This window comes from Steroidobacter sp., assembly GCF_036406195.1.
Taxonomy (GTDB): domain Bacteria; phylum Pseudomonadota; class Gammaproteobacteria; order Steroidobacterales; family Steroidobacteraceae; genus Steroidobacter.
The window spans coordinates 57672-173014 of sequence record NZ_DASWVW010000001.1; the positions used below are offsets into that span (position 1 = coordinate 57672).

Below are 115343 nucleotides of genomic sequence, written 5' to 3' on the forward strand. Positions count from 1 at the left end.
ATCTCCCCGGGCATCATCTGGACTCCGATGGGTCGCCACGAGGTCGAGCACGGCCAGGCCGCGAGCATCGTGCTCGAACAGACGGCGCTGGGTCGCTGGGGCACGTCGATGGATATCGCTCGGGCCGCCGCATTTCTGGCGTCCGAGGATGCTTCTTTTATCACCGGCACTGACCTGCGCATTGACGGGGGTATGGTCCCTGCTCGCCTCGGTGAGAGCTACTGAGTCTACCGTTCCGTCGCCGATGCGTCACTGCTTCTGCGCCGCTTCTTGTGTTTGCAGCACCTTCGCCGAAGAGATGACGTAAGCGCGAATCGACTCGGCCTGCTCGGAGGTCAGGCTGCCGGCGAAGGAGATCATGCCTCGCGATTCGAGCGCGCCGCCCAAAACAACCTTGGCAAAAGCATCCGGGTGACCCGCCATCGCCGAGCGCCTCAGGTCCGGCAAAATGCCCGATGACAGCAGCGACGCGCCGTGGCAACGGCTGCAGTACGACGTGTACAAACCCGCGCCCTCGTCAATTCGTTTTTGAGGCCATCGCTCTGCCGTCGGCATTGCCGGCGGTAGCGGAACAGGCGTGTACGCCGGTAGCCGGGCGCTGCCCTTGAGCTTGAAAGCAAGCACTCTGCCGTTGGGGGCAGCGAATGCAGGCTTCAGCGCTGGCAGCGCGAGCGGGACCGCGCCTCCATAGCCAGCCATGACGGCAACGTATTGTTCGCCGGCGACGCGATAGGTCACGGGCCCACCGACAACGCCTGTCTGCACGTCGTATTTCCAAAGACGCTCGCCGTTGCTGGCGCGGAAGGCTTGCAGTTGTTTGTCAGCCGTTCCTTGAAACACCAGATCGCCGGCCGTCGCGAGGACGCCGCCATTCCACGGCCCCGCATGCTCGACCACCCACGCCTCTTTCTGCGTCACCGGATTCCACGCGATCAAACGCCCTGTCAGCATCGTCGCAATCTGCGCGCGCTGCGCAGGATCGTCGGGCACGCCGAGCAGGCTGAAATCGATACCGGAGTTGAGCGCCTTCGGCCGCACCTGGAAGTCGGGATCATCTCGATATGCAAGCGGCAACTCTTGCGCCGGAATGTATGCGAGCCCGGTCGCGGGACTGTAGGCCATCGGATGCCAACTGTGCCCCCCTGCGCCGCCCGGCCGCGCAACGAAGATTCCCTTTTCGTAGCGAGCCTCGGCAGTCTCCTGCGGTCGACCGGTCGCGATGTCGATGCCGGTCGCCCAGTTCACTGGAACGAAGTTGCTGGCCGAGAGCAGCTTGCCGTTCTCACGATCGATCACATAAAAGAATCCGTTCTTCGGCGCCTGCATCAGCACTTTGCGCTTGCGCCCATCGAGCATCAGATCGGTGAGCGTGATGGTCTGATTCGCGTTGTAGTCCCAGGTCTCGCCGGGATTCACCTGGTAGTGCCACAGATACTCGCCGGTGTCCGGCTTCAGCGCGATGATCGAACAGAGAAACAGGTTGTCGCCCTTACCCTCCGAGCGAATGCGCCGGTTCCACGGCAGCCCGTTGCCTGTACCGACATAGAGCTGGTCGAGCTCCTGGTCGTACACGATCGAGTCCCAGGCGGTGCCGCCGCCGCCATATTCGTACCACTTGCCGAACCAGGTCGGCAGCGCTTTCTCGGCGAGCACCTTGTCCGAGGCCGCACCGTCCGGGCCCTTCGCCGGGTCTCCTGGCACCGTATAGAAACGCCACACAAGCTTGCCAGTCTCGGCGTCGTATGCACTGACGAAGCCGCGCACTTGATAGGTATCTGCACCGCCATTGCCGATGATGATCTTGCCCTTCACGACGCGGGGCGCGCCGGTAATCGTGTAGGACGCCTTGGGATCGGTGGTCTCGACCGACCACACGAGGTTGCCATTGGCGGCATCGAGCGCGATGAGCCGTCCATCGAGCGTGCCGACGAAAACCTTACCGCGATACACCGCGACGCCTCGATTCACGACGTCGCAACACGCCTTGATCGCCGTGCTGCCCGGCACCTGCGGATCATACGTCCACAGCATTTTTCCGCTCGCCGCATCGAGCGCCACGACCTTGCTCCACGCGGTCGAGGTGTACAGCACACTGTCGACGACGATCGGCGTAGCCTCCTGCCCGCGATTGGTATCGAGGTCGTGATACCACGCCAGTTCCAACTGCCCGACGTTATCGGCATTGATCTGCGCGAGCGGACTGAAGCGTTGTTCGCTGTAGGTCCGCCCGTAGCTCAGCCAATTGTCAGCATCGGACTGCGCACCAACGAGTCGCGCGTCATCGACGTTCGCGAAGGCTCGTGGCGTGGATGGAAGATCCGACGCCGATGGAAACTGCGGCTGGCACCCGCTGAGCAATGCCAGGAGACTCAACGCTGCGCCGCTGTGTGCGATTCTCATGGTGCAATCCGCTCGGTCAGCTGAAGGCGAACCCCGGATATCCCTGCTTGCGCTCCTGCTGGCAGCGCTCGTTGTAAGTGAGATAGCCGCCGACGTAAGCGAGAATCGCGCGCGGCTTGCCGGGAACATTGGCGCCGACGTACCAGCTGTTCGCCGTCTCCCACAGCGTGCCCTTCACTAGCTCGCCCACGTGGCGAGTCCACTGCTCCTGCGCATCGTGCGTCGCTTCACAACGCCGCAATCCCTTCGCCTCGCAATGCGAGATCAGCGCCGCAATCCATTCGACCTGCATCTCGTTCGTCATCACGACATTCGTCAGCACCGACGGGCTGCCCGGCCCGCCCACCATGTAGAGATTCGGGAAGCCGTGGATGCTGATGCCCAGATGTGTATGCGGACCCTGCGCCCAGCTCTCCTTCAGAGATTTCCCGCCGACACCGCGCAGCTCCATGTTGGTCAGCGCGCCGGTCAGCGCATCGAAACCGGAGGCCGAGATCAGCACGTCGAGCTTGATCAACCGGCCGCCGACGATGGCGCCCTCCTCCGTGAAGCGTTCGATCGGCTCCGACTTGATATCCACGAGCTCGACGTTGGCACGATTGAAGGTTTCATAAAAATCAGTGCCGACCGTGCACCGCTTCGTGCCGTAGTGGTAGCCACGCGGGGTCAGCTTCTCGGCGGTACGAGGATCCTTGACGATCGTGCCGATCTTGCTGCGCAGGAAGTCGGCCGCCTCCTCGTTCACCTCCGGATCGACCATCGCGTCACAGAAGGCCCAGCCGACCACGCCGCCGCCATTTGCATATCGTGCTTCGTAGATCTCGCGCCGGCGCTGCGGGGTGAACTCTCTGGCGCTCTTGAACATCGCATCGTTGATCTCGTCATCGAGCATGATGTCGCCGCCGCCCCAGCGCAGGCAGTTCTGCAATCGATGTCGCGTGAGCTCGCGGTTCTTCTCCCACCACTCGTAATCCGCCACCGTCAGCGGGCGGTTGCGTGCAGGCGCATAGAAGTTCGGCGTGCGCATGAACACCGTCAGACGCTCGCACTGCTCTGCGACGATGGGAATGGCCTGCACCGCCGATGAGCCGGTGCCGATGATGCCCACGCGCTTGCCCGTGAAGTCCGGCGACTCCTTGGGCCAACGCGCCGTGTGAATCACCTGTCCCTTGAAATCCTTCAGTCCCGGAATGTCCGGCATGATCGGCGTCGTGATCGGCCCGACTGCCGACAAGAAGTGTCGCGCACGGTAGGTGTCGCCGCTTTCCGTGCGGAACGTCCAGAGGTTCTCCAGCTCGTCGAACACGGCCGAGACCACCCGGGAGTTGAAGCGAATGTCGCGGCGCAAGTCGAGCTTGTCCGCCGCCCAGCTCAGGTACGCCTGAATTTCGTCGCGCTTCGCATAACGCTCGCTCCATTTCCAGCCTTGGTCGAGCAGCGGCGAGAAGGTATAGCAATAGACGAGGCTCTCGACGTCGCATCTCGCGCCGGGATAACGATTCCAGTACCACGCACCGCCCACGTCCGGAGCGGCCTCGAGCGCCAGCACCTTCATGCCGTTGCTTCGCAATCGGTACAAGGCGTGCAGTCCCGCGAAGCCGGCACCCAGCACGAGCGCATCCAGGACCGTTTCGGTCGATGACACTTCAGACATACGTTGTTCTCTCGAGGAAGTTCATACGTTGATGGGTTGGCCGGCCACTCAGCTCGACCAGACAGGTGCGCGACGCTCGACGAACGCCTTCGCGCCTTCGTGGTAGTCGCTCGCGGCCAGCACGTGTTGGACCGCATCGTCCTGGACGGCGCGCACATCGTCTTCACACAGATCGGACGCGTAGCGCGTCACGCGCAAGCTCTCGCGCACGGCAATCGGCGAATTCGCAGCAATGCGGCTCGCCATGGCCAACGCTTCGTCACGCTCCGCACCAGGCGCTGTAATGCGATTGATGAGACCGGCCTCGAACGCCCGCTTCGCGCCGAGCGGCTCGCCCGTCACGACCATCTCGACGGCAAGCGGCCGGGACAAATAACGTGCGATCCGATAGACACCGCCCGCGCCGGCGATGAGCCCGCGCTTGACTTCCGGAAGCGCGAAGCTCGCATTTTCACTGGCCACGATGAGGTCGCAGGACAACACGAGCTCCACGCCGCCACCGGCAGCCGGCCCCTGCACGGCCGCGATCCATGGCTTCGACTTCTTCGCGTACACGAACCCAGCGAACCCGCCATCCGGTCGCACGGTCTCCCACATCTTTCCAGCAGCGACGGCCTTGAGATCGAGGCCGGCGCAGAAGACATCTCCGCTCGCCGCGAGCACAGCAACGCGGATCGACTTGTCTGCTTCGACCTGTTTCGTGAAGGCCTCGAGCGCAATCGCGACAGCGCCATTCACCGCGTTGCGCGCGGACGGCCGATTCAACGTCACCACAGCGACATGCTCGCCGACGCGCTCGAACAGCACTTCATCTCCGACTGCGATGCTCATTCAACGGATCTCCAGACAACCAGCCCATCCAGCGCCTCGATCTCGTTACCACGTACCAGTAGCGGATTGACCTCGAGCGAATCGAGCGCGGGTCCGAGCGCGAGTGCGGCGTTGCCAATGTTCACGATGACATCGGCGAGTCGATCCAGATCGGTGGCCGCCGAGTTGCGAAAGCCCTGCAGGAGTTTTCGGCCACGCAGGCGGGACAACATGTCGAGCACGTCCGCGCGATCCACGGGCAGCGTCGCGATCGCCACATCCGCGAGCAGCTCGACCAACACGCCGCCGAAGCCAATGGTTATCGTGGGGCCCCAGGTCGGATCGTTCCTAACGCCCACGAGCAGTTCGACGCCGCCTTGTCGCATCGGCGAGGCGATCACTCCTTCGATATGCGCGTCGGGCCGATGCGAGCGCACAGTTGTCAGCAACTCATCGAGTGCCGCAGCCACATCCGACGCGGCAACGTTCAGGCGCACACCTCCGACCTCGGTCTTGTGTGTGATATCGGGCGAGAGGACTTTCAATACCAGCGGACCATCCAGGCGGAGCGACTGCGCCTCCGGGCGCGAACGAATGACTTGCGCGGGAATCACCGGCACGCCGTGATTCGCAAGAAAGTCGAGCACTGCCCGCTCGTTCGCGAGACTGGGCACAGCGCCTGTTCGTGACGTCGCAACGTTCGGCAATTGCAGCGGCTTCAACGGCGATGTGAGCCGTTGCGACCACCAGGCCGCTTTGGCGACGGCACGCAACATCGGATCGATGCCGCACACCACGTGCGGCAGCTGATGCTCCGCAATGAAGCGGCGTGTGACATCGGTGAGCGTCTTCACGGTCGTCAGCACCAGTAACGCAGGCTTGTCAATGGACTTCACCGCGCGACCGATCGCAGCCAGCCCCGCCGGCAGCGCCACGGCGCCTTCGACGGTCGGGATGCCCATATTGACACCGACGATGCCGATGCCAGGCGCAGCAGCCGCGACGGGAATCAGACGCTCCAGCAGCGATGGATCCCGAACCGCCGCTCCGGTGACATCCAACGGATTCATGGACGAAGCAAAGTCCGCGATCAGCGTTTTCAGGAGGTCGGTCGTTTCTTTCGGGAACGCCGGCACGCTGGTGCCAGCTGCTTCGGCGCCGTCTGCAACGAGCGTGCAGGCGCCGCCAGAGATCGAAATGAAGGCGAGTCCCGGCGCCGGCAACGGACCGGTCGCCGCCAGCAAGCCCGCGGTCACGATCAAATCCTCGACGGAGTTCACTCGGATCACGCCGAGGCGTGCGCAAACCGCATCGAAAACTTTGTCATTACCGGCAAGCGACCCCGTGTGCGCCTTCGCTACCTCGCCCGCCAACTCGCTGCGGCCAATCTTCAACATCACGATGGGTTTGTTTCGCTCGCGGCATCGCGCCGCTGCCGCTGCGAACATCGCTGGATTGCGGATCGATTCGGCGAACACCGCAATGGCGCGAGTGTCGGGATCATCGACCAGGTAGTCGACGACGTCCGCCAGGCTCAACTGTGCTTCATTGCCGGTCGCGGCGACAAAGCTCGTACCGATATTCTGGCTGTGCGCGAACTCATTCAGCTCGCTCGCGGTCGCGCCACTCTGGGAAACGATCGCAATACGAGGTGGCAACAGCGGCAACACCGCCGGCACGGATGACACGGGCGCGCGTGCACTGACATTGTTGTAGCCAAGTGAATTCGGGCCCCAGATGTTCATCTGAAGCTCGCGCGCCTTGTCGAGCAGTTGCTGCTGTAATGCAGCCCCCTGCTCGCCGGTCTCCGCATAGCCCGAGGTCAGGATCGCGGCGTTGCGAATACCGGCGGCTGCGGCGTCCTCGAGCGCCTCGATGACGGCCGGCTGCGGCACGAAAATGAAAGCAACATCGATGTCACGTCCGATATCACGGCAGGAGCGATAACCCTTCACGCCCATCACGTCCACGCCGTTGCGATTGACGGCGCACACATACCCGCCAAAGACGAAGTCGCGCAGGTTCTGCATGATGAAGCCGGTCCATGCGGATTTCTCCGTCGCGCCGACGAGCACGATGCTGCGCGGACGAAACAGCTTGCTCAGCGGATGCTCGCGCCTGCTAGCGTCATCGGTACCGCCGTTGTCACGAGAACTGTCGATGCTGGCATTCATGCTGGCCTCAACTCTCGATCGTCGCTGACAGGCGCTCCACTGCATCCGCGAACTCCTGCTGGAATTCGCGCACTACGGCAGTGGCGGAACGCACGGCATCGACAAGGCCGACGCCCTGACCCACCCAATAGCTCACGAGCTCCTTCGCGGCGGCATTGCCTGTATCCGCGGCTTTGTCGATGCGTGCGAACGTCGGGATGCTGATCATCGCCATGATGGGCATCGGCAACGCTCCCGGACTGTCGGGTCCGTCCCACGCATCGTGCCAGCTGGATTTCAATTGCCGGCTCGGCTTGCCGGTGCGCGACTTCGAGCGGATCGTGTCGCGCGAGCCGGCGGCGATCATTTTCTGCTTGAATGTTTCCGAGGTCTCCGCTTCGGCGGTGGCCAGCCACACCGAGCCCGTCCACGCGCCGGCGGCGCCCATCGCCATGCAGCCCGCCATCTGCGCGCCGTTCATGATGCCGCCGGCGGCCAGCACGGGAACGTCACGAATCGGTTTGATCGCCCGGATCACTTCGGGCACCAGTACGAGCGTCGAAACTTCACCGCAGTGGCCGCCCGCCTCGGAGCCCTGCGCAATCAGCAGATCCACACCGGCCTTCACCTGACGGACCGCATGTTCCTTCGCGCCGACCAGCGCGCCCACCGGAATACCATGGTGTCGCGCACGTTCGATCATCGATGGCGGCGCGATGCCCAACGCATTGACGATGAGACGAATCGGATGGCGGAACGCGACATCCATCAACGCTTCACCAACTTCCGGCAGCGTGGCCGGCGGCAGCTTGTCGACGACATCTTCGGCCGTCACCGTGATGCCGTGTTTGCGCAGCAACTCCACCGTGAAATCGATGTGCTTCTTTGGCACCTGCGCCGCCAGCGACGCGAAGTCCGTTGCAGATCCCAGCGACTGATGCTCGGGCACCAGGATGTCGATGCCGTAGGGCATGCCGTTCACGTGCTCATCGATCCATTTCAATTCTCGCTCGAGAGATTCCGGCGTGAAGCTGCTGCCGCCGAGCACGCCGAACCCACCAGCACGACTGACGGCGGCGACCACATCTCGGCAGTGACTGAATGCGAACAGCGGGAATTCCGCGCCTACCAGACTCTTGATGGGTTCCATCGTTGCGACTCTCTGCCTCGTTGATACTCAGCGGCCCAGCCCCAGGCCGCGCTGCGCGATTATGTTTCGCTGGATCTCGTTACTGCCGCCACCGACCACGTACATGATGGTCGAGCGCAGCAGCAGCTCGATGTCACCATCCGCAGGGACGTCATTGGCACTCTTGCCGAGCAGCGCCGGTGTGCCCAGTAGATCGAGCGCCGACTCGCAGATGTTCTGAGCGAGCTCGCTCGCGAAAACTTTAGCCATCGCCGCTTGGGCAAGCGGTGCGGCGCCAGACGGTGTAGGCTCGAGCGACTGCGCAACGAGCAAGCGGCTCGTGACCAGGTTTGCGGCGAGTTGACCAATACGATCGCGCGTCAACGATTCCAGCGCGAGCTGCTGCCGCTGCTGCACTGACCGCACGATGGCGCCGAGCAGTGACTGCACACGAATGGCGAGGCCACCCATCGCGATTCGCTCGCTCGCGAGCGCGCCGGCGAGAATCGCCCAACCCGCGTTTTCCTCGCCCAGGCGCCAATCGGCCGGGACACGAACATTGTCGAAAAAGATGCTGCAGAACTTCTGCCCATACATTGCTTGCATCTGGTGCACGGTAATGCCGGGAATGTTCATGGGCACGACGAACAAGCTGATACCCGCATGCCTCAGCTTTGGATCCGGATGCGTGCGCGCTGCGAGCAGCATGTGTGATGCGCGATGGCCGTCCGTGGTCCAGATCTTTTGCCCATTGACGACATACGTGTCGCCTTCGCGAACCGCGCGTGTTCGCAAGCTCGCCAGATCCGAGCCCGACTCCGGCTCGCTGTAGCCGAGACAACCTGTGACCTTGCCGGCACGTAAACCTGGCAGCAGCGCATCTTTCAGCCGCTGCGAACCGTGCGCGATGATCTCTGGCGCCATGATTCGGCAGCTGCTGATCACCGCATGATCGGTGGCCCCGGCCTTGATCAGTTCCTCGGCGTAAGCGAGTTGTTCGAGCGGCGTCGCGTCCATTCCATCGGCGGCCCTCGGCCAGCTCAACGTGGTCCAACCGTCGCGACCAAGGCGCTCGGCGAAGGTGAGATCCCAGGGGCGTTCCTCTTCAGGGCAGGCGCGCCGGGCTTCGCGCTCTTCGGCAGACCAATTCCGTGAAAGCCACTCACGAAAGCGCGCACGAAATGGCGCGACCGGATCGTCAGCACGACTGAAGAGCGAATCGATATTCTCCCCGTCTCCGGTCAGCAGAAACTCGGCGAGTTCCGCTCTCGCCTTCGTCACACCGCCCAGGCGTACCAGATCGGCGTGCACTCGTCGAAACAACGCGGGCGCTGGATGCTCCTCGGCGAAGCCCACAGCGCCAAAGCAGTGCTGAGTTTCCAGTGCGACCTTGCGCAGCGAACCGGCGGCGAACGCAGTCGCCGATGCAGCCAGCGCGCGCCAATTGGCAGCGCCCTCATCATGTGCACGAGCCGCGGCGCTCAGTTGCAAACGACAACCTTCGAGCGCCATGTGGCTGTTCGCCATCTTGTGCTGAATCGCTTGGAACGAACCGATGGCTTGCCCGAACTGTTTGCGCTCCTTGCCGTAGTTCAGGAACGCTTCGAAACCCTCCACCGCAGCGCCATAGGCGCGCGCCGCCCAGCCGAGCCGAACGATGGCAAGCAGCTCCTCACATTGCCTGGTCGTCAATGCACGCGACAGTGCAGGCGACCACAGATGCAGGTCTGCGAATCCCGGCGCGAGTGCGGGCGTCGGCTGCACCGTGACGCCCTCGGCGTCGCGCGCCACGACGCACAGATAACGATCGTCGGTGAGCACCAGCCACTCGTCGGCGTTTACCGCCTCTTCGACACAGCGCGCAGTTCCCAGCACTCGTTCCGGTTCGAACACCAGGCTGCAGGCATGTTCCTTCTTGCCGAACGTGCCGATCGCAACAGCCAGGCGCGCCCCGGCGCTCGCCAATCCAGGCGCATATCGATTTGCGATCGCAGCTTCAAGCACCGGCAGAGTCGACGCGCGACGACCCATCTGCGTCATCACCACGAGCAAATCTGCGAGCGAATCGGATTGTTCACCAGAGAAGAATCCCGTGAGTCCCTGTTCCACGACGTCGGACCAGTTCGCTCCGCGTGCCAGCATGCGACGAACGGAGTCCGCCAGCAGATCCGTGTGTGATTCTTCCTTCATCGCTGCCACCGCCAGTAGCGATAGCCGTCATCCGATCTGACACACTCGCCGCTCGATCCCACCGGCTCGGTCTCGCCGGACACGAGAAACTCCAGACCCGCCTGATTGTCCGGCGACACACGGGATACGAATCGCCGCCCGTCGGGAGACAGCGCGACGATGGTGCCGAAGCTCGGACGTCCGTCGCGCCCGTAGGGCACGGAATAAGCCTCGATACGTCCGGGGCCCACGTACTCTTCATCAAACACAGGTGCAGAATCCCGCAGACGCTCCGCGTCCGCGTCGAAATCGAAGTCTCTTGGCAACGTGGCCGCAGCTTCTTCAGGCGCGCGAGACAGCACGATCGAATGGTTGTGAGTAGCGAAGCCGCCGTTCGCAAAGATGAAACCGTGCGTACCGCGAGCGCGCAGCTTGCGAGTCATCATTACGATGGCGTGCATCATGCAGTTGCCGATGGGCCCGCCACCGAAACTGAGACCGCCGTAGACGCTGGGTGCGCGATCGAGCGGCCAGCCCAGTACGCGCCGCGCCATCTTCGCGACGCAGGGGAAACAGTTGTACAACTCCACGTAGTCGAGCTGATCGGCGCGCAAGCGATTGAGCTCCAGCGTCTTGAGGATCGAAACCTCCATCGCGCGGGAGCGCGCATAGGAATCACGCGCGAGGAAATCTTCGCTTTCGCTCGCCGCCGCACCCGCGCCCACGTAGATGATGCGATCCTCGCCGATGCCCATGCGCCGCGCTCGATCGAGGCTCGTGACCAGAACGGCAGCGCCCTGATTCACGGCGCTGTTCGCGACCATGAGCTTGGTATATGGAAACGTGATCATGCGATTGCGGTCGGAAACCGTCTCGATCTGCTCGGCCGTCACTGGCTCACGAATACACGCCGCATCGTTCTGCGCCGCGACACTCGAGTAGGCGGCCCACATGGTGGCCGTCTCACGTTGCGCCTCGGCGAAGCTCTGCCCCCATGCGGCCCGCGTAGCGGACTCGTAGAGCGGGTACACATCGGTCGGCGTGGTCAATCCATACTTGCGTAAGAACGGCTTGACGGTCGCATCCAGCAACTGGCGCATTGCATTTTGTGACTTGCCCGTCTCAGCAGCGCTACGACGCGCAGCCGTGCGCAGCGCTTCGCCACCAACCAACGCAGCGACTTCAACCTCTCCGGACGCCACCAGATTGGCTGCATGATTCAGCAGGAACACGGGCCCATCGCCGCTGGGCTGCGGCGTCAGCAGGCTCGACCTCGGCTCGAGTCCCGTGGCTTCGATCAAGTGCGGCAGAAAGGGTTCGGTGCCCGGCCACGGCGCGACGCTACCGCTCATGTGATTCTCGACCCCGAGGAAGTCGAGCTGCGCCAGCACACCGCCGCCGGCATCACGATCTGCGTTCGCCAGTGCGGCTTTCATCAGATCGATCACGTCGAGCGGCTGCGCGCTGGCGTCGCTCAGATCATTGATCTGACCGACGCCAACGATGACAGGAACATTTCTCGGTTGCATCGCTCGCCGGTCAGAACTTGAACGTGCCCTGGAACATCACCTGCCGGCTGCGGTTCGCAAGGCCCATCAGTTGCACGGTCGTGCCGGCTGTGACCGGCGCGCCGGGTTTCTCGGCGACATATGCGGTGTAGAACTCGTTCGAGAGGTTCTTGCCGATCAACGACAGCTGCCAGCGCTCATCGACCGGGGCGATGCTCAAGTTCGCATCGAACAGCCAGAAGGCCGATTGCACGCCGAACGGATTGCCATTGTCCGCAGCGATGTAGTCACCGCTGTAGCGCGCATTGCCGGCGATGGTGAGCGTGAAGCCGCCGCCGAGCGGCACCTTCGCATCGAAGCCGCCATTGGCCGTGAAGTCCGGTGCGCGAGATAGTGCCTGGCCCGATCGCTGCCAGGAGAACGAGCCATTGCTGTTCTGCACGTTACATCCCTGAGCCGCGGTCTGCCCGCCCCAGCATTGCGCGAGATAATTGTCGTAACGCGCCTCGTTGTACGCGGCGCCGCCGTTCAACGTCAGCCAGTCGAGCGGACGCGCGGAGATCTCGGCCTCGATGCCTCTGATCGTTGCGGAAGCCGCATTTGAAATGATGAAGCTGGTGGTCGCAGCGTTGAACGCAGTCACCTGCAGATCGGTGTAGTCATATGAGTAGACGTTGCTCGTCAACACCACACGGCCATCGGCCAGCCGCGACTTCACACCGCCCTCGAAGCCCTCGATCTCCTCGGACTTGAAACGAATCGAATCGACGGTGATCGTTGGCGGCAACAGATTCGTGCTGATGCCGAAGCCGCCGGACTTGTAGCCCGTCTTGTAACCGACGTAAGCGGTGAAATTGTCGGTGGGCCGCCAGGTCAAGGTCGCCTCCGGCGACAAGTTGTCGTCCTCGAATTTGTCCGTGAACACCTTGCCCTCGGGCGCGAGCACGGTGCCCGACAGCGGCGGATGCACCCAGGCGTTGGTCATCCACGAATCCTTCTCTTCATGCGTATATCGCACGCCGCCAGCCAATTCGATGTGCGGCGTGATATCCCAGATCAGCTGTCCGAAGGCGGAGATGGTTTGACCTTCCGTACTGCCCGGCTTCTCCCAGGTATGGTATTTCCCGGTCGCGGCATCACTCGGCAACGGGGCGATCAGCACGGTGTTGGTGAAGTCGAGTGTCGTGTCCTGATAGAACGCCCCGAGCATGAAGTTGACCGGCGAGTCGAACTTCGACAGCAATCGCAGCTCCTGGCTCAGCGACTTGAACTTCTCCTTTTCGGCCGCGTCGTACGCCATGTACACCGTAGCGTCGTAGTTGTCGAAATATTCGGTGTCGCTGTTGAAGTAGCCCGTGATCGAGGCGACACCGAAGCGGTCGCCGTCGTAGTTCACAGCGAGGCTGCCCAGTACCATCTTCGTATCGGTATACGGGAATTGCTCCGCGATCGGCCAGTTGTCCGCATAGCCGTTGGGCAGTCCGCCATTGGAGTACCTGCCGTCGAGCTTGCAATCGCCGAACGGATCGGCGGCGACGGTGGCAATGCCGCCATACACGACGACCGGTGTCGAGTAAGCGCCGCAGTTGACGACTTCCTGGCCGGCGGACGGACCGTCATCGCTGTGTTTCATGCCGGCGATCTTCAGCTCGGCGCTGAAGGGGCTGCCTTCCGGGCTCCACGCGAAGCTGACGCGACCCAGAAAGTTTTCATCGCCCGGCCGATCGGTGGCCGGCGCCTGCGGCAGATTGCTCGGCCCGGCAAACGGCGAGCTGGTCAGCTGCCCCGCCGTGTTCTTGAGCCAGCCGTCCATCTCGCTATAACGCAGTGCCACGCGAGCCGACAAAGAATCCGTCAACGGCCCGGAGATCACGCCTTCGGTGATGTATTCATCGGCCTCGAGCTCGTATCCCGCACGAACGTAACCTTCAAAGTCCCTGGTGGGAGACGCCGAGGTCATGCTGATCACGCCCGCCGGGCTGTTCTTGCCGAAGAACAGCGCCTGCGGCCCCTTCATCACCTCGACCTGCTTCAGATCGAGCATGCCGAAATCGATAATGCGTGCACGGCCGGTCTGCACGCCGTCGACGCTAACCGCGACGGCTTGATCGAATCCCGCGTTAGATGGCGAGGAGCCGATACCGCGCAGTACGATCACGCCGCCACCGCCGCTCGATGAGCGATCGATGGCCAGCGATGGTACGTTTCGCGCCAGATCGCGTGCATCTCTCGCGGCGAAGGTGGTGAGCTGTTCGGCGCCGATGGCCGTGACTGCGACGGGTGCTTCCAGCAGACTTTCCTGTCTTTGTCGTGCCGTCACGATGACTTCTTCCAGCAGCGACTCGGATGCGCCGGCTGTCCTTGATGTTTCCTGTGCGACGACTGACGGCGCGCCCAGCGCGCAGGCCACCGCCGAGGCCAGCAGCACGCCGGCGTGCTTTGGCCGCTTCAATCCAGGTTCATAGGCAGACTTGTTGTTGACGTTCACGACGACTTCCCCCTGATTTATCTATTGCTACAGCAGTGCCATCAGTCCGGCACACGCGCGATCGAGAATCTCCTGGGACGACGGAATGGCGAGCCTGAGCATCGCAATGCCGTGGATGTGGCCTGGCGCCTCGACGAAATGCACATTGACGCCGGCCTTCGAACAACTCGCCGCATAGTGACGGCCCTCATCTCGCAGCGGGTCGAAGCCGCACGCGAGCAGCGCAAGTGGCGCCAGATCTTCGAAGGACTCCGCGAGCAGCGGCGAACAGCGCCAGTCACTTCGTTGCGTATGATCGGGGACGTAGGCCTCGATGAAACATTCCATGTCCGCCGCTTCGAGCAGATAGCCCTCGGCGCATTCCGAATACGAGCTGCCGCGCCCGGCGACATCGAGAACTGGATACAGCAGCAATTGAGCGCGCACACCGGAATCACCACGCAGTTCATGAGCCACCGCCGCCGCGAGCCCGCCGCCTGCGCTGTCGCCGGCGAGGATCACGCCATCGGTCTTGGAAAAGATGGGATTGCGCGCTGAGAGCAACAGCCGAGTCGCGGCCAATGCATCCTCGTACGCCGCCGGGAATCTCGCTTCGGGGGCGAGCCGATAATCGACGCTGACGAGCCGCAATCTGGTGCGCGCTGCAATGGCTCGGCACACACTGTCGTAGGTATCCAAATCGCCCGTGATCCAGCCGCCGCCATGAAAATAGACAATGCTCGGGCCGGCTGCCGTCATTCCTTCGGGCACAAAGACGCGGGCACGCAACTGACGAGTGCCGTCGATGCGCAAAGAGACATCGTCGCTCTTGACTGAAGGATCGGGAGGCGAGTCGAGAAGAGCCGGCATCTGGCGGACGGCAGCGCGCGCATCGGCGATCGCCATCGAACGCAGCGGCGGCTGCCCCGCAGTAGCGTCGAGAAAGGAGCGCACGTCGGCGGCGGGAATCTTCGGTGTTTTCATCTGTGTCACGGTCGCTCGCTCAAGGGTTGCCGAGAGCGACGTACACGGCCTTCGACTCCAGAAATGCCTTGAATCCCTCGTCACCCATCTCGCGACCGATGCCGGATTCCTTGTAGCCGCCGAAGGGCATCGATGGATGTGTCACGCCATAGCAGTTGATCCACACATTGCCGGCCCGCAGCCGGCTGGCGAGCGTGTGTGCTTTGTCCAGGCTGGTCGTGAAGATCCCGGCGCCGAGCCCGTAGTTCGTGTCATTCGCCAGTGCCACGACTTCCTCGAAGTCATCGAACGGCGTTGCCACCACCACCGGCCCGAATATTTCTTCACGCGTGATTCGCGCACCGGCCGCGAGATTGGTGAACACGGTCGGCTCGATAAAGAATCCTTCGTCACCCACCCTCTTACCGCCGGCAACGATCTCACCGCCTTCGCGCTCACCGAGCGCGATGTAGTCGGTGACGCGCTTCAATTGCCTCGCGGAGACCAGCGGCCCGATCTGATTTGCGGCATCGAACCCGGAACCCACGTTCAACGACTTCGCGAAATTTGCCACACCTTCGACCACGCGCTCGAAGGAGCGACGCTGCACATACAGGCGCGAGCCTGCGAAACACACCTGTCCGGAATTCGCGAAGATCGCCATCGCGGCCCCAGGGATCGCCTTGTCCATGTCCGCATCGTCAAACACGACACATGGCGACTTGCCTCCGAGCTCCAGCGTCACTCGCTTGACGCTGTCGGCCGCCGACTTCAATACCTGCTTGCCGGTTGCCGTGGATCCGGTGAAAGAGATCTTGTCCACGCCCGGATGTGCGACGAGCGCCGCGCCGGCATCGCCATAGCCAGGGACTACGTTCAGTACACCCGGGGGAATGCCCGCCTCCAAAGCAAGCTCGCCAAGTCGTAGCGCGGTGAGAGGCGTGTCCTCGGCGGGCTTGACGATGCAAGTGCAGCCGGCCGCGAGCGCCGGTGCCGCTTTGATCATGAAAGTTGCGATCGGGCCGTTCCAGGGAATGACCAGGCCCACGACGCCGACGGGCTCGAGCGCGGTGTACGAATGAAATCTCGAACCGCTTTCGGACAACGCGGCCGAAGTGTTCTGGCCGATAGCGCGACTCGTCATGCCTGCGAAGTGACGCAGCCACGCGGCGGAGGCCGCGACGCCCCACTGAGCAAAGCCCTTCGGCATGCCGTTATCGAGCACTTCCAGATCGACCAGCTCGTCGATGTTCTGCTCGAGCAGGTCGGCGTACTCGAGGAGCAGTCGGGAACGCGACGCGGCCGACATGTCGCACCAGGCACCGCTTTCGAACGCAGCACGCGCAGCTCTAACAGCGCGATCAATGTCTTCGCTGCCAGCTCTCGCGACGTGAGCGATCACCTGAGCGTTTGCGGGATTGCGTGTCTCGAAGCGCTCACCACTCACGGCGGCGCAACGCGTACCCGCGATGAGCAAGTCGTGCTCGCGCTCAAGGAATCGACCTGCCGCCGAATGCAGCGGCTGTGCGACTGCTCGCGTGATCATCACCCCCCCTCTGTCGATCGTCGTCTTGTCGGCGGCAAACGAACCGCTCTGTCCTTGTACCGGCCTCGTCCGATCTGCGCGGGCGATGGCGTTATCCATGGGTGCTTCGACGGGTTCATTTCTAACTCATCTACATCGGGCTGGTCAAGAAAAGTATAACGCGTTGCAGTTTTGTAGCGACGCATGCGCCGCCAATGCGCGCACGCCCGGGCGTGCGTTCGATGCTCCTTCGAACGCTGCGCCGTGCTCAACAATGAAAATGTACGCGATACGAACCAAATGCTCGTTCCCAAGTTACGACGATTTGTTTATTTCAGCTTGCGCTCATCGAGCCCCAGGCTGCGGCCGATGATCTCTTTCATGATTTCCGAGCTGCCCGCAAAGATGCGGGACACGCGCGCCTCGGTGTACATCCTGCTGATGCGATACTCGTCCATGTATCCTGCGCCGCCGTGAAGCTGCACGCAGGCGTCGACCACGCGCCCTTCGACTTCGCTCGCCACCAACTTGGCGCCGGCGACCTCGTCAGCTGTCAGTCGATCCGCGTTGTATTCGAGCACGCATTGATCGACGAACGCCTGTGCCGCGTCGATCTCGGCGCGCAATCCGGCCATGACGAAGCGACTGTTCTGAAACATTCCCACCGGCCGGCCGAACGCGCGGCGGTTCTGAATGAACTCGAGTGTGATGTCGAAAGCGGTCTGCGCCGCGGCCATCGAGTCGATGGCCGCTATCAAGCGCTCGCCGACCAGAAATTGCTGCAGGAAAGCGAAGCCTCTGGCGGGATCGCCGAGCACGTTGCGCTTCGGCACGGCCACGTTGTCGAAGAACAACTCCGAGGTGTCCTGCGCTTTCAAGCCCATCTTCTGCAGACGATTGCCGCGCTTGAAGCCCGGCATGTCCGCCTCGACGACGAATAGTCCGATCCCGTAGCGCTGCTCGGGCACGGTGCGTGCGGCAACGATGATCAAGTCGGCCAGTTGTCCGTTGGAGATGTACGTCTTCGAGCCGTTGAGCAACCAGTGATCGGCCTGCTCGACTGCCGTCGCTTTCATGCCCGCCAGATCGCTGCCTGCGCCTGGTTCCGTCATGGCCACTGCAAGGATGAATTCTCCGCTGGCGCACTTTGGCAACCAGCGCAGCTTCTGCTCCTCGGTTCCCAGGCCATCGATGTAAGGCGCCACCAGCCCGGAATGCAGATTGATATAGAAGCCCGGCTCGCCGTGACGAATGTTCTCCTCGTAGACGATCTGCTCGTAGCGGAAATCCTCGACGCCGGCGCCGCCATATTTCTCATCGGCCCACATCAGCAGATAGCCCTGCTCGCCGGCCTTGGTATAAGCCCAGCGATCGACGTGTCCCTGCTCGCGCCAGCGCTCGGCGTGCGGGCCGATCTCGCTGCGAAAGAAACGACGGACCGTTTGCCGGAACTCGTCGTGCTCGGGCTCGAAGATCAGTCGCCGCATGATTCAAGCGGCAGCGGTGCGCGGTAACGCAGCTTCATAGAACGTCTCGCCCTGCTCGGCTCGTGCTCGCAGCCAGTCCGAAGGAGCGAAGCGGGCACCATACGCAGAGGCCATACGCTCTGCCTCGGCCACGAATCTCTCCAGACCTACCGTCTCGATGAGCGAGAGAGGGCCGCCGGTCCACGCCGGAAATCCCCATCCCAGCAGCGCGCCCACATCGGCATCGGCCGGATGAGTGATGACGCCTTCTTCCAGACAGCGCGCCGTCTCGATCGCCTGGATGTACAGCAACCTGTTGCCAATCTCTTCGGCTGCCGGTTGTTTGCGCGCCGGCGGAAACGCGGCCGACAGACCGGGCCACAAATGTTTCGCAGCGCCCGCCGGATACTCATAGAAGCCGCCGCCATGCTTCCGCCCCGGCCGCTTGATCTCATGGAGCATGCGTCTCATCACGTCGTAAGCACAGGGACGCACGAAGTCCGCACCGAGCGCGGCCTCGGCCTCTTGCACGATCTTCCAGGGCAGCTCGATGGTCACCTCGTCCAGTAGCGCCAGCGGCCCCACGGGAAATCCAGCAGCAATCGCGGCATTCTCGATGCGCGCAGGCTCGATGCCCTCCTCCAGCATCCTCATGCCTTCATGGATGAACGTCTGGAACACGCGGCTGGTATAGAAGCCGCGGCTGTCATTGACGACGATCGGCGTCATGCGCAGCTGAGCAACCAGATCGAGCGACTTCGCGATGGTTTCCTGGCTGGTGCGTGCCCCGACGATGACTTCCACCAGCGGCATGCGATCGACCGGCGAGAAGAAATGCAAACCGATGAACTGCGCCGGCCGGCTCGATGCCTCGGCCAGCCGCCCGATCGGCAACGTCGAAGTGTTGCTGGCGAGGATCGCCGAGTTGTCGAGCACAGCCTCGGCACGCTTGGTTACGTCCGCCTTCACCGCTACGTCCTCGAACACTGCCTCGATGATCAGCTCGCAACCGGCGAGATGCTCATAGCTGGTGGTCGGCTTGATCCGCGCGAGAATGGCATCGGCCGAGGCTCTGCTGCGCTTGCCTCGCTCAACCGCTTTGTCCAGCAGCTTCGCCGAGTACTGCTTGCCCTTCTCCGCAAGCTCGAGCGAGCTATCCAGCAACACCACCTCGATGCCGGCTCGTGCTGCCACATACGCGATCCCCGAGCCCATCATGCCGGCGCCCAGCACGCCCAGGCGAGTGACCGCCGACTTGGCAACATCGCGTGGCCGCCGCGCCAGCTTGCCCGCCTCGCCGCGATTGACGAACGAGGTGCGAATCAGATTTCTGGCCACCGGATCGCACAGCAGGCGCGCAAAATGTTTGGACTCGATCTGCAACGCCTTGTCGAAGGGCAACAGCATGCCCTGGAACAAACAATCCAGAATGGCGATCGGCGCAGGATAATTGCGACGCGTCTGGGCAGCGATTTGCGCCGGCCGCTCGCTCATCACCTTGACGACCGCGGGATTCAACAAACCGTTGCTGCTGCGATAGCCTTTGACGTCCCAGTCGCGTACAGCACCGGGTGCGCCTTGCAGCCAGCGACGAGCGGTAGCCAACAACTGCGACTCTGGTACGACTTGATCGACCATGCCCAGCTGCAAGGCTTCCGCTGGCGGCACACTGCGCCCATCCAGCAGCAGCGAGGCCGCCTTTTCCAAGCCGATCATGCGCGCCAGGCGCTGCGTGCCGCCGGAACCTGGCAGCAGACCCACGGTGACCTCGGGCAGGCCCACGACCGCCTTCGGATCGTCGACGATGACGCGATGATGACAGGCCAACGCCAGTTCATAGCCGCCGCCCAGCGCCAGCCCGTTGATCGCCGCGACGAACGGCTTGCCGCACGTTTCCAGCCGACGATGCATCTGCACCGAAGGCTTCTGGCTGAAGGCATAAGCCTGCTTGTGCGTGAGCGCGCCGCCTGCAATTCCAAGGATGTATTTGAGATCGGCACCGGCCATGAACGCGGGCTTGCCGGAGGTAATGATGGCCCCTTTGATGGTCGCATCCCCGGCGATGCGCTCGATGGCCGCGATCATCTCGTCGATGAATTGCGGCGACACCACGTTCATCGGCTTGTCGGCGGCATCCAGCGTAATCACGGCAATGCCGTCGGCATCGACTTCCAACCGCAACGTCTTCATCCGTCAAACCCTTTCGATGATCGTGGCGGTGCCGAGGCCGTTACCCGCGCACAAAGTGATCAAGGCAGTACCCAACCCACGCCGCTCCAACTCATCCAGCGCGATGCCCATGATGATGGCGCCGGTCGCACCCAACGGATGCCCCATGGCGATGGCACCGCCATTGACATTGACTTTCTGTGGGTCGAGGTCGAGCGCACGCATGTATCTCAACACGACGGCCGCGAACGCCTCGTTGATCTCGAACAGATCGATGTCTTTGAGCGACATGCCACAGCGCTTCAGCAACTTGTGAGTTACCGCCGACGGCGCGGTCAGCATGATGGTCGGCTCGCTGCCGATGGAAGTGAATGCCTTCACGCGCGCTCGCGGCTTCATGCCGGTGCGCTCGCCGAAACTCTCGTTGCCGACGAGCACGGCAGCGGCGCCGTCGACGATGCCGCTGGAATTGCCGCCGTGGTGTACGTGCCGAATGGACTCGATCTGCGGATAGCGTTGCGTGCCGACTGCATCGAACCCCATCTGCCCCAAGCCGACGAACGACGGCTTGAGCTTCGCCAATCCCTCACGCGTCGTGTCAGGGCGCATATGCTCGTCGCGATCCAGCAGCACCTCACCGATCAAATCGCGCACGGGCACGATGGCTTTGTTGAATCGTCCTTGTTGCCACGCCACTGCCGCGCGTCGCTGACTTTCCACCGCATAGTCGTCGACATCTTCGCGAGAGAACCCATCCAGCGTTGCGATCATGTCCGCGCCAATGCCTTGCGGCGCGAAGTAATTGTGATAAGCGACCCACGGATCGGCCGACCACGCGCCACTGTCCGCTCCCATGACAGTTCGCGACATCGACTCCACGCCGCCGCCAATGGCCGCGTCGGCCGCACCCGTCATTACTTGCGCGGCTGCTGAATTCACCGCTTCGAGCGCCGACGCGCAGAAGCGATGGACCTGCTGACCCGCGACACTTTGGTCATAGCCTGCCGCGAGCACGGCGGCCCGGCCGATGTTCCCGCCCTGCTCGCCCACGGGCTGGGCACAACCGAGCACGACGTCGTCGATCAAGGAAGTGTCGAGGTCGTTGCGCTCGGCCAGTGCCTGCAACACTTGCGCCGCCAACTGCACCGAGGCGATTTCGTGGAGCGAACCGTCAGGCCGTCCACGGCCACGGGGCGTTCGCGCATGATCGAATATAAATGCGTCTGTCATGATGCTTTAAAGGTCATAGCCGACATGCACGCCCCAGATGAGCGATGTGGGCTTTCTAATGGATACGAAACTAGGCCCTCCCTGCGACTGGCAAACCTACCCAAAGATAGGCCGGACTAGCCTACACGTCACGGCTGTGCTCCAACGCGCGACGGTAGTGCGGCTACAGCGCCGTGTGCGCGCATCAAGAAGGACGGCATCCACACCGGCAACGCGTAGAGCACGATGACGATCAACGCCATGCCCCCGGGTAGAAGCGCACATAGAATGCCCGCCCCAACGGCTGGAAACCTGACGCACCTTGCGCAGGGCGGGCGGACCGGGTCTTCTATCTTTAGATAGGCAACAGCGCAGGCTCGGCTTGGCATGGTGGCCGCGATGCCGCCGCAGCTGAAGATTCATTTTGCCGATGAGGTTCGCGAGTCCTTCCGGCCAATGATGCCTTCGGCGCCGCGGTGCTACAGTTCCTGAGATCCTCATGAGCAATCCAAACACTCCCGATCGACGCGCGGGCCAGCTTGCCATCGCCCGTCATGGCGCCGTCACGCTGCTGACCATCGACCGCGTCGAGAAACACAATGCGCTCACAGCGGAGTTCTGGGGAGATCTGCGGCGTGTGCTCGATGAGCTCGCCGGAGACGAGCAGACTCGCGCTATCGTGCTCACCGGTGCGGGTGACAAAGCATTCTGCGCCGGTGGCGACATCGCCGGTTTCGCCGCGCTGACGACGCTGGCAAGCAGGCGTTGCTATCAGATCGATGCAATGGAGGGCTTTGCGGCGTTGGAGAATTGCCCGGTGCCAGTGATCGCCGCGGTCAACGGCCTGGCGCTGGGTGGCGGCTGCGAGCTCACGCTGGCGTGCGATATCGTCCTCGCCTCCGATCACGCCACGTTCGGCATGCCCGAAGCTGCGTTGGGACTGGTGCCTGGCTACGGAGTGTTACGTGCGCCTCAGGTCATCGGGCGACAGATGACCAAGCTGATGGTGATGGCAGGCGAGACGCTCGATGCTCAGCAGGCTTTGCGGGCCGGACTGGTGCAACGAGTGGTGCCGCACGCCGATCTGCTGCCGAGCGCAATCGCGCTGGCGCAGAAAGTGGCGGCAAACTCCTCGCTCGCTCACGCCGTCGGCAAGCGTCTGATCAATCGAGGCATCGAGCGTACCGAGTTCGATTACTCGGTCGAAGCGCTCACGGTCTTGCAAAGCTCGGCGGAGACACGGCAGCGGGTCCGCAGTTTCATCGACCGCCGCAAGAAATGATCACACGTCGTGCGCGCTGCCAGCGCCTGTCATCGTCATGAACATCAGGCTCGCGCCGCCATCGCCCATCAGGTCACGCCGCTGATGAAGCTGGCGCGTGGCCCCAACCGCCAGCCCGATCCCGCTGCCACATCCGGTGATGATGACCCGCTTGTCATGCTCCAGCAGCCCGCAGTTGCTCGCGCAACTTGAACTTCTGGATCTTGGTCGCGGACATGGGCCACTCGGTCACGAAACGTACTTCGCGCGGCACTTTGAAACTCGCCAGCCGCCCCTTGCAGAAAGCGATCAGCTCGGCGGCATCAGCGTGCTTGCCCGGCAGCAGTTCGACGAATGCGACGGCGACTTCCCCATAGTATTCGTCCGGCTTGCCGACGACTTGGGTCATTTTTACGGCAGGATGCCGGCCGAGAAACGCTTCGATCTCCGCGGCCGCGACGTTTTCGCCACCCACCTTCAGCATGTCCTTGATACGACCGAGGAAGTACACGAATCCCTCGGCATCGAGCATGCCGCAATCTCCGGTCCGCACCCAGCCGCCTTCGAGAATGGTCGCTCGGGTCGCGGCTTCGTCCTTGTAATAAGAGTGGAACGAGTTCGGTCCACGAAACTGGATCTCGCCCTGGACTCCCGGCGGCGCCAGGTTGCCCTGCTCGTCGATGATGCGCACTTCGACGCCTTCGATCGGCGTTCCATTGGTGCGCAGCCGCTTCTCCTCGGGCGCATCGGCTCGCGTGAAGGACACGTAACCGCAGGCTTCCGTCATGCCGAACAGCTGCAACGTCAGGATATCCGGCGGCAGATACTCCTTCATCAGCATGTGGGTCTCATGCGGGGCGACCGCCACCATGCTGCGCGCGTTGGCGAACGCCGCCTCGTCATAGTCGGGCTCGCGCAGCACCGGCAGCATCAGCGTGAAGAATCCAGGATACAAATGCTCGATGCGATGATTGCGGATCAGGCGCAGCGCCGCCGCGGCCTCGTGATGAATGGACGTTGCGAAAGCGGCACCGCGCGAGACTGCCGTCGCCGTGAGCCCGATGCCGCCGACGTGAAAGCACGGCATGGGCACCCACACTTTCTCGCCCGGCTGCAAATTCACCGCATCCGGATAGGTGTTCACCCATGTTTGATAGATGCCCCGATGAGTGAGTTGACACGCTTTCGGCGCCGCTGTCGTTCCCGACGTGAACAACACCACCGCGATGTCGTCCAGCGTCGTCGAAGCCGCGCACTGTTCAAGCTCCGCATCGGACACATTGCCAGCTTGCGCGGTAAGCTGCGCCAACGATATGAACGGCGTGCGTTCGCTGCTGCCTACCAGGATGATGTTCTCCAGACGAGGCGCATCGGCGACATGCAGGCGACCTTCAGATTGACCGAGAGAGAGATCGGGCAGCGTCTGCCACAGCAAATCGCCGAAGTTCACGTGTTCATCGATGCGATCCGTGGTGAACAACAGGCGGATGTCCGAGAATCCCAGCGCGTACTTGAGCTCATGACTCTTGTAGCGCGCATTGATCGTGACAGTAATGGCGCCGAGCAACTGGATCGCGAAGTGCACCACAAAGAACTCGGTGCAGTTCGGCATGAACACGCCGATGCGATCGCCCTTGCGAATGCCGCAGGCATACATTCCGCGGGCCAATGCCCGGGCGCGGTTCAGCAGCTCCCCATAGGTCAGGCTCTCGTCATCGACAATGACACAAACGCGCTCGCCGTGGATCGCCGCCTGCTGACGAAGCAGCGCACCGTGCGGAGGAGAATTGACCGGCTTGCTCATGCTCACAACCCGCCATTCACATCGACTGTACTGCCAGTGACGTAACTGGCTTCATCACTGGAGAGAAACGCCACGACGTTCGCAATCTCGCGCGGGTGAGCGGCCCGTCTAAGCGGCGTGTTCTGCAGATACTTCTCCTTCACCGCCGCAGGCAGGACTTTGCCCATGCCGGCGTCGATCAACGCCGGCGCAACGGCATTGATTCGAATATTGTGTTCGGCGAGCAGTCGCCCGAGCGTTGCGGTCATGTTGATGACCGCCGCCTTGGATGCACCGTAGTCGATCTGCGAGCTGCCGGAGCGGCCGGCAATTGAAGCGATGTTGACGATGTTGCCGCCGCCGGTGTCCTTCATCTGCTTCGCAACCTGCTGGCACAGATACATCACCGCGGTCACGTTCACCGCCATGGTGCGCTGGATCTGTTCGGGCGACAGCTCCCAGAGCGACACCGGATTGTAGTACGCCGCATTGTTCACCAGCAGCCGCAGCGGACCGAGCTCGCGGCGAATCTGTTCGAGCGTCGTACTCACTGCTGCAAGATCGCTGAGGTCGCAGGAATAGTGCCGCCACGAACCGGCGACGGGCGGTGCACGCAAGTCCAGGCCGGCAATGTCGTAGCCCTCGCTTGCCAGCCGCATCGCGATGGCGGCGCCCAACTCGCCGCTGGTTCCCGTGACCAGGGCAATTCGTTGCGAGCTCATGACTCCCCCGTAGCAAGTCGCACCAACAAACTGCCTCGGCTCGTCACATCGCCCACGGCGACGAGCACAGCTTCGACTGTGCCTGCGCGCGGCGCGACGACCGGCAGTTCCATCTTCATCGCTTCCAGAATGACGAGCACTGCGCCCTTGGCCACCGCCTCGCCCGCTTCGACGCAGACAGCGACGACGGCGCCTGCAAGTGGCGCCACCGGCTCCGATGCCGGCTTGTTCTGATCCGTGGATCGAGGATTGCCGCTCGCTGCCCGAAGCACACGCTGCTCGCGTCGCGGGCCAAAGACAGCAACCTCGATCGGTCCCTGAGTGGTAGATAGACGAACTCGGCGCTCGGTTCCAGTCGCAACGGGCGCGGCGCTGTTCGATGCCTGCCGGGCCGTTTCGAGCGGCGGGCGCGTCGCCTCTTCCGGACGCCAGCTACGCTCCGCCGAACCTGTGTCGTGCGTCACCGCGATGAACTCAGACTGGCCGAGCACTTCTCGCAAGTAAGGCGCAGTGGTCATCACCCCGCTCACCGTCAATGCCCCCAGCGCGGCGCGCAGGCGAATCCGGGCTGTCTCTCGATCCGGTCCCCACGACTGCACCTTACCAAACATCGAGTCGTAGTGACTGACCACGGTATCGCCCGCTTCGACGCCGAAATCCAGTCGCAACCACGGGCCTTGCGGCAACGACAATGCGTCTATGCGCCCCGGCCGCGGCTGAAATTCCTCCCACGGATCTTCGGCCGCGATGCGCGCCTGGATGGCATGCCCGTGAATCTGCACATCCTGCTGGGAAAAGCGGAGCGGCTCGCCGCGAGCGATTCGTATCTGCTCGGCGACGATGTCCACTCCGGTAACCAGCTCGGTCACGCCGTGCTCCACCTGCAGGCGCGTGTTCATCTCCAGGAAATAAAATCGCTCGGCAGCTACATCGACCAGGAATTCGACCGTGCCGGCGCTGCGGTAGCCGACATCCTTGGCCAGCCGGACCGCAGCCGTAACAATGGCCGAACGCAGCGATGCGGACAATGCGGGCGCTGGTGCCTCTTCGATCAGTTTCTGATGCCGGCGTTGAACCGAGCAATCCCGATCGCCCAGGTGCAAGACGTGACCGTGCGAATCCGCGAGCACTTGCACTTCGACGTGGCGAGCGGATGCGATGTACCGCTCGAGGTAGACCTCGCTCCTGCCGAATGCGGCATTGGCCTCTCGTCCCGCTGCTTGCAGAGCGGCTGCAAGCTCATCGGGGGCTCGCACGATGCGCAGGCCTCGCCCGCCACCGCCGAAGCATGCCTTCACGACCAATGGATATCCGACGTGCTCGGCAATCTCCATTGCGCTGGACGCGTCTTTGATTACGCCCGAGGACGCGGGCAGTAGTGGCACGCCGCTACGGCGAGCAGCATCCCGCGCTGCGACCTTGTCGCCCATCTGCGCAATGGTTCCCGGCTCGGGTCCCACGAAGCGCAAGCCAGCTTCGAGCACGGCTAGCGCGAAATCGGCGTTCTCACTGAGCAGCCCATAGCCCGGATGCACAGCGTCTGCGCCGCTCTCACGTGCGACGGCCACGATCCTGTCGATATCGAGATACGACTGTCGTGCGGGCGCCGGCCCGAGCCGATGCGCTTCATCCGCGAGGCGCGTGTGTAATGCGCCCGCATCGGCGTCGCTATAAACGGCGATGGCTCGGACGCCTAGCTCGCGACAGGCGCGAATGATACGAACGGCCACTTCGCCGCGATTGGCAATCAGCAACCTCAAAACAACTTCTCCAACGCTTGCGGCGAGTACGGCCGCAGCTCATCAAACCGCTGCGCGCGCACCTTGCGTGCCCATTCGTAATCGGCAAGCAATGCGCGACCGACCTCGACCAGATCGAACTCGCCTGCCTCGAGCCGCTCGATCAGTGGATCGATGTTTGCGACCTCGGCATGCTGGCCCAATGCCTGCTCGCCCCGCGTGACCAGTTCCTTGGACAAGCCGACGCTGCCGACCGTCATGGACGGTTTGCCCGTGAGTCGTTTGGCCCAGCCGGCGAGATTCAGCGTCGAGCCGGCAAACTCCGGTTCCCAGTAACGTCGTTGCGAGCAATCGAAAGCATCGACACCGGCATCGGCCAGCAGCTTCAACAACTCGCCCAGCTCTTCCGGCGTGCGCGCCAGCTTCGCGGTGTAGTCCTGCTCCTTCCACTGCGAGATGCGGAAGATCAGCGGGAAATCGTGGCCCACCTCGCGGCGCATCGCCTGCAATGTCTCCACTGCGAAACGCGTGCGTCCGACTACGTCGCCACCGTACTCGTCGTCCCGCCGATTGATAGGCGCCCAGAAGAACTGATCGAACAAGTACCCATGCGCGCCGTGAATCGCGACGCCGTCGAAGCCCAGCTCGCGAGCCGCGAGCGCGGCGCGGGCGAATGCCTGGATCGCACTACGAATCTCTTCCTGACTGGCCGGTGACGCGACCGGGCGTTTTTCCGGTAGAAACAATCCCGACGGACTCAGGCTCGGCAGATGTTTGTTCGGGTAATCCTGCGATGGATGCCTGCAGATGCCGACGTGCCAGAGCTGCGGCATGATCTTGCCGCCGACCTCGTGCACCTGCTCCACCACCGCACGCCATGCAGGCAATGCAGCGCCGTGAAACTGAGGAACTCGCACGGAGTAGGATGCGACCGGATGGTCTACCGTCGTGCCTTCCGTGATGATGAGGCCGCAATCGTTGGCGGCACGCCGACGGTAATATGCCGCGACGTCCGGGCCCGGCACGCCGTTCGGCGAATGCCAGCGAGTCATCGGCGCCATGACGATGCGATTTGGCAGTTGCAGTCCGTTCAACGTGAACGGTTGAAACAACGCGTCGACCGGCCGGCTCATCACCAGCGCCCCGTCACTCGCACCGGCCGATCTCCCCACGCGATGTCGATGGCTTGCGAGATCACATCGCGGGTCTGTGCCGGCTCGATCACGTCATCGAGCGCCAGATGCGCGGCTGCTTCCCAAGGCTCGGACTCCGTCGTCCACTCTTGCGTCAACTGTGCCGCCAGCTCAGCAGCGGCGGCTTCGCCTTGCTCGCGCGCCACTTGCTCCAAACGCCGTCGATACACGGTTTGCACGCCAGCCTCGGGCGCCATGAAGCCCATCTCGGCAGTAGGCCAGGCGAATTGGAAGCTCGGATGTGTCGGCCGTCCGCCCATGGCGAAATGTCCGCCGCCGTAGGCCTTGCGAATCACGACGCCGATCTTCGGCACTTTGGCATCGGCGATGCGCGACACCAGCTTCTCATACGCATGCAGGATGCCGTTGCGCTCTGCTTCGGTACCGATCAACAACCCGGGCACGTCGTGCAGAAACAGCAGCGGCACGTTGAACGTGTCGCACAGATGCACGAAGTCATGTTCCTTGCGTAGCGCATGCGGATCGAGCGCGCCCGCGCCGATCAGCGGCTGGTTCGCAACGATGCCCACGGGATAACCGTCGATGCGCGCCAGCGAGCAGATCAGGCTGGGTCCCCACTCCGCGCCCCACGGCAGGATGCTGGCCTCATCGGCGATCGCTTCGATCACTTGATTCATGTCGTATGCGGTTTTCGATCCGGTCGGCACGATCGTCGCGAGTTCTGCAGGCGAGCGCGCCGGCGCCCGGGCCGGCGCCACCGGCGCAGGCAACGAGGCATTCGCCGGCAGAAAAGAAAGAAAGGCCGCGATTGCATCCATCGCCTCGCGTTCGTCATCGACCGCGAGCAATGCATTGCCGACCGACAGCGCCGCGGCCGGGCCACCGAGTTGCTCATCGGTGACTTCTTGAGCAATCGCGGCCGACACCACCGACGGCCCGGACAGCGCCACCGAGCCGCTCTTCACCATCACGACGAAGTGCGAAGTGGACGCATGTAACGCGGAGTCGCCGTACGAGGGACCAAGAATCGCCGCAGCGCGCGGCACCGGGGCCTGACCCTCGGGCGATTTCACAAACGTCTTGAAATCCAGCGGCAGATGACTGAAGCGCCAACCCATGACGTCCGGGATGCGGCCGCCATCGGCATCACACAGCAGCACCACTGGAAAGCCGAAACGCTGGGCCATCTCGATCAGCCGGCCCTGCTTGCGCATGCTGGTCGGCGCCGTGGTGCCGGCGAGCACACTCGAATCGATGCCGAGCACACCGACGCGACGACCATCGAGGCGAGCAAATCCGGTGACCACCGCATCGCCCGGAACAAACCTTTCGGTGCGTCGTTCGGGCAGACCGAGGGCGCCGATCTCGAACCAGGTGCCCTCGTCCACCAGCATTTCGATCCGCTCGCGCACCGGCAGCCGACCCGACGCCCGATGTCGGCGCAGTCCCTCTTCGCCCCCCATCTCGCGCGCGCGCCGCTGCCGGGCGCGCAAGTCGGCGATTTTCGCTGCCATGCCGCCCGAATCCGGGCGATTTCCGCTGATATCTGGCCTGTTCATGGAGACGGACGCTAACCGCAGGCCCGCAACAGGAGGGCCTATCGTTCGATAGGTGTCCCTGCCGAGGCGCAATCGCAGGCTGCGCCTCAGCCTGGCGGGCCCTGCTCCGCCGGCGCCGACGGGGATGTCGATGAGTTGCCCGATCACAATGCGATCGCTCCGGACGCCGAGCCGCCACGCTTCGCGAATTTATTCATGCGCTCGTTCCGACCTTTGCACGTGCGCTTCGACAGCTGAGATTCTTCATGAACAAGTTCGTGGCGCTGATGCGCCGCTATGTCTACGACTACACCAATCGTCACGACTTCACCGTTTGCGACGAGATCATGGTCCCCGGCTACACGCTGCACATGGGCACCTACGATCTGACCGGACGCGACAGTCATTACAAGCCGGCCACCCGCAAACAATTCGAACAGTTCCCGGGTCTGAGCCTGACCGTCAACGAGATCGTGACCAACGGTACGCGCCTGAGCCTGCGTTTCTCCGAGCACGGCGCCTCGCGACGTCACAACGGTGCATTGGCGGCATGGGGCGGCATCGGGCTGTACAAGTGGGACGGCGAACGACTGACCGAAAACTACGTCGAACAGGACTACTACTCGCGGCGCGAACAGCTTGCGAGCGGTCACCCGAAACCCATCGAGGCGCCTGCGCTGGCGCCCTGGGACACTTCACCGCAACCGGAGAACCGCGCTGCGGAACACATCGTTCGCGAGGTGCTGACGCGTGGCGATCTCACGGCAGTGTCGGGTATCGTGTTCGACGACGCGTGGACCGGCGCGCCGCTGCAGAAGATTCTGCAACCTGACGGCGCTGTCATCGACGATTTTTTCTCCGCCGGCGAACAGGTTGCGTTTCGAATCACTCAATCCGGCCGGCTGCTGGCGGATTTCGCCCAAGGCGCGAACGTTGGCCGAGCCGCGTTCTTGCATATGACCGGCATCGTCACGGTGCGCGACGGACGCATCGTGGGCGGTCGAGTGATTCGAGATCGTCTCGGCTTGTATCGCAGGCTTCAAGCCAACTCGCTGTGAGGTATGATGCTGCAGAGACGATGATCGACAACGGTATCCGGGGGGAGCCGCTGTGGGAATTATTCGAACGCGGCTGACGCCGCCGACCGAGCCCGCTACTCTGATCGAGCGGCCGCGCCTGTTGAAACGGCTCGATGAAGCCGAACACGCAGGCCTCACCGTCGTGCTCGCGCCCGCGGGTTACGGCAAGACCACCCTGTTGTCACAGTGGTATCGCACGCTGACTTCGTCGGGCCGTGCGTGCGGCTGGTTCACCGCCGATCCATCCGACGGCGACACGGTCGGCATGCTTACCTACATTGCGGCCGCCTTGTCCGATGCGGGCGTGTCGCTCGAGCCGCGTCTGGAGCGCATCCTGCGCACCGACGTCTTCCCCTCCAGCGAATTCCTGACGCGCGTGATCATCCAAGCGCTGGAACGTAACGGCGGCACCGTCTATCTATTCATCGATGACGCTCACGTGCTGGCGTCCGAGCCCATCCACGCGCTGGGTCGATTGATCGAACAAGCGCCGCCCACGACATGTTTCATCACCGCTTCGCGCTCACTGCCCGATCTGCACCTGGCGCGCGCACGGGCACGAGGTCACCTGCACGAAGTCCAGGCGGAAGATCTGAAATTCACTTTCGATGAAACCCGCCACTTCATCGAACGAGCCGAGCACCCGGCGCTCGACGAGCAAGATCTCTCGACGCTGCAACAGCGCACCGAGGGCTGGATTGCCGGCCTGAAGCTTGCGACGCTCGCGTTACGACGCGGCACTGCGCCGAAGGAAATGCTCGCGACCTTCGGCGGCAGCAATCGCTCCGTGTCGGATTTCTTCGCCGAGGAAGTATTCTCCTCGCAACCTCAGCAAGTGCGCGAATTCCTGCTCAAGACGTCCATTCTCGATCGTTTCTGCCCGGCGCTGTGCGAGGCCGTAACCGGCCAGTCCGACGCTCGGCGTCAGTTATACGAAATCGAGGAACGCGGTTTGTTCCTCTTGCAACTGGACCAGGAACGGCATTGGCATCGATATCATCATCTGTTCGCGACGTTCCTGCAGCGGCGTCTGCATGAATACGACGCGCTTGCCCACCGCGAGCTGCACCTGCGCGCGAGCGACTGGTTCTGGGAGACGGGCTCACCGGTCGACGCCATCGAACATGCGCTCAAAGCCGAAGCGCCTGCGCGCGCCGCCGAGCTTCTGGAGCGACGCTGCCAGGAGCTCACCTACGTCGGCAAAGTTCGCCTGGTCGCAAAGTTCGCGGAGCAGATTCCACGGGACATCCTGCATCGCTATCCCGGCGTGCTTCTCACACTTGCCTGGCGACAAACCCGCGCCCTGCACTTCGAAGAAGCCGACAACTTGATCGGTATCGCCGGAAGGCGCCTGGATGAGATGACCGGCGCCAACGAACTGCCGCCGACGGAGCTGCGGCGCCTGCGATATCTGCATTTGCATCGTGAAATGGTGCTGACCGCGGCGCGCGATCGAATGGCCGAAGTGGAGCGTCGTTGCCAGCACCTGCTCGAGGAGTATCCGGAAGAACAGCATCCCTATCTGAAGGGAACGATCTACGGTCACCTGCTCGCCGCCCGGCGCGATCAGTACAAGCTCTCGGACTACGAGAAGCTGTTCGCGACTGCCCAAGGCATCTTGAAACGTTCGGTCTATAGCTCCGCCGCCGTCGGTTTGCAGGCAGGCATGGGACCGTTTCTGCTTCTGGCCGGCAAGACCGCCGCGGCGAGGGCGCTGCTGGAACAGGGCCGGGAGGAAGGCGTTCGCTATAGTGGCCGTCATTCTTCCGCGACCGCAGTGTGCTCATTGCCGCTGGCCCATCTCGTTTTCGAGAACAACGAGGTCGACCTGGCCGCCGAGCTCATCGACGAGGCCATGCCGTCAGCGGTTGACTACGGCTTCGTCGATCAACTCGTTTCTGCATTCGTCACGCGCACTCGAATCCTCCACGCACGGCGTGACATCCCGGCCGCGCTTCAGAACCTCGACGAGGGCATGAGCATCGCGGTCGAGCGCGATCTGGAACGATTGAAGCTTGCGCTGCTGGCCGAGCGCGTGCGTTTGCTGATCGAAGCGGGTCAGCCCGACGAAGCCACGCGTCACGCGGCCCTGCATGGCATCTCGATCACCGACCGTGCGCCGGCACCGGGCGATGCCTTTACCACCCGCGACGAATATCGAGCGCGCATCTGGGTTCGCCTGGCATGCGCCACGGATCATCTGTTCGAAGCAGCGACCGTTGCACGCCAGTGGCGCAGCTTCTGCGCTGCTCGTGGCGCGACGCTATCGTTGGTTCGTTGGGACATTCTCCTCGCTTGCATCCACTACATCAGTGGCAACAAGCTTGCGGCACAACGTTCTCTGCGCGAAGCCCTTACCCACGGCGCTACTGTAAGATGCCTGCGCAGTTTCATCGATGAAGGCGCGATCATGCGCACCCTGCTGGAGAGCGTCGAGCCTTCACAGTCCACACATCCAACCGATGCGTTTGCCGATGAGCTGCTGACCGCTTTCGATGGCGGCGATCATCGCACCCCACGCGCAACAGCGGATGACGCCACGACCGACGAAGGCCTGTACGGTCGATTCAGTCAACGCGAGCGAGAGATTCTGAGCCTCGTTGCCTCGGGTCTGCGTAACAAGGAAGTGGCGGAACGTCTCGGCATGACCGAAGGCACCATCAAGTGGTATCTACAGCAGGTCTACGACAAGATCGGCACACGGCGCCGGCAACGCGCCGTGGAGCGGGCGCGCCAATTCGGCTTGATCGCGTCCTAGGCGCTCACCGGGCGACCGCGTAGACGCAGCGCCCGCTCGCCAGCAATTTGCCTGCCGCGCTGTGGACGCGAACATCCACGGCCGCAATCCTCGATCCCGCCCACGCTCGTTGATGGCTTCCAGACTCATGATCGGTTCGCTCATGGCCGGACACTGAACGGCAATCCATCGCTGTAGCGCTATCTTTCGATAGGTGATGGCCATGCCCCGCCGCTCGACACTGCCGCCATCGCAACAACCCAGTCGGGAACCAGCGTGTTGAACTTCGAACTATCGGAAGAACATTCGAGCTTTCGCGACATGATCCGCAAATGGGTGGACCGGGAAGTACCCAAGAGCTGGGCACGCAAGCTCGAACAGGACGAGCACAACTATCCGTTCGAGCTGTGGGACAAATTCACCGAGGCCGGCTTTCACGGCGTCGGCATCGACGAGCGCTACGGCGGCCAGGGCGGCGACCTCTACATGCAAATGATCCTGGCTCGCGAGCTGGCTCGCTCGCTGGGCGGATTGGCCTGGATCTGGGGCATCACTTCTTTCGCCGGCGGCAAATCCATCGGCGTATACGGCACGCCGGCGCAGAAGGAAAAATTCCTGCCGCAAATCACCGCAGGAAAATTACGAGCGGCCATCGCCTTCACCGAGCCCGGCGGGGGAACCGACGTGCTCGGCGCTCTGCGCACCGAAGGTGTGCGTGGCGACGGCGGCTGGATTCTGAACGGCGAAAAGATCTGGAGCTCATCGGCGCATGTTGCAGACTATCTGCTGCTGCTCGCGCGCACCGACCGAAATGTGAGCAAACGTCATCACGGAGTGAGCTTGTTCTGGGTGCCGGCCAAGTCGCCCGGCGTGAAGATCACTGCGCTGCCGAAGCTCGGCATGCGCTCGATGGGATCGTGCACGGTGCACCTGGAGAATGTGTTCGTACCGGACGATCTCGTGCTGGGCGAGCCCGGCAACGCCTGGTACATGCTTCTGCCGACGCTCAACAACGAGCGCATCATGGTCGCCGCGTTCTGTCTCGGCGTGATCGACGGTGTGCTCGAGGACGCGCTCGACTACGTCAAGCAGCGTAAGGCGTTCGGCAAGTTCATTGGCGAATTCCAGGCCCTGCAACACTACATCGCCGACATTGCCACCTGGCGGCAGCAGGTCGAATTGATGCTGCTTCATTGCGCCTGGCTGCAAAGTAACGGCCGCAACGCTCACATGGAGTCGAGCATGCTCAAGGTCACTGCATCAGAGTATGCCAACCGCGCCGCGGATCTCGGCATTCAGATTCTCGGCGGCATGGGCTATTCGGCCGAGACCGACATGCAGCGTTACTGGCGCGACTCGCGGCTCTGGCGCATCGGTCCCATCACCAACGAGATGGCGCGGAATGTGATCGCCGAAAGCCTCGGCCTGCCACGTTCGTTCTGATATGAGTAACGACCTACCGCCTGCAGTGGCGGGCACGCGCCTGCCCGGTGGCGAATATCGAATCACGGCCGAAGAGAATCGCGCCCTCTGCGAGGCGTTGCATACGAACCCGCATGGCGACGGACGCGCCCACGAGATCTATTCATACATCGCCACTCAGTCCGGCATGGGCCTGAGCGTCGACGGGTTGCTGGCTCTCTGTGAATTCGACGCGGCGGACGGCCCGATGCTCGGCAGCAGCAACGCTCGCTATCTTTCGGCCCTGCGTACCGACGAGACTTATCGGGTCAGCGGCGAGATCCTCGGCCTGACTCGCAAGCAAAGCAAGAAGCTCGGCACGATGGACGTGCTCGAATATCGACTCACCTTGAGCCGCGCCTCTGGAGAACCCGTGCTGGAAGTCACCAATACCTGGATCTTGCCACGGCGGACCCTCTCATGATGACAGTGGGCGACACCTTGCCTGTCTGGCGCATCGAGTCAGTCAACCCGCAGAACATGCGGCGGCTGGCCGAAACACTGCGCGATCCCAATCCGATTCATCTCGATCCATCCGCGGTGGCAAAGCTCGGTCTGGGCGATCGCGTGATCAACCAAGGCCCCGCCAACCTCGCGTACATCATCAACATGCTCCATGCGGCGTTTCCAGGTGCACAGCTGCTGCAGTTGGATGCGCGCTTCCTGGCAAATGTTTTCGGTGGGGACTCTGTAGAAGCCAGCGGACGCATTACCGCGATTGCTGACGGTGGCAAACGAATTACCTGCGACACGTGGCTGAACGTCGACGGCCGCGGCCCCGCGGTCAGCGCTCAGGCACAGTTGCTCATGGGAGCGCGCGCATGAAAGCATTGATGCTCACAAAGACGGATGGGCCCGGCTCGGTCGAGCTACAAGACATCGATCAGCCCGCGCCTGGTCCCGGTGAAGTTCGCGTCGCTCTGCGCGCGGCATCCTTGAACTATCGCGAGCTATGGATCAGTCGCGGCCAGTATCCCGGCATGAAGTTGCCTTCGGGGCTCGGCGCTGACGGCGCTGGCATCGTCGAAGCTGTCGGCGCCGGCGTGGACCGGACGCACATCGGCCGCGAAGTCGTGCTCTACCCTGGCCGCGGCTGGGGCGACAATCCCAAGTATCCCAGCAGGAACTTCGCGCTCTACGGCATGCCCCTACCCGGGACGCTCGCACAATATATATGTGTGCCGGTCGAGAACGCCTTCGATAAGCCCGCGTCGTTGAGCTTCGAAGAGGCAGCATGCCTGCCGACAGCGGGGCTCACCGCCTGGCGCGCATTGCGCGTAAAGGCCAATCTGGCTGCGGGCGAGACTGTTCTCATCACCGGCATTGGCGGTGGTGTAGCCGTTGCAGCGTGCGTATTCGCGATCGCCATGGACGGTAAGGTGTTCGTAACGAGCGGCGCCGAGCAGAAGATTCGTAGAGCCGAACAGCTGGGTGCGGCCGGCGGCGTTGTTTACAAACAAGACAAGTGGGGCAAGGAGCTCGGGAAACTCGCGGGCGGTATCGATGTCGTCATCGACGGTGCCCCGGCCAGCTCGCTGTCGCAATACATCCGCTGTTTGAACATGGGCGCTCGGGTCGTGATTTATGGATCCACCGGCGGCGTCGATACTCAGTTCTCAGCCCCCGATCTGTTCCTGCGACACGCCAGCCTGCTGGGTACGGCCATGGGCACGCTGGCGGATTTCCAGGAGATGCTCGCCTTCGTTGCGCAGCATCGATTGCAGCCCGTCATCGATCAGCGCTTCACACTCGAGCGTGCACGAGACGCTCTGCTGGCGCTCGAAAATTCTCATGATATGGGGAAGATTGTCGTCAGCATGTCATGAGTCATCTATTCGACATCAGCGCAAAGACCGTGCTCATCACCGGGGGCGTGCATGGCCTCGGTCGCATGATCGCCGAGGGCATGTTACGAGCCGGCGCGAGAGTCTATGTCACATCGCGTAAAGCCGACGCAGCGGCGACGGCCGAAGCCGAGTTGCGGCAACTTGGCGATTGTCGCGCCATTGCCGCCGATCTGGTCAGCCCGGAAGCGACGGTCGCGCTCGCGGAGGAGATCAAATCGCGTGAACCGCGCTTGCACGCTGTCATCAACAACGCCGGCAAGACGTGGGGCGCCCCGCTCGAGCGCTTTCCCGACAAGGCGTGGACTCCGGTCTTCGCGGTGAACGTGCAAGGCCCGTTCACGCTGGTGCGTGAGCTACTGCCGCTGCTCCAAGCCGCGGGTTCCGAGGAAGATCCGTCTCGCGTCATCAACATCGGATCGCTCGCCGGTAGCGTGGTCGAGCGCATCGATGCATTTTCCTACTCGGCGAGCAAGGCAGCGATTCACCATCTTTCCCGTGTGCTGGCAGCTGAGCTGGCAGAACGTCACATCACCGTGAATGTCGTGGTACCGGGATATTTCCCGACACAGATGACGGCGCACATTCGCAGCGACGCAGACCAGACGCAAGAACTACTTGGACGCATTCCCCTCGCCCGCCTCGGCCACGCCGACGACATCGCAGGCCTGTGTATTTTCCTATGCTCGCGCGCCGGCCGATACATCACAGGCGCGGAGCTGTTCGTCGACGGCGGCATGAGCGGCTGTCGCTGAGAAGATCGGATGGTCAAGGGCGCGCTGCATGAGTATGCACGACACATCCGGGCTACCTCCCCTCTGACCCTATGAACCATCCAACAAACCGCGGCGGTCCGTTGAGCGGCGTCCGTATCATAGAAGTCGCCGGGCTGGGTCCCGGTCCCTTTTGCGGCATGATGCTTGCGGACATGGGTGCCGACGTGCTGACAATCGAACGCAGCACCGCCAACGATACACGCCATGAGCCACTGACCCGCAATCGCACGCGACTGGCGCTCGATCTAAAAAGCGATTTCGGCCGCGAGACGCTGCTGCAATTGGTGGAACGCGCCGAGGTCTTGTTCGAAGGCTATCGTCCTGGCGTCGCGGAACGATTGGGCTTCGGACCCGATGTTTGTTTGCAGCGCAATCCGCAACTCGTCTACGGCCGCATGACCGGTTGGGGACAAACCGGGCCGCTGGCGAACGCCGCCGGCCATGACATCAATTACATCGCTCTCACCGGCGCCCTGCATGGCATCGGACGCGCCGGGGAGAAGCCGGTTCCTCCATTGAACCTGGTCGGCGACTTTGGTGGTGGCGGCATGATGTTGGCATTCGGCATCGTCTGCGCGCTGCTGGAAGCACGCCGTTCCGGACAGGGGCAGGTTGTCGATGCCGCGATGGTCGACGGCGCCATCGCGCTCATGGCCATGAGCATCGGCTTCAAAGCGGGCGGCATGCATCCAGACGGCGTAGGCGCCAGCCTGCTCTCCGGCGCCGCCCACTACTACGATACCTACGTAACCAGCGACGGAAAGTACATCAGCATCGGCTCGCTCGAACCGCAGTTCTTTGCTTTGCTCATGGAGAAGCTGGAACTGGCGGAGAGCGACATCGCGCACACTGGCATGACCAGCGCTCGAGGCTTGGATGAAAATGTCTGGAGAACGATGAAGCCGCGGCTGGCGGAGATCTTCCGCAAACGTACCCGCGACGAATGGTGTGCTTTGCTGGAGGGCACGGATGTTTGCTTCGCGCCCGTGCTGTCGTTGACTGAAGCGCCATTTCATCCTCACAACCAAGCCCGTCACGCATTCGTCGACGTCTGCGGTCAAATGCAGAATGCGCCTGCACCGCGTTTCAGCGGCACACCCGCATCACATCCACGGCCTGCCGAGCAGGGATCACAAGCCGTGATCGCCTTGGCCGGACGCTGGAACCTGCCGCCAGCAGCTGTCGAGAAGCTCGTCGCCGCAAGCCAGCGCTAGGCAAGGCAACCGCGAGGTTGATTCTGCGAAGGGGAAGCCAGAGCAACTTGATTGCGACCCCGTGCTCAAGTCGACAGATCTGAGCCGCGAACTAGCTACTGGCCCGATCCGCCGTTAGACGCAACCACTCAGGAAAATCAACCGCGCTCATTCTGAAATATTTTCCGATTGATGCGCGCCGTATTCGTCGTCCAACGGACGATGTTTTCGCAGCAGCTCCCGTCCACTTCGCTTTCCCTATACGCGCGTTTGCGCGAGGCATGGGCTACTGGGCTTTCGTGTTCTTCCGACGTGGCCTTCGCGTTCGGCGTTTCATTCCTCTGGTTGCTGCTCTACAACGCGCACTTCTGGCGTTTGACGTTCGACGCCATGTGGCAATTGAATCCTCGCACTCTTTTGTTCACTGTGTCACTGTTCGTGCTCGGGTTGTCCTTGCAGGCACTGCCGTTGCTGGTCTGTCCAACGCGCCGCCTGATGCGCTTCCTCGCGAGCGTGATGTTCGTTGTCGCCGCGCTCGGTGGATACTTTGGCGAGGTCTACGGCGCCATCATGAACCAGGACATGATGCGGAACGTGTTGCAGACAGACGCGACTGAGGCGCTCTCGCTGCTGAACGCGGATGTAGCGATCCATGTCATCCTGCTGGGAATTTTGCCCGCAGCATTGGTATGGAGAATTCGGCTGCCGCGCATTCATTGGCGCAAGCAGCTCGCGCAACGCGGGATCGCCATCATCGCCTGCGTGACAATGGCCGTGATCGGCATGATTGCCAACTCGGCCCAGTACGCCACGTTCCTCCGCGAACACAAGCCGGTTCGCTACACCCTCAATCCGGCGGCACAGATCGTCAGCATGGCGGCGCTGCTAGCTGCAAGTGACGCAGCCCCGAATCAGCCATTGATCGACGCCGCGGGAGCCATAGAACACACTTCTGCCGTTGCCTCAAAGCCGCTCGTCTTGTTTCTGGTTATCGGTGAGACAGCCCGCGCGGCGAACTTCCAACTCGGGGGTTACCAGCGTTCCACCAACCCCGAGCTGGCGCAGATACCGAGTCTCGTCTATTTCTCGAACGTGTCAGCTTGCGCCACGTCCACTGCCCTATCCGTACCGTGCTTGTTCTCGCACTTCGGCCGATCTGATTTCAAAGTATCCGAAGCGAAACGCTACGCCAATCTGCTCGACTCGCTGGTAAAAGCCGGCTTCGAGGTGCAATGGCGCGACAACAACTCCGGATGCAAAGGAGTCTGCGCCCGCGTGGCGACTATCGACTACACCCATACCCAAGCCTCATCTCTGTGTTCCGCCTCCAACTGTTACGACGAAATCCTGCTGACAGACCTACCCGATACGTTGCGCAAGATCCGTCATGACACCGCGATTGTATTTCACCAGAAGGGTAGCCACGGCCCATCGTATTTCGAGCGCTATCCCCCATCGCAGGAACGGTTCCTGCCCGCGTGCCGATCCAACCAGTTACAGCATTGCAGCCAGCAAGAGATCGCGAACGCCTACGACAACTCGATAGCGTATACGGATCACGTGCTGGCACGGCAGATCAGTCTGTTGCAGGCGGCCGATGCGCACATCGACAGTCTACTACTGTATGTCTCGGACCACGGCGAATCCCTAGGCGAGAACGGGCTTTACCTGCACGGTATGCCGTACCCGTTCGCGCCGGCAGTGCAAAAGCAAGTCCCCATGCTGCTATGGGCTTCCGATGGCTATTTGAACCGCACTCGGCTACGGCCAGAGTGCCTGCGGGATGCCGCTCGCCAACCGGTGAGCCACGACTTCTTCTATCACACCGTGCTCGGCGCTGCCGAGATACTCAACCAGGTCTACGACCCCAAGCTGGACCTGATTACCGGCTGCCGCCAAGGCAGTGGCAGCGAGTGACTGGCGGTCATGCGATTGATTTGGCCACTGTGTCGCGTCAAACATCCTGAGCAGCGCTGAAGCCGCGAGCACTCGCAGCTTTGATGCGACGCGTTGGGGGATCGATGAACTGTTTCGCCCGGATTGCTCTCGCCGCTGCCACGGCGGCGACGCTGATCGGCGCGCCCCTGGCGCGAAGCGAAGACACGAAGCTCGCATTTTTGATCGCAAAGCCGGTCGCCCCCGCCTCCCTGCCGACCGATGTGGAACTCGAGAAACGTGGCGCACGCATCGGTCGTATAGACATTCAGGTCGATGATGTATTCGAGAGCACGCTGTCGCTGTCGACCCCTTATCGGGTCGTCAATGGGCTGCACATCTCTACACATGACGCCACGGTTCGGCAGCAACTGCTGTTTCGTACTGGTGAGCCGTTTCACCGACGCGTCCTCGAGGAAACCGAGCGCTTGTTGCGGGGGCAGCGATACTTCAACGACGCCACCGTGACGGTGGTGCGATACAACGAGGACAACACCGTCGACGTTCACGTCCGAGTCCACGATGTGTGGACACTCAGTCCCGGCATCTCGTTTGGCCGCAAAGGCGGCGAGAACAGCTCCAGAGTGAAATTCGAGGACACGAACTTTCTTGGGTTGGGCAAGCAGATTTCGCTGGCCCGCTCGAACGACGTGGATCGCACGGCATGGCGCCTCGCCTACACAGACCCGCACCTGCTCGGCAGTTGGTGGAACCTCACGACGGCATACTCCTCGATGAGCGATGGCTCCGAGCAGGCCCTTGAGCTGACGCGGCCGTTCTATGCACTCGATGCCCGATGGAGCGCCAATCTTGGCCTGTCGGATGAAGACAGCGCCGTGTCGCGCTACTCGCTAGGCAAGCGCATCGAACGCTTCGACATGCATGAGAAGCAGGTCAGTGTGGGCGGCGGCATCTCCCCGGGACTTCGTGACGGCTGGACCATTCGCTACCTGGGTGGCTTCCGCTACGACGCGCGCACGTTCACCAGGCACGAGAATGAGCCTGAGGTCGACATTCCCGAAGCGCGCACGCTCTCCTACCCCTGGGTCGGCATCGAGATTCTGGAGGACAACTACCTGAGCACGCGCAATCTCGATCAGATCGGCCGGACAGAAGATGTTTATCTGGGGCGCAGCGCTCGGATGCAGGTTGGATTCGCGAGCACGGCCTTCGGCTCCACGCGTGACGCGCTGGTCATCGAGGGGGCGCTACAGGATGGTCTGGAGCTTGGCCATGAGCGCTACTTGATCAACTCGCTGGGGTGGCGGGGCCGTATAGAAGGCAGTGAGCTGAACGACGGCGTTCTCGATGTGAACAGTCGCTTTTACCTGCGGCAGTCCGAGCGCAGAGTATTCTTTGCCTCGCTCACCGCTTCCCTCACATCGAATCTGGATCCCGAACGACAACTGACGCTGGGCGGAGATACGGGATTGCGCGGCTATCCACTGCGCTATCAGGCGGGAAAGGCGAACGCGCTGCTGACGCTGGAAGAGCGCTTCTACAGCTCGTGGCAACCCCTCAAGCTTTTCAATGTGGGCGCCGCCCTGTTCGTCGACGCGGGCCGTTCCTGGGGACAGGACGAGCATGCCACCGCCCCAGCCGGTTGGCTCGAGGACGTGGGCGTCGGGCTTCGCCTGGGCAGCGCACGTTCGGGGCTTGGTAATGTACTGCACATCGATCTGGCGATGCCCTTGAACCGCACCAGCGACATCGATTCACTCCAATTCTTGATTGAAACCCGGAAATCATTCTGACGCATGCCCGCTCGTATCTTTTTCTGGCGTCAGCTCCGCGCGCCATTGTTGCTCTTTGCGTCAATTGCCCCGCTGCTCGCCGCCAGTTCGCTGGATCTCTCTATCGCACACGCATTGTTCTACGACGAAGGTAGCCTGCAGTGGATAGGCACCGGCAGTTGGTGGACGAATGAGCTCGTGCACCGAGGCGGCAGTTGGCTCATACGTGCGATCGGTGCGTTCGCCATCCTGATCTGGGTCGCCAGCTGGCTGCGACCGCCGTTGCAGCGGCTGCGTCGTCCTGCACTGTTCTTCATCATGTCTTTGACACTATCGATCGGCTTGGTCGCGTTTCTGAAGGCCGTGACCAACGTGGACTGTCCGCGCGACCTCACGGAGTTTGGTGGTGCATTTCCGTTTATCCACCTCTTCGAGCATCGCCCAGCCTTCCTTCGACAGGCGCACTGCTTCCCTGCCGCACACGCCAGCTCCGGTTACGCATCGCTGGCCTTGTACTTTCTATTACGCGAGCGCAGCCGCCGCGCCGCGCGGATGGGCCTGGCCATCGGGCTTGGAATGGGTCTGGTGTTTGGTTTCGCACAGCAAGCTCGCGGCGCACACTTCGTCTCCCACGACATATGGAGCGCGATGCTCGTCTGGATGGTCTCGCTCTCGCTGTACACGTTCGGATTCAAGCAGCGGCTGTGGGCAATCCCACCGAGAACGCATGGCCTCCGGGGCAGTACGCAACCGGGTTCCTGTTTCTCGGATGTGCTGCAATCACCACGAAGCGTACGTTCGGGTCATCGGCTGGACGTTCACAGACCGAGCAAGGCCGTCGAGCAACGCACGCATGGCGCTTCGAACGGGCACGCTTGCGGGATCGAGAGCGTAGGAGGCCATGAACTTCCTGCTGCGCCTCAGAGGCAAATCGTATGAACCTGCTCAACACACGGTCCGCGTACGGTGTCGTCAGTCGGACATTCCACTGGGTTATCGTGCTGGCCATTCTGGCTCAATGGTTGCTCGCGGAAGCGAACGAGGACTCCAGCCCGCTTCCTGGATCGAGTTTGGACGCTCTTACGTTGCATCAATCCATCGGATTGACTGTCCTGCTGCTTGCGGTCATGCGCCTGCTGTGGAGATTCGTCAATGCCACACCTGCCTGGCCTGACGATATGGGAACGTACGAGATCGCGCTGGCGCGCGCAGTGCACTTCAGCTTCTACGTGCTGCTCTTTGCAATTCCCATCACCGGCTGGGCGCTGTCCTCCGTCGAGGATGAGCCGCTGCGGTTCTTCAACTGGTTCGAGGTGCCGAGATTCGTGCTGGCGGGAGAAGACACCTTGGAGGAAGTCCACGAAACGCTGTTCAACATTCTCGTGGCGCTCGCCGTGCTGCATGTGATCGGCGCGGCGAAGCATTGGCTCACAGCGAGACTACGACGCCGAAATGCAGCTGCGGCCTGAGCGATCAGGAGATCGCTAACTGATAACCCGCCCACGTGGAGAAGCAATCGCGCCCGGTGCACCCCCTCAGCGCGCCTTGGCCATCAGTTCCATGACCTCACGACGCCGTCCCTCGTCTGCCAGTTCACGACCCGGGCGCGGCGGCGCGTCAGCCGCGCGCTGCAGGTAGCGCAAGGCGTCGCGACACTCGTTGCGATCACATAGATACTGCGCGTAGAAGTAGTTGGGATCGATGCCGTCCGGATTCAGCGCCAGCGCTTTGGCCAGTAACTCCTGCGCCTTGTTATCGTCACCGAAGCCGAGCGGAAATCCGGGCACCTTCGAGTACAGAGCACCCAGACTGGTATAGGCCGAACCGCCCAGGGCCTTGTCATCGATCTCGAGCGCGGCCTCGAGCACGGCACGGGACTTCTTGGCCAGACCCAACGCGCCAACGCCGCCCTTCGCTCCGGCATAGGTGCTCAGCACGATGCCTTCCCAAATCAGCGGCTCCGCCCGTTGCGGGTTCTCCGTGGAGAACCGATGCGCCTCGGCGGCGAGCGCCTCGAATGCCTGGAGCTTCTCCTTCTTGGTTGTGATTTGATAGTTGGCGATCGCCCACTGCTGCTGGATGTGTTCAAGCTCGGTGTCGAACGGGGATTGGGCGCGGGCCACCATCACACTGCCAATCAAGAGCAGCACCAGGCCGCAAAGTCTCTGGATACTCATCGGATTTCCCTCGCTTTGGCTGTAACGAATGCGTGCGCCGGCTCCGCCGCCGACGCTGATCCCGGCTGGCTGGCAAACTCGCGGATGGTGGTCAGCTTCGGCAGCAGTGCCCTGTCCACCACACGCGGTAGCAATGCATTCAGACGAGCAAAGAACTTCTCCGGCCAGCCGAGGACACATTCGAGTTGTCCCGCCTGTAGCCGCTGGACGATCTGGCGTGCCACATCCGCGGGCTCATCGGCCACGTTGCCAAGCACTTTGTTCAGGTCGTTAACGGCGTCGCAGTTGAACGCGGTCTGCGTGACACGCGGAGCGAAATAGTGAACACGAATGGTGCTGTCCGCCAGTTCCCGCCGGAGCGCCTCTGAGAAGCCGCGGAGGCCGAACTTCGTGGCGCAGTAGACGCTGTTCCCCGCGAAACCAAGGCTGCCGAACACCGAGCCGATATTGACGATATGCGCGTCTTCACTGCGCGCCAGGCACGGAATCAAGCGACGGCACAGGTCGACAGGCGCAATGAGATTGGTCGCGACGGTGGCATCCAGCGACTCGGCGGATTGGGCCGTCAACAGGATGAAGTCGTTCACCGCCGCGTTATTGATGAGAATCTCGATACCACCCAGCCAGCGTGAAGCAAACTCGACAAGCCTGGCCCGATCCGACGCGCTCGCAATATTCGCGGCGAAAACAGCTGCTCGCCGGCGTTCGGCATGGTGCTCGACGACCTGCAACAACGTGGCGCGATCGCGACCGCTCAGCAGTACCTGCGCGCCCTCGTCCAATAGCCTGGCGACCAATGCTCGGCCGATGCCGCCGCTCGCCCCCGTCACCAGTACGCGCTTGCCGTGCAGGTTCATGCCGATCTCCGCTCGAGGGAAGCCGCTGGCTGATGCTCCAACTCGCGGAACATGGTTGCATACAGCCGGAACATCACCTGCGCGCACTGCTCTACGGCGTCTCGATCCTGTTCCTCGTCGAATCGATTCAGGATCGAGAAGAGATCTTGAACGTGCTGCCGATCCAACTGACCGTGACTGCGCAAATACGTCATCGCCCCGTTCGGCAACTGCAACGACGCCTGTATCCGATCAGCCGCATCGGATGCGAGCGCCACGCTAGCGCCTTCGAGCACGAACACCATGCCGAAGAATCCGGCCGGATTGCGACGCGTGGCGGTGTCATAGGCATAGACAACCATTGCGTCAGTAGCAAAAGATGGCGTGCTCCTGGCCGCGGCAGACGCATCCCCGCCGCACGCCTCGATGTCATTGAGAATCCATTGCTCGTGCCCCTCCTCCTCTTCCGTATAGTGAATGATCTCCTTCAGCAACCAGTTGAGTCGGGGCGGCAAACGTGAGCCTACGGCCATCATCAGCGGCACGGTATGACGCACGTGATGGAATGCCTGGGTTAGAAACGCGATGTACTCATCGCGCTGGATCTGCCCGGCCAGCGCCCGGCGAATGATCGGAGCACTGACGAGGTACTCGCGGCCAGCCGCGGTTAGAGACGACAGCCGTTCATGAAACATAGAGGAGGTTTTCATGGTCGTATAGGGAATCGATGAGCTGGTGATGCTTCGCCGCGATCTGCTCGCGTCGCAGCCGGCCGTTGGCGGTCAGCAGACCGTTGGACAGGGACGGTGTTTCAGGAAATGAGACCCAGCGGCGTACGCGGGCATAGTCGGGCAACCGTGAATTCGCACGGGCGACGGCCGCGACGATCGAGATCTCGTCCGCGCCGGCGCTGGCGACCAAGAGAGCCACTGGATGGGGCCTCGCTTCACCGCTCACCATCGCGAGTGCAATCTCGGGCTCCGATGTCAGCTCGCTTTCCACCCACTCCGGCGTGATATTGCGCCCCATGCTGGTGATGAACATGCTCTTCAAGCGGCCGCGCACATGGAGAAAGCCGTTGGAGTCGATCTCACCGAGATCCCCGGTACGCACTTCACCGCGCAGCTCAGGGCTACCCAGGTAACCCGCCATGACTGCGCCAGCGACGCAGATCTCGCCGTTCTCATCCACACGCACCCGTGCATGCGCCAGCGGCCGTCCAACACTATCCGGTTTGTCACATCCGGGAGTGTTGAGACACACCACGGACGCGCACTCGCTCAGCCCGTAACCTTGGAACACCGGCAAGCCAGCGGCACGCGCATGCTCGATCAACTGCCTCGAGACGGCGCCGCCGCCGACCGCGATGAATTTCAGTGACGCGGGCGCGCGCCAACCACTGCGAATCCCATGAACCAGCGCACGCAGCAGCTCGGGCACGACAATGATGCTTTCAGGTAACGTTTCATCCAGCGCCTGGAACAGCCGCTTCGGATTTAGTCCGTCATAGCCGACGCCGGTAGCTTCGGCAGGCAACGCAATGACCTTGGCTCCCAGAGTCAGCGGGACGTAGACGCCCGCGATGTTCTCCAGCAGCGTGGCAAGCGGCAGAATGCAGAGATGGGTTCGTACCTCCAGCCCCGCAATCGCCTCGACCAGCGAGTCCGTGACAGCCTGGATCTCGCGCCACCTCAGGCACACTCCTTTCGGAGCGCCCGTGCTCCCGGACGTATAGGTCACCTTGGCAATATCGTTCGGCAACGCCGGACTGCGTGGCCTGCGATTTCGCAGCAGCAGCGTCAAGCCGGTTTGGTGGGACCGAGCCACGTACAAGAACTGCGGATGATCTCGGCCGAAGCGCTCGGGACGGTCCGTCAGTATCCACTCGATACCGGCGTCGCCGAGCACATGCTCGATCTGTTCCGCTGTGAAAGAAGGAGGAAGAGGAACGTTGACAGCTTCGCAGGCCAGCAGAGCGAGGTCACTGAGGATCCAACGCGCGCCATTGTCAGCTAGCAACGCACAGCGGCGAACACCCAAGGACTGCAACCAGCGTCGCTCCGATGCGACACAGCGCTGCACTTCAGCGTAGCTCAGACGCAGCGAGCCATCGTGGATCGCGGGTAGCGTCCCCTCGATCTCGTACACCGAGTCAAGCACCGTGGCGGACATGCTCATTCCTTGCTGCGGCGATGGCGCAAGACCAAGCCATTAGGGAGATGGCCGACCATGACGCGCGGGTGCGACTCGTAGTAGCGGCCCCAATCGTCGGCGCTGTCCTGGACTCGCACCGCTGTAGCCGGAGCCAGATCGAGCAGTCGTGCGCTATACGTTGCAAGCAACGCTCTTACCGTATCCGTCGCGGTGAAAACGATCCAGCGGTAATCGCGATCGAGCAATATGCGTGGCAACTCGATCACCAGACGCATGGCCGAGCGACAGTTGAGCCCGGCGAGATTGCCGACTTCGACGATCTGCGATCGAGTTGTCCGCTGCCCCAAGGACGATGCAATGGCATGCTCGATGGGTTCATCGAGATAGCGTTCCAGGAACAGCTGCTGTTCGGCTGCACAGCGGAAGCCGGCGGCACTGCAAATGCGCCCGGCATCGTTTCGCATGGCCAACAGCGTCGGCATGAACGAGCACACGCGTGCCCCGTGATTCAACGCGAAAGCCTCGTAGATGAACCGTTCCAGCTCTTCGCGTCGAGGATCGTCTGCGTGATACAGGCAAACCTGCTGGAAGTGGCAACCACGCGCGCCATCCTCGGGCGCTGGCTCCGGTCCGGGTTCCAGTCCTGCTCCGGTCATATTCGAGCTGGCCTCAGTGCTTGAAGTGCACTGTAGGACGCCCCCGGGAGGCGCAATCAGTCGCCGGCCAGATGACAATCAGTTAATAGTCGTTTATCCGTGGACGTGAATCACAGGTTCACGCCACTTCTGCGCCTCATCCAATCAATAGCGCCAGAGCACGCCGATCGAGGGGACCAGCGGCAGCCAATGATCCACTTCCTCTCTCAGGGACAGCGACCCATCTGGCGCCCTCGAGATCGTATACTCGACACAACACTCATTCTGGCGAGAAAGCAGATTGCTTGCCTCGAAGAACACATCGAGTGCGCCACGCGGCAGCGCATACGTACGGGTGACGCGTAGATCGAGCGAGTTGTAGTCGCCGAGCCGCGCAGCATTTCGTTCACCTACGAAAGGCTGCTGATGGCCATCGGCCGTCTCGACGATCGTCATCGTCGTGATTGGCCATCCGGTGTGAAAGGTATCGGTGATGGCGACCGACCAAGGCCCGCTCGCCCAGCCGACGCCAGCATTGATCGCGTGTTTCTGATCCCAGCTGCGTGGCACGCGGCGATCTTCAATCGTGTCGCTGGCCTGCGACCAGGTATAGCCGATCCATGCGCGCCACGGACCGCCGGAGTCCCAGCGAAGCAGCACTTCAACGCCCTCGGCGCGAGCACTGCTCGGTGCGACCATCACACGGTCAAACTCGGTCTCCGGCAACAACACCAGCGGATTGAAGAGGTTCTCGAAACGAGGACGGATCTGCTTGTACACCTTGCGATAAGCTTCGACCCGCAGGTCCAGGCCGTGTGCGAACGTATGATCGACGGCCAGGATTCCCTGGTCCGCGTGCTGTGCTCTCTGGAACCGATCGACCCCGTCTTCGACCTGAAGCTCGTTGATCGCTTGCGCCTGGTGGAACCGTCCCCATGTTGCACGAATCCGGGTCGCATCGTTCCACGCATACAGCACATTCAGCCGTGGCGCGATCTGTTCGTGGTCGCCCGATCCATCATAAGTTTGCGCATCAACGCGCACACCGGCCTGCAGCGTCCAGCGATCGTCAAGCGTCAGCTGGCCATCCCACCATGCAGCGGATTCGAACCCGTCGGGTTTCGGCGCCGCCGCTCGTCGCAGCTCTCGAGAGGGCTCGCTGGGAAATGGCAAGCCTGCTTCGAAACGAACATTGCTGCGATAGTCGTAACGTCCCCACAGGCGCCGCACTTCGAAACCGAGTCGATGCTCCAGTCCCAAAGCCCGGAACTCGTTGTCGACTCGCAAGCCGACCACGTGGAAATTGCGAAAGTCGTGCACACTGCCGCCGCGTCTTCCGGGCTCATCGATGCGACCTTCGCGCTCGTTGGAGATGTCGGTGTATGAAACGATGAGCCGGCTGCGCGCGCCATCGTTCCAGTCATGCTGAAAAGTGCCCCATAGATAATTGTTGCGATACTCGGTTTCCGCACGCTCGGTAGCCGAGTTCCTGAGTGCAACGATGCGATCGTTCGACGCCAGATACTCGACGGAAAATCGCGATGCATCGTTGAGCCGGTAGTCCAACCTGGCCAACCCATCGAGATATTCCGGCTTGCCGAAATCCTGTTCGCTGAACTGCGCCAGTTCGCCGAGGTTGCTGCGCCGGAACGACGCGAGGCCGCGACCTCGGCCCTCATCGAATTGCACCGAGCCCAGCAGGTTTGCGTGGAATAGACTCAATCCCGCCTCATAGTAGGTCGGCTGCTCCGGGCCGATCGTCGCTGCGTCGATGATGGCGCTCATACGATCGCCGTGAATCACCGGAAATCCGCCCGAGTACACCTGCAGGCTCCGGATGACCCTGGAATCGAGCAGACTGACGGGGCTCAGGAAGTTCTTCAGATGAAACGGCTCGTACAGCCGCAAGCCATCGAGCACGATCGCGGTCTCATTGGGCTCACCGCCGCGAACCGCCCCCAGACTGGAGAACCCGTTTCCAGCCACGCCCGGCAGCCTCTGTACTGCTCGCAGCGGCTCTTCGCCCAGACTGGGCAAGCTTTGGATGTCATTGGAGGTCAGCAACGTCTCTGCCGCGGAAAATTCCGAGCGCAGCGCGTAGCGGCTGGTTTGCACTACGATTTCTTCTATCCGCGGTGGCGCCGCCGCGGGCGCGGGCGCGGGCGCGACAATCTTTCGTCCGCCCGGAACGACCGCAAAGACACCCGCAGTCACTCGCCTTACGCCCAGGCCATGAGCCGCCAGGATTTCTTCCGCCATGGCAACCCCACCGCGGGCGCTGGGCTCGGACAGCACTCGCATCTGCGGCGGCACCAGCTGCGTGTTGTAAATGAACGTCAATCCTTGCGCACGAAGGCTGTCGAGCACCTCCCCAACCGGAGTTCCGGCGAGTTGGCGCAAGCCCTCTGTCGCCGCCGCCGAATTGTGCGCTTGCGCAAATGCCGCGCTGGTTCCGATGAGACAGGCAATGCTGAGCATCGCAAGGATGCATACCGGCATCCGCGGGACGCGAATGCCAATGCGAAAGCGTTCAAGATAAGGGGCATGATCCATGCCAAAGACACGCTCCACGCTCAGGCGGCACAAGTGTGGGCCCCGATTTTGCCGGACAAGGAGGCCTGGTAGCACTCCCTGGGCGGGGCCCGCCTCGCGAACGAGCAACCACGTGCTTCCGATCCAAAAAGTATAAAGCTGCTTTCATTCCGTATGTAGCTCCCGTTGCGGCCTGCGCGTACCCGATCCGATCAATCTTCAGGGAGCGAGCTCGTGACTTTTCAGCGATCGCGAAGTATCTACGCCAGCGACTTCCCTTGGAAATCCGGAAGTCTAATCGCATGCAACTGGTACAGAGGCACAACAATCCCGCGTACCAACTTCAAAACCTAGCGTCTAACTGACCATAACGCTTCCGTGGAACACAGTGCTTGGTGTGCGTGCCCTCAGAAAGTCCGCGCGAATTCGAGTGGTTCGGACAGTATGCGCCGAATCGCGTCGATCGCCTGTGCGAGCGTGGGACCAGCCACGCGACTTTTGTCCAGGAATGCATCCCATTGCCGCAGCTTCGCCACATCACCTGCGAATTCTGATGTGAGACCGATAGGCCAAGTGTCCGGCACAACCGTGCTCCGTAGTAGAAACGTAGCTTTGATCGCCTTGGAAATCGCATCCGGCGTCGCTTCGCATCCCTGCGAAAGCGAGTAGAGATCGTAATAATCCTTTAGCCGACTGTCCAAGCAAGCATCAAGAGCTGCGTGCCGATCTGATGGAACTGCAGCGCGCTCAACAGTGTGATTGTGCCTTGAGGTACGGCGGCGGCAACGACGGCCAAGGCGTGGTGCTCGGTAATCGATTGGTTGGGTAGGCGATAGACGCCTCGAGAAACGCGCTCCAACTGCCCGGCAGCAACCAACCGGGTGAGCACCTGCCGATGGATCCCCGCCGCCGCGAAATCGCGGGCGGTTGCGCCCTGGCGCCGCCGGGCGAGCCGCAGCGCCTGTTGACTGGCACAGATCGGCATGTGGCAAAGTGCAATCAGTTATTCACAACTGCCGACAGTTTGCCACTTACTATCAGCCGATAACCAACGGGCTTGGCGCGAGAACCTGCGGACGGGAAACATCATCCTGATCGATACGAATCATCCTTAATCTCATAACCCGATTTGCGACGACCGCAGCGTACGCGTTCGCGCCTCTTAGGTCATCACGGCCGCGATCACGGTTCGTCCTAGCCGCTGCGCGCGCGTCGGGGAGTAAGCGACCGACCGCGACCCCGCACATCCTTGGGCAGCACCCCGTAATAACGCTTGAACGCCACCGAGAAGCTGCTCGGGTAAGCGTAGCCGACTGCTTCCGAGATACGCACGAGAGAAGTCTCACCGGCGTCGAGCAGTTCGCGCGCGCGCTCCATTCGCAGTCGCTGGCAGTAGTCGAACGTGCTCTCGCCGAAGACCACCTTGAAGCCGACGCGCAGTTTTTTCTGGTTGAGTGCCACCCGGCGGCTCAGCAGGTCTATGGTGGGAGGGTCGATGATATTGCGGGCCAGAATATCTTTCGCTTCGTGCAGGCGCTCGACGTCGCGGTGGCTGAGCACCACGTCGCAAACTTGGTCCGTCGCGCCCTGCGCGAGCTGATTCAGGATCATGCAGCTCAGCTCGCGCGCCTTGGCCTCCGCGTGGATCACTCTGAGCGTACCTTGATAGGGGCTCTGCAGTAGATCGCGCGCAACAGCGACGATCATCGGTGACAGATGCACGGGGGCGCAGGCAGCCTGCTTCGCGCTCTCCGGACCGATGATACTGCGCAAGCGCGGCGACATCGGGCTGCACTGCTCGTCGAACCAGGCGAGCAGATGCGAGCGCCGATAGATGACGGTGACCGAGCTCTCCTGGTTGTCCTTGAGAACGAACTCCCACTTCTCAACGCCGAGCGGCTGACTGATGATGAACGCCGCCGGGCCAGCCAGAACCATGTGCTCCTGCGTGGACAACCCGATCGGAGTGACGCCGGACAGTTTGACGTGGAACTTGACGACGTCCTCGCCCGAGTACCTCTGCCCGACCGTCCGGGCGACCGGAAAATCGGAGATGATCAGCCAGCTGTCGTCGGGAAAGCGGATGCAATCCTGGAACCCTTCCGCGCCCCGGCAGACGTAACGACTGCGCAGCCCCCGGCCGCGCGGAAACAGCGTGTCGCCCTTAACCGCTGCGCCGTCCTGCAGGAGGGACGTGAGCCTGGGCAACAACGCGACCGGCTCCGTCCCAGCGAGGCTGGGGAGCTCATGAACATCCACGTGGACGCTGGGCTGCATATGGATGAAAGCCTAACGCCACCGGCAGGACAATGGAATCAGCCGGCTCCCGCGTTCACTGCAGGCGATCCAGGGAAACCCCCAGGGTGACCGCGGTGGTGAGCACATCGAGCATCGCGCTCACAGTTTTCGACAGACTGGCGTCGGGGGCACCATCCAGGCTGAGCAACAGCGACACCGCCACGCCGGTCGCGGGATGCAGGCTGCTGACGCTGAGATACCCCGGGATGCTGCCGCCGTGCCCCCACACGAGCAGGCCTCCGGCCATCTGCCCGGACAAGCCGTACCCATAACGCACATCGGTGCTGCGCTCACCCGTCTCGACGGTGACTGCGGTGAAGTCATCCAGCGTCAGCCCGAGCGGATTGTTCGGCTCGCGGAGCGCGGACAGCCATGTGAGCATATCGCCAGCCGTCGTGACCATGTCGCCGGCCGCGCCCGCCCAGGACAAGTCGGGTGGATTGCTGGTGTCCTGCACGCGCTCGTACTTTCTTTCCCAGATGTAACCTCGCGCCATCCGCTCACGCGGCCAGCGCTCGCCCGTGCCAAACCAGGTATGCGTCATCCCGAGAGGGCCGAGGATGCGTTCGCGCACAAAGCGCTCTCGAGTCATGCCGGCGACGCGCTCTACCACTGCGCCGAGGATCACGTAACCCGTATTGTTGTACGCGTAGCGCGCGCCCGGCTCGAAGGCGGGACCGACTATGCGTCCCAGCAGGAGAAGATCGGACAGGGAAAACGTGGTCCGTTGCCAGGGAACGGGCGGAGCAAAAAGCTCGACGCCGTCGCCGATACCACTGGTGTGCAGCAGGAGGTGTCGCAGCGTCACCCCATCGCCGGGTGCGCCCTCCACATACCGCGCCGGCGGATCGTCGAGACTGAGCCGTCCCTCTTTCTCCAGCAAAAGAACGGCCGCCGCCGTGAGCATCTTGGTCTGGCTTGCAGCCATGAACTGCAGATCCGCAGACATCGGCTGGCTGCGCTCCAGGTCCGCATGTCCCGTGACGAAGGCGCGTCTTTCCAGAACGCCGCCCTCGACCGCCAGCACCGCTCCCAGAACGCCATAACGTTTCAGGTCGTCCAACGCCGACTGCAGTTGCATCGCCATCGCGGGCGGCATCGGCTGGCGGCCGGCATGACCGCTGTGCCCATGCACGTTTGCAGCCGAGAAGACGAACAGGAGCCCCGCAAGCAATGTGCGCGCGCATCGACTGCGGACGTCGTAGATGGAGGCGCGGCGAATCGACCTGCCGACGCTCGAATGCGTGATCGCCATGGCTTCAGCGGTCGTCCGTGCGCTTGCCGTGGGTCTTTGCGCACCGGAGATACTCTTGCGTGATGGCGTCGACCACTTCCCGCGGCATGGCCGAACTGGCGTATACGTCGTCGAAATCGCGGACCGTCGCATTCTTGGGCAGCGCTACGATCGCTTCCTTCACGCTCGGGGACGTCCGCTCGTCGGCGTAGTCGTAGAGACATCGACATACGATCTGAGCGCTCTGAAGCGTGATCTTCATTTCAGGCGCGGCGCCAGCGATGCAGAAATCCATGAACCGGATCTCGAAGCTGCGCTCGGCCGCGCCCTCCTCTTGCGCCCGGCCGATTGCGTGGACGCCCAGCACGCACGCGGCAATCGCGAACAAACTGCGAAGTTTCAACACTGCGGTCTTCTCCTGTCGTCCTTCGTGCGGACCATCAAAGCAGAAAAACGGCGGCAAAAATTCTGCGCAGACGACCAAGAATCAGGCGATCTGTTCTTCGTGAACTCCGAGCCGGCCACGCCCGCTCGTCACGCGCGGGACCGCCTCCATCAACTGACGGGTGTAGGGATGGCGAGGATGCTCCAGCACCTGCCGAGCCTCGCCCTGCTCCACCAGGGCGCCGCTCTGCATTACGAGCACGCGATGGGAGATATGTCTGACGACCGGGACGTCGTGACTGATGAACAGATACGACAGACCCAGCTCGTATTGCAGTTTCAACAGCAGGTTCAGAATCCGCGCCTGGATCGAGACATCCAGGGCGGAGGTGGGTTCATCCAGCACCAGCAGCCGCGGCGAAGTCGATAGCGCGCGGGCGATGGCGATGCGCTGGCGCTGGCCGCCCGAGAATGCGTCCGGATACCGATGCAGCTGATCGGGCGTCAGGCCGACCTGGGCCGCCAGGCGCTGCGCGTGCTCCCGAAGCTGCGCGCGGCCGAGGCGCTCGGCGACAGCCAGCGGCTCCGTGATGATTTCCCAGACTCTCATGCGTGGATTGAGCGAAGAGCGCGGGTCCTGGAAGACCATTTGGACTTCCCTGCGCAAAGCCCCGGCCGCATCCTGTGATGTCGGGGCGCTGGGCCGGTAGGCGACCGAACCGCGCTCGGGTCTGATCAAGCCGACGACTGTGCGCGCGAGCGTGGATTTTCCGCAGCCGCTCTCCCCGATGATGCTGACAGTCTCGCCTTCCCTAACTTCGAAGCTGACGTCCCTTACGACTGTGCGCTTGCCGCGTCCACGGTCCGCGTCGAAGCAGACCGTGAGATTCTTCACTTCCAGCAACACCTGCCCCGTGCGCCTGTCCGCGGTCTGCAGCGACGGAGTCGGCGCTTCGTCGCCCGTCGCGATGAACTGCATGGGCTCAGCCAATTCCGGCAGGGCGCCGAGCAGCGAGCGCGTGTAGGCGTGCGCCGGATTGGATAGCACTGCGCCGGTTTCGCCCGACTCCACGATTCTGCCCCGCTGCATCACGTACATGCGGCTGCACAGCTGCCGCACCACGCCCAGATCGTGCGTGATGAAGAGCACGGCGGTGGCGTGCTTGCGCGCCATCTCTCTGACCAGATCCAGAATCTGCGCCTGCACTGTGACGTCGAGCGCGGTGGTCGGCTCGTCCGCGATCAGCAGCTTCGGCCGGCATGAGAACGCCATCGCGATCAGCACCCTCTGGCGCATCCCGCCGCTGAGCTCGAATGGATACGATCGCAGCACGCGCTCCACGTCCGAGAGTTGCGCATCGGCGAGTAGTTCCGCTGCAATCGAGCGGGCGGCGCGACGCGATACGCGGCGATGCCGCCGGATGACTTCGATCATGAGCTCGACAATCCGCTTCACCGGATTGAGCGAGGTCATCGGTTCCTGAAAGATCATGGCGGCCTCGGCGCCGCGCATCCGCGCGAGCTGCGCGCCGCCGGCGCCAAGCACATCCCGTCCGAGCAGCACGATGCGACCGCCCGTCACACTGTGCGAGCGCGCAGCGAGCAACTGCATGACGCACAGCGCGGTGACCGATTTTCCGCTACCGGACTCGCCGACCAGTCCGACAATCTCCGCCGGCCGCACCTGCAGGGTGACTTCATCCAGAGCGCGCACGCCGCCCTGAGCCGCAGTGAACTCGAGCGACAGATCGCTGATCTCCAGCACCGGCTGTACGGCGTCGCTCATGAATGACCATCCCGCGGATCGAGCAGATCGCTCAGACCGTCACCGATCAGATTGAAGCCGGCGGCCGTGAGCACGATCGCCAGCCCCGGAAAGGTGGCGCACCACCAGTGCTCCTGGATGTATCGCCGTCCCGAGCCGATCAATGCGCCCCACTCCGGATCGGGCGGTTGCGCGCCCAGGCCGAGAAAGCTGAGCGCCGCGGCAGCGAGAATCACGGCGCCCAGGTCGACGGTCATCTGCACGAGCACCGGCCCGTAGCAGTTGGGGATCACATGCCGCGCCAGAATGCGACGCTTCGATGCGCCGTACAGCACCGCCGCTTCGACATACGAGTTCCTCCCGACCGCCAACGCCTGACCGCGGACCAGCCTGATGTACGCGGGCGTGATCACGACGGCCAGGGCCAGCATCGCGTTCATAAGGCTTGGCCCCAGCGCCGCAGTCAAAGCCATCGCGAACACCAGCCCGGGAATGGAGAGCAGGACGTCGACGACTCGCATGATGACCGCGTCGGTCCTGCCGCGCATGAAGCCGGCGAAGGCACCGATCAACAATCCGAACACTGCCGCAATCGAGACGACCAGCACGCTGACGCCAATTGAGTAGCGCGCGCCGTACACGACGCGAGAAAAAACGTCGCGCCCTACCTCGTCTGTACCGAACCAGTGCACCGCGTCCGGCGGCGCGAGGCGGTTGCGAACATCGAGCGCGATCGGATCGTGCGTGGCGATGACAGGCGCGAACAACGCGGTCAGGACTGCGACGCTGACGAGCAGCAACCCCAACCTCGTCAGGAAGTCACGTGGCAGCTTCAGCCGCGAAATCCCGGCGCTCGCCATCAGGTCCCTCAATCGCAGGACGGCCTCGTTCATGCGCCGACCTTCCTCTGACGCGGATCGAGCCTGAGGTAAAGCAGGTCCACGGCCAGGTTGGCGGCGACGTAGATGAACGACACCAGCGCGGTGAATCCCATGATCGCCGGGAAATCCACGGCGAGCGTTGACTCGAGGATGTAGCTGCCGATGCCGGGCCACATGAAGACCGCCTCGGTCACGACGGCCCCGGTCAGCAGGTTGGCGAGCGACAGACCGAGCATAGTGACGAACGGAATGAGCGCATTGGGTAGAGCGTGAGCGAGGACCACGCGACGCTCCGGCAGACCCAGCGAGCGCGCAACGCGGACGTAGTCCTCTTGTAGCGTCTCGCGCATCGACGAACGGATCATGCGGGCAAACCCGCCCATCGCGACCAGCGCGAGCGAGAACGCCGGAAGCGCCAGGCGCCACAGCGCGTCTGCAACGGCGCCGGCGCGCCCGGAGAGAAACGCATCCACGACGTGCAGCCCGGTCACGTGATCGACGTCCAGAAACTCCTCGCTCATGCGCCCGCCCGCTGGAAACAAATCGAGCCGCCCGTAGAACACCGAGATGAGCATGAGCCCCAGCCAGAACGAGGGCGTCGAAACGCTGATCGCCGCGAACAGGCGTACTGCCCGGTCTATCCATCGACCCTGACTCACTGCAGCCGCGACACCCAGCGGCACGCCTAGCGCCAGCGCCAGCAAGAGAGCGGCCAGCGCCAACTCCACCGTTGCCGGGAAATAGGTCAGCAGATCTTTGAGCACCGGCTGGCCGGTGCGGATCGAAGTTCCGAAATCGCCGCTGAGCAGATCGCGCACATAGATCAGATATTGCCGCCACAGCGGCTGATCCAGGCCAAGCTGCGCGCGGATCGCCGCGACCGCCTCGTCTGAGGCGTAATCGCCCGCCACCATGCGCGCGACGTCGGCCGGAACGATGTGCGAGATCACGAACGTCACGGCGCTCACGCCCAGCAGCACGAGCAGCAGCGCCGGAATCCGGGCGGCAATCAGGCGCACATAGAGCATTCGCCCGCTCCCAGGTATGTGCTGCTCAATGCCGCGCGCGACTGCGGGCAGAATCGAAGTGGTCGTCCGGCAATGGCTTGCAGAACAATCATTCTCTTCGGCAGCACTCGTTCGGCAACGCCTACCCCCACAGGTCCTCTCCGGCCGGCTGAATCAGACTGCCTTCATACACCAGGCCGGGTCTGCGGTCCTCGGCCTGCAGGAGCGGCGCGTCCAGATCGACGAACTGGCACATGCCCGCCACGAGCAGCGCGGGAGCAATGCCGAGCGAAGTGGAACTCATGCATCCCACCATCAGCCCAAGCCCTGCCCGCCTGGCTGTCTCCGCAAGCGCCAGCGCCTCCGTCAGACCGCCCGTCTTGTCGAGCTTGATGTTGACGAACTGATATTTGGCACGCACGGCATCCACATCGGCCGAAGTATGGCAGGACTCGTCGGCGCACAACGGCACGGGCGAGTCGTAGTCGGCAAGCTCGTCGTCGGCGTTGGCTGGCAGCGGTTGCTCCACGAGCTCGACGCCGAGCACAGCGAGCTGCGGCGCATTCTCTCTGAGCGCGGCGATCGTCCAGGCTTCGTTGGCGTCGACGATCAGGCGGGAATGCGGCGCGCCGGCACGTACCGCCGCTACGCGGTCCAGGTCGCCGCGGTCGCCCAGTTTGATCTTGAGCAAAGGCCGGAAGGCATTGCGCCTCGCCCGCTCTCCCATCGCCGCGGGAGTATCGATCCCAAGCGTGTATGCGGTGAGGATCGGTTTCGGGGCGGACAGGCCCGCGAGCGACCAGGCTCGTGTTCGCGACTGCTTGGCCTCCAGATCCCACAGTGCGCAGTCGAGGGCGTTGCGCGCAGCGCCGGCTGGCAGCAGCGCGTGCAGGTCGCGACGACCGGCGCCGGCTTCGATCCGATCCCGCACACTTTCGATCTGCCCGATGACTGAATCGACCGTCTCGCCATAGTGACGGGTCGGACAGCATTCGCCGCGGCCCGTGCACCCCTCGCTGGAAATCTCCACTTTGAGCAGATCGGCGCCGGTCGTGATCTCGCGCGCAATGCGAAATGCTTCGTTTCTTCGCCAGTACTCCTGGGCGACCTTCATCACCGTCATCGTTCGACTCGCCTCTTGTAAGCTCGTAAGTTCAGGTGGGCATACCGCGGCGATGCGCCGTCATCCGCGCCGGAGAACGTGAGCACGAGCGGCAAGCGGGCGCCGGGCGCCTGAGCCATGAAGACGCCGTCGCAGACCGGCTGCAGGGACAGATCGAGCGCCCGCACGATGCCGGGCGGATCGAAACGCGGCGTCACACTCATGCGCAATGCGCCTCCCGCGCAGGCGATCTCGATTGCATCGCTAGCCTTGTCGTATGCACCCACGTACCTGTCGAGGTCGAAGCGCAGCTCGCCTGCCTGCGGCGGCGCCGGCGGGTTGAAACCCAGGCGTTGATCGACGAGTTGCTCGATGAGCGCCATGAACAGGCCCCGCATATCGCCGCCGTTCGCAAACATCCCAAGCATCAGGCCAGAGGCGGGATCGATCCGCAGGAACGAGGCCTGCCCGCGAGTAAGCCCGTCGTGCCCGAACAACTCGCGCCCGCCCCAGTCGAACAGCGCCCAGCCCAGTCCCCAGGCCGAGAAAGGCGCGTATGGCGGACACACGGTGCGACGCTGCCGCATCGTTCCAGCGGAGCGGGCCGAGAGAATGCGCGAGCCGGTGCAAGCGAGGCCGTGGTACAGATGCAGGCGTCCGAACGACAGCAGATCCTCCATGGAAGACCACGGCGTCGATCCTGCGGGCTCGTTGGAGCGCGGCAGCAGCAGCGGATCGACTACACGCCAGCACCCATCGATCGCGCATGAGTGCCCGACGGCGGTTCGAAAGCGCATCGCTTCCTCGGGTAGGGCGAATGTGCGACGCATCTGCACAGGTTCGAGAAGCAGCGATTGCAGCGCCTTGTGCCAGACTTGCCCCGTTGTCCTCTCAACGATTGCTCCGGCAAGCACGTAGCTGCTGTTCGAATAGGAGAACATCTGGCCGGGCGCGTGGAGCTGAGGAATCTCGGGGAGGTGACGGAGGAACTTCTCCACGCAGTCGTCTCCACGCCCGGTGTCTACGAAATAGTCCCCGTCGATACCGCTCATGTGACACAGCAGTTGCTCCAGCGTCACGGCCGGCCGCGGATGCTCCAAGCCTGCAACGCCGGGCAGCAGACTGCCGAGGTCGTCGCTCAACGCAAGCTTTCCGGCGTCCACGAGCTGCATCACCATTGTCGCGGTGAGCACCTTCGTGATCGAACCGATCTGAAACAGGCTGTCCGGCGTGACCTCCTCGCCGGTTGTGACATTCAGCAAGCCGTGTGCAATGACTTCGTTGCGACCGCCGCAGGACAACCCGACGACGGCGCCCGGCACGCGGTGCGCCGTCATCAACTGCTTCAGGTGACGCGCGACGCTATCTCTGATCTCGACCAGGGACACACTCATGCATCGACTCGTTCGCCGCACCCGGCGCGCGGAAACAGGAACTGCACGGCCTTCATCCGCATGAAGGGATACAACCCTTCAACGCCGCCCTGCACGCCGAATCCGGACTGGCGCCAGGGCTCGGAAGCCAGGGCCATACCGCCGCCCGAGCCGGCCGGCGAATCGCCGAGCACGGTGACCACTCCAGAGACCAGCGCGTGACTCACGCGCTGGCCGCGTTGCATATCGTTCGTCCAGACCGTTGCAGAGAGTCCGTACTCGGTGCCGTTGGCGATGCGCACCGCCTCCTGCTCGTTCTCGAACGACAGGATGGCCAGCACGGGGCCGAAAATCTCTTCTCGCGCTACTCTCATCCGGCTATCGACATTCGTCAGTATCGTCGGCTCGATGAAATAGCCGCCGCTGTCCTCCATGCAGGCGCGCCCGCCGAACGCCACGACGGCGCCTTCGTCACGCCCGCACTGGATGTAGTTCATCACCCGCTCGAACTGGGCGGCGGCCGCGAGCGGCCCGAAGCTGGTCTCCGGCAGCAGCGGATCGGCGGGCCGTATCGCCCGGGCACGCTCGATAATGAGATCGGTGAGCTTCCGCGCGAGCGAGGAATGAACCAGCAGGCGGGAGCCGGCGCTGCACACCTGCCCCTGGTTGCGGAAGATGTCGGCCGCCACGCGATCCGCCACGGTGTCCAGATCCTCGATGTCCCCGAAAACGATGTGCGCCGACTTGCCGCCGCACTCGAGCATCAGCGGTCTCAACCCCGACTGGCCCACCAGCTCCATCAGCCTCAGGCCGGTGCGCGTGGAGCCCGTGAACGTAATCATCTGCACGCCCGGATGGCGCGCGAGTGCGGCGCCGATCCTCTCACCCGCGCCTGTCACGACATTCAGCACGCCTTTGGGAAGCCCGGCTTCATAGGCGAGTCGCGCCAGACGCAGCGCGGAGGCGGACGCGATCTCCGACGGCTTGAGCACGACCGCATTGCCCGCCACGAGCGCGGGCGCCAGCTTGATCGCAGCGTTCACCACGGGGAAGTTCCAGGGCACGATCGCCGTCACGACGCCTTGCGGCGCGCGGCGCGAGAAGGCGAGCGACCAGCGGTCGGTGGGTAGCGCAGCGCCAGCGACCTTATCGGCGGCTTCGGCGTAGTAGCGGAAGAAGCGCGCTGCCCAGTACGCATCCGCAAGCGCCTGTCGAACGGGCTTGCCCATCTGCAGACTGTCGAGCAAGGCGAGATTCACTGCGTCGCGCTCGATCAGCCCGGCGAGTTGCAACAACACGGCCTGTCGCGCGACCGGCGACAGATCCGACCACGAGCCCGAACGGAAGGCGGCCTGCGCGGACAGCACGGCGCGATCCGCATCGGCGTCGCAGCCGTTAGAGAAATGTGCAAGGACCCGGCCGGTCGCAGGATTGACGCTGGGCAGGCGCTCGGTCGCGGCAGCTTCGACGAACGCGCCGTCCACGAAGAGGCGCGTTTCGATGTCTGCGGCCTGCGCAAGCGAGCGCCAGGAAACCGTCGCGGGATCGACGCCTGCATGCGATGTCATGCCACTCTCACCGTTTCTGTGTCTGTGAATTTCATATCGACCTGTCTGAAGTACGCGGCGGCGTTCTCAGCGCGCGCTACCATCGGCAAGCCCGGCGGGTTTGCCGATCAGATGAAATCCAAGGTCGTGAGACTTGTTTGGATTGAACGAGAAGCCGCGCAGTGTGGTGCGCGAGGCCGCCCATTGATGTCGCTGAGTCAGGTAGATGTAGGGCCAGTCGCGATTGGCAATCGCGATGAGCCTGCGGATCGTGGCGGCCCGCTCGGCTGGATCAACTTCGCGGATCGACTGCGCCAGCAGTCGATCTACCTCGGGATTGGCGTAGCGCGCCGCGTTGCCGGCCGAGCCGATGCGCGATGAGTCCAGCCAGAAGTTGATCAGGATGGCGGGGTCGTTGGATTCACCCACCCAGCCCGTCATCACGATGTCGTATTGGCCGCGCGCGAGCGAATCGATCATTGCAGTCAGGCTCATCTGCTGTAGGCGCACGTTCAGCCCGATGCTCTGCAGGCTCGCTTGAATCACGAGCGCAGTCGGCTCGAAGGTCGGGTCCGCAGGCGTATAGATCATGCGCACGATGCGATCGCGCCGGATCCCGAGCTCGTCGATCATGCGGCGCGCGGCCTCGGGATCGAACCGCACGGGGTACAGCTCGGGCGCGGCGCCCGGCTGACCCGGCGGCAGCGGTCCGCGGAACTCTTCCGCGTAGCCGAGAAATATTCCGTCGAGGATTGCCTCGTAATCGATCGACAGCGCGACGGCTCGTCGCACGCGTGCATCGGACATCAGGCCGCGCTCGGTATTCAGGCCCAGATACATGAACGCATTGGACGGCCCGGACTGCACCTGCACGTCCGGGTTGCGTGCGAGCGCCTGGATCGTCTCCAGGCTCAGGTCGAGCGCGATGTCGAGCTCTCCCTTGACCAATTGCATGCGCCTGACGGGTTCGTCCCGCACGACCTTGATGATGACGCGGCGGATGTCGCCCGCCTTTCCCTTGTGGTGCGGGTTTCGATCGAGTACGTAGTACGTGCCCGGCTTGTACTCGCTGAGCCGGTACGGACCACTGCCAGCCGTGTGCGCGCCGAGCCACTGGCTGGCGAAATCCCCTTCCACGGCGTGCGCCTCGACCCGCGGATTGATGATGCTTGCTGCCGCGTCGGAGACGAGCGGAAGAAACAGCGGATGCGGCTGGGTGAGCGTAAATCTGACTTCGTAGCGGCTCAGCGCCTGCACCGACTGAATGAATTCGAAGGAAGACGCCGTACCGCGCTTCAGGCCGAAGATCCGTGCGAACGTGTACTCCACAGCCGCGGCGGTGACCTCTGAGCCATCGTCGAAGCGATGGCCCGGCTCGAGAACGAAGGTCCACACTCGTCCTTCCTCGTCCGAGGACCATGAGCGCGCCAACTCCGGCGAGTAGACGTTGGCGCGCGTCTGCGCATCATTCGACCTGTCGATGAGCGTCTGATTGGTGGCGTTGAGGATCAGCGCAGGAGGCATGCGCATGGAACGCGCAAGATCGAGATGCCCCAGATCCGCCGCGACGCCCACGGTCAGCACCTCGCTGTCCGGCGCCGCCGATGCACATGAAGAAGCAGCGAGCCAGACGGCGCCGAGCAGCACACCAAGCGTAAGGCGTCCGATCACCAGTGCAGCCCCAGCAGGTTGCCGTACCAGAACGGCGCGATCAGCAGCACGGCGCCGAGCACGACGAAGCTGAAATGCACGCGGCTGGCAAAACCGGCCAGGCCGGTGCCCCACAGATTGCGGCGCCAGGCGCCCACCGCCATCCACAATCCAACCAGCGCCAGCACCGCCGTCGCGTTCGCGACACCAATGATGATCAGAAAGCGCCACAGCCGCTCCATCGGCAGCTCCATGGGAAGCGGCTCGTCTGCACTGAATCCCAACGTGAGAAGGGCGGCCGCCAGAAGCATCATCGCGAACAGCGCGAGCGTCAGCGCTCGTCCGCCCTTTTCCGCGCGCGATCTGCAACGCCACAGCACTGCCGCCACTCCCGTTAGGCAGATCCAGAATCCGTACCTGAGCAGCCGCGCATGGATCTGCGGCCAAGCGACGGGCAGGCGCCCGGAAATGCTCGTGCTCACGTACCCATTCATGTGAGTGACCTCACCTTGCGGGTTGATCAAGAAGGCGTACAGCGGCGACTCGAACACAGATGAGATCGGCCGGGTGATGTCTGGGCCCGCGTCACCCTTCCAGAACACGCCCTCGTCTACCTGGACGTACGGGCCGACGCCGTTGATCGACAAGCCGCCCTGCGTCACCTCCACTTTCGTGAAGCCCGACTGCGGCGTCAGCAGCTGGAACGCCTTCTCGAAGGTTCCGAAAGGCCGCCGCTCGCTCAGATACGCGCCTGCGTAGCGGTGCAGCTCGCCGTCGGACTGCTCGGCGGGCGGCTTGCGCTGGCCGAGGAACCTCATGAGGAAACTGTTTTCGACGTCGAGCTGCGTCAGCGGCCGCTCGATGACGACATCCTCGCTGCGCCGGCTGCGGCGTGGGCGCCAGCGCTCCATGATGCTCTCCTCCAACGTGAGCGAAGCGTCGCCGATCATGACCGTGACGTAGAAACCGATATTGCTATCGAGCAGCAGGACCAGCTTCGACATGTATCCCGGAAGATGCCCGCCGTGGCTGACGTAGCGTTCGCCGTTCCAGTCTCCGACCATGAAGCCCAGGCCAAAGCCCTCCACGGCGGAATGATTGCCCGCGTGCCGCCGGTGCAGTTCCGCGAACATGCGCTGTGAGAGAATGCCGGCGCCGCCGCGCCCCTCCTCGAGCTGAGCAATCATGTAGCGCGCCATGTCCATGGGCGATGACTCGATATCGCCTGCGGCTGCGAACAGGGGATGACCGAGCGCAGGCCTGGTGCGCTTGAGCTCGCCGTTCGGAAAGTATCCGTAGGGGATCGCAAGATCCGATCCATGGCCGGCGCTGCCCGACACGAACGTGTCGCGCATGCCCAGCGGCTCGAAGATGTGCGCAGAGAAGTATTCCTCGAGCGTCATTCCCGTGACGTCTTCTACGACCAGCCCGAGTATGCCGAAACCGAAGTTCGAGTAGACGGACAGACTGCCGGGCTCGCGCACCACGCCGACCATCAGACGCTCTATCTCCGCAGGCTCGAGCGGAATACTGACGCGCGCGGGATCGGCGAACATGGCGTAAGAGCTGTCCTCGAACCCGCCCCGATGCGTCAGCAGGTGGCGCAATGTGATCTGCCTGCCGTATGCCTGCGGCAACGAAACGCGCTTCAGATATTTGTTTGCAGGATCGTCAAGAGACTCGATGAGTCCACGGTCGACCAGCTGGGCGATCGCCGTGCCCGTGAACGTCTTGGTGATGGACGCGATCTGGAACTTCGTGCTCTGCAGGTCGATGGGCTTGCGCAAAGCGAGATCCGCGTACCCGTAACCTTTGGACAGCAGAACCTCGCCGTTCTGCACGACGACGATCGCTGCGCCCGAGAAGCGCCGTTGCGCAAACGACGGCTCGAACAACGCATCCGCCCAGGAGGACAGCTCATCGCGGTCGAGCACGACTTGCGCCGGGGCGCTGCGCCAGCTCCACAGCCCGATCGAGAGGACCAGCGCAATCATCGCGCCGTGAAGGAGCTGCTGCATTGTGCATTTCATGAACGAGAGATCTCCCCGGTGCTGCGACTCGCGCCCGAGCGCGGCCGCAGGCTCCGGAATCGACTAGAAACGGCTGCGAAGGAGCAATCCCACCGTACGCGGTCGCAGCGTCGTCTTCTGAATGACGTCTGGCAACAGCGTTTCGACGTAGAGTGAAGGACGAGCGTCGAAGAGGTTGCTGGCGTACAGCGTGAGCTCCCAGCCGTCCCAGCGTACGCCGGTGCGCAGATTCGCAAGGTCGTACGATTCCTGATCGAAGCTTGGGCGCGACAGGCTCAGCTCGAACGCGTTTCGTGTACTGCCGACATAGCTGAAATCCCCGTAGACGAAAGCCTCGACGGCGCTGGTCAGCGAGAAGGCGTACTCGGCCGAGGCGCTCGCGCTGAACTCGGGCACGCCCGGAACCTGGTCGCCTTTCACGCCGCCGATCAGCGGAGCATCCTGCTCGAGTTGCGCGCGCGTATAGGTCGAAGACAGGCTCATCGACAGACCCGGCGCCGGCCGCACCGACGCCTCCAGCTCCAGGCCGCGGCTGGACGCCTTCCCGCCATTGCCCGTGTAGCTCAGGCCATCCTGGCGCCGCACCAGCGTCTGAATGTCGCTCCAGTCGATATAGAAGGCGGATAGATTCAGCAGGACTGTGTTGGCGAACCAGCTCGACTTCAAGCCGAGTTCGTAGTTCCACAGCGAGTCCGCGTTGAACTGCGTCGGCGCCGGCGCTCCGGTCACTGCGTCGTTCGGCAGGGCCGCCAGCGGTCCGCCCTGGCGGAATCCTTCCGCCGCCTGCGCGAACAGCAGCACGTCGGGCGTCAGTTGGTACGCGACCTGAAATTTGAGATTGACCACGCTCTCGCTGGCGCGACCCTGCCGCGTTGGCGGATCGCTGGTGTCGATGGGGGCACCGAACAACAGACCTTTGTTCCACCCGTCGAAGCGCTGCCTCACGTCGAACCAGCGCGCGCCTGCGGTCAACTGCAGCGCATCGGTCAAGTCATAGCTGATCTCCCCGAACAACGCTCTCTGACGCTCCTCGGTCTGCGTACTGGACAGGCCCAGGTTCACGAACGGCGATCCCGCGGCCGCATCGCTCGGGAAGCTCTGACCGGATACCTGAGTGCGATCGTAGAAGAATGCACCGAACAGCCACTGCAGCGGGTCCTGCGACTGCGAGGTCAGGCGCAACTCCTCGACCCACGCTTCGGCGTCGGCGAAATCGATCTGCGACACGGCGAGGCCCAGCCCGCCGAAGAAGGTCGACACATCGGTCGCGGTCTGCCTGCTGCGGTCGAAATAACTGCTCGCGGACGTGAGCGCCGCCCAGCCGAAGTCGTATTCGAGCGTGAGATTGCCGACGACCAGGTCGTCTTCCAGCGTCTCCGCGAACTGCCTGGCCTGCTGCAGATCGTCGTAGGCCGGTTCGCCGTCGGGCAGGATGTCGACCGTAGGACGCCCTCCGCTGCTCACATCTTCCCGCAGCACCGTGGCCGTCAGCGTCAGCGCCTCGGTGGGCTGGAAGCGCGCCATGAAGCGGCCGCCCTGCACTTCCTCGTCGTTGACGTCCTTCGCGCCGAGCGCCACGTTGTCCACATATCCGGCGCGATCGCGTTGATACAGCACCGTGCGCAGTGCGAGCTTGTCGTCGATCACGGGCACGTTGAGCATGCCGCTCAGCGAGTAGCTCTCGCCTCCGTCGCGGGTGCTCGAGACGTCCGCCTCGACCATGCCCTCCAGGCGCTCGGTGCTGGGTTTGTTGGTCACGATCTTGAGAGTCCCGCCCATCGAGCCTGCGCCGTACAGCGTGCCCTGCGGTCCGCGCAGGATTTCCACACGCTCGACATCGAACAGCTTCAGATCCGGAAACGGTCCGCCGGCGGTGATCGGCAGATCGTCGATGTACACGCCGACCGTCGGGCTTCGCTCGCCGTCGGTTCCCGTCGAGATGCCGCGTAGCACGACCTTCCTCGCCCCCGGTCCCTTGTCGACGAACGACAGGCCGGGAACGGTCATGGCGTAGCCCAGGAAATCGTCTGCACCCATTTTCTGCAGCGCGCCTTCGGTCAGCGCTGTGACGGCGGCCGGCAGGTCCTGTAGCAATTGGCTGCGCTTGTGTGCTGTGACTACGATCTCCTCGATGGTCTCGCCGCCGGCAGCGAGAGTGATTGCAGGAGCAACACACGCGCCCGCGGCCAGGGCGCACACGAACAATCGCGTTTTCATGAAGTTCTCTTTTCTCACGTTGCTACTCGTCGCAAAGGTTCGACTCGCGTTTCTTGGCTGAAACCACTACTGGGTCAGGTTGCCAAGTACGCCCCAGTAGGTTGCGCCGGCGGCCACGCAGACTGCGCAGAGCGCCAGCAGGACAAGATGCGCACTGCGCACCCAATCAACGGCCGCGCGCGGCCGTCCCTGCTTCGCAAGCGCGCGCCACACCAGCACAGGCGCAATCATCAGCAGCACGACTGCACCATTGAGCGCCAGCCGCCACAGCACGGCCCAGGCGAGATTGCCGGGTCCATACACCGCGAACTCTGCATACTCGAGCTCGAGCGCCATGGCGCCGATGAAAACGATCGTCGCCGCCAGCAGCGTTGCGCCCAGGATCCGCAGCGATGCTCGGTCGGTGTGTGGGCCGATGGGCGCCAGATAGACGACGGACGTGAGCAGCAACACCACGCCCAGCGCCATCGGCGCGAGCGTGAACATCCCCGATGTATAGAACGGCGCCCGCGCGTACCAACCGATCGGGTTGCCGACCTGCAGGACCCGATCGTTCTCGATCCGGAAGGCATACGAGCGCTGGTTCTCTTCGTTCACAAAATAAGCCGGCGAAACCTGCCGATAAATCTGGCCGTTGATGAGCAGGCTGTCGGGAGAATGCATTGCCACGTTCAGCCCGCCGAGCCCGCCCAGAAAGAGGCGCGTTCCCAGGGTCAGCCCGCCGCTGGCGCCGCCGGAGGCGTAGCGCCCGGCAATGTCGGCCGGATTGAGCCTTGCGAGTTCCTCGACTGTGTCACTCGAACGCCTCGGCGCAACGAACGTCTCGGCGAATTTCTCCACCGTGCCGCGGCTGACGGACATGGCCTTGCCCGCGCCTGCCAACACTTCCGGCGTCACCTTCAGCTCCTCGAGGATGAGCGACAACGTCAGCGGCGGCGCCTGCGGGCCGACGTTCGAGCTGATGAAAACGCCAAGCTGCGCATCGGGGAAAATCGCCAGCTCGGTGGCGAACCCGTCGATCAAGCCCCCATGGCCGATCGCACTGCGCCCGGCGTAGTCGGTCTCATAGATGGTGTAACCGAGCCCCGGGACGCGCGGGTGAGCCCGGTGCGCGGACACATCCATCATGGCGCGGTAGAGGGGTTCGGAGAGGATCCGCCCGCCCTCGTACTGCGTGCCGTTCATCAGCGCTCTCATGAGCTTCGCCATGTCAGCGGCCGTCGAGCTGCCGGCTCCAGCGGCTTCGACGAGACGGCCGAGATGCGCCTGTGGGAGCGCCGGCCGCTCCAAGGGATCGGACAGGCTGATCCCATAACCCTGCGACGCGCTGGCGAGCCAACCCTCCCCTAACCCGATGGTGCTGTGATTCATGCCGAGCGGAGCGAAGACACGCTCGCGCGCCACATCACGAAAGGACTTGCCGGTCACGTCGGCGATCAGAATGCCGAGGATGCCGAACGCAGTATTGTCGTATGAGCGCAGGAGCCCCGGCGCGCGCACGCGCCGGATCATCCGCTGCATCTCGCGCGACGTCATCGCGGTCTGCTCGTCGCTCGCGAAATGCAGAAAGCTGGACGTCTCGCCGAAGCCGCCGGTGTGCGTGAGGATGTGTTGCAGCGTGACCGGTGCAGGATAGGTCTCCGGAATCCGGATCGTTTTCAGGTAGCGATTGATGTCCGTATGCAGATCCAGCACGCCCTCCTCGACCAGGCTGAGCGCCACGAGCGTGGTGATCAGCTTGGTGACCGAGCCGATGCGAAACAGCGTCTCATCGGGCTTCACGGGCGATCCGGCCTCTCGATCGCTGAGGCCGTAACCTCTGACCGCCAGCACGCCGTTCGCATCGACAACTGCCACGCTTGCGCCGGGCACGCTCCCCTCGCGCAACGCCTCGGGGACATGACGGTCGAGAAACTCCCCAACGGCCTGCGCATCCGCTGCGGCGTGCTGGTCAGGCGTCGCAGCACCCGAGCCAGTCGCCGAGGAAGCTATCGCGGACCAGACCAGCAACCCCGCCGCCACCAGCAGCGGGGTCTTGGACGAACGCGTAGTCTTCATGGACAGGCTTTTGACCGTGGGGAGTGGAGTCGGCGTCGCAGGCACATCTGGGGCGTATCGGGGCTGCGTCACAGGCGAATGCGAACCGTGAGGCCGATGGAGCGCGGCTGGATGATGGAATACAGACCCGACGCCAGCAGGTCGGCTTCGGTGATCCCGCGCTCGTCCCAGATGTTCTTGGCGTACAGATATGCCGACCACTTTTCTCCTTCGACGCCGACGCGCAGGTCTCCCGTCTCGTATGCCGGAGCGAGCGAGATTGGATCGTTGTCGAGGCTGCTGTAGGACTTGCCGACTGACTGAACGCTGCCGCGGATCAAGCCTTGCAGTTCGTCACCGATCGGCCATCGATACTGTGCAGTCAGCGCAGCCGTGCGCCGCGGGACGCGCGGGAGCCAGGAGCCCTCAGGCGCTAGTGCGGTATCGACGTCGAGCCGCGCGTGAGTCAGCCCGCCGCTCGCGGAAATCTCCAGGCCCTTTATCGGCCTGATCAACAGTTCCAGCTCGCCGCCCTTGCTGTGCGCCTTGCCGACATTCGCAACGTAGCGAAACTGAAACGGAAGGAACGCGGGGATGACCTGCAGGTCGCGCCAATCGATGTAGTAGACGGCCGCGTTCGCCACCAGTCGGTTGTCGAACCATGCGGTCTTCGCTCCGATCTCGTAGTTCCAGGTGACGTCCGGCTCGAACGTCTCCGGACCGCCGTTGGTCAGCTCGGACGAGGGATTGAAGCCGCCCTGGCGATAGCCCTTAGCCACGATCGTGTAAAGCAGAACGTCCTTGGTGAGGTCGAAGGCCAGGGAGAGCTTCGGCGTCACGACGTCGTTCTCGCCTTCGTCGCGGTTGTGCTCCGGTCCATTCGGGAAGATCAGCGGAATGCCCGACGCAAGACTCTCGCCGGTCAGCTCCTCGCGGAACAGTCGCACGCCGGCGGTGGCTTCCAGCCGATCGGTGAAGCGCCAGGAGACCTCGCCAAACGCCGCCGTCTGTCGGGTCTTGCTGGCGCTGCGATCCTCGACCAGCACCGGCCCGCCGAGCATCGCCGGAAAACTCGGATCGATGAACGCGGCGGTCTGCTGGTAGCGGGCCTCTTTGAAGAACAGCCCGCCAATCCACTGCAGGCGACCGTCGCCGGAGGACGTGAGGCGCAGCTCCTGGGCCGTGATCTCGTCCTCAGCCTGCACGTCCACGCGGGCCATGCCGCCCGCGTTGCGAATAAAATCCACATCGCGCGTGAAGTACGAGCTGGCCGATGTCAGCGTGGCCCAGGGGAACGCATATTCCAGCGTCAGACCGTACTGATAGAAACTGTCGTCCATGGGCTCTTCGATCGGCCGCGCGTTCTGCAAGTCCTCCAGAACCGGGTCCACGCCCGAGAGCCCGCCGGTCGACGTCTTGTTGTAGTTGACCAGTCCGGTGATGGTCAGCCTGTCCGTCGCAAGCAGGCGCGCCGTAACGCGCGCACCCTGCGTCTCGTTCGTGTTCGTGTCCTTGCGGCCCAGCATCACGTTATCCACGTATCCGGCCTCGTCGCGATACATGCCGACCACACGCACACCGAGTTTGTCTTCCACCACCGGCAGGTTGACCATCGCGTTGACGCCATAGCTCTCGCCGCCGCCCTTCACGTCGGCCACGGACAGCTCTGTCTCGGATTCGAACTGGCTGGGATTCGCCTTGTTGGTGATGATGCGGATCGCACCGCCCATGGCGCCTTCGCCGTAGAGAGTCCCCTGCGGCCCGCGCAGCACTTCGATGCGCTCGATGTCGAAAAGCCTGCCCTCGGGATTGCGTCCCTGGTCCTGCACCGGCAGCTCGTCCATGTACAGACCGACGGTCGATACGCCAGTGTTGCTGGCGACGCCGCGAATGATGATGCGACTCTCGCCCGGACCTCTCTGGCTGAAGGACAGTCCCGGAACGAGATTGACGTAGTCGGCGAAGCCGTCGGCGCCGATGTCCTTCAGCTGCGCCTCGCCGAGGGCCATGATGCTCATCGGCACGTCCTGAAGCTTCAGCTCCCGGCGCGTCGCCGTCACGACGATCTCTTCGATGCGGATTTCTTCGGCTTCGGAATCCGTCGCCGCAGGCGCCGCAGCGCTCGCCACGTTCTGAGTCGCAAGACCGGACGAAAACACCAGCGCGGCCACGAGGCCGGGCCTGCCAGGAAATGGGCGCTTCTGCATGAGTTCTCCCCTTTCGCCTGTCGTGCGCAAGCGTGAGGGGACTATACGAACGGGCGTCGGCGCCGAGTTGTGCGAGCTGCTCCAAAAATATCGAGAACGCGACTTTGACGGCTAGACCCGGACCTCCCCGAGCATCTACCGCGAATGGCTGCGGCAAAACTGCCACATCCGGATTTCCACTCGCTCCCCGCCCTGACGGCTGAGACGTCTCCTCACTCGATCAGAATCGAATCGTCGCGCGCAGCCCGGCGACGAACGCGTTGTCTGTGTCACCGAGCGCAGGGTTGACGTACTGCAGATCGGCAGTGAGCATCAGCCACTCGTTGAAGGCGTAGTTGTAGAACGCCTCAATGCCCTGCTCGTCCTGGAAGGCCACCAGCGGATCGATCGCGCTCTGCAGCTCGTCGCTGAAATTGACGTAGAAGTAGCCGAGACCGAATGTGTCGTTCGGGCGGGAATCGAACAGTCCTCTGCCGCCTATCCCGCCCATGATGGAACCCTGGAACGGATTGGGATTGCCGTCACTTGCCGCAGTCTTTAGGAATACTCCCCATGCCTCTGCTGGCTGCTGCGCGCTCTGCCGCAGGTAGTAAACAAACTGGACACCCAAGAACCAGGAATGATCCTTGTCGCCTGTTCGCAGATCCGCGGGCAGCAGCAGCTCACCGAGATTTGCGCCGTCCTTGGTGCTGTAGGTGCCGGTCAGAGTCACGCCGCTCGCATGCCCGAAAATCTCACCCGCGTAGCTGGCCGAGACGGAGACGTTGATGCCGCTGCCGAAAAAATCGTCGGGCCAGTAATCGCGGGTGCGGTCGTCAGGCTCGAAGACCATCAACGTCCAGTTGATTGGCTCGGCCCTGATGGTGGCTACCGCGCCCATGATGACTGCGGGCGTCACTCCGCTGGGGGGCGCCGAGAACGCCATGTTGAGGAAGCGGCTTCGGCCGCCACCGCCGAAGAACGGATCCGCCTCGATCAGATCGAGAGCATTGATCCTGCCAATGAGTAGATTGATGCGATCGCCCAATCGTTGCGCGAGGTGAATGGAAGTCACGATGACTTCTTCGTGTGCGCCCGTCGGAAGAAGCAAGCTGGCATTCGTAGCGATCAGTGTTCCGCCAAGGTTGGAACTCAGATCCCCGTAGCGATATTCCGTGTGCGTGCGAAGCAGGCCTCCTTTCCACAGTCCCAGCTTGCCCGTATCGAAATTCACGAATGCATCGAGTCGGCCGGCATAGTCGAAATCATCGTCGCCCGAGCCGGACAGCAACCCCTGGTAATAGTGCGCGGATTCAAGGTCGACTGTCATACCGCGCTGGTACAGCCTGGCGCGCGCGCCTCCCCAATCACCTGTGAGACGATCCGAGAACGATGACTCAGCCAATGCTGCCGAGCCGAACATGGCCGCCACAACGCAAGTCAACGAGTACACAGGCACCTTATTCTCCATGCTGTGCTCCTCACTGGTCGTTCTGGCGAGCGAACGCTTAGTGCGCACGAGCTTAGTGCGCACGAGCCGGCGGCTGACCGTGTCCCGCCGTACCCACTGCTGCGCGCCGCCGCTTGCGCCACAATTTGTACGGCACAACTGCCAACTCACTGACGAGAACTGCAAGCAATACACCGATCGGAGCCAACCGTTCGTCGGTGAGTGTCGCGACGGCAACCGCGACGCCGGGGTGACGCGACACTGTTGCAAACGCAAGCACCGTCCTATCGTCCGCCCCGGGTCCGCCGAGAAAATGACCGATCGCAAGTCCGGCGAGCGTCATCAGAGCGATTGCCGTCAGTGTGCCTTCGCGAACGATGGACGTCATGACCGGCCATGCAGCGACGAGGATCGGCACGGCACATGCGAGTAGCACCAGCCCGCTCACCTTCTGCATGGCAGGCACCCACCGCCGTGCTTCCGGTCGCCAATGCGCAAGAGCCAATCCCAAGCCAAGCGGCAGCAGCACCGAACTGACGAGGACCCGGATGACGGTAAGCGGACTGACATGCACGATCTCGCCGTCGCCGAAGAGCCTTTGAATCACCTCGACAGCGACAGGAGTGAGGATCACCGACAACACGGTGCTCGCAAAGAACAGTCCTCGCGCGTAAGCGGGATTGTCCGGCGCAATCAGCGGCAGCATCGCCTTCGAGAACATTGCACCGACCGGGGCGATCGACAGCGTCACGAGCCCCACGATCACAGCCGGATGCAGCGAGAATGTCTTGCAGACGATGACGGCGACGAGCGGCCAAAGCACATTCATCGCCAGCAGCGAACGGATGAGCCGTGAAGGCCTGCTCAGCACACAAGACAAGTCCGCCGGCAGTACCCGCATGCCGATCGTCAGCACCGTCAGGAAGATGCTGAGCGTGAGCCCCAACATGACCAACGTCTGGATGCTCATACGGACCTCCTCAGCCGCGGCTTCAAGGGCCGAACTGCCGTCCCTGCAAATGTGACTCCGAGGCCAACGAGAGGTCGATCGCAGACTTACCGAGCGCGACGCGATGCACGCCGTCGGTGACCTGCCACTTGCCGCTCTTGCCATCGAAACGCGCCAGCAACCGAGGATCGGCCTTGATCGATACGCGTCGCATCTCACCGGGCCCGAGCTCGACGCGTTCGAAGCCAAGCAAGCGCATTCGCTCCTCGCCGGGCGCGCTGGTGAGATAGAGCTGCGGCACGTCGGCTCCCTCACGCTGGCCTGTGTTCGTCACCGTGAAGCTCGCAGTGATCGTATCGCCCCCTTCGACTTCCAGGTCCTTGTAGTCGAAGGTGGTGTAGCTCAGCCCGTGTCCGAACGCGTAGAGCGGCTTCCGCCTCTTCTGCGCGAACCAGCGGTAACCGACTTCAGCGCCTTCGTTGTACTCGATCGTGACAGCGCTGCCCCAAGGCGTTCCGAGGCAGGGCAACTCGGGCCGCGGCGTTTGACCGAGGCTCTCAGGAAACGTGACGGGCAGACGACCGGACGGGTTGACGTGACCCGCGAGCACCTCGGCGATCGCGCGCGCACCCGCCTGCCCCGGATACCACGCTTCGACAATCGCCTTGACTTTGTCTCGCCATGGCATCGAGACGGGATTGCCGGTCTCGAGCACGACAACGGTGTTTGGATTGGCTGTTGCGACTGCATCGATCACCGCGTCCTGGCCCCACGGCAGCGACAGATCCACGCTGTCGAAGCCTTCACCTTCGACTCGAATACCGAAGGCGATCACCACATCCGAACGCCTCGCCGTCAATGCCGCTTCCGCAGGCGTGTAGCCGGGGTCGAAGTCGAACTGCGCCTTCGGCAACGCTCTCTTCAGCTCATCGAGCGGAGATGGCGCAAACAGGTGCAGGTTGCGATGCTTGCCCATGACGCCTGCGCCGCCGATCTTGACGACACCAGCAAAGCCCCCGACCGGCATGACAGCGCCAGAGCCCGTCCCGCTGATCACGCCCTGCTGAGCATAGCCGCCGATCACTGCGATCTTGAGCGGCTTGTCGGTCGCCAGCGGCAACGCTGCCTCGTTCTTCAGCAGCACGATGCCCTGACGCGCAGCTTCAAGTGCAATCGCATTCTGTTGATCCATGTCGACCTTCGGAGCTGGTCCCCACTTGTCCACACCCACGGCGAACAGCGAGCGCAGGATTCGGTGCACCATGTCTGAGAGGCGCTCTTTGGGAAACTTGCCTTTGGCGTAGGCATCCCTGAGATCATCGGTGAACGGCTCCTTCCCCCACAGCATCCGATCGGCCTGGACACCCGACTCCTGATCGAGTCCGCGCAACGCAAACTCCCATTGCGGTGTGGCGCCCCAGTCGGACATCACCCAACCCCTGTAGCCCCAAGCGTCCTTGAGCACCTCGTTGAGCAGATGATGATTGCCGCCGGCGTGTTCGCCGTTGATCTTGTTGTAGCCGCTCATGATCGAGCCGGGCTGAGAACGCTCGATTGCGATCTGAAAGGTGAGCAGATCGGCTTCCCGGTGCGCCGCCGGATCGATGAGCGCATCGAGCCAATGTCGATTGGTCTCGTTGCAGTTGAGCGAATAGTGCTTGAGTGTAGAGACGACGCCCTGACTCTGAATGCCGTTCACCTGCTCGGCCGCGAGCACCGCACTCAGGTAGGGATCTTCGGAGAAGTACTCGAAGTTCCGCCCATTGCGTGGATCGCGCGCCAGGTTGCATCCACCGGCGAGTTGCACGTTGAATCCCCGAATGCGCGCCTCGCGCGCAATCGCTTCACCATCCTTTCTCACCAGCTCGGGATTGAAGCTCGAACCGAGCGCGATCAATGAAGGAAATGCAGTCGCGCCTTCGTCATCGGGCCGGTAGCCGGGATTCGTGACTCCCATGCTGGCGTCCGAGCTTTGTATTGCGGGAATGCCAAGCCTCGGGACACCCGGGGTATAACCCGCGCTCATCTTCAAGTCCTTCGGGATTCGCGCATCCCTCGGGCCCACTGAGCTGCCGGGCATGTAGCCCATTACGCTGATGATGAGCGAGAACCGCTCGTCATCAGTCATCTGCTGCTCGATCTCTCGCGCACGGGCATCGACGGCATCGAGTGTTTCTTGTCGGAGCGATGCGGTGGAAATCGTCGTGCTGGCGTCTGGTGTTTCAGCACCTCGCACCGTGCGTGCCGAGTCCGGATTTCCAGAATCAGTTCCAGGTACCTGCGTAGTAGACATTTTGATCACCTCAGAACGTCGCAATGAAATGTTGCGCCTGTCGGCGTCTGCGTCACGGTCGAGAGGAACGCACGCTCCTCATCCTCGAAGCTCATCGGCTCGCTGCGAGCGCATCGCTGTCGATGCGGGTGCCTTTGGTCGAAGGCGACGCTCGCGTCTCCAGGCGAGCGCCGGCTTCGTGCGAAATGAGCGTATCCGCACGGACATCTGCGCCTGGCGTCTCGTCCATGTAGATAAACTGCGTGGGCTGGGCAAAACCGCTGCCCTCCGCGTGGATCAGGGCCGCGATCTCGAGCAGGAGCCCTTCCCGTATCTCGAGAAACCTGGGGACATCGTCGGTCAAGACGTAGGCGAACAGCTCCAGCTCGATTGCCTCTGGCGCGAAATCGACCAGACGGATGCGAGAGGTGCCGCGCTCGATGTTCGAGCTCTCGGCCAGGAGCTTGCTTGCTCCCGCCAGGATGCGACGCAACTGCTCGGGCCGCGTTCCATGCTGAAGTCTCAGGATGCTTTGCGCGAGGATCTTCTCGCGCGTGGCGAAGTTCTCGATTCCTTCCTGCGCCAGCACGCCGGCGGGCACCGACACGAGGGAGTTGTCGAGCGTGCGAATTCGCACCGAACGCAACGTGATGTCCTCGATCCAACCGAGTCGGTTCGAGATGCTGCACAGATCGCCGACCGCGATCGCCCGGTCACTCAGCATGAACACGCCCCCGAGCAGGTTCTCGACGGTTCGTTGTGCCCCGAGGGCCAGGGCGATGCCAACGATGCCGAACGCCGCAAGTGCGGTCTTCGGCTCGACACCGACGATCAACAGGATCGCGACTGTCGCCGCGACGATGACGAGCGCCTTCATCATTCGCTCGCCGAGCAACATGAGCGAGCGAGTGCTCGCGCGATTCCTGCCGGCCGCCAGTGCTCGAGCCCGCGCGAAGCCAAGTGTCAGTAGCCGAGGCAACAGCCACGTCAACGTGATGGCCAGAAGCAGGAACGCCAATCGCGCATAGCCGAGACGAAATGCCAAAGGCAGCCCGACCATCGGCAAGGAAGCCATATGAATGACTACCGTCAAGCTTGCGATGACGGGCCAACGCAGGTCGGCGTACCAGATGTCGAGCTCGCGCATGCGAGCGTCGTCGCCGACGATTCTTCTCGCTATCAAGACGCAGAACGCTGCCAGCAGCGCAAGCAACGCGAAAGGCACGAGGAGCGAGGCTGCGAACACACTCCAATGCGCCAGCGAAACGCCGAACAGTTCGTGGTGGATGAGCGACGCCGGCATCGTGCGCTCGATCCAGCTCCGGTCACTGGAATTGCGCAGCGACGGAATCATGGCGAGCGTTTCGGACGAGATCAGCCAGATCGACCCGGCTTGCGGGTCGGACACGCGGCGCAGCTCGATGTCGACCTTTCGGCCGCCGACGGCGAGCGGTCCGATGCGCTCACGGTCGATCGGCAATCCATCGTCCAGCGCGCCGCTAGGGGAGTCGCTGATGTTCGTGAGCGCCTGAGTGAAATGGTCATCCATCAGCTCCCGTAGATCGCGCGCGAGCTCCGCGGCGTTTCGGCGTTGCTCTTCCGATACCTGCATGTACCGCGCGGCAAAAGCATAGTCCTCACGGCTTGCCGCTCGTATGAATGCAACGATCGCGGTCCGCGGCGAAGTACGACCGAACGCGTCTTCGACAAGCTCTGGAGTGGGCGACACCGTGTCCCTCGATGTTTCCGACGCGCGGATCTGAGCAGCTGCCGACGGAGCAACCGCGATCAACAGCAGCACGGTCCAGAATGGGTGCATTCGGCTCGTCACAACGCGAATGACTCTCAGCGTCTCCACTGAGCGAACAGAGACCGTAATCGACGGCAGGGTGATGAGGGAAGCCGGCGGCGCCGATTCACCCGGGTGAATCGTTATGATTGCAGCGCAGTTGTCCCTGCGGCCTTGACCGCATCCACTCGCGAGGAGACTCCGAGTTTGCGATAGATCGCACGCCTGTGTGATCTCACCGTGTTCGTGGACAGGAATAGCTCGCGTCCGATCTCGCTGAGGCTCAGATCGCTCGCGAGCAGTCGCAGGACGCGCAGCTCCGCATCGCTAAGAGCGCGCGCAGCTCGCCCGCGGCGTACTGCTTCTGCGTACAAGTCGGGCAGCACGCCGGCATCGTGATGCTCCGCAAGCATCACCTCCGTCTCCTCGATGTGCGCTGCCGATTGCACGCCTAGGAGTTCGGCGGCAACGTCCACATCGCCACTGGCCTGCGCGTGTGCCACTGCGCGCCCGCTCAGTCCGTGATCGCGATACCAGCGCCACGCCCGCCGATGTAGTTCAGGCACGAGATCCGGCGCCTGGCGGGCCAGCTCTGCACGTAAGTACTGAGCAAACAGATGGTGATAGCGGTAAATCAATTGCTCCTCGTCCACCGGCACGACGAAAAGATTGCTGCGCTCGATCTGTCGCAGCTTGATGGCGGCGTCCGTGTCGCCTGTGAGCTCGTCGCAGAGCGAAGGCGTCAGCTCGTCCAGCACGCAGGTGCGAAGCAGAAACGTATTGACCTCTTGTGGTTGCCGACCGAGCACATCCTCGCTGAGGAAATCAGCGACATGCCGGCTCGTGCCCGCGAAGCGATCGACGAAGTGTTCGGGATGCGGTCGATCACGTAACGACAGCGCCGCCAGATACAAGGCAGCCGGCCAACCTTCCGTCCGCTCCACGAGCTTCGCGACGAGGTCCTCGGTCAAGTGCACTTGGGCAGCAGCCAACACCGCGCGTGCTTCGGCATGCTCGAGCGCCAGCTCTGCCGCACGTAGTTCGAGTAGCCGGCCGTGCGCACGCCAACTCGCAAGCGGCAGCGGCGGGTCGGTCCTCGTTGCGAGTGCAAGCTGGCATCCGACCGGCAACCGCTCCGCTAGATAGTTGATTGCTGCGTAACAGCGCCTTTCAGTCACCAGGTGTAGATCGTCGAAGACCAGCACGAACGATCGGCGGCTTGCGGCGCAGGTCGAAATGAGGGAAGGCAGCAGGATCTCTTCCAGCGGCGGCTCGGGGTCGCTCAGGCCATCGGCAACCGAGGGCTAGAGCCGAACGATCGGATCGAGTGCGGCGAGCACGTTCGTCACAAATGAAATTGGATCGTCGTCGGCGGCTTCGAGCGTCACCCACGCAAACGCTCTCTCGTCACGCTCACGCCAGAGCGCGAGCGCGGTCGTCTTGCCATACCCCGCTGGCGCGGAGACGAGCACGACAGGCGGACAGGTTGCAGACGTGAGACTGTCGATCAGGATCGGCCGATCGACGATTCCAGGCCTCAATGGCGGTGCAAACAGCTTGGTCGCTGCGACTGGCCGACGCGCGGTGACCCTACTTGCACGCAACGAAGGAGCCGCCGCCTCCGGTCGTACACAAGAAGTTTGCGTATCCACGCGAGGTCGCGGCCCTTATGTGGGCCATGCCTCCTGTGGAGTCAGGGCTCGATGGAGACGCTCACGAATGCCGCGCCAAGATCGCGCAGACGCCCGAGCAAACCGAACAATTCCGCGTCGTCGCGCACCTTGGCTGTAATGTGAGTCTTGCCCCAGGCGACTGCGATCTCGCATTCGGGCAGCGCCGCCGAGAGCAGCGGACCGAACTCGCCATGCACGACAATGCGTCCGGTCCGACGTTGAGCAGAGGGGTTGCCGCTCGATTGATGGCGATCCATTCCAGAGGTTGTAGCCCCAACAAGGGTGAAAGCGCGCATCCCATGCGCGATTCATCCGGGTGAAGAAGAACTGCATAAGCTCTCCCTGCGCGAGTGCGCTCAAGACAAGCAGCTGTTTGCTTCGCGCATCACCCCGCTAACAAACCATTTGCGCGGGGACACCTCCGGGCGCGTCCAGCAACTCGCCAGCATTCAAAATCAGACGGCGGAGCGAGCGCCATTCGTAATAGGTGCACCAGGCGCTTGGCCCGAAAGCGACGCATCAACCCATTTTGTCGCAAGGCACCGCAACTGGCTGATAGGCATCATTCGATCGATGAAGGCTTCGGTATCCCGTGTCTCGCGCAGGTGGGCGAGCACAGCGCGCAGGGCAGCGAGTGAAATCACCAGCCGCGCACCGAAAGCGTCATGACAACCCGGGATGATCGCCCCGTTTCGCGATTCACGAGATCAACAAGCCGTACCTGGATTTCAACAAGGACATCGTCGACACCAACGGCCGTGGCGGCCCGTTCGTCAAGGCCGCTGGCATCGCGCCAGCTTCGGCGGCACCGGCATGGCCACGCGCCTCGCCATCAATCCGCGCCCGGAAGGAATGCACGACTTCCAGCCGCCGGAGAACGACTGAACGCTCGCTACACCAGGGCTTCTTGATCCCCCAGGCACGATCGCGTCGCCCTACCCGCGAGCTTCATCGACCGGCACTACGGCGGCGCGTGGCGCTGCGATTCATCCGGGCGACGCCCGGGCTCTCCTCGGAGGGAGTCCATGGTTTGCCGGTGCGCTCCTCGATGTACCGGCGCAGCAAACGACGCACGACCTGCGAGGGCGTAGCGTCCTCTTCCGCGCACAGCCGCTCAAACAACTCTTTTTTTCTGGGATCGATCAGGATGGTCAGTCGCGCGGTGCGCTCTTCGATGGCCAACGGCAGTATCATCCAGTGACAATAGGATTTGCATGACATTATAATGAAACGCACATCGTCGCAATCGACTTTTGCCTGACGGGCCATGAGACAGGTCATGAGCGGACACATGCTGACGAGATTCGGTGTTCTGTGACGCAGGCGCTGACTTCGCCATTGACGGTGTGCCTGTTGCTCCTGTCCGGCTGGGGCATCGTCGGACTCGCGGGACTGATCCGGCCCGCCAGTGTCGCCTTCGCAGGGCGGACGCTGTTTCCGTTGGGTGCAATCCTCGGCGCGGTGCTCGCTTATGTGGCCGCAACGAGTCTTACCGCGCCAGCCGAACAGCTCGAGCTGATCGTCGGTTTGCCGGATCTTCCCATGCATTTTCGTCTCGATGCGCTGTCGAGCGCATTTCTGTTTCTGCTGGGCTCGGCTGTCACCGGCATTTCGATCTTTGCCGCAGGTTATTTCCGGCAGGGTGAAGGCACTGCGCCGGGCCTGCTCTGTCTGCAATATCACTTGTTCGTTGCCAGCATGGGCGTCGTACTGCTGGCCGACGACGCATACAGCTTCATGCTGGCGTGGGAAACGATGGCGTTGTCATCGTACTTCCTGGTCACGACACAACATCGCATTCCGGACATCCGCCGCGCCGGCTTTCTTTATCTGCTCATCGCACACGTCGGCGCGATCGGCATCCTGCTGAGCTTCGGCGTCATGCAGGGCGGCAGTTGGCAATTCACTTTCGATGCCATGCGCGCCGCGCAGCTCGATCCGTCCTGGGCTGCGCTCGCATTCCTGCTCGCGCTGTTCGGCTTCGGCGCGAAAGCAGGCCTGGTGCCGATGCACGTATGGCTGCCCGAAGCGCATCCGGCAGCACCCTCGCCGGTCTCCGCCCTCATGAGCGGCGTGATGTTGAAAACGGCGCTGTACGGGATGTTGCGCATTACTTTCGACCTGCTGGGCGACCCCGCATGGTGGTGGGGACTCACTCTGCTTGCGCTCGGCCTGTTCAGCGCCCTGTATGGCGTAATCTTCGCCGCGGCTCAGACCGACATGAAGCGTCTGTTGGCGTATTCCTCCATCGAAAATATCGGGATCCTGTTCTCGGGCGTCGGATTGACCATTGTGTTCGCCGGCACAGGGATGGGTACCGCAGCGTCGCTTGCACTGATTGCCGTGCTGTACCACGCCATCAATCATGCATTCATGAAGAGTCTGCTGTTCCTGGGAACCGGCGCAGTGTTGCACGCCACCGGGCAACGCAACCTGGGGCGACTCGGTGGACTGATCCATCGGATGCCGGGGGTTGCCTGGCTGACGCTGGTCGGGACGCTTGCGATCGCCGGACTACCGCCGCTCAACGGGTTCGTGTCGGAATGGTTGCTGCTGCAATCGTTCCTGTTCTCCAGTGAAATACCAAGGCCGTTCATCAACATGCTGTTGCCGTTGGGGGCCGCGCTGCTCGTGCTCGCTGCCGCGCTCGCCGGCTACGTGATGGTGAAGTTCTTCGGCGTGATCTTTCTGGGTCAACCACGCGAGGCCGCTCTGCAGGAAGCTCACGACGCCGGCAAAATCGAACGCGCTGGCCTCGCCTGGCTCGCGATCGGATGCGTGCTGCTCGGGCTCCTGCCGATGCAGATCATTCCATTGCTGAGCCACGTGACCGGCTCCCTGGGATTCACTGAGATCGCACTCGAGAACAGCACGTGGTGGCTGCTCGCGCCACTGCCAGAGCGGCAAGCATCCTATGCCCCGCTGGTGTTCTTTGCGGTGATCCTGCTCGTGGTCGTGCTGACGATCGCGGCGGTACGCTACTTTTATCATCAACGCGTGCGCCCCAGTGTGCCCTGGGATTGTGGATTCGGACGCCTGAACAGCCGCATGCAGGACACCGCGGAGGGATTCGGACAACCGATTCGCCACCTGTTCAATCCCTTCTTTGCCATGGAGCGCGAGCTGCCGACTCCCTTCGATCAGGCACCGCGCTACCGAGTCGTCATCGGTGATCGCATCTGGCGGGGGCTCTACCTGCCTTTGGCCGGGCTGGTGCGTCGTGCCGCGGATACCGTCGCCTGGTTGCAGCAGGGACGCATCGCGACTTATTTGTTGTACAGCTTTGTCACGCTCGTCGTGCTGCTGGCGCTGATGTTATGAATGCGTTCGACTGGATTGCGCAGATCCTCGGGATACTTGCTGCCGTGCTGGCGGCGCCGCTGTTTCTCGGCTGGGTAAATCAATGGCGCGCCTGGCTGCAGAACAAGTCCGCGCCCAGCATCCTGCTGCCATACCGCGGCATCCGCAAGTTGTTTCATAAGGACGCGGTCATCGCAGCCAACGCTTCGCAACTGTTCCGCTTCGCCCCGTACGTGGTCTTTGGCGCGATGGTAACCGCCGCTGCGATCATCCCATCAATCGCCACACGCCTGCCATTCGCGCGAGCCGCCGATGCCATCGCACTCGTCGGCCTGTTTGCAACGGCACGCGTATTCGTATCGCTCGCCGCCATGGACGTCGGCACGGCCTTCGGCACGCTCGGCGCGCGACGAGAAATGATGATCGGCTTTCTGGCCGAGCCCGCGCTGCTGATGGTGATCTTCGTCGCGTCACTGATCAACGCGACGACGGCGCTGCCCCGGATCTCGGAGCTGTTGGCAACGCAGTCGCTGGCGCTCCATCCGAGCCTGGCCTTCACCGCGGTGGCGTTCACAATGGTGCTGCTCGCCGAGAATGCCCGCATCCCGGTCGACAATCCGGCGACGCATCTGGAGCTCACCATGATTCACGAGGCTCTGTTGCTCGAGTACTCCGCACGCCATCTGGCGTTGATGGAATGGGCTGCCGCGCTCAAGCTCTTCAACTATGTCTGCATCGGCTTCGCACTATTCATTCCCTGGGGAATGACTACCGGCCACACGCCGCTCGGGCTCGCCGCGGCGTTACTGTTCCTGGGGCTGAAACTTGCCGTGGCCGGCATCGGCATCGCGCTGATTGAAACCGTATCGGCAAAACTGCGCGTGTTTCGGGCACCAGAGTTTCTCGCCACGGCTTTTCTATTTGCAGTGCTCGGACTGCTGGTGCGCTTGCTGCTGGGAACGTCAGCATGAACGAGCTGCCCCTCGACCTGCAGATCCTGAACACACTGGCGGGGTTGCTGCTGCTGATCTCCTTCGCGATGCTGTCCCAGCGCCGTATCGTCACTCTGGTCAAGCTTCTGGCGGTGCAAGGCGCATTGCTGTGTATCGCGACGCTGCTGCTCGCCCTGCGCACGGGCGCCCATCACTTGTATCTGTCCGCGGTGCTGACACTCGCACTGAAAGTGATTTTCTTGCCGTGGCTGCTGCACCGGCTGATTCGCCGCCTCGGGGTGTACTGGGATACCGAGCCCCTGCTCAACACGACCGGGACGATGCTCTTCGGCGTGCTGGTCGTCGTATTTTCATTCGGGCTGGCCCAGCCGATCGCGGCACTCGCCAGCACGGCGACACGCAATGCCATCGGTATCGCCGTCGCCGTGGTGCTGATCGCCTTCATGATGATGATCACGCGTCGCAAGGCAACGTCGCAGGTCGTCGGCTTTCTGTCGATGGAGAACGGCTTGTTCTTCGGCGCCATGAGCGCGACCTACGGCATGCCGATGGTCGTGGAGTTTGGCGTGGCGCTGGACGTGTTGGTCGCGATGCTGGTGCTGGGCGTGTTCTTCTTCCAGATACGGGAGCAGTTCGACAGCCTGGATCTGAAGCACCTGGAATCGCTGAAGGAGGAGCAGTAGGTGTCGGTCACGCCCACGTTGATCAGTTTCGGCGTTCTGCTCGGCGCTCCGCTACTCGGCGCGCTCACGCTGGGCTTGCTGGGTGCCAGACGCTGGGCGCCGGGTCTGAACGTTGCATTCTCCTTGCTCACGTTTCTCGCCGCGTGCGCGCTCACGTCTCGGATCATCACCCATGGGAATGTGGTGCTGATGGCCGAGCAGTTCTTCATCGACGCGTTCAACGTCTTTCTGGTGACGCTCACGGCGTTCGTCGGTCTGACGACCTCGCTGTTCTCACGTCCCTACATGCGCATCGAGGCCGAGCGTGGCCACGTCAGCTCGCCGCAACTGCGGCTGTACCACAGCATGTATCAGCTGTTCATGGCGACGATGCTGATCGCGCTGACGACCAACAATCTCGGGCTGATGTGGGTGGCCATGGAGGCGGCAACGTTGTCGACGGTGCTGCTCGTGACCTTGTATCGCACCCCGGCCAGCCTGGAGGCGGGTTGGAAATACTTCATTCTGTGCGGCGTGGGTATCGCGCAGGCGCTGTTCGGAACGATCCTGCTGTATTTCGCCGCGGAAAAGATCCTGGGTGCCGAAGGCGTCAGCGCCCTGCTCTGGACGCATCTGAACGTCGTGAAGTCGCAACTGGAGCCCGCGGTGCTGAGTCTGGCATTCGTGTTTCTGCTGGTGGGCTATGGCACCAAGGTGGGACTGGCCCCGCTGCACAACTGGTTGCCCGATGCGCACGCCGAAGGCCCGACGCCGATCTCGGCGGTGCTGTCGGGATTGTTGCTCAACGTGGCGATGTACGCCGTCGTCCGCTGCAAGGTGCTGGTCGAAGGCTCGCTGCAGTCGAGCCTGCCTGGACGCATGCTGATGGGCTTCGGCCTGTTGTCCGTCGTGCTGGCGGCGTTCTTCCTCTGGCGCCAGCGCGATATCAAACGTTTGTTCGCCTACTCCTCCATCGAGCACATGGGCATCATCACCTTCGCGTTCGGCATGGGCGGGGCGGTGGCGAACTTCGCGGCGCTGCTGCACATGACCGTGCATTCGCTGACCAAATCGGCGATTTTCTTTGCGGTCGGGCACGCCACGCAGAAGGCCGGTTCACAGCTCATGGAAGACATTCGCGGCCTCATCACGCTCAGCCCCACCGTCGGCTGGGGCTTGATGATGGGCTCGCTGGCCATTCTCGGCATGCCACCCTTCGGCGTGTTCGCCAGCGAATTTCTGATTCTCACCACCGCGATGAAGCAACAGCCCTGGGCGACACCGATCCTGCTGCTGGCGCTGGGCGTGGCGTTCGCGGCGATCTTCAGTCGTGTTCAGCCCATGGTGTTCGGCGAGACGACTGTCAAACGATTGCCGCATCCACCAGCGTTGATACCGGTCTTCACGCACCTCGCGCTGGTGTTGATGTTGGGTGTGTTCATCCCGCCGTATCTCGCCGATTGGTATCGCGCAGCGGCGCGCTTGATCGGAGGTGAGTGAGATGGCGCCGAACATGCGGGCGCTCACTGTAGATCAGGAAGAATGGCGTCGAGCCGTTGAGAAGGTTGCCGCCGGCGGCGGACGATTGCTGTCCATGTGGGCGACACGCGACGCGGACGGCAGGCATTGGGTGCGAGCGGCATTCGTAGACGCTGCTGGCGTACTCCTGCTCAATCTACACCTTCCCGCCTCGGATGTTTCCTATCACGGCATCGAGACATCGTTTCCAAGCGCCAGTCGCATGCAGCGCGCAATCGCCGATCTGTCCGGCGTGCGTAGTACCGATGTCGATCGGCGCCGCTGGCTGCGTCACTCCGCATGGCCGGACAGCTTTCATCCTCTGAGCGACGACGCCATTCCCGATCCACTGTCCCCGCCGGCCATGGACGACTATCCATTTGTGCGCGTCGCGGGCGAAGGCGTTCACGAAATTCCCGTCGGCCCGGTGCACGCAGGCATCATCGAACCCGGCCATTTCCGCTTCTCCGTTGTGGGCGAAAAGGTACTCAGGCTCGAAGAACGCCTCGGTTACACACACAAGGGCATCGAGCGGCGCTTCTCCGAGATGCCCTTGCTCGAAGGCCACAAACTCGCGGCACGGGTCTCAGGCGATTCAGCTGTCGCGTTCTCGTGGGCGTACTGTCAGGCGCTCGAAAGCATGAGCGCAACCACGTGGGTGCCGCCGCGTGCAACGTGGTTACGGGCACTGGCACTCGAGTTGGAGCGGCTGGCGAATCACCTGGGCGATCTGGGGGCACTCGGCAACGACGCGGGCTTCGCCTTCGGACTCGCGCAGTTTTCCCGGCTCAAGGAACAACTGCTGCGCGCCACCGAGCAAGCGTTGGGACAACGCTACCTGATGGATTTCGTCGTGCCGGGAGGTACGCGCGTCGATCTCTCCCCCACCGGTGCCGCGTGTTTGATCGATTGCCTCCAGTCCATCGCCGTGGAAGTCGAATCGCTACGCGTGATCTACGACGAGCACGCCGGCTTGCGCGATCGCTTCACCGGAGCGGGCGTTGTCACACCCGAACTGGCCGCGAGACTCGGGCTGACAGGTCTGGCGGGCCGTGCCAGTGGCCAGAGTTTCGATCTGCGCTGTGATCTGCCGTGCGATCCGTACGCCGATCTGGCGCCGAAGAAAATCACGCGCGCCGAGGGAGACGTTGCTGCCCGCGTGGCCGTGCGATTCGATGAGTTCGCCGAATCGATCCGGCTCGTCACGCAGATCGTGCAACATCTGCCCGAAGGCGGCCATCGCAGGCCGCTGTCCGTCCCGGCGGCGGGATCGTTGGGCATCGGGCTCATCGAGGGGTGGCGCGGCCCCGTACTGCTCGCGCTGGATGCCGGCGAGGCGGGAAAAATCTGCCGCTGTCATCCGCACGATCCGTCGTGGCACAACTGGCCGGTGCTCGAGCACGCGATCATCGACAACATCGTGCCGGACTTTCCGCTCATCAATAAGTCGTTCAATCTGTCCTATAGCGGACACGATCTATAAGCCATGTGGAAGACGCTTCGACAGATTCATCGAGCCGGAATTCCCACGGAACCGCCACCCTCCAGTGACGATACGCTGCGCGTCGCCGAAATGTTACAGGCACGCATCCTCGAGGTGTTGGGTCGCGCACTATGCATTCGTGCTGTCGACGCCGGTTCGTGCAATGGCTGCGAATTGGAGATGCATGCGCTCGGCAATCCTTTCTACAATCTCGAAGGCCTTGGCATCCGTTTCGTCGCCAGCCCGCGCCATGCGGACATGCTGCTCGTTACCGGGCCGGTTTCCAGGAATATGGAAGTGGCGCTGCGGCGAACCTATGACGCGACACCGGACCCGAAATTGGTCGTTGCGATCGGCGACTGTGGCTGCACCGGAGGAATTTTCGGTGAAAGCTACGCCACCCGAGGCCGCGTTTCGAATGTCATACCGGTCGATGTGGTCGTGCCAGGATGTCCGCCGAACCCTCGCCAGATCCTCGCCGGCATTCTCACAGCGATCTCCAAGGCGGCGCCTGCAGGTGCCTGACAGCCATGCGAGCGCAGCACCCCAACCTGTTCCCCGTACTGCTGTACCTCGAGCTGAAGCTGGACAACCCGGCGCGGCTTGCGGCGGAATTGCATGCTGCCGGATTCAACAATCGTGTCGAAACAACCGCCGATCGGGCCGTGAAAGCGTTGCAGACATCTTTCTTCTTTGCCGTGGTCGTGGCCGTGGACCTGACCAACGAGAAGAGCCTTGCGACCCTGCGGATGCTGCGTCGGAAAGCGCACCGATCCTGGTTGATCGTGGCCGCACCACAGTGCGATGCTCACACCTGCGATCTCATTCATCGCCAGGGCGGTGACGCGTGTATTCCCTTGCCGATCTCCAGCGACGACCTGATCGCTCGTCTGGACGCATTTCAATCGCGCGAGCGTCCGTCCTTCTAACCCAACCCGTCGACACCTTAACGCCAAAGGTGCTTGGTTAAACGTCTTTGTCGCAGCGGTTCGCGGATGGCGGATAGCGGTTAGCCAAATGAGCTGAATCCTGGCCTCCGTTCTGCCAAACCACTAACCGCCAACCACTGGAGCAATGGCGCTACCTAAGTGCCATTGACCTTCACTCGGACTGCTCGCGTGAGAGTTGAATCCAGTATCGCGCGCCACTCTCACGCAGGAACTGCTCGCAATCCCTTCCCCGCAGCATCGCCAGTGTCGTCAAAGTGCCAGCCTGCGTGCAGGTGTCCGCTGCGACAGTGATGGAATGGGGCGCGTCCGGGACCGGCCAGCCCGTCAGCGCATCGATGATGTGTGAATAGCGGCGGCCCTGATGGAGCACGAACCTGCGGGAGTCGCCGCTGGTAGCAAGTCCACCGCGGTTCAAGTGAACGAGGCGGACTGCAGTGCCCTCGCGCCCCCATGCTTCGATTCCGACTCGCCATGGCTGTCCATCCTGGCGAGGATTGCGCACGACGACATCGCCGCCGAAATTGATCAGGCAACTGCAACCTGGCGCGATGTCCTCGACGCGCGCCGCGGCCTGGTCCACCGCATACTCCTTACCGATGCCGCCCAGATCGATTTGCATGCCGGGCTGCAATCTCAGAACCGGATTGCGCCATTCCACGTGGCGCCATCCGACACAACTCATGACGGCGTCGATCTGCGCTTGCGTGGGCACGACGCTACCGCCATCGAAGGTCCACACCTTGCGGAGTACGCCAGAGGTGATATCGAAACGACCTTCCGACATTTGCGTCAGTGTCGCGCCGAACTCGATCAGGGCGGCGGACTCCGCATCGAGCGCAACCGCGCGCCCTGCATTCGAATTGATCATGTGCACGACGCTGTCGGCGCGGTAGCGACTGAACTTGCGTTCGATGCGCCATGCGCAAGCCGCCGCCGCATCGACGATCCGCCGGGCGAGAGGCTCCGTCGCCTGCTCGATGAGCACCTCGCAGGGCGAGGCCATGGCCATGAAGCGCCCGGCCCAGTAGCCGGGCTCACGACTCAGGCTGATGGACGCGCTATGCGAAGCCGGTTCCGACATGTCGAAGCCACTCGCTCCACGCTTTTGCTACAAGCCAAAGCGGTAGCCGAATTGAGCGATCACCGCCTTCAGGTCGGGGTATTGCTCGCGACCGAACTGATTGCCGATCAACTGCTCGCGCGCGATCGTACCGCTTTGCTGGTAATACTCGACACGCGCGCTCCACTCATTGCCGCCGGCGGTTCGATGGCCGACCTTCAATCCGACGGTCACGGCATCGAATTCGCCCAGGCGAAAGTCGGCTGACGCATACGCTGGCAACGCAGCCCCTTGCACCAGGCTCGAATGATAGAAGTCCGCCTGCGACTGCATGTAGTAGCGAAGTTGCGGCTCGATGTAGCTCGCCTCACCCACGGGCCACCGTAAGCGAACCTCGCCGGTATTCGAGTCGATGCCCCAATCGTCGGTCATGAAACGATAGGAGCCATACAACACCGGCGCGCCGAACGCATGTTTCATCTCCGCGTACAGGCTGTGCTTCGCGCGCGAGTCCGGCCGGCTCTCATAGAGATAGACACCCGTGGGCCCCTGCACGCCCGGCGGTGGCGTGCGCACAATCGTGTCGCCCGTGACCGGATCGACGACGCTCAGGATTTTGTATGGATCATTCAAATACCCACTGGACTGGCTGTAGGAGTAGTTCACGCGCAGCAGCGTGTTGCGCGAGAGCACCTGGGTGACGCCCAATAGCAGGTCAAGAACATCCTTGCTGTCGCTGCTGCGCTTGTTGCTCGAATCGCCCACGTCCAGCATCTGCGATAGCGGCACGGGTGCACCGCCCACGGGATCGATGTCATCTTTCGACCAAGCCACGCCGGCACTCACAGTCGTGTTGCGCTTGTTGAAGTCGCGAGCGAGTGACACGTTGGCGCCGAGATGGGTGTAGTCGTACTCGGTAGAGAAGCCGAGCCCGGCGGATACCGTGTACAGCCTTGCGAGCGGTTGAGTCCAGCCCACATTCAGCGCGAAACGCGTATCCAGGAACGTGTCGTCCAACGGCGTTTTCCCGGCTGGCGTCGTGTAGACAGCATGCCCGGAGGGGCTCGTGAACGTCTGAGGTGTATCGGTTGCGATCGCGCCGCTCGCCGATGCCCCGGTGAGCGTGTCTGCCGTGAGCGTAAGGTTCAGGAGTCGATCGTCGAATGCGCGCTGCGCGCCGATCGTCGCGCTCACATCCTGCACTCGGTCGTCGCTCTCGCCGTAGTAGAGCAATGCAGTGTCGAAGGACCAACGTTCCGCTTCGTCTGCCATGACTCGCCCTGCGGCTCCGGCGCCGAGCAATGCACAAGTAGCCGCGGCGAGCTTGAGGCTCAGATTGTTGTCGTCGCTCATACGATCCCCTGCTCGTCAGTTACAACCGCAACCACCGCCGCCAAAGCCGCGCCCGCCGCTGGAGGCCTCTTTGCTGAAGTAGATGTGATCGTCGATGGCTGCATCGACCGGGCTTGCGTCAAGAGACATTTCGGGGCGCGCGAGCACATCGCGCTGCCATGGCTCGACCCCGAGACTCGCGCAGCCTTGCAGCAGCAGAAACATCGTGAGCAAACCGAGTGTTTTCATGAATCCTCTCTCATTCAGTCCTGCGACGAAGCCGCGCGAGCCGCGGCACTGTCGGAAAGCAAGCGCTCCAGTTCCGCTTCCCGCTGCTCGCGCATGCCGTTGCGAAAGCCGATATGCACGCCGACCTGCTGGCCATCTCTTCCGATGAGGTACGAACTGGGCATGCCGGGAACCTGATACCGCGCGGCCAGCGAGCCATCCGGGTCGTACACGATCTGGAATTCCGCCGGGGTCTGCTCGAGGAAGCGCTGGGCCTCGGCGCGCTCGCGATCGACGTTGACGCCGATGACGACCAGACCGCGGTCGCGATACTTGGCTTGCATTTGATTCAGCCATGGAAAGGATTGCCGACAAGGCGCGCACCAGGACGCCCAGAAGTCGACGATGACCACCTTGCCCCGCCATCGATCCAGATCGAGCCGGTCAGCGCCGGCCAGGGCGGCCGGCGTCAGGCAGGCGAGCGCGGCCAACCATATGAATCTACGGATTTTGTCTAGCAGCATGCGGGGGCGCCGGGGGCTTACACGGGAAGCAGCAACAACTCCTCTTTGGGCGTTAGACGCGCCCGCGTGAGCAATCAATCGCGCCGGCCCGCCGCAGGCGAGTGCCACCTGCTCCCAAGCCTTGAATTTCCAAAACGCCTGCCTATAGTTTTTCTCGTTTCAGGGCGGGTTCCGCTGTTTGGGAGTCCTCCCCGGGTCCTCAGCTCGAGCACAGCCGTGCGGCGCGCGAGAGGTAGTAACCCCCGCGTCGTCCCCTGGGGCCCCGCCAGCCGGTGCTCGCCCCTGAAATACCGACACGATTCAGTTTCACTGTTGCTTTCGGAGGCGTTATGAAACCGAGACGATGGCAGGACTGGGTCAACGTCATTCTCGGCGCGTGGCTGGTGGCCTCGCCGTGGGCACTCGGCTTCGCGGACAACGTCCTGGCAGCGCGCAGCGCATGGGTGCTCGGCGCAGCGGTCGTTGTATTCGCCGGGATTGCCGTTTACATGCCCAAGGCGTGGGAGGAAGCCGTCAACATCATCCTCGGCATTTGTTTGCTCATATCACCCTGGGTCTTGGGGTTCATCGAGCAGGCAAACGCTACGGCGAATGCCGTGATGGTGGGCATCCTCGTGGTGGCGCTGGGTGCCTGGGCCATGGTCCGCGATACGGACTTCCAGAAATGGAAGGATCAACATCGCGGAGCCCACGGAACGACGCGCTGACGCACACGCGCCGATATAAACCCCAGATCGATGCGGGCGGGCGAGCAACCCGCTCGCCTGCGTCACCGCGCGCTGCGAAATCCCAAAGAGCGGGCCGCTCATCCAACGGCCTGTCAAACGGCCTGGTGAACGACCCGCCGTTCGCTGTTGCACACCAGCGAAGGTCTGCAATGCACTTTGCTGCGCCGGCGTAGTTACAAATTTCTGAGAGAATTATTTATTTGCCGAGATCACTTCCACTGTCTGGCCGGTCTATGTCTATAGTCCCCTTCGGGTAAACAGTCATTAAATCCATTTTCGAGGAAGTAATGACCGTCCCGCTGCCCAAGCGCCCGAAGGGGACTCCTGTAACGATCCCGCCCCGGAATAGGCCCCAGCATAACCCGGGCGTAGCGACTGCGTGTTGGCCGGGCGGTCACGGAGTGCGGGACTGGCGCCGCTCCTGATCGTTTAAGAACCTCTCGCTGCCGGCTCCGAAATCGGCCAGCGCATTGGCCACCGGGCCATGGCAGTCGGCGATCTTGGTGATGTGGTTCTGGTGTGCCCACTGAATCCCGATTGTGTGCTCTCGCCCATTTATCGCCCCGCCTGTGATTGAAGCCTTCGTACCCCTCCTTGCACCCGGCAATGAATGCGGCGCGCTCCTCGAAATCCGCGAGCGATGAGGACGCGCAGGCTTCTTCGGATGGGAGGCTATGGCGACCGGCTTTGCCCGCAAGTGAGCCTCAACCACGCGTTTGACAATGCACCGGCATGCGCTCTTAATCGAGGCTCGAAACTGGTCCGTAACGACAGGAGGAACACCATGCAGATCAAGCTACAAGCGTTTGTTGCAGCAATGCTCGCTGTCGCGCTCCTTGCGGCATGTAACAAGCGGGCCGAAGAAAGTACCGTGGCCGCACCCGAAGCCAAGGAACAAACAGCGCAACCCTCGCAGTCCAGCACTGAGCAAGGAACGACGACCACGTTCGGGGAACCGACCCCTGAACCGCAGCAGCCCCCCGCTCAGTAGCTCCCGCGACGCCGGCCATGGACGGTCGGGCGCGCGCAGCTTCGATCGCGAGCCCCAACCCGAAGCCGCCCGCATATTGTTCGCGTTCTCGATCAAGTTTCGAACGGCTCGCGCAAGCGCTTCGGAGCGGCAGGTGTGGTGTACGTTTGTCCTCGCTCACGCACTGGTTCAGGCTGTGACCGGGTGGTCCCGCTACGGCGAATCAAGTAACCTGCCCGCTCCAGCCAGGGATGAAGACTGAAGAGTTCACGGAGCGAGCATGCGTTTCTTTTTGTTGTCGATGGTGTGCGTGGTGTCGGTCGGGTGCGCGAGCCGACCGTCGGCCAGCGAGGAAATGCGCCTCATGGCCTCCATCCCGACCTGCACCGGCGAAAAGGATTGCGAGTTCAAGTGGGCCGCCGCGCGGCGCTGGATGGTGTCCGAGCTCACCGAGAAGCTGCAGCACTACGGCCCCGACTTCATGGAGACTTTCGACCCCGAAGACAGCGGCATCGGCGGTCGCGTCATGAAGGAACCGGTCGACAAGAACACGTACCGGATCGTGATCGACACCTGGTGCAGGGGGCTCGGCTGCTTTGTCTCGGAGACCCGGCTCAAGCAGTCCTTCAACGATTACGTGAACGGCGAGACCGGTGGTGCTTCGCCCTGACCGGAATCGACGGCGGCCACGACTCCGGCTCGTCAGTGCGTCACGAGCGTGCACAGCTCGATGGGACTCGTCACACCCAGCCGCTGGTAGGCGCGCTGACGATAGGTGAGCACGGACGTCTTGGCGATGCCAAGGTCGACTGCGGTTGCCTCGATCGTCATTCCAATGGCAGCTCGTGCGCAGACTTGCCTCTCTCGTGCGGTCAAACACGGATACTGTTTGGCGAATCGTTCTTCGATCTCCGACACGGACGGCGCCATCAGAGTCCGGCGCCGCGCGCGATTCACCGGCAGCATGGGCAACACCAGGCACGCAAGACCGATCAGCGAGCTCACCTCATCATCGGAAAACCTTCCGTCCGAAGCGTGACGCGCGACGCTCATCACGCGCCAGGCATCGGCACCGCGCTGAATCACCGACATTCGCTCGATGATGCCGGGCGTGTCGAAGATGCGGCGGCGGAATCCGGGTGAATCGATATCGCTGGGCCGGACCCTCACCATGGCAACGTCGCTGCACGCCGGTGCCGCGTGGTAGGCGTCGCACACCGGATCGAGCGGCAGATACCATTTTCGATACGCCGGAAACAGCTCGACCAGCCCTGGCTCGCCGAAGAAATATTGCAGAGAAGACTCCTCGCGGCTGGTGGCTTCGAAGAGGTAGATCCGGCGGGCACCGGCGGTCAGCGACATGACCGAATCGCGCACGGTGGTTCCGAAGTCCTCGGTTCCAATCGCGCCCAGTAGCTTTTCGTAAGCCGCGCCAGTGGCGGCGGACGTGCGCCAGTCTTTGATTTGCACGACGTGGGACATGCACCCTCCTCGGCTGCCCGCAAGGTTTCTTCTGATCGGATGTTGCGCTCCGCCCCCCATACATCGCAAGCCTGTCCTGTCGGCAGAGGACAGCCATCCACGGCCAGCGCGTTAGATTTCCATCTTTCAGTCGCAATCGGAGGGAGGCAAGGTATGCTCGCCGGAAACAAGGTCATCATCACCGTTGCCGTCAACGGCGGCATGCAACAGGATCGCGACGGCGCCATCGTCCCCAAGCAACCTGTGGAAATCGGCGAAGCGGCGGCACGCTGCTACGAGGCCGGGGCCTCCGTGATCCACGTGCACGCGCGGGACAAGCATGGCAGGAACTCGGGCGATCGAGAGATCTACGCGCAGATCATTCGCGAGATCCGGGCTCGCTCGCCAATCTTGATCCAGACGACCAACGGCATCGGCGTGCGGCGCGACCCGCAGACAGGACAGTTCATCTGGCCGACCGATGCCGAGCGGCTCGGCCTGCTCAGCCTCGATCCCCAGCAGGACCTGTTCGGCATCGCGGCCGGATCGGCGGATTTCTACAATCCAGAAGGCGGTTATCCGGAAGAAACACCCTACGTGAACTCGCCTGCCCTGCTGAAACAAACCATCCAGGCCGTGTACGAAAAGGGCTCAGCGCTCGAATACGAGGTGGTGGAAGCCAGCTCGCTGCATCGCCTGGTCCGCTATGCCGAGGAAGGCCTGTTCGATCGCGATCGGGACAATATGTGGCTGCTGCACGGTGGCGGATTCGGCGCCACGCCGCCGGTCGCTCGCAATGTTCTGTTTGCAATCGACGAAGGCCTGCGTCTATTCCCCAAGGCCATCTGGGGAGTCACGGCGACCGGCCGAGATATGTTCCGGATCGTGACGCTGGGACTCTCGCTGGGTTGCGACCTGGTGCGCGTGGGATTCGAGGACGGCATTCACCTGCCCGATGGCAGCGTCGCGCGCAATAACAGCGACATGGTGCGTGCGGCCGCAGCCATCGCTGCGATCTACGGCATGAAGCCGGCGACCGTCGAAGAAGCTCGCCGGCGATTCCGCATCTAGCCTGCCGTTGAGCGGGATGCGGCTCGTCTGAACAACGAGCCGCTCCCATTGGAAATCGAATACTAGAAATCAAATGACGCACGCACCCCGTATGTACGCGGCGCTTGCAGGTTGACACCGACCACCTGATTCGCTGCGTAGGCCACGCTCACGGTCTCATTGGCGATCGTATCCTCATCCGTGAGATTGGCTACATACCCCTTGATCGTGAATCTGTCATCAGCGGTCGTGTATCCAAGTCCGAGATCGACACGCGTGGTGCCGTAGGTGCGTGTTTCCGGAATGTATGCGACATCCGCCTCGAAGGCCGCTTCATAGCGCGCCCGGGCCTCTGCAACGAATCGACCGCCATTCGACAACGGGAAGGTCTGCTCGATATTGCCCACCACGGTCCACCGAGGCGAGCGGATGGGCGTGGTGCCGGCACAATCCACTGTGGCCTGTGGGGCGCCCGGAGTCACTCGACATTGCGAGCTTGCCGGAGGGGGCGCGATGGTCAGATAGCTGAACGAATCGTACTTCGCCTGGAGATGCTGAACTTGCGCACCGATGCGCGTTGTTGGCGTGAGCAGAAATTCGCTGTCGATTTCAATTCCATACGCGTGCGACTTGCCCGCGTTTTCCGTCACCAGCGCGGCCGAGGTGCCGACCAGCTTCACGAAAGAAACCTGCTGGTCTCGATAGTCGAGATAGAACGCTTCCGCGTTGAGCTGCAGCCGATTGTCGAAGAAACGGTTCTTCGAACCTACGACATACGACTTGACCGTCTCCGGCTCATACGACTGCGCTTCTGGCGGGCCGTAGAAGAAACCGCCTGCCTTGAAGCCGGTGCTGACGTTTGCGTAGATCAGGCTGCGATCCGCGATGTCGTACTCGACACCGAGCTTCCAGTTCAGCTTGTCCCAATCGCGAGTGTCGACCACGACGCTGACCGGCGGACCGATCGGTGTCGAAGGAATGACTGGATCGGGGCCGACGGTATTGGCCAGGTTGTAACGAAAGCTGTTGCTGCTCTTCTCTTCGTAGGTGTATCGCACGCCGCCGGTGATGCGGAATGAATCGGTGAGCGCGTAGCTCAGCTGGGTGAATGCGGCGGCGGTCCAGCCTTCGAGATTCGTGTACTGGTCGCTGAAATTGAAGCGTGTTGGATTCTCGCTGTTGGCGTGTGCTGTCATCTCGGTGTCGAGATAGTACGTGCCCACGACATACTGCAACGGGCCCGCACCCGTTGACGCCAGGCGTAGCTCCGCCGAGAACTGCGTCGGATTCTGCTCTTCGAGCAGCAGCCAGCTGGTGCCACTGCCCTTATATGAATTTCGCGATTCGCGATAGCCGCCGATGAAGCTGACCGTGCCGAGGCCCGTGTTCCAATCGATGTTCACGCCCCCGCCGTAGTAATCGCCGTCGATCCGGCTGTCGCGGGTCTGCGGAGCAAGGCCGAAGGGAATGTATTGATCGGGCAGATCCGCGACGGCCGTATGGGGGTCCGCCGCAAAGCACGTTCCACCGGGACGCCCGAGCGATGCGCATTGCTTGCGCACGGTCGCGCCCGGACCTCGCCCGCCCTGATGCGCGAAGTCCCCGGACAACAGGATCGATAGACTGTCGCTCACTTCGAACAGCAGAGACGCGCGACCGGCTGCACCGTTGTCGTCGCTCGTACCGTCACTCATGAAGCCGTCGCGACGCACGCGCTGCCCAGCGAGGCGAAACGCGACGCGCTCGGACAGTGGCACGTTGATCATACCGCCCACGTTGAGACGACCGTAGTTGCCGACCTCCGCCGACGCGTTGCCGGTGAAGCCGAACTCGGGACGATTCGGGATGATATTGATCGCACCGGCGGTCGCGTTGCGGCCGTACAGCGTGCCTTGCGGTCCCTTCAGGATCTCGACCCGCTCCAGGTCGTAGTACAGGCCGTGAATGATTGTCGGCGTCGCCAGATAGATGCCATTCAAGTTCACGGCGACGGCCGGATCGGCGAAGGCATTGCCGCTGAGCGAGCTCACCGAGCGAACCGAGAACGTGGTGTAAGGACCCGCCGAGGGATTCACTTGCAACCCGGCCGTCAACGCGCTGAGGTCCTCGGTCTGACTGATACCTCGGCTTTCGAGATCTTTGCCTGTCACCGCGGTGATCGCGAGCGCCGCCCTTTGCACGTCTTCGGAACGCCTCTGCGCGGTGACGATGACTTCCTCGAGACCGCCCCTTTCGTCCGGTGGCGGCGCGGACTCCTGCGCGTGCGCGGATATCACAGTGACTGCGTGAACTGCAGCCAGCAGCATGCCGATCTGGTGTGTCGACCTCATCGAGCCCCCTCGAACTGCCTCACCCGTTGTTATTGCAGCACCATAGCCAGCCAGATCCGGGGGGTCTGTCCCCTCGCCAGAGGACGAGTGAGTGCGGCGTGATCGGCTACAAACACCATGATGAGCTCCTCCCTGGCAATGCCCCTCCAGGACCGTCGCCTGAACCTGGCGACCCTGCTGCTGATCGGCTTGTGCGCGCTAGTCTATCTGCTGGACGGGCTCAGCCACTCTATTCTCGGGCCGCTGGCTCCTGCCATCGCACGCTCGCTCGAGCTGGGCAACGCCGAGCTCGGGCCGATCTTCTCGGCAAACCTCGTCGGCCAATGCATCGGCCTTGCGTTGCTGCCGATGTTTGCAGGCCGCGCGGGTCAACGCGGTATCGTGCTCATCTGTCTGGCAGGATTCGGGCTCGCGCAAACCGGTAGCGCGCTTGCGAACGACGCAACCGGTCTGTTCCTGTGGCGGCTGGTTACAGGAGTTTTTCTGGGCGGTTGCCTGCCGAGCTGTCTTGCGCTCGTCACCGCTGCGGCGCCTGCAAGCAGACGCGGGCTGGCGATCATGCTGCTGTTCATCGGCTATGGGCTCGGCGCCACGCTCGCCGGCCTGGTCGCCAACGCATTCGTGGAGCTCGGCGGCTGGCGTGCAGCGATGGCCGCCGTCGGACTGGCTTGCCTGGCAACGCTGACAGTGTCGTGGCTATGGCTGCGCGAAATCCGTGACACCAGCAGTGACGGCGACCGGGAAGCCGACATGAGCCAAGGCCGGCGCGTGCTCGCTCTATTCTCACCCGATTATCTGATCGGTACGCTCATGTTGTGGATGCTGTTCATCTGCATGCTCACGATCAGCTACTGCCTGAACTCCTGGCTGCCGACGTTGCTGGTCGAAGCGGGAAGAAGCGAACGGTTTGCGGCCCTCTCCGTTTCCGTGTTTTCCCTGGGCGGCATCATCGCCGCGCTCGGCGTGGGCGTACTCATCGATCACTTCGGTGCCGTGCGGACACTGATGACCTTTCTGGTGATCTCCACCGCGCTGCTGTTCACGATCGGCCAGGCGCTGGCTACGGCGTCCGACCCTGTGCTGATGGTGCTCCTGGTCACGTGCGGATTCTTCGTGCTCGGCGCTTACGGCGGCGTCAACGTGGTGCTGGCGACGTTCTATCCGGCCCCACTGCGCGCCCTCGGCATAGGCTGGGCGAAAAGCGCAAGTCGCTTCGGTAGTCTGATTGCACCCGTTTTGATCGGCGCCGGCCTGAGTGCCGGCATGTCGGGAACTGCTGTAATGTCGCTGTTTGCGCTGCCCGCGGCGCTTTCGGTCATGTCATTGGCCGTGATCGCGCTTGGTCGCCGCGAGCGTTCAGGATAGCAACGGCCCTTCGGCGCGAACCCCATCGGAGCGAACCCTAGGCGCGAACCATGCGTTGATCGATCGCGCCAAAAATGCTCCGGCCACCAGCATCGAACATCTCGATCCGTACTCGATCGCCGAACCGCATGTAATCGGTGAGCGGTTTGCCCTGCTCGGCAATCTCGATCGCCCTACGCTCCGCGATACAGGCCGATCCCACGACGCTGTACTCGGCGTTCGACACCGTGCCCGAGCCGATGATCGTTCCGGCACTGAGATTGCGCGAGTAGGCGGCGTGGGCGATCAACTCATGGAACCCGAAACCCATGGCGCCCGCATCCGGACGACCGAACTGCCTGCCGTTCCAGGAAACGTGCACAGGACCGTGCAGGCGGCCATCGTGCCACGCCGGGCCGAGCTCGTCGGGCGTCACTGCGACCGGGCTGAAGCTGGTCGCGGGTTTTGCGTGAACCCAGCCGAACCCGGTCTTCATCTCGATCAGCGCCAGCGATCGCAGGCTGGCGTCGTTGGCGAGCATCACGAGCTTCACATGAGATAACGCGGCTTCGGCCGATATACCCATCGGCACCCGATCGACCACGACGGCGATCTCCGCTTCGAAGTCGATGCCGTCCGCTTCGCAGGTGAGCGGCATGTCTTGTGACGCGCCGAGAAAATCGTCCGACGCCCCCTGGTACATCAGGGGCCGAGTCAATCTGCCTTCGAGCGGCGCGTGCTTGAACGCGCGTTCCATGAGATCGCCATGGCTGTGATAAGCCGAACCATCGAGCCATTGCCAGGCCCGCGGCAACGGCGCGGCCGCCTCCGCAGCTCGAAACTCGAAGGCATCATGGACACGGCCATCGTTCAATGCTTCATAAAGCATTGCGAGTCTCGGAGCGACAATAGCCCAGCTTTCCAGGGCCAGCCGCAGATTGGCAACGATGTTCCCAGCGTGCGCGGCCATGCGAAGATCACGAGAGACGACGACCAACTGACCGTCCGGAGAACCATCGCGAAGTGTTGCGAGCTTCATGACCGCATCGTAACGCAACTTCGGCTGCCGCGAGCAACGCGGCATCTGCAAACAATCATCAGCTGCGCGTTTTTCGAGTCCTGAACAGCCGGGGTGCAAAGTCGTGCAACGCGCGCCGCCAGGTCTGCCACTCGTGGTCCGTGCCCTGCGACTCCACATAGATATGCTCGATGCCGGCGGCATCCAGGTTCTTGTGCAGCCCGCCGATCCTGGCGTGAAACCTTTCAGGTTCGGCGGTCCCGACGCCGATCCAGAACACGTGTACCTTCTTTGCAAACCCGGCGGCATCGGCGAATGCGCCCTCGTAGTCCGTCTTGGGATCGAACTTGCCGGCCGAATCTCCGAGCACGCCGCCGGCGCCGCTGAATCCGCCAATGTGAGAAAACAGGTCGAGGTGCCTGAGCGTGATGTGGAAAGTCTGCATGCCGCCCAAAGACAGGCCCGCCATGGCGCGGTTATCTCGATCCGTGAGCGTTCTGAAAGTCTTGTCGATGAAAGGAATCAGAGCCTGTGTGACGTCGTCTTCAAACGTCGAGGTCATGTGCTGCATGGCCTGCCACATCTGCGGCGAACCGAAGGGCGCCGGCTCGGGCAAAGACTCGCCGGCGCGCAACGCGTAGCCATACGCCATGACGACGATCATGGGCTCGGCCTGGCGAGCGGCGATCAGGTTGTCCAGAATGAAGTTCGCACGCCCCTGACGGATCCAGCCAGTCTCGTCTTCACCGCCGCCATGCTGCAGATAAAGGACCGGATAACGCCGCTCGTTCTGCGAGTCGTATCCCGGCGGCAGATACACCAACGCATGTCGCCACGTTGCAGTGACCTGCGAGTGATACCAGACCTCGCGCACCTGGCCATGCGGAACGTCCTGGACGGAATAGAACGTCGTACCCGGCTCTGGAATCTCCACGCCGCTCGCGTGTCGTGAGCCGCCGAAGAATGCCTGACTGCCCGGATCGGCAACCTCGGCGCCATCGATGACCAGCGTGTAGTAATGGAATCCCGGCACCAGTGGCTCGGTCGTCACGGTCCAGAAGCCATCGGGCTGCTTCTGCATCTGGAGCTTCGGCCCACTCCAGAAATTCAACCTGACAGAGTCGGCTTCGGGCGCTTTCACGCGGACCTGCACGCGTCCTGCATCGTCGATGCGCGGATACTGAGCGCCCCACACGTTGGTGCTCGCCGGTCGAAAGCTCTGTGCCGCCTGTGCCAGACACATACTCGTCACCAGGACGCAAGCCAGTGCCGCCATCCACTTCATGCGATCCCCCAGACCACTTGCTTCAGCTCGAGTGTGTGTGTGTCTGGAGCGTACTAGATCACCGCGACAACGGTTGCGTCAATACTCGGACAAATGATTTCTCCCAGTATTTCACCGTCCGATGAAGATGCCGCCCCCCATCGCGTCCGCTATTGCCAATTTCCAGGCAGGGAATACCATCCCAGAGCCGCAACCTGGGACGACTATCGTTGCACCGGTGCGCGCCCGATGAGCTCAATACAGATGAGTCGATAAGACAGTGCGCTCGAAAAAGAACACGGTCGCAAGGCCCACGCCGAAAATGGATCGTCGCTGGGAGCGCACGCGCGCCGCACTGTTGAACGCCGGCCGCACCTTGTTCGCCTCGCGCGACGTCGAAGGCGTGACCGTCGATCAGATCGTGGCGACCGCCGAAGTCGCCAAGGGCAGCTTCTACAATCACTTCGTCGACAAGGACGTATTCGCTCGCGAGATCGCCAGCTCCGTCCGCCGCCAGGCGGAACAAGCGGTCAACGAAGCGAATGCCAACGTTACCGATCCTGCCGTGCAGCTGGCGCGCGCGCTATGTGTCTTCATGCGCTTCGCCATCGAACATCGCGAGAGCGCTCGAGTGCTCTGGCGCCTGAACTCCGGCGCAACGATGGTCGATGCGCCCATCAACCGCAAGCTCCGCAATGACGTGCAGGAAGGCATTGCGCAGCAGCGCTTCAAGCACGTGGATCTCGAAGTCGCGGCACTGCTGGTGATGGGCACCATCATCATCTCGCTGCGTCACGCCCTGGAAGATCGGCTCGTGACGCCGCACGTCGACATCGCCACAGGCATGGCGGCCGGCCTGCTCCGCTCGCTGGGCGTGCCGCCGGCCCAAGCCGAGCGACTCGCCCGCGAGGCGGCCGAGGACATTCTGACGGATCAGAAATCCACGCTCGCCGAAACGAAGTAGTTCCTGGGCCGCGAATAGATCGCCTCGGCGTAGCCAGCCGACGTGCTGAACGACGAGTTGCCGGCAACGCGATACTGCTCGTCGGTCGCGTTGTTCACGCCGGCCCTGAAGCGCCACGCGCCCAGGTCGAGCGTGAGCGATGCATTCACCAGTGTCACATCCTTCAGTTGCGCCACTTCGACGGAGTTCGCGGCGTCGAAGAACTGCTCCGAGGTGTAACTCAGGTTGATTCGCGGCGTGAGCGTGGCGTTGCCGATCTCGAAGTCGTAGCCGACACCGAGATTCGCCTGCCATTCCGGTGCGAACGGCAGAGTGTTGTCCGGGCCAACCGTCTGCGTCGTGCCCGGCACGACTGCAATCTCATCGAATTCATTGTCCAGGTAGCCGGCGCTGGCTTCCACGATCAAGCCGCCCGGCGCGTAGGTGAGCTCCACTTCCGCACCTTCGATGGTGGACTTGCCCGCATTGAACAGCAGCGGCACGATGCCGAGCCGGTACGTCAACTGCATGTCGTCGTAATCGGTGCTGAAGACGGCCACGTTCAGGCGCAGGTTGGCGCCGATCTCGGACTTGATACCCAGCTCGATGGTCTCCGCCGTTTCCTCGTCGAAAGCGACTGGCAGGTTGTCCGTCGGCGCCTGGTTGTAGCGCTGATTGAAGCCGCCGCTCTTGAAGCCCTGCGACCAGCTCAAGTAGGTCATCACCGATTCGTTCCAGCGATACTGGATGCTCGCCGAGCCGGTGGTGGACTCGTACTTGTTCTCGAACGGCCGCGGAATGATGTTGAGGCCGGGCCCGGCCACGAACGGCGTATTCAACGTGGTCGGAATAACCACTGGCGCCGTCAAGGGCGTCACGGTGAACGAAACGATGTCGATGCCCTTGGTCTCCTCCGTGTAGCGCACACCCGCCGTCAGGCTCAGCGCATCGGTGGCTTCAAACGTCCATTGCGTGAACAGGGCGAAGTTGTCGTTGTCGATGAGCGCGCGCTGATAGTCGAGCGATCCAGGGATCGCACCGCTCGCCACCAGCGGCGGCGGGGCCGCGAACGGCACCAGCAGGAAATCATCGACGCTCTCCTCGAAATAGAAAGCACCGACCACGCCGCGCAGCCGCTCGGTCTCGATCAGGGCCTGCAACTCCTGACTGAACTGGTCGCCCGAGCTGGAATAATCCGTGTGCAGCACGAGCAACCCGGTATTGTCCGCGTCGCGGCTGCCGCTCCAATCCAATTCGCGATACGCGGTGATCGACTTCAGGGCGAACGTATCGCTCAGCTGCCAGCGCAGAGTCCCGGAGACGCCCCAGTTCTCCAGAGTGCTTTCGGCACGAGCATTGCCGCCGTTGCGATACTTGCCGAGATCCCAGGTCGCATCGTTCGCGCAGCGCGGGTCCACGATGTTCTGCGGCACAGACGGCGGTGGAAACGTCGCGCCCGGGCATCCGGCACCTTGGCTGATCGCTGCTGGAAACACCTGAGATTCGTTGATGGCTTCGAACACGAATGGCGAGCCGTGCTCGTCTTCCTTGGTGTAATCGCCACGCAGCGTGAGAGTGACACTGTCGCTGGGCTTCCAGTTCAAGGAGGACTGCAGGGTGTACGTGTCCTCGTTGCCCAGATCGAGCCCGTCGAAAACGCGTGTGACATAGCCGTCACGCTGACGTGCACCGACCGAGAACCGTGCAGCCAGGCTGTCGGCGATCGGCACATCGACGGCGACGAAGCCCTCGTAGAGATTGTCGTCGCCGACGCCGACGCGCGCCGTGCCACCGAATTCCTCTCCGGGCAGCGTCGTGGTCAACAGCACCGCGCCACCGATGGTGTTGCGCCCGAACAGCGTTCCTTGCGGACCGCGCAAGATCTGCACGTTTGCAATGTCACGAAAGTCGAGGACACCACCGACCGATCGGCCCATATATACATCGTCGATGTACAGGCCCACGCCCGGATCGACGCCGGATGAACCGTCGCTCTGCCCGATGCCGCGGATATATACCTGGGCGGCGGAGTTGTTGCCGGTGAGCGGGCCGTAGCTTGCGAACTGCAGGTTCGGCGCGACCTGGTCGAGATCCTCGGTGCTGCTGATCTGCTGACGTTCCAGTGCCGCCGCCGAGAATGCCGAGATGGCGATCGGTGTGTCCTGCAGGGATTCTTCGCGCTTGCGGGCGGTGACGACCACCTCCTCCAGCGACCCTGCCTGCCGGCCCTCTTGCGCGACACTGATGCCGGGCACCGTCAGGCCCATGATGATCGGCACCTGCCATGCGGCCATCCACACGCGTGCGCCAGTGAATGTTTCTTTTACACTCATCGTCAGCCCCCCCTTGCTGCAGGCCACGCCGCCTGCTGAGTTTGTTTTGAACCATTACGTCACTATTGAACGTTTCCGTCAATAGTGGGTCGAGCGACATCTCCAGACCGATAAACCGTTATTCGATCGATACAACCTGCGGTGGCGGCATCGCCGCGTACAACGCAGCGACGCACGCAGCGCGATGGCTCAGCACGGCGCGCTGATTGATGGATCCCTTGTCGGTGATCTCTCCCCTGTCGAGCGAAGGCGGCGTAGGCAACACCAAAGCTCGGCGCACGCAGCGCGTGCTTGCTGGATTCTTCTGCGCATGGGCGCTCAGTCGCTGCTGAATTTCGGCCAGCAGAACAGGATTGGCAGCGACCGCCTCGTAAGAAGGAGTTTCTTTCGCGCCCATCACCTGGCCGCAACCGCGCAGGTCGGGAACGACAAGGAGCGCCAGATAATCGGCATTGGGACACGCGATCACCACGTCTTGTGCCATCGGCGACAGCGCGGCGATCAACTCCGCCCGCAGCGGGCCGACGCTGACCCAGGTGCTGCTGGAGAGCTTGAAGTCTTCGCCGATGCGGCCATCGAATACCAATCCGCGAGTGGGATCGTTGGCATCGACGAGACGAACCGCGTCACCAAGGCGATAGAACTGCTGTTCATCGAAAGCGGCCGCGGTCAGTTCAGGCTGGCGCCAATAGCCCGGAGTGACATTCGGCCCGCGCACCCGCAGCTCGATCTTTCCCGCTACCGGCGCGAGCTTCACCACATTGCCTTTGGCTGGCAGACCGATGAGGCCCGCGCGTCCGTCCTGCGGTCTCGTGAAAGTCACCGACGGACCCGTCTCGGTGGCGCCCAGTCCGGCAAGCATCGGGACACGTACACCAACCTCCTGCAACGCCGCCTCATCCAGCGCATCCCAGGTGTGCTGGGCGAGCGCCGCGCCGCCAAAAAAGTACGCCCGCAAACGGCTGTAGAAAAGCCGGCGCAGCTGTGCATCCAATCTCAAATGATGCGACAGCATTTCAAAACCCTTCGGCACGTTGAAATACACGGTCGGTGCGATCTCGCGCAGGTTGCGCAATGTTTCTCCAATGCCTGCCGGGGTCGGTCTGCCATCATCGATGTACAGCGAGCCGCCGTTACTGAGCACCAGGCCCACGTTGTGACTGCCACCGAATGTGTGATTCCACGGCAGCCAGTCGACCAGCACCGGCGGTTCCTCGACCAGAAATGGCATGGACTGGCGGAGCATCTGCGCATTACTGCACAGCATGCGATTGGGGGTCATGACCGCTTTGGGCTGGCCGGTCGATCCCGAGGTCAGCAGGAACTTTACGATGGTGTCAGCATGGGTGCGTGCGTGTACCTCGTCGAGCCCGGCGCTCGGCTCGCGCTCCAGCGCCTCGAGTGATGTGACGTTTGCACCGCTGTCCCCCACGATTTCGACCGAACCGGGCACCAGCTCCAGTGCCCTTGCGAATGCAGGCGTGTCGAACGCTGCGACGAGCCCGGGAGTGAGCAGGTCGAGCACATAGCGCAGCTTCTGCAGATCCGTAGAGACTTGCGAGTACGATGGCGACACCGGGCAATATGGAATGCCCGCCCATGTTGCCGCGAACGCGAGTGTCAGGTGCTCGATGCTGTTGCCGGACAATATTGCGATGGGACGGTCGGCAGAGAGCTCGCGCGTTAGCAGGCCGGCGGCGATCCGCCGCACTCGCGTGAGCATTTGCTCGTACGTGACCGTTTGCCACTCGCCTCGCGACTTCCTGCGAGCCACGAACACCCGCTGCGGCGCTTGCATCGCCCAGTGTTCGAGCCAATCCATCAACCGATCGGGGTATGCCGACAGCGCATCCACGGGACGCAGATACATCGTGCCATCGGGCCGGCGCTCCACTGCCGTTCGGAACGGGTCCGGCGTCCAAGGTCGATAAGTGGGCAACGGCGCGGTTTGCATGACCACTGCGGCGATCCGCCTACGCCAGCTTCAGAGCGCGAATCGCGTTCTGCTTCAGGATCAGGTCGTGCACTTCGGGCTTGAAGCCCGCTTCCTTGAAGTCCTTGATCCAGCGATCGGGGCTGATCAACGGATAGTCCGAACCGAACAGCATCTTGGTCTTCAGCTGCGAGTTGGCGTACTGGATCAGCTGCGGCGGAAAATATTTCGGCGACCAGCCCGACAGATCGATGTACACGTTCGGCTTGTGCAGACACACCGACAGCGCCTCGTCCTGCCAGGGCCAGGAGGGATGGGCGATGATGACGGTCATGTCCGGAAAGTCCGCAGCGACATCGTCGAGGTGGATGGGGTTGGAATATTTCAACCGCAGGCCGCCGCCGCCGGGCATGCCCGTGCCGATGCCGGAATGGCCGCTGTGGAAGATCGCCGGCAGCTGGTGCTCGGCGATGACCTCGTACAACTGATACGCCATGCGATCGTTCGGAAAAAAGCCCTGGCACGTCGGATGGAACTTGAACCCGCGAATCACCCCATCCTCGATCAACGCCCGCGCCTCGCGCACACCCATCTTGCCCTTGTGGGGATCGATGCTGGCAAACGCGATCATGATGTCGCTGTTGTCGCGGGCCGCATCCGCCACTTCCTCGTTGGGAATGCGCCGCGCGCCGATCTGGAACTCCGAATCGACCGTGAACATCACCAGGCCGATCTTGCGCTCGCGGTAGTAAGCGATGGTCTCGGCGATGGTGGGCCGCTTAGCGGCCTTGAAATACTTGCCGGAGGCTTCCTCAAAGGGCTTCCACGCTTCATCCGGCTCCTGCCGGCAGGACACTTCGGCGTGCGTGTGAACGTCGATGGCGATCAGATCGTCGATATTCATCAGGCCGCTCCTCGCTGGCGTGTTTCCCACTGCGCAATGGTCAATCCGCGTTCCACCAATTCCACCAGCAGCGGCGCCGGCTGCCAATGCATGGGACCAAAAATATCCTGATATTTGCGCATGCCCGCGAGCAGTACGTCGAGGCCTATGGTTTCGGCGTAGAACATCGGGCCGCCGCGATAGCGCGGGAACCCATATCCCGAGGTCCAGACCACGTCGATGTCCGCCGCCCGCAGCGCCACACCCTCACCCAGAATACGCAGGCCCTCGTTCAGCAGGGGATACAAGCAACGCTCGGTGATCTCCTGCGGGGTGTGCTGGCGCTGCGGCACCTTCAGTTGCCAGGCCCGCGCGGCGATGATGCCGATCGCCTCTGGATCGTCGAAGCGCGCACGATTGCCCGGCTCATAGCGGTAATAACCCTTGCCGTTCTTCTGGCCGAGCCGGCCCGCCTCGTACAACGCAAAGTCGGCCTGGTAGTAGGCCGGGTCGGGCGGGAACTGCGAAGCGTTCGCCTTGTGCACATTCACCCCTACATCGATGCCCGCCATGTCGAACACGGCGAGAATGCCCATCGCCATGCCCCACTCTTCCAGCGCCGAGTCGACCATGCGCGGCGTGGCTCCCTCCAACACCATGCGTTCGGCTTCGCGAGCGTAGCCCTCCATCATCCGATTGCCGATGAAGCCATAGCAGACCTTCGCCAGCACCGGCGTCTTGCGCAGCGGCTTGGCGAGATCCATGACCGTGCGGATCGTCTCCTGCGACGTCTGGGTGGTTCGCACCACTTCGAGCAGCGGCATGACATTGGCCGGCGAGAAGAAGTGCATGCCGATCACGTCCTGTGGACGCTTGGTAGCAGCGGCGATCTGTTCGATATCGAGCGTCGATGTGTTGGTCGCTAGCACCGCGCCTGGCTTCGCGACCCGATCCAGGTCGCTGAACACCTTGCGCTTGAGATTCATGTTCTCGGTCACCGCCTCGATGATTACGTCCGCCTCCGTGAGCGACTCGTAGGACAGCGAGGTGCTGATCGACGCCATGCGTTTAGCCTTGTCCCCGGCGCTCAGGCGGCCGCGCTCCACCATCGATTGATAAGTCTTTTCAACGTTGGCGAGCCCCCTACTCAAGCCTTGCTCGTCGGCATCGAGCAACGTGACCTCGATGCCTGCATTCGCAAAACAGATCGCGATGCCGCCGCCCATCGTGCCCGCGCCGATCACGCCGGCGCTCTTGATCGGGCGCGCTTTGACGCTGTCGGGCAGCCCCGGAATCCGGCGCGTCTCGCGTTCGGCGAAGAACACATGCACGGCGCCCTTGGACTCGACGCTCTCTTTGCACTCGTTGACTCGCTGAGTTTCGTATTCCAGGCCTTTCTGGAAAGACAGCTGTGTCGCCGCCTGCACCACGTCGATTGCGACCAGGGCGGCATTGCGATTGGGGTAGAGCTTGCGTGCCTGCTGGCGCCGTCGCTCGAAAACCTCGGCCGTCGCGCTGGCCGCTGGAACTGGCATCTCGCCCGTGCGACGCGGTCCTATGCCCGAGGCGATCAGCGAGCGCAGGTACGCCATCGCACCCGAGCGCAGCTCCCCTTCGATGATTTCATCGACAAAGCCGAGCTCGTGGCCTTTGGCGGCATCGACCGGACGCGCAGTAATGATCATCTCCAGTGCCTGGTCGGCGCCGATCAGACGGGGCATGCGCTGCGTTCCACCCGCGCCGGGGATGATGCCCAACGTCACTTCGGGCATCGCGAAACGCGTGCCCGCCGCAGCGACGCGGTAGTGACATGCGAGCGCGACCTCCAGTCCGCCGCCCATCACGGTGCCGTGCATGGCAGCCACGACCGGAATGCTCAAAGCTTCGTAGCCGTTGAACAGGGCCCGGTATTCCTCTTCCTTCGGTGGGCCGCTGAACTCGCCAATATCGGCACCGGAGAAGAACGTGCTTCCCTCACACAACAAGAGGACACCGCGCACGTCCCTGCTGGCCTGGATCTGGACGAGCGCCTCTCGCAGACCGCTCCGGACCGCCGCCGTGATGGTATTGACCGGCGGATTGTGGACGATGACCAACGCAAGCTCGCCGTCGCGCTGCAAGCGCACGACGTTGGACGATGACACGATGATTTCCCCTCGTTCGGCCGCCGATTCGGCTGGCGGCTATCCCCCGGATTTCGCCTGCATCACGCTCATTTGGAAAGAGCCGTAACGGGTATATATGATATAAGCACCATGGATATCACCGATGTCGACCTGAACCTGCTCGTGGTGTTCGACGCCCTGCTGCGCAACCGCAGTGTGAGCGGCGCCGCGCGCGAGCTGAAGATGAGCCAGCCCGCGACCAGTTTCGCGCTGAATCGGCTCAGGAAGATGTTCGGAGAGCCGCTGTTCGTCCGCACCTCACGCGGTATTCACCCTACGCCATATGCAGAGAGCCTGACCGCACCGCTGGAATCCATCCTGGATCAAATCCGCGCCGACCTGCTGCAGCAGCAGACCTTCGATCCTTCGACCGCCCAGCGTTCGGTGACGCTCAACATGCAGGACATCGGCGAATTGGTGTTCCTGCCGCGCATTCTGCGCCGCTTGAGCGAGATCGCGCCGGGCCTGCAGTTGCGTACAGTCAATCTACCGGCGCCGCTGCTGGAGCCGGCGTTGCGCTCGGGAGAGGTGGATATCGCGCTCGGACATTTTCCCGGCCTCACCGGGGCGGCACTGTTTCAACAGCGGCTGTTTTCGCACTCGTTCGTCTGCATCGTGCGAGCCGATCACCCAACCATCAAGGGTGAGATGACGCGCCGGCAATTTCTCGACGGCCAGCACGCCGTCGTGCATCCGGCCGGCCAGGTGAACGACTCATTGGAGACAGAACTGCAGGCGCAAGGGTTGACCAGAAAGGTATCGGTGCGCATCGAGCACTTCCTGGCGGTGCCAAGCATCCTGAGTCAGTCCAATCTGATCTTCACCGTACCCTACGCGATTGGTGAAGAGCTGGCGAAGCTGGCGGACATCAAGTTGGTGAAGCCGCCGTTCAAGGCCAAACCGCGCATCGTTCGCCAGCACTGGCATGCGCGCTTCCAGCACGACGGCGCGAATCGCTGGCTCCGCTCGCTCGTGGCGGAGCTGTTCATGGACCGGACTACGGCGGCAGGCCGCCGCAGCTCTCGACCGAAGTCAGCCGAGCGGCGCCCGGCTTGAACAGCATGCGGCGGTGAGTTCGACCTCGCCGCCACCACCATGGAAGCCTCAAAGTGTTTTCGCAAGCGCCTCCAGTTGCCGCGCGGTCTGCGTCCAGCCGGACTCGAAGCCCATCTCCTGGTGCTGCTGCATCGTCTCCTCATTCCAGTGACGAGCGACGGCTCGATATCGCGTCTTGCCGTTGCCGAGATCTTCGAAGGTGATCTCGGCGATCAGGAACGGACCTGAAGGCCGGAGGTCCGGTGTGATCGCATCGGTGGTCACGATCTTCTTGTTCGGCACGACGTCCAGATAGATCCCGCTGTTGCGGAATTCCTCGCCTTCCGGCGATGCCATCACAAAGTTCATCCGCCCGCCGGCGCGAGGATCGATGTCGACACTCTCGATGCTCCAGGGCTCGGGCGCAAACCACTTCTGCAGCAACTTCGGGTCCGTGTAGCAGCGAAACAGCTTGTCGGCCGGTGCGTCGAGGATGAGATCGATGGCGAGCTCATGAGTCATGACGATTCCTTATGCTTGATGACTTGAAGGTGGTGTCTGGCAGCCCAGCCGCGAGGGTCTTCAGGGCCAGCTGACACAAGGACGCCGGACATGGCCGCATTCCGACATCGTCGGGTCACTGCCGATCGCTCGGCGATTCCAGCCACAGTTCAGGCCGAACCTGTTTGCCGCGTGCTGCGCCAGACGCAATCGTCGCCGTGAGCGGTAAACGTGCTCGCCGAGCTATACCCGAGGCGGGCCGCCACGCTGGCGAAATCGGCAAAGCCTCATTCAGCCGCGGTACATGAAGGTGCCGAGCGAGCCGGTCAGCTCACAGAACTCGACGTTGGCCAGCGCCAGCACCCTTTCGATGTTGACCTGGTTCATGTCATGCAGTGCCCAGATGCAACCCGGGTTGCTGTGGGCCACGAGGCGCGGCACGTTTGCCTCGATCTCGTGCGGCTCGTGGGTGGCATCACAAAAGATCAGATCGTAAGTGTCGCGGTCCAGCTCGAACGCGTCGCCGGAAATCAGGGTCACGAACGAATCCAGCCCCAGTCGGCGCAGATTCCCGGTGGCGACTTCGGTCGTAGTCGTGTTCTTGGAAAACACGATCTGCTGGTATTGGGGCGGCACGTCGACATCGGTCTTGTGCAGCCGGTCGTAGTACGCCTTGAACTCCTCGGCGGATCGAAAGCCCAGATCGTAGGAGCGGAATGTCCGGGGCCGGCGCGTGTCGCGGATTGCTTCGCAGATGCAGGCGGTGCTCCGGCCGAGGAAGTGGCCGATCTCCAGGATGGCGCCGCCGCTCATCGCCACGGTCATGTACAGACGCCGGCATTCACGGCGCGAAAACCAGCCAGTGATACCTTCCGCCGCCAGCACCTTGAAAGGCAGTGGGTCGGATTTTGCTTTGATCGGTCGCTTGTAACCGACGAGCTCACGCACTGCATGCTTGATTCGTTTGATGCTTCTCTTCACTGCCGCTGAATGTTCTTCCTTGTCAGGCGCGGATATTACAGCAATCGCGCATTCAGGAGGAATGCGCGAGCGAGGTTCAGTTCTCGGCAATCACTGCAACGGCCCAACAGGTGATTGCGCCGAAGCCCGGTCTAAGCGCTCAATCCTTCCGCCTTCCTCGCGGCTTCAACCGAGGGGCGGGCGCGAACGCGTTCATACAACGCGGTAACCTTCGGAAAAGCACTGATGTCGACGCCCAGTCTCTCGCGCCAGCTCAGAATGACATAGAGGTACGCGTCGGCGACCGAAAAATTCTCTCCCATCAGGTACGGCTTGTCACCGAGCCTTTCCTCGATGAGCGCCAGGCGTCGTGCAATGTTGTCCTTGGCGATCTGCTTCATCGGCTCCGGGACCGATGGCAGGAACAGCAGGGAGAAATTCTTGTGCAGCTCGCCATTCAGGTATCCGAGCCACTCCTGCAGGCGAAAGCGCTCTCGTGTGCCGACCGGCGGAGCAAGCTTCGCGCTCGGGTTCAGGTCAGCGATGTATGGCAGGACGGCCGTGTTCTCGGTGAGCACTTCCCCATCATCGAGCTCCAGAGCGGGAACGTAGCCTTTGGGATTCACCTCGGTGTAGTCCCGGCCGTCCGGCAATTTCCTGGTCTTGCGGTCGACCGGGATCGCCTCGAACTTTGCTCCAGCCTCGATCAAAGAAATGAGGCAAGCCAACGAGCACGCACCTTGCAGGTAATAAAGCTTCATGGGGAATCCTGGGCCATTGAACCTGGCTGTGGGAAATGGGGCATGTTCCCTCGTTTCGCGCGGCTCAATCTACCATGGTCAGAAGCTGTAGGTGAGCCCGAGATACGCGCGCCTGCCCGAATACACGTTCGAGTAGAAGCGTGCGTCGGTATCGTTGCCGAGATGCTGCCGCTGCTCCGACTCGGTCAGATTGATGACCGAGGCACTCACCACCAAGTGCCTCCCCAAATCCACCGACGCATTGAGATCGATCTGCTGATACGGCTCGGAGTAGATGTTGACCACACGTTCCATGTCGATGACCAGCGGCACGATGAAGTTCGACACATCCTTGGCACGTAGTTGAACGATCGCGCAGGATCGAGACTGTCGGCCGAGGCGACATAGTTGCCGTTGAGCTGCGTTAACGTCAGATCCTGTTCCAGCCCACGGATGCTGACGCGACTGCCCTCGCCGCCGTCGCGCGTGATGATGATGCCGGGCACGCGCTGAAGCGAGTCGGCGACGTTCTTGTCGGGAAACTTGCCCACGTCTTCGGCGTTGATGACGTCGACGAAAGCGTTCGCCGCTCGTTTCTGCTCCAGGCTTTCCTCGATGGAATGGCGATAGCCGGTCACAGTGACCTCTTCGAGAGGTTCGGCGGAGACAGGCTTGGTGGTGCTTTCCTGGGCAACGATGCTTGCCGCACCGAGTGCCGATGTTACAAGCACCAATACCTGAGAAAACCTGAACAGGAACCTGTTCATGTTCCCCTCCCTGGGTTCGTGCGGCAAGGCGCCGCGGTTCTAGTCGTTCAGCAATCTCGTAGCGCTGACATGGGCCGTGCAAGAACTGCCAACCCCGTGCTTTCCATTGCACGATCGATGTTGCGACGGCGAAATCCGCGCTGTCAAACAATA

Annotated in this window: 93 protein-coding genes and 1 pseudogene (1 of these 94 only partly in view); 29 read left to right on the forward strand and 65 right to left on the reverse strand. The window is 62.7% G+C overall.

Features of this window, described 5'->3' with window-relative positions:
• A protein-coding gene (locus VGE08_RS00235; RefSeq protein ID WP_331066072.1) for an SDR family oxidoreductase crosses the window boundary here: on the forward strand, nt 1-225 show its 3' end. 594 nt of this gene lie to the left of the window's left edge; 225 of the gene's 819 nt are visible here — the last part of the coding sequence; its start codon lies beyond the left edge, outside the window; it ends in the stop codon at nt 223-225.
• A 24-nt stretch (nt 226-249) separates the two neighbouring features.
• Here the strand turns inward: VGE08_RS00235 and VGE08_RS00240 are convergent, their stop codons facing one another.
• The 13 genes from VGE08_RS00240 to VGE08_RS00300 form a co-directional block, all read right to left on the reverse strand.
• The gene (locus tag VGE08_RS00240) at nt 250-2400 is read right to left on the reverse strand and encodes a PQQ-dependent dehydrogenase, methanol/ethanol family (RefSeq protein ID WP_331065830.1); all 2151 of its coding nucleotides are present in this window, start codon (nt 2398-2400) and stop codon (nt 250-252) included.
• 16 nt (nt 2401-2416) lie between these two features.
• Nucleotides 2417-4054 carry an NAD(P)/FAD-dependent oxidoreductase gene (locus VGE08_RS00245; RefSeq protein ID WP_331065831.1) on the reverse strand — a complete coding sequence of 546 codons (1638 nt, stop codon included), beginning with the start codon at nt 4052-4054 and terminating at the stop codon, nt 2417-2419.
• A 48-nt stretch (nt 4055-4102) separates the two neighbouring features.
• The gene (locus VGE08_RS00250; protein WP_331065832.1) at nt 4103-4885 is read right to left on the reverse strand and encodes an enoyl-CoA hydratase-related protein; all 783 of its coding nucleotides are present in this window, start codon (nt 4883-4885) and stop codon (nt 4103-4105) included.
• Nucleotides 4882-7038 (reverse strand): acetate--CoA ligase family protein, encoded by a 2157-nt coding sequence (locus VGE08_RS00255; protein WP_331065833.1) that lies wholly within the window; start codon nt 7036-7038, stop codon nt 4882-4884. Before VGE08_RS00255 ends, VGE08_RS00250 begins: the two co-directional genes overlap by 4 nt.
• A gap of 7 nt (nt 7039-7045) precedes the next feature.
• A complete protein-coding gene (locus tag VGE08_RS00260; protein WP_331065834.1) occupies nt 7046-8167 on the reverse strand; it encodes a nitronate monooxygenase in 1122 nt (373 codons plus the stop codon).
• 27 nt (nt 8168-8194) lie between these two features.
• A complete protein-coding gene (locus tag VGE08_RS00265) occupies nt 8195-10336 on the reverse strand; it encodes an acyl-CoA dehydrogenase family protein (protein WP_331065835.1) in 2142 nt (713 codons plus the stop codon).
• Nucleotides 10333-11844, reverse strand: a complete 1512-nt coding sequence (locus VGE08_RS00270; RefSeq protein WP_331065836.1) for a hypothetical protein — start codon at nt 11842-11844, stop codon at nt 10333-10335. The genes VGE08_RS00265 and VGE08_RS00270 overlap by 4 nt, the downstream gene beginning before the upstream one ends.
• A gap of 10 nt (nt 11845-11854) precedes the next feature.
• Nucleotides 11855-14311, reverse strand: a complete 2457-nt coding sequence (locus tag VGE08_RS00275) for a TonB-dependent receptor (protein ID WP_331065837.1) — start codon at nt 14309-14311, stop codon at nt 11855-11857.
• A 27-nt stretch (nt 14312-14338) separates the two neighbouring features.
• Entirely contained in the window at nt 14339-15274 is a 936-nt protein-coding gene (locus tag VGE08_RS00280) for an alpha/beta hydrolase (RefSeq protein ID WP_331066073.1), read from the reverse strand.
• A 19-nt stretch (nt 15275-15293) separates the two neighbouring features.
• Nucleotides 15294-16799 (reverse strand): aldehyde dehydrogenase family protein, encoded by a 1506-nt coding sequence (locus VGE08_RS00285; RefSeq protein ID WP_331065838.1) that lies wholly within the window; start codon nt 16797-16799, stop codon nt 15294-15296.
• A 308-nt stretch (nt 16800-17107) separates the two neighbouring features.
• Complete coding sequence (locus tag VGE08_RS00290; protein ID WP_331065839.1) at nt 17108-18265, reverse strand: acyl-CoA dehydrogenase family protein; 1158 nt, start codon at nt 18263-18265, stop codon at nt 17108-17110.
• A 3-nt stretch (nt 18266-18268) separates the two neighbouring features.
• Nucleotides 18269-20434, reverse strand: coding sequence for a 3-hydroxyacyl-CoA dehydrogenase NAD-binding domain-containing protein (locus VGE08_RS00295; protein WP_331065840.1), 2166 nt, complete (start codon nt 20432-20434; stop codon nt 18269-18271).
• 3 nt (nt 20435-20437) lie between these two features.
• On the reverse strand, nt 20438-21643 hold the full coding sequence (locus tag VGE08_RS00300; protein ID WP_331065841.1) for an acetyl-CoA C-acetyltransferase: 1206 nt from the start codon (nt 21641-21643) through the stop codon (nt 20438-20440).
• 478 nt (nt 21644-22121) lie between these two features.
• Between VGE08_RS00300 and VGE08_RS00305 the strand changes: the two genes are divergently transcribed.
• Complete coding sequence (locus VGE08_RS00305; RefSeq protein ID WP_331065842.1) at nt 22122-22904, forward strand: enoyl-CoA hydratase/isomerase family protein; 783 nt, start codon at nt 22122-22124, stop codon at nt 22902-22904.
• Nucleotides 22905-23058: 154 nt separating this feature from the next.
• Here the strand turns inward: VGE08_RS00305 and VGE08_RS00310 are convergent, their stop codons facing one another.
• From VGE08_RS00310 to VGE08_RS00330, 5 genes are read right to left on the reverse strand one after another with little or no spacing between them, the layout of a single operon-like run.
• A complete protein-coding gene (locus tag VGE08_RS00310) occupies nt 23059-24687 on the reverse strand; it encodes a class I adenylate-forming enzyme family protein (protein ID WP_331065843.1) in 1629 nt (542 codons plus the stop codon).
• Between the two features lie 2 nt (nt 24688-24689).
• Nucleotides 24690-25388 carry an SDR family NAD(P)-dependent oxidoreductase gene (locus tag VGE08_RS00315; RefSeq protein ID WP_331065844.1) on the reverse strand — a complete coding sequence of 233 codons (699 nt, stop codon included), beginning with the start codon at nt 25386-25388 and terminating at the stop codon, nt 24690-24692.
• On the reverse strand, nt 25385-27148 hold the full coding sequence (locus tag VGE08_RS00320; RefSeq protein ID WP_331065845.1) for an acetyl-CoA carboxylase biotin carboxylase subunit: 1764 nt from the start codon (nt 27146-27148) through the stop codon (nt 25385-25387). Before VGE08_RS00320 ends, VGE08_RS00315 begins: the two co-directional genes overlap by 4 nt.
• Nucleotides 27145-28260, reverse strand: a complete 1116-nt coding sequence (locus tag VGE08_RS00325) for an NADH:flavin oxidoreductase (RefSeq protein ID WP_331065846.1) — start codon at nt 28258-28260, stop codon at nt 27145-27147. Before VGE08_RS00325 ends, VGE08_RS00320 begins: the two co-directional genes overlap by 4 nt.
• Nucleotides 28260-29795 (reverse strand): acyl-CoA carboxylase subunit beta, encoded by a 1536-nt coding sequence (locus VGE08_RS00330; protein WP_331065847.1) that lies wholly within the window; start codon nt 29793-29795, stop codon nt 28260-28262. The genes VGE08_RS00325 and VGE08_RS00330 overlap by 1 nt, the downstream gene beginning before the upstream one ends.
• Before the next feature lie 290 nt (nt 29796-30085).
• On the opposite strand from VGE08_RS00330, the gene VGE08_RS00335 reads away from it, so the two are divergent.
• From VGE08_RS00335 to VGE08_RS00390, 12 genes are all read left to right on the forward strand, one after another.
• Nucleotides 30086-30877 carry a nuclear transport factor 2 family protein gene (locus VGE08_RS00335; protein ID WP_331065848.1) on the forward strand — a complete coding sequence of 264 codons (792 nt, stop codon included), beginning with the start codon at nt 30086-30088 and terminating at the stop codon, nt 30875-30877.
• Between the two features lie 52 nt (nt 30878-30929).
• Nucleotides 30930-33656 carry a LuxR C-terminal-related transcriptional regulator gene (locus VGE08_RS00340; RefSeq protein WP_331065849.1) on the forward strand — a complete coding sequence of 909 codons (2727 nt, stop codon included), beginning with the start codon at nt 30930-30932 and terminating at the stop codon, nt 33654-33656.
• Between the two features lie 258 nt (nt 33657-33914).
• Nucleotides 33915-35078: an acyl-CoA dehydrogenase family protein gene (locus tag VGE08_RS00345; protein WP_349258587.1), complete on the forward strand. Its 1164-nt coding sequence runs from the start codon at nt 33915-33917 to the stop codon at nt 35076-35078.
• Nucleotide 35079: 1 nt separating this feature from the next.
• Complete coding sequence (locus VGE08_RS00350) at nt 35080-35520, forward strand: hypothetical protein (RefSeq protein WP_331065851.1); 441 nt, start codon at nt 35080-35082, stop codon at nt 35518-35520.
• Nucleotides 35517-35921, forward strand: coding sequence for a MaoC family dehydratase (locus tag VGE08_RS00355; RefSeq protein ID WP_331065852.1), 405 nt, complete (start codon nt 35517-35519; stop codon nt 35919-35921). Before VGE08_RS00350 ends, VGE08_RS00355 begins: the two co-directional genes overlap by 4 nt.
• Nucleotides 35918-36922: a zinc-binding dehydrogenase gene (locus tag VGE08_RS00360; RefSeq protein ID WP_331065853.1), complete on the forward strand. Its 1005-nt coding sequence runs from the start codon at nt 35918-35920 to the stop codon at nt 36920-36922. Before VGE08_RS00355 ends, VGE08_RS00360 begins: the two co-directional genes overlap by 4 nt.
• Nucleotides 36919-37695: an SDR family oxidoreductase gene (locus VGE08_RS00365; RefSeq protein WP_331065854.1), complete on the forward strand. Its 777-nt coding sequence runs from the start codon at nt 36919-36921 to the stop codon at nt 37693-37695. The genes VGE08_RS00360 and VGE08_RS00365 overlap by 4 nt, the downstream gene beginning before the upstream one ends.
• Before the next feature lie 71 nt (nt 37696-37766).
• Nucleotides 37767-38930: a CaiB/BaiF CoA-transferase family protein gene (locus VGE08_RS00370; protein ID WP_331065855.1), complete on the forward strand. Its 1164-nt coding sequence runs from the start codon at nt 37767-37769 to the stop codon at nt 38928-38930.
• Between the two features lie 291 nt (nt 38931-39221).
• Entirely contained in the window at nt 39222-40826 is a 1605-nt protein-coding gene (locus VGE08_RS00375; protein WP_331065856.1) for a phosphoethanolamine--lipid A transferase, read from the forward strand.
• 104 nt (nt 40827-40930) lie between these two features.
• A complete protein-coding gene (locus VGE08_RS00380; RefSeq protein ID WP_331065857.1) occupies nt 40931-42598 on the forward strand; it encodes a BamA/TamA family outer membrane protein in 1668 nt (555 codons plus the stop codon).
• A gap of 3 nt (nt 42599-42601) precedes the next feature.
• A complete protein-coding gene (locus VGE08_RS00385; RefSeq protein WP_331065858.1) occupies nt 42602-43516 on the forward strand; it encodes a phosphatase PAP2 family protein in 915 nt (304 codons plus the stop codon).
• Nucleotides 43513-44046: a cytochrome b gene (locus tag VGE08_RS00390; protein ID WP_331065859.1), complete on the forward strand. Its 534-nt coding sequence runs from the start codon at nt 43513-43515 to the stop codon at nt 44044-44046. The genes VGE08_RS00385 and VGE08_RS00390 overlap by 4 nt, the downstream gene beginning before the upstream one ends.
• Nucleotides 44047-44112: 66 nt before the next feature.
• On the opposite strand, the gene VGE08_RS00395 is transcribed toward VGE08_RS00390, so the two are convergent.
• The 29 genes from VGE08_RS00395 to VGE08_RS00530 all read right to left on the reverse strand — a co-directional run bounded on the left by VGE08_RS00395 (nt 44113) and on the right by VGE08_RS00530 (nt 81012).
• Nucleotides 44113-44754, reverse strand: coding sequence for a hypothetical protein (locus tag VGE08_RS00395; protein ID WP_331065860.1), 642 nt, complete (start codon nt 44752-44754; stop codon nt 44113-44115).
• On the reverse strand, nt 44751-45611 hold the full coding sequence (locus VGE08_RS00400; RefSeq protein ID WP_331065861.1) for an SDR family oxidoreductase: 861 nt from the start codon (nt 45609-45611) through the stop codon (nt 44751-44753). The genes VGE08_RS00395 and VGE08_RS00400 overlap by 4 nt, the downstream gene beginning before the upstream one ends.
• Nucleotides 45608-46300: an iron-containing redox enzyme family protein gene (locus tag VGE08_RS00405; RefSeq protein ID WP_331065862.1), complete on the reverse strand. Its 693-nt coding sequence runs from the start codon at nt 46298-46300 to the stop codon at nt 45608-45610. Before VGE08_RS00405 ends, VGE08_RS00400 begins: the two co-directional genes overlap by 4 nt.
• Nucleotides 46275-47768 carry an AMP-binding protein gene (locus VGE08_RS00410; RefSeq protein ID WP_331065863.1) on the reverse strand — a complete coding sequence of 498 codons (1494 nt, stop codon included), beginning with the start codon at nt 47766-47768 and terminating at the stop codon, nt 46275-46277. The genes VGE08_RS00405 and VGE08_RS00410 overlap by 26 nt, the downstream gene beginning before the upstream one ends.
• Nucleotides 47765-48400 (reverse strand): thermostable hemolysin, encoded by a 636-nt coding sequence (locus tag VGE08_RS00415; protein WP_331065864.1) that lies wholly within the window; start codon nt 48398-48400, stop codon nt 47765-47767. The genes VGE08_RS00410 and VGE08_RS00415 overlap by 4 nt, the downstream gene beginning before the upstream one ends.
• 144 nt (nt 48401-48544) lie before the next feature.
• The gene (locus VGE08_RS00420; protein WP_331065865.1) at nt 48545-50746 is read right to left on the reverse strand and encodes a TonB-dependent receptor plug domain-containing protein; all 2202 of its coding nucleotides are present in this window, start codon (nt 50744-50746) and stop codon (nt 48545-48547) included.
• 572 nt (nt 50747-51318) lie between these two features.
• The gene (locus tag VGE08_RS26455) at nt 51319-51612 is read right to left on the reverse strand and encodes a nucleotidyl transferase AbiEii/AbiGii toxin family protein (protein WP_414717433.1); all 294 of its coding nucleotides are present in this window, start codon (nt 51610-51612) and stop codon (nt 51319-51321) included.
• The gene (locus tag VGE08_RS00425) at nt 51597-51896 is read right to left on the reverse strand and encodes a type IV toxin-antitoxin system AbiEi family antitoxin domain-containing protein (protein ID WP_331065866.1); all 300 of its coding nucleotides are present in this window, start codon (nt 51894-51896) and stop codon (nt 51597-51599) included. The genes VGE08_RS26455 and VGE08_RS00425 overlap by 16 nt, the downstream gene beginning before the upstream one ends.
• 209 nt (nt 51897-52105) lie before the next feature.
• Nucleotides 52106-53188, reverse strand: a complete 1083-nt coding sequence (locus tag VGE08_RS00430; protein ID WP_331065867.1) for an AraC family transcriptional regulator — start codon at nt 53186-53188, stop codon at nt 52106-52108.
• A 55-nt stretch (nt 53189-53243) separates the two neighbouring features.
• Complete coding sequence (locus tag VGE08_RS00435) at nt 53244-54464, reverse strand: serine hydrolase domain-containing protein (protein ID WP_331065868.1); 1221 nt, start codon at nt 54462-54464, stop codon at nt 53244-53246.
• Between the two features lie 4 nt (nt 54465-54468).
• Nucleotides 54469-54849, reverse strand: coding sequence for a hypothetical protein (locus tag VGE08_RS00440; protein WP_331065869.1), 381 nt, complete (start codon nt 54847-54849; stop codon nt 54469-54471).
• A gap of 81 nt (nt 54850-54930) precedes the next feature.
• Entirely contained in the window at nt 54931-56613 is a 1683-nt protein-coding gene (locus VGE08_RS00445; protein WP_331065870.1) for an ABC transporter ATP-binding protein, read from the reverse strand.
• On the reverse strand, nt 56610-57485 hold the full coding sequence (locus tag VGE08_RS00450; RefSeq protein WP_331065871.1) for an ABC transporter permease: 876 nt from the start codon (nt 57483-57485) through the stop codon (nt 56610-56612). The genes VGE08_RS00445 and VGE08_RS00450 overlap by 4 nt, the downstream gene beginning before the upstream one ends.
• Nucleotides 57482-58501: an ABC transporter permease gene (locus tag VGE08_RS00455; RefSeq protein WP_331065872.1), complete on the reverse strand. Its 1020-nt coding sequence runs from the start codon at nt 58499-58501 to the stop codon at nt 57482-57484. The genes VGE08_RS00450 and VGE08_RS00455 overlap by 4 nt, the downstream gene beginning before the upstream one ends.
• A gap of 121 nt (nt 58502-58622) precedes the next feature.
• Nucleotides 58623-59603 (reverse strand): N-acetyl-D-Glu racemase DgcA, encoded by a 981-nt coding sequence (dgcA, locus tag VGE08_RS00460; protein WP_331065873.1) that lies wholly within the window; start codon nt 59601-59603, stop codon nt 58623-58625.
• Nucleotides 59600-60976, reverse strand: a complete 1377-nt coding sequence (locus tag VGE08_RS00465; protein ID WP_331065874.1) for a serine hydrolase domain-containing protein — start codon at nt 60974-60976, stop codon at nt 59600-59602. The genes dgcA and VGE08_RS00465 overlap by 4 nt, the downstream gene beginning before the upstream one ends.
• Nucleotides 60973-62523 (reverse strand): aldehyde dehydrogenase family protein, encoded by a 1551-nt coding sequence (locus tag VGE08_RS00470; protein WP_331065875.1) that lies wholly within the window; start codon nt 62521-62523, stop codon nt 60973-60975. Before VGE08_RS00470 ends, VGE08_RS00465 begins: the two co-directional genes overlap by 4 nt.
• A gap of 66 nt (nt 62524-62589) precedes the next feature.
• Nucleotides 62590-64173 carry an ABC transporter substrate-binding protein gene (locus VGE08_RS00475; RefSeq protein ID WP_331065876.1) on the reverse strand — a complete coding sequence of 528 codons (1584 nt, stop codon included), beginning with the start codon at nt 64171-64173 and terminating at the stop codon, nt 62590-62592.
• Nucleotides 64170-66170, reverse strand: a complete 2001-nt coding sequence (locus VGE08_RS00480) for a serine hydrolase domain-containing protein (RefSeq protein ID WP_331065877.1) — start codon at nt 66168-66170, stop codon at nt 64170-64172. The genes VGE08_RS00475 and VGE08_RS00480 overlap by 4 nt, the downstream gene beginning before the upstream one ends.
• A gap of 75 nt (nt 66171-66245) precedes the next feature.
• Complete coding sequence (locus VGE08_RS00485) at nt 66246-68399, reverse strand: TonB-dependent receptor (protein ID WP_331065878.1); 2154 nt, start codon at nt 68397-68399, stop codon at nt 66246-66248.
• A gap of 66 nt (nt 68400-68465) precedes the next feature.
• Nucleotides 68466-70457 (reverse strand): serine hydrolase domain-containing protein, encoded by a 1992-nt coding sequence (locus VGE08_RS00490; RefSeq protein ID WP_331065879.1) that lies wholly within the window; start codon nt 70455-70457, stop codon nt 68466-68468.
• Nucleotides 70458-70525: 68 nt separating this feature from the next.
• On the reverse strand, nt 70526-72643 hold the full coding sequence (locus VGE08_RS00495) for a TonB-dependent receptor (RefSeq protein WP_331065880.1): 2118 nt from the start codon (nt 72641-72643) through the stop codon (nt 70526-70528).
• 220 nt (nt 72644-72863) lie between these two features.
• Entirely contained in the window at nt 72864-74093 is a 1230-nt protein-coding gene (locus VGE08_RS00500; protein ID WP_331065881.1) for a carbohydrate porin, read from the reverse strand.
• Nucleotides 74094-74145: 52 nt separating this feature from the next.
• Nucleotides 74146-75042 (reverse strand): bile acid:sodium symporter, encoded by an 897-nt coding sequence (locus VGE08_RS00505; RefSeq protein WP_331065882.1) that lies wholly within the window; start codon nt 75040-75042, stop codon nt 74146-74148.
• Between the two features lie 22 nt (nt 75043-75064).
• Nucleotides 75065-77149, reverse strand: a complete 2085-nt coding sequence (locus VGE08_RS00510) for a beta-glucosidase (protein WP_349258589.1) — start codon at nt 77147-77149, stop codon at nt 75065-75067.
• Nucleotides 77150-77405: 256 nt separating this feature from the next.
• Entirely contained in the window at nt 77406-79112 is a 1707-nt protein-coding gene (locus VGE08_RS00515; protein ID WP_331065884.1) for a mechanosensitive ion channel family protein, read from the reverse strand.
• Between the two features lie 113 nt (nt 79113-79225).
• Nucleotides 79226-80260: a helix-turn-helix transcriptional regulator gene (locus tag VGE08_RS00520; protein ID WP_331065885.1), complete on the reverse strand. Its 1035-nt coding sequence runs from the start codon at nt 80258-80260 to the stop codon at nt 79226-79228.
• 126 nt (nt 80261-80386) lie between these two features.
• The gene (locus tag VGE08_RS00525; protein ID WP_331065886.1) at nt 80387-80686 is read right to left on the reverse strand and encodes a hypothetical protein; all 300 of its coding nucleotides are present in this window, start codon (nt 80684-80686) and stop codon (nt 80387-80389) included.
• An 89-nt stretch (nt 80687-80775) separates the two neighbouring features.
• Entirely contained in the window at nt 80776-81012 is a 237-nt protein-coding gene (locus tag VGE08_RS00530; RefSeq protein WP_331065887.1) for a hypothetical protein, read from the reverse strand.
• Between the two features lie 421 nt (nt 81013-81433).
• On the opposite strand from VGE08_RS00530, the gene VGE08_RS00535 reads away from it, so the two are divergent.
• Nucleotides 81434-81640, forward strand: a complete 207-nt coding sequence (locus tag VGE08_RS00535; RefSeq protein ID WP_331065888.1) for a hypothetical protein — start codon at nt 81434-81436, stop codon at nt 81638-81640.
• 63 nt (nt 81641-81703) lie between these two features.
• On the opposite strand, the gene VGE08_RS00540 is transcribed toward VGE08_RS00535, so the two are convergent.
• Entirely contained in the window at nt 81704-81949 is a 246-nt protein-coding gene (locus VGE08_RS00540; protein ID WP_331065889.1) for a hypothetical protein, read from the reverse strand.
• Between the two features lie 120 nt (nt 81950-82069).
• Here VGE08_RS00540 and hyfB point away from each other — a divergent pair, with 120 nt between their 5' ends.
• The 7 genes from hyfB to VGE08_RS00575 are packed head-to-tail and all read left to right on the forward strand — an operon-like array spanning nt 82070 to nt 89600.
• A complete protein-coding gene (gene hyfB, locus VGE08_RS00545) occupies nt 82070-84076 on the forward strand; it encodes a hydrogenase 4 subunit B (RefSeq protein WP_331065890.1) in 2007 nt (668 codons plus the stop codon).
• On the forward strand, nt 84073-85026 hold the full coding sequence (locus VGE08_RS00550; RefSeq protein WP_331065891.1) for a respiratory chain complex I subunit 1 family protein: 954 nt from the start codon (nt 84073-84075) through the stop codon (nt 85024-85026). Before hyfB ends, VGE08_RS00550 begins: the two co-directional genes overlap by 4 nt.
• A complete protein-coding gene (locus VGE08_RS00555; protein WP_331065892.1) occupies nt 85023-85691 on the forward strand; it encodes a hypothetical protein in 669 nt (222 codons plus the stop codon). The genes VGE08_RS00550 and VGE08_RS00555 overlap by 4 nt, the downstream gene beginning before the upstream one ends.
• Nucleotides 85692-87170, forward strand: a complete 1479-nt coding sequence (locus VGE08_RS00560) for a hydrogenase 4 subunit F (RefSeq protein WP_331065893.1) — start codon at nt 85692-85694, stop codon at nt 87168-87170.
• Between the two features lies 1 nt (nt 87171).
• On the forward strand, nt 87172-88671 hold the full coding sequence (locus VGE08_RS00565; RefSeq protein ID WP_331065894.1) for a hypothetical protein: 1500 nt from the start codon (nt 87172-87174) through the stop codon (nt 88669-88671).
• 3 nt (nt 88672-88674) lie between these two features.
• Nucleotides 88675-89196, forward strand: coding sequence for an NADH-quinone oxidoreductase subunit B family protein (locus VGE08_RS00570; RefSeq protein ID WP_331065895.1), 522 nt, complete (start codon nt 88675-88677; stop codon nt 89194-89196).
• 5 nt (nt 89197-89201) lie between these two features.
• Nucleotides 89202-89600, forward strand: a complete 399-nt coding sequence (locus tag VGE08_RS00575) for a hypothetical protein (RefSeq protein ID WP_331065896.1) — start codon at nt 89202-89204, stop codon at nt 89598-89600.
• A gap of 172 nt (nt 89601-89772) precedes the next feature.
• Here the strand turns inward: VGE08_RS00575 and VGE08_RS00580 are convergent, their stop codons facing one another.
• From VGE08_RS00580 to VGE08_RS00595, 4 genes are read right to left on the reverse strand one after another with little or no spacing between them, the layout of a single operon-like run.
• Nucleotides 89773-90702: an FAD:protein FMN transferase gene (locus VGE08_RS00580; RefSeq protein WP_331065897.1), complete on the reverse strand. Its 930-nt coding sequence runs from the start codon at nt 90700-90702 to the stop codon at nt 89773-89775.
• A 27-nt stretch (nt 90703-90729) separates the two neighbouring features.
• The gene (locus VGE08_RS00585) at nt 90730-92034 is read right to left on the reverse strand and encodes a DUF3570 domain-containing protein (RefSeq protein ID WP_331065898.1); all 1305 of its coding nucleotides are present in this window, start codon (nt 92032-92034) and stop codon (nt 90730-90732) included.
• Nucleotides 92035-92049: 15 nt separating this feature from the next.
• Entirely contained in the window at nt 92050-92262 is a 213-nt protein-coding gene (locus tag VGE08_RS00590) for a DUF4266 domain-containing protein (protein ID WP_331065899.1), read from the reverse strand.
• 14 nt (nt 92263-92276) lie between these two features.
• Nucleotides 92277-92765, reverse strand: a complete 489-nt coding sequence (locus VGE08_RS00595; protein WP_331065900.1) for a TlpA disulfide reductase family protein — start codon at nt 92763-92765, stop codon at nt 92277-92279.
• Nucleotides 92766-93037: 272 nt separating this feature from the next.
• On the opposite strand from VGE08_RS00595, the gene VGE08_RS00600 reads away from it, so the two are divergent.
• From VGE08_RS00600 to VGE08_RS00610, 3 genes are all read left to right on the forward strand, one after another.
• Nucleotides 93038-93472, forward strand: coding sequence for an SPW repeat protein (locus VGE08_RS00600; RefSeq protein ID WP_422664274.1), 435 nt, complete (start codon nt 93038-93040; stop codon nt 93470-93472).
• Nucleotides 93473-94277: 805 nt separating this feature from the next.
• A complete protein-coding gene (locus VGE08_RS00605) occupies nt 94278-94484 on the forward strand; it encodes a hypothetical protein (RefSeq protein WP_331065902.1) in 207 nt (68 codons plus the stop codon).
• A 343-nt stretch (nt 94485-94827) separates the two neighbouring features.
• Nucleotides 94828-95133, forward strand: a complete 306-nt coding sequence (locus tag VGE08_RS00610; protein ID WP_331065903.1) for a hypothetical protein — start codon at nt 94828-94830, stop codon at nt 95131-95133.
• Between the two features lie 32 nt (nt 95134-95165).
• Here the strand turns inward: VGE08_RS00610 and VGE08_RS00615 are convergent, their stop codons facing one another.
• Complete coding sequence (locus VGE08_RS00615; RefSeq protein ID WP_331065904.1) at nt 95166-95945, reverse strand: helix-turn-helix transcriptional regulator; 780 nt, start codon at nt 95943-95945, stop codon at nt 95166-95168.
• A gap of 153 nt (nt 95946-96098) precedes the next feature.
• Here VGE08_RS00615 and VGE08_RS00620 point away from each other — a divergent pair, with 153 nt between their 5' ends.
• Nucleotides 96099-96995, forward strand: a complete 897-nt coding sequence (locus VGE08_RS00620; protein WP_331065905.1) for a 3-keto-5-aminohexanoate cleavage protein — start codon at nt 96099-96101, stop codon at nt 96993-96995.
• A gap of 62 nt (nt 96996-97057) precedes the next feature.
• Here the strand turns inward: VGE08_RS00620 and VGE08_RS00625 are convergent, their stop codons facing one another.
• Nucleotides 97058-99304, reverse strand: coding sequence for a TonB-dependent receptor (locus VGE08_RS00625; RefSeq protein WP_331065906.1), 2247 nt, complete (start codon nt 99302-99304; stop codon nt 97058-97060).
• A 117-nt stretch (nt 99305-99421) separates the two neighbouring features.
• Between VGE08_RS00625 and VGE08_RS00630 the strand changes: the two genes are divergently transcribed.
• Entirely contained in the window at nt 99422-100669 is a 1248-nt protein-coding gene (locus VGE08_RS00630) for an MFS transporter (RefSeq protein ID WP_331065907.1), read from the forward strand.
• A 37-nt stretch (nt 100670-100706) separates the two neighbouring features.
• On the opposite strand, the gene VGE08_RS00635 is transcribed toward VGE08_RS00630, so the two are convergent.
• Nucleotides 100707-101687, reverse strand: a complete 981-nt coding sequence (locus VGE08_RS00635; RefSeq protein WP_331065908.1) for a fumarylacetoacetate hydrolase family protein — start codon at nt 101685-101687, stop codon at nt 100707-100709.
• A gap of 58 nt (nt 101688-101745) precedes the next feature.
• Nucleotides 101746-102951: an alpha/beta hydrolase-fold protein gene (locus tag VGE08_RS00640; protein WP_331065909.1), complete on the reverse strand. Its 1206-nt coding sequence runs from the start codon at nt 102949-102951 to the stop codon at nt 101746-101748.
• Between the two features lie 259 nt (nt 102952-103210).
• On the opposite strand from VGE08_RS00640, the gene VGE08_RS00645 reads away from it, so the two are divergent.
• Nucleotides 103211-103894: a TetR/AcrR family transcriptional regulator gene (locus VGE08_RS00645; protein WP_331065910.1), complete on the forward strand. Its 684-nt coding sequence runs from the start codon at nt 103211-103213 to the stop codon at nt 103892-103894.
• On the opposite strand, the gene VGE08_RS00650 is transcribed toward VGE08_RS00645, so the two are convergent.
• The 4 genes from VGE08_RS00650 to VGE08_RS00665 form a co-directional block, all read right to left on the reverse strand.
• Nucleotides 103864-106206, reverse strand: coding sequence for a TonB-dependent receptor (locus tag VGE08_RS00650; protein WP_331065911.1), 2343 nt, complete (start codon nt 106204-106206; stop codon nt 103864-103866). The genes VGE08_RS00645 and VGE08_RS00650 overlap by 31 nt on opposite strands.
• Before the next feature lie 118 nt (nt 106207-106324).
• Nucleotides 106325-108160 (reverse strand): feruloyl-CoA synthase, encoded by a 1836-nt coding sequence (locus VGE08_RS00655; protein ID WP_331065912.1) that lies wholly within the window; start codon nt 108158-108160, stop codon nt 106325-106327.
• A 19-nt stretch (nt 108161-108179) separates the two neighbouring features.
• Nucleotides 108180-109043, reverse strand: a complete 864-nt coding sequence (locus VGE08_RS00660; protein ID WP_331065913.1) for an amidohydrolase family protein — start codon at nt 109041-109043, stop codon at nt 108180-108182.
• Nucleotides 109043-111166: a 3-hydroxyacyl-CoA dehydrogenase NAD-binding domain-containing protein gene (locus tag VGE08_RS00665; RefSeq protein WP_331065914.1), complete on the reverse strand. Its 2124-nt coding sequence runs from the start codon at nt 111164-111166 to the stop codon at nt 109043-109045. Before VGE08_RS00665 ends, VGE08_RS00660 begins: the two co-directional genes overlap by 1 nt.
• A 111-nt stretch (nt 111167-111277) precedes the next feature.
• Between VGE08_RS00665 and VGE08_RS00670 the strand changes: the two genes are divergently transcribed.
• Nucleotides 111278-112243 (forward strand): LysR family transcriptional regulator, encoded by a 966-nt coding sequence (locus tag VGE08_RS00670; RefSeq protein ID WP_331065915.1) that lies wholly within the window; start codon nt 111278-111280, stop codon nt 112241-112243.
• Nucleotides 112244-112291: 48 nt separating this feature from the next.
• On the opposite strand, the gene VGE08_RS00675 is transcribed toward VGE08_RS00670, so the two are convergent.
• From VGE08_RS00675 to VGE08_RS26230, 5 genes and pseudogenes are all read right to left on the reverse strand, one after another.
• Nucleotides 112292-112744: an SRPBCC family protein gene (locus VGE08_RS00675; RefSeq protein ID WP_331065916.1), complete on the reverse strand. Its 453-nt coding sequence runs from the start codon at nt 112742-112744 to the stop codon at nt 112292-112294.
• 270 nt (nt 112745-113014) lie between these two features.
• Nucleotides 113015-113704 carry a class I SAM-dependent methyltransferase gene (locus VGE08_RS00680; RefSeq protein WP_331065917.1) on the reverse strand — a complete coding sequence of 230 codons (690 nt, stop codon included), beginning with the start codon at nt 113702-113704 and terminating at the stop codon, nt 113015-113017.
• Between the two features lie 131 nt (nt 113705-113835).
• Nucleotides 113836-114444 carry a glutathione transferase GstA gene (gene gstA, locus VGE08_RS00685; RefSeq protein WP_331065918.1) on the reverse strand — a complete coding sequence of 203 codons (609 nt, stop codon included), beginning with the start codon at nt 114442-114444 and terminating at the stop codon, nt 113836-113838.
• A 78-nt stretch (nt 114445-114522) separates the two neighbouring features.
• Entirely contained in the window at nt 114523-114654 is a 132-nt protein-coding gene (locus VGE08_RS00690) for a hypothetical protein (RefSeq protein WP_331065919.1), read from the reverse strand.
• Between the two features lie 128 nt (nt 114655-114782).
• Nucleotides 114783-115076, reverse strand: a pseudogene (locus tag VGE08_RS26230) (TonB-dependent receptor plug domain-containing protein); the annotation flags it as partial.
• Nucleotides 115077-115343 lie beyond the last annotated feature (267 nt).

What these genes read in the sequence shown, in the direction of transcription:
- VGE08_RS00240 (WP_331065830.1), bottom strand. Translation starts at nt 2,400, where the DNA reads ATGAGAATCGCACACAGCGGCGCAGCGTTGAGTCTCCTGGCATTGCTC.
- VGE08_RS00370 (WP_331065855.1), top strand. Translation starts at nt 37,767, where the DNA reads ATGAACCATCCAACAAACCGCGGCGGTCCGTTGAGCGGCGTCCGTATC.
- VGE08_RS00455 (WP_331065872.1), bottom strand. Translation starts at nt 58,501, where the DNA reads ATGCTCTATGTGCGCCTGATTGCCGCCCGGATTCCGGCGCTGCTGCTC.
- VGE08_RS00585 (WP_331065898.1), bottom strand. Translation starts at nt 92,034, where the DNA reads ATGAGCGACGACAACAATCTGAGCCTCAAGCTCGCCGCGGCTACTTGT.
- VGE08_RS00355 (WP_331065852.1), top strand. Translation starts at nt 35,517, where the DNA reads ATGATGACAGTGGGCGACACCTTGCCTGTCTGGCGCATCGAGTCAGTC.
- dgcA (WP_331065873.1), bottom strand. Translation starts at nt 59,603, where the DNA reads ATGACGGTGATGAAGGTCGCCCAGGAGTACTGGCGAAGAAACGAAGCA.
- VGE08_RS00335 (WP_331065848.1), top strand. Translation starts at nt 30,086, where the DNA reads ATGAACAAGTTCGTGGCGCTGATGCGCCGCTATGTCTACGACTACACC.
- VGE08_RS00395 (WP_331065860.1), bottom strand. Translation starts at nt 44,754, where the DNA reads ATGAGTATCCAGAGACTTTGCGGCCTGGTGCTGCTCTTGATTGGCAGT.
- VGE08_RS00385 (WP_331065858.1), top strand. Translation starts at nt 42,602, where the DNA reads ATGCCCGCTCGTATCTTTTTCTGGCGTCAGCTCCGCGCGCCATTGTTG.
- VGE08_RS00555 (WP_331065892.1), top strand. Translation starts at nt 85,023, where the DNA reads ATGAACGAGCTGCCCCTCGACCTGCAGATCCTGAACACACTGGCGGGG.
- VGE08_RS00435 (WP_331065868.1), bottom strand. Translation starts at nt 54,464, where the DNA reads ATGGCGATCACGCATTCGAGCGTCGGCAGGTCGATTCGCCGCGCCTCC.
- VGE08_RS00280 (WP_331066073.1), bottom strand. Translation starts at nt 15,274, where the DNA reads ATGAAAACACCGAAGATTCCCGCCGCCGACGTGCGCTCCTTTCTCGAC.
- VGE08_RS00285 (WP_331065838.1), bottom strand. Translation starts at nt 16,799, where the DNA reads ATGATCACGCGAGCAGTCGCACAGCCGCTGCATTCGGCGGCAGGTCGA.
- VGE08_RS00500 (WP_331065881.1), bottom strand. Translation starts at nt 74,093, where the DNA reads ATGGAGAATAAGGTGCCTGTGTACTCGTTGACTTGCGTTGTGGCGGCC.
- VGE08_RS00310 (WP_331065843.1), bottom strand. Translation starts at nt 24,687, where the DNA reads ATGAGCAAGCCGGTCAATTCTCCTCCGCACGGTGCGCTGCTTCGTCAG.
- VGE08_RS00570 (WP_331065895.1), top strand. Translation starts at nt 88,675, where the DNA reads ATGTGGAAGACGCTTCGACAGATTCATCGAGCCGGAATTCCCACGGAA.
- VGE08_RS00540 (WP_331065889.1), bottom strand. Translation starts at nt 81,949, where the DNA reads ATGATACTGCCGTTGGCCATCGAAGAGCGCACCGCGCGACTGACCATC.
- VGE08_RS00655 (WP_331065912.1), bottom strand. Translation starts at nt 108,160, where the DNA reads ATGCAAACCGCGCCGTTGCCCACTTATCGACCTTGGACGCCGGACCCG.
- VGE08_RS00405 (WP_331065862.1), bottom strand. Translation starts at nt 46,300, where the DNA reads ATGAAAACCTCCTCTATGTTTCATGAACGGCTGTCGTCTCTAACCGCG.
- VGE08_RS00250 (WP_331065832.1), bottom strand. Translation starts at nt 4,885, where the DNA reads ATGAGCATCGCAGTCGGAGATGAAGTGCTGTTCGAGCGCGTCGGCGAG.
- VGE08_RS00430 (WP_331065867.1), bottom strand. Translation starts at nt 53,188, where the DNA reads ATGCAGCCCAGCGTCCACGTGGATGTTCATGAGCTCCCCAGCCTCGCT.
- VGE08_RS00635 (WP_331065908.1), bottom strand. Translation starts at nt 101,687, where the DNA reads ATGAAGCTCGCAACACTTCGCGATGGTTCTCCGGACGGTCAGTTGGTC.
- VGE08_RS00580 (WP_331065897.1), bottom strand. Translation starts at nt 90,702, where the DNA reads ATGTCGGAACCGGCTTCGCATAGCGCGTCCATCAGCCTGAGTCGTGAG.
- VGE08_RS00565 (WP_331065894.1), top strand. Translation starts at nt 87,172, where the DNA reads ATGGCGCCGAACATGCGGGCGCTCACTGTAGATCAGGAAGAATGGCGT.
- VGE08_RS00450 (WP_331065871.1), bottom strand. Translation starts at nt 57,485, where the DNA reads ATGAACGAGGCCGTCCTGCGATTGAGGGACCTGATGGCGAGCGCCGGG.
- VGE08_RS00350 (WP_331065851.1), top strand. Translation starts at nt 35,080, where the DNA reads ATGAGTAACGACCTACCGCCTGCAGTGGCGGGCACGCGCCTGCCCGGT.
- VGE08_RS00295 (WP_331065840.1), bottom strand. Translation starts at nt 20,434, where the DNA reads ATGAAGACGTTGCGGTTGGAAGTCGATGCCGACGGCATTGCCGTGATT.
- VGE08_RS00530 (WP_331065887.1), bottom strand. Translation starts at nt 81,012, where the DNA reads ATGGATCGCCATCAATCGAGCGGCAACCCCTCTGCTCAACGTCGGACC.
- VGE08_RS00495 (WP_331065880.1), bottom strand. Translation starts at nt 72,643, where the DNA reads ATGCAGAAGCGCCCATTTCCTGGCAGGCCCGGCCTCGTGGCCGCGCTG.
- VGE08_RS00625 (WP_331065906.1), bottom strand. Translation starts at nt 99,304, where the DNA reads ATGAGGTCGACACACCAGATCGGCATGCTGCTGGCTGCAGTTCACGCA.
- VGE08_RS00575 (WP_331065896.1), top strand. Translation starts at nt 89,202, where the DNA reads ATGCGAGCGCAGCACCCCAACCTGTTCCCCGTACTGCTGTACCTCGAG.
- VGE08_RS00650 (WP_331065911.1), bottom strand. Translation starts at nt 106,206, where the DNA reads ATGAGTGTAAAAGAAACATTCACTGGCGCACGCGTGTGGATGGCCGCA.
- VGE08_RS00670 (WP_331065915.1), top strand. Translation starts at nt 111,278, where the DNA reads ATGGATATCACCGATGTCGACCTGAACCTGCTCGTGGTGTTCGACGCC.
- VGE08_RS00360 (WP_331065853.1), top strand. Translation starts at nt 35,918, where the DNA reads ATGAAAGCATTGATGCTCACAAAGACGGATGGGCCCGGCTCGGTCGAG.
- VGE08_RS00515 (WP_331065884.1), bottom strand. Translation starts at nt 79,112, where the DNA reads ATGCACCCATTCTGGACCGTGCTGCTGTTGATCGCGGTTGCTCCGTCG.
- VGE08_RS00390 (WP_331065859.1), top strand. Translation starts at nt 43,513, where the DNA reads ATGAACCTGCTCAACACACGGTCCGCGTACGGTGTCGTCAGTCGGACA.
- VGE08_RS00490 (WP_331065879.1), bottom strand. Translation starts at nt 70,457, where the DNA reads ATGAAGACTACGCGTTCGTCCAAGACCCCGCTGCTGGTGGCGGCGGGG.
- VGE08_RS00505 (WP_331065882.1), bottom strand. Translation starts at nt 75,042, where the DNA reads ATGAGCATCCAGACGTTGGTCATGTTGGGGCTCACGCTCAGCATCTTC.
- VGE08_RS00640 (WP_331065909.1), bottom strand. Translation starts at nt 102,951, where the DNA reads ATGAAGTGGATGGCGGCACTGGCTTGCGTCCTGGTGACGAGTATGTGT.
- gstA (WP_331065918.1), bottom strand. Translation starts at nt 114,444, where the DNA reads ATGAAGCTTTATTACCTGCAAGGTGCGTGCTCGTTGGCTTGCCTCATT.
- VGE08_RS00305 (WP_331065842.1), top strand. Translation starts at nt 22,122, where the DNA reads ATGAGCAATCCAAACACTCCCGATCGACGCGCGGGCCAGCTTGCCATC.
- VGE08_RS00605 (WP_331065902.1), top strand. Translation starts at nt 94,278, where the DNA reads ATGCAGATCAAGCTACAAGCGTTTGTTGCAGCAATGCTCGCTGTCGCG.
- VGE08_RS00425 (WP_331065866.1), bottom strand. Translation starts at nt 51,896, where the DNA reads ATGCCGATCTGTGCCAGTCAACAGGCGCTGCGGCTCGCCCGGCGGCGC.
- VGE08_RS00315 (WP_331065844.1), bottom strand. Translation starts at nt 25,388, where the DNA reads ATGAGCTCGCAACGAATTGCCCTGGTCACGGGAACCAGCGGCGAGTTG.
- VGE08_RS00550 (WP_331065891.1), top strand. Translation starts at nt 84,073, where the DNA reads ATGAATGCGTTCGACTGGATTGCGCAGATCCTCGGGATACTTGCTGCC.
- VGE08_RS00365 (WP_331065854.1), top strand. Translation starts at nt 36,919, where the DNA reads ATGAGTCATCTATTCGACATCAGCGCAAAGACCGTGCTCATCACCGGG.
- VGE08_RS00615 (WP_331065904.1), bottom strand. Translation starts at nt 95,945, where the DNA reads ATGTCCCACGTCGTGCAAATCAAAGACTGGCGCACGTCCGCCGCCACT.
- VGE08_RS00630 (WP_331065907.1), top strand. Translation starts at nt 99,422, where the DNA reads ATGATGAGCTCCTCCCTGGCAATGCCCCTCCAGGACCGTCGCCTGAAC.
- VGE08_RS00445 (WP_331065870.1), bottom strand. Translation starts at nt 56,613, where the DNA reads ATGAGCGACGCCGTACAGCCGGTGCTGGAGATCAGCGATCTGTCGCTC.
- VGE08_RS00260 (WP_331065834.1), bottom strand. Translation starts at nt 8,167, where the DNA reads ATGGAACCCATCAAGAGTCTGGTAGGCGCGGAATTCCCGCTGTTCGCA.
- VGE08_RS00465 (WP_331065874.1), bottom strand. Translation starts at nt 60,976, where the DNA reads ATGAGTGTGTCCCTGGTCGAGATCAGAGATAGCGTCGCGCGTCACCTG.
- VGE08_RS00485 (WP_331065878.1), bottom strand. Translation starts at nt 68,399, where the DNA reads ATGAAAACGCGATTGTTCGTGTGCGCCCTGGCCGCGGGCGCGTGTGTT.
- VGE08_RS00610 (WP_331065903.1), top strand. Translation starts at nt 94,828, where the DNA reads ATGGCCTCCATCCCGACCTGCACCGGCGAAAAGGATTGCGAGTTCAAG.
- VGE08_RS00675 (WP_331065916.1), bottom strand. Translation starts at nt 112,744, where the DNA reads ATGACTCATGAGCTCGCCATCGATCTCATCCTCGACGCACCGGCCGAC.
- VGE08_RS00330 (WP_331065847.1), bottom strand. Translation starts at nt 29,795, where the DNA reads ATGGCAGCGAAAATCGCCGACTTGCGCGCCCGGCAGCGGCGCGCGCGC.
- VGE08_RS00410 (WP_331065863.1), bottom strand. Translation starts at nt 47,768, where the DNA reads ATGAGCATGTCCGCCACGGTGCTTGACTCGGTGTACGAGATCGAGGGG.
- VGE08_RS00380 (WP_331065857.1), top strand. Translation starts at nt 40,931, where the DNA reads ATGAACTGTTTCGCCCGGATTGCTCTCGCCGCTGCCACGGCGGCGACG.
- VGE08_RS00510 (WP_349258589.1), bottom strand. Translation starts at nt 77,149, where the DNA reads ATGACTGATGACGAGCGGTTCTCGCTCATCATCAGCGTAATGGGCTAC.
- VGE08_RS00300 (WP_331065841.1), bottom strand. Translation starts at nt 21,643, where the DNA reads ATGACAGACGCATTTATATTCGATCATGCGCGAACGCCCCGTGGCCGT.
- VGE08_RS00265 (WP_331065835.1), bottom strand. Translation starts at nt 10,336, where the DNA reads ATGAAGGAAGAATCACACACGGATCTGCTGGCGGACTCCGTTCGTCGC.
- VGE08_RS00400 (WP_331065861.1), bottom strand. Translation starts at nt 45,611, where the DNA reads ATGAACCTGCACGGCAAGCGCGTACTGGTGACGGGGGCGAGCGGCGGC.
- VGE08_RS00245 (WP_331065831.1), bottom strand. Translation starts at nt 4,054, where the DNA reads ATGTCTGAAGTGTCATCGACCGAAACGGTCCTGGATGCGCTCGTGCTG.
- VGE08_RS00660 (WP_331065913.1), bottom strand. Translation starts at nt 109,043, where the DNA reads ATGAATATCGACGATCTGATCGCCATCGACGTTCACACGCACGCCGAA.
- VGE08_RS00535 (WP_331065888.1), top strand. Translation starts at nt 81,434, where the DNA reads ATGATCGCCCCGTTTCGCGATTCACGAGATCAACAAGCCGTACCTGGA.
- VGE08_RS00470 (WP_331065875.1), bottom strand. Translation starts at nt 62,523, where the DNA reads ATGACATCGCATGCAGGCGTCGATCCCGCGACGGTTTCCTGGCGCTCG.
- VGE08_RS00590 (WP_331065899.1), bottom strand. Translation starts at nt 92,262, where the DNA reads ATGAAAACACTCGGTTTGCTCACGATGTTTCTGCTGCTGCAAGGCTGC.
- VGE08_RS00290 (WP_331065839.1), bottom strand. Translation starts at nt 18,265, where the DNA reads ATGCGGCGACTGATCTTCGAGCCCGAGCACGACGAGTTCCGGCAAACG.
- VGE08_RS00480 (WP_331065877.1), bottom strand. Translation starts at nt 66,170, where the DNA reads ATGCAGCAGCTCCTTCACGGCGCGATGATTGCGCTGGTCCTCTCGATC.
- VGE08_RS00620 (WP_331065905.1), top strand. Translation starts at nt 96,099, where the DNA reads ATGCTCGCCGGAAACAAGGTCATCATCACCGTTGCCGTCAACGGCGGC.
- VGE08_RS00255 (WP_331065833.1), bottom strand. Translation starts at nt 7,038, where the DNA reads ATGAATGCCAGCATCGACAGTTCTCGTGACAACGGCGGTACCGATGAC.
- VGE08_RS00415 (WP_331065864.1), bottom strand. Translation starts at nt 48,400, where the DNA reads ATGACCGGAGCAGGACTGGAACCCGGACCGGAGCCAGCGCCCGAGGAT.
- VGE08_RS00270 (WP_331065836.1), bottom strand. Translation starts at nt 11,844, where the DNA reads ATGCAACCGAGAAATGTTCCTGTCATCGTTGGCGTCGGTCAGATCAAT.
- VGE08_RS00595 (WP_331065900.1), bottom strand. Translation starts at nt 92,765, where the DNA reads ATGCTGCTAGACAAAATCCGTAGATTCATATGGTTGGCCGCGCTCGCC.
- VGE08_RS00325 (WP_331065846.1), bottom strand. Translation starts at nt 28,260, where the DNA reads ATGAGCCGGCCGGTCGACGCGTTGTTTCAACCGTTCACGTTGAACGGA.